Raw genomic sequence first — 112,244 nt, forward strand, 5'->3', positions numbered from 1 at the left:
GCGGTGGTCGGGTTAGGTGTTGAGGCTCGCCGTGATGGGAACCGCGGCGGGCTGTTTGTAAGTTTAGATGCCATGCCTGAACGGCACGACCGTCTGACACCACTTGCATTCCATCAACTCTCAAAATACTGTATGAATATTCAGTATCACGAGACACCCTCATGCAGCTCATTGCCAAGCTTGGCATCCTTGCCGATGCCGCCAAGTACGATGCGTCCTGTGCCAGCAGTGGCGCGCCCAAACGCAACTCGCGCGGCAGCAACGGCCTGGGCGCGACCAACGGCATGGGTATCTGCCACAGCTATACACCGGACGGGCGCTGCGTTTCGCTGCTCAAGGTGCTGTTGACCAACTTCTGCCTGTACGACTGCCAATACTGCGTCAACCGCCGCTCCAGCAACGTGCCGCGGGCGCGTTTCACCCCCGAGGAAGTGGTGCGCCTGACCCTGGACTTCTACCGGCGCAACTGCATCAGCGGCCTGTTCCTCAGCTCCGGCATCATTCGCTCGGCCGACTACACCATGGAACAGTTGATCCGCGTGGCGCGCCTGCTGCGTGAGGAGCACAACTTCCGGGGTTACATCCACCTCAAGACCATTCCCGACGCCGACCCACTGCTGATCGAGGAAGCCGGGCGCCTGGCCGACCGCCTCAGCGTCAATATCGAACTGCCCACCGATGCCAGCCTCAAGCGCCTGGCCCCGGAAAAACACGCCCATACCATTCGCCAGGCCATGGGCGTCATCCACCAGGGCCAGCAAGCCGTGGCGGGCGAGCCCAAAGCACCGCGCTTCGCCCCGGCCGGGCAAAGCACCCAGGTCATCGTCGGCGCCGATGCCACTGACGGCAGCACGCTGCTGCGCAACGCCGAGTCGCTTTACCAGGGTTACGGCCTCAAGCGCGTGTATTACTCAGCCTTCAGCCCGATACCCGACAGCCCGGGCAGCGTGCCGCTGGCAGCCCCACCGCTGCTGCGCGAGCACCGCCTGTACCAGGCAGATTTCCTGTTGCGCGGCTATGGCTACAAAGCGGGTGAGTTGCTCGGCCAGGCGGGTAACCTGGCCTTGGACATCGACCCCAAGCTTGCCTGGGCACTGGCCAACCGTGAGGTGTTCCCGCTGGATGTGAACCGTGCCGAGCCGGCGCTGCTGGCACGCATCCCCGGCATTGGCCTGCGCAGTGTGCAGCGGCTGGTGGCGCTGCGCCGTGAACGGCGGGTGCGCTATGACGACCTGATCCAGCTGCGCTGCGTGCTCGACAAGGCCCGGCCATTCATCATCACCAGCGATTACCGCCCAGGCCAGGCCGAGCTGCGCAGCGGCCTGCTGCGCGAGCGCCTGCGTGAGCCACAGGCACCCGTGCAGATGGGGTTGTGGGGGTGATCGCGCTCGATTGTGACGACTGCTTCAGCACCTGGCGCGCTCAGGCCCGCACGCTGCTCGGGCACGGTGTCGACCCGGCGCAAGTGACCTGGTCGCAAGGGCCGATCGATGACCTGCTGGCGGTGCCTGCTGCGCTGCCAGACGGGCCCGGCCCCTTTCACGCCAAGGTACCGGCGGCGCTGTTGGGCCTCCTGGAACAGGCATCGCGATACCGGGGCGAGCAACGCTGGGCGCTGCTGTACGACGTGCTCTGGCGCGTGGCCCACGGTGACCGCACGGCAATGCTCGCCGGCGACCGCCTGGGCAGTGAACTGCACCGTCGTATCAAGCAAGTCAGCCGTGAAGCACATCACTTGCATGCATTCGTGCGTTTCGTGCCCTTGCCGCCAGTACTTGCCGAGCAACTGCAACTGGACCTGGTGGCCTATCACGAGCCGGCCCATGACATTCTGCACAGTGCCAGCGCGCACTTCGCCGACCGCCTGGGGCGCCAGCGCTGGTTGATCGCCACGCCGGCGGACGGTATCCGCTTCGACGGCCAGAGTTTCGATTATCAGCGGCACTGCCCGGACGCTTGGCGCCAGTGGGCGCGCAATGCCGATGACCCGGGTGCCGAGCTGTGGCGCACCTACTACCGCCACACCTTCAACCCTGCCCGCCTCAACCCGGATGCCTTGCGCCTGCACATGCCGGGGCGTTTCTGGCGGCATTTGCCCGAAGGCATGCTGATCCCGCAACTCGAAGGGCTGGCGCGCCAAGGCAAGCAACGTGATGGCCAGGCTGCGGAAGTGGCCGAGCAGCGGGGCAAGGCGATAAACCGCGCTGAACCCTGATCGCTCTGCACGGCGCCGTCTAGACCGCCCCACAAATGTGAAAAAAAGGTAAAAATTCCTACATCCCAATCTTTCACGGGCGGACAAATCCTGACAAACTTATTGTTAATCGTTCTCATACACGCTTTCAATAACGTTTAACAATGCACAGGAACCCACCCCACATGCCGTCGCCACTCGCGCCCACGCGCAATCTCCCTGCCCGCAACCTGCTCGCCATGGCCATCTGCATGGCCATCGTCACACCGGCCCTGGCCGAAGGCGATCAGCCCACTGCGCTGGTGCTGGGCGCCACCGAGATCAGCTCCGACAGGCTGGGCAGCACCACAGAGGGTTCGCAGTCCTACACCACAGGTTCCATGTCCACCGCCACCAAGCTGCCATTGAGCCTGCGTGAAACGCCGCAAGCGGTCACCGTGATCACCCGCCAGCGCATGGACGACCAGGCGATGACCAGCATCAACGACGTGGTCAAGGCCACGCCAGGGCTGTTCCTTGACTACTCCGGCGGCCCAGGTCGGCAAAGCTACACGTCACGGGGCTTTGACATCGACAACCTGATGTACGACGGCATTCCGAGCGGTTACAAGCCGTATACCGTGGGCTCCCAGCCTAACCTGGCCATGTTCGACCGCGTCGAGATCGTGCGCGGCGCGACCGGCCTGATCACCGGCTCCGGCAACCCTTCGGCGGCCATCAACCTGGTGCGCAAGCGTCCGCTGGCCGAACAGAAGGTCACCCTGACCGGCGCCGCTGGCAGCTGGGACGACTACCGCGGCGAAGTCGATGCCTCCAGCCCGCTCAACGACAGCGGCACACTGCGCGGCCGCGTGGTGACGTCCTACCGGGGTGCCAACAGCTACATCGACGACGTCGAAGAAGACCACGGCCTGTTCTATGCGATCACCGAGGCGGACCTGTCCGAAGACACCACCCTGACCCTTGGTTTCTCTCACCAGAAAGACCAGACCAACAACTTCTGGGGCGCCATGCCAACCGCCCTGAACGGCCACCACGTGGGTTACTCGCGCTCCTACAACCCAGGCAGTGACTGGGAAAACAAGGACCAGGAGATCAACACCGTATTCGCCGAAGTGCAGCAGCGCCTGGCCAATGACTGGAAGCTGCAGGTCAACGCCAACTATTCCCAACAGGACGGCACCTTCACCGGCTCCTACCAGTCGCGGTGGGCAGGGCTCGACAAGCCACTGTCACGCACGGCCTACCAGTCCAAGCACCAGGAAAACCAGGCTGGCGTGGACGGCTTCGTCAGCGGCCCGTTCCAGGCGTTTGGCCGCACCCACGAGCTGGTGGTGGGCGCCAGCAAGCGCATCTATGACATGGACACGCGCAACTACAGCCCGTATGACACCAACTGGCCGCTCAATGGTGGCAAGCCGAATTTCGTGCACACCAACAACGTACGCGAAGTCGCTACCCAGGAAGGCGTGTACATGACCACGCGCCTGAGCCTGGCCGACCCGCTGAAGCTGATCCTGGGCGGCCGCCTGGACTGGTACGACTACGACAACAAGGAAAGCTCCAGCGCCGATTACAAGGTCACGCGTAATGTCACCCGCTATGCCGGCCTGATCTACGACCTGGACGATCATCACTCGGTGTATGTCAGCTACAGCGACATCTTCAACCCACAGGATTACAAGGACGCTTCCGGCAGCCCGCTCAAGCCGGTGGACGGCAAGAACTATGAAATCGGCCTCAAGGGCGAGTACTTCGATGGCGCCCTCAATGCCAGCGTGGCGCTGTTCCGTATCGACCAGGAAAACCGTGCCGTTTCGCAGACCGACCTGACTGGCTGCAACGACCCTACCAACTGCTACGTCGCCTCTGGCGAGGTACGCAGCCAAGGTATCGACATGGAGCTGCAGGGTGCGCTGACCCGCAACTGGCAGGTCGGTGCAGGCTACACCTATGCCCGCGTCCACACCCTCAAAGACGCCGCCAACCCGGGCAACGTCAACCAGCGCTTCGACACCGATACCCCGGAGCACCTGTTCAAGCTGACCACCACCTACCGCTTCGAAGGCCCGCTGGAGAAGCTGCGCATCGGTGGCAACATCTCCTGGCAGAGCCGCATCTACAACGACTTCACCGTTGCCGATGGCAGCGAGTACCGTCTGGTCCAGGGTTCGTACGCGGTCACCGACCTGATGGCTGGCTACCAGGTCAACAAGCACCTCGACCTGCAGCTCAACGCCAACAACGTCTTCGACCGCAAGTACTACTCGGCCGTGGCCACCTCGGTCGACTATGCCGGCGACACCTGGGGCGCACCGCGCAACATGATGCTGACCGCCAAGTACAGCTTCTGACCTGAGGCTTGCCCACCTGTACCGGACGCTTCGCAGCAACCTGCGAAGACGCCGGTACAGGCTACGCACCGATCAGCTGAACAGTTTGCTCAGATACGCCAGCCTTTTCTTGTAGGACCGCCGCGCTTCAAGCGCCGCTTCCATGCTCACCGGCAAGAACCGCGCCTGCTGGTTCGGCTGCATCTGCCCGATCAGGTCCAGGTCGGCGCTGATCACCGTGCCGATCATGGCGTACCCACCACCCGACACCGCATCGCGGTGCAGAATGATCGGCTCCAGCCCGGCGGGTACTTGTATCGAGCCGATCGGGTAGCAACTGTCGACGATATTGGACGGGTCCGAGCCAGCGCCGAATGGCTGCTCACGCGGCTGGAAACTCAGTGCGTTGCCACCCTTGTAGCGGTAGCCGATACGGTCGGCCTCGGAGCCCACCGTCCAGGCATCGGTGAAAAAGCTTTTCGCCGCAGCATCAGACAGGCGGTGGAAGTACAACCCCGGCACCACGCGCAACACCACTTCGCCACCCAGCGCCTGGCGCAGTGCCATTGGCAAACTGGCACCGGCACGGGCCGTGGCACTGGGCACACCGACCGGCAGTACATCACCTGCCTGTAGCTTGCGACCCTGAAAACCGCCCAGCGCGCCCAGTGCGTAGGTGGACCGGCTGCCCAGCACTTCGGGTACATCAATGCCGCCCGCGACCGCCAGATAGGCACGCGCCCCGGCTGTGGGGAAGGCAAAGCGCAGCACTTGGCCTGCCCTGACTGCAAACGAGGTGTCCGGGCGCTGTTCACGGCCATCGAGCAGCACCGGCATCTGTGCGCCACACACCGCCACCAGGGCATCTTGCAGAAACTCCAGCTCCGGCCCCACCAGTGCACATTCGAGGCCGGCAGTGCCCGCCGGGTTGCCGACCAGCTGGTTGGCGGCGCGCAACGCATATTGATCAAGCGCCCCTGACGGCGGGATGCCCAAATGGTAATAGCCTTCACGGCCCAAGTCCTGCACCGAGGTTGCCAGGCCAGGTTTGAGTACCTTGATCATGCCAGCACCTCCTGCAACGACTTGGGATAGCCGACCGGGTCGGCCAGGAAAGCATCCAGCGAGAACTCAACAGGGCGAATGCGTAGGTCGAAACGGCCGTCCTCGACATCCGCCACCGCCTGGTCATAGGCCTGACGGTCGATGGGTTTGAACTGCACGATGTCCCCTGGGCGGAAGAACACCATGTGCTCCTTCAGATAGTTCAGGCCCTGCTGCGGGTCGTAGATCGGCGCCGGGGTAACGCCGAACATCTGGTAGCCCCCTGCCCCGCGCACCGAGTAGATGCACCCGAAACAGCCGCCGTGGCCCAGGGTCAGCTTCGGCGTGTCGGTGCGCGGGCGCAGGTACTTGGGCACCTGCAACTGGCGCTCGCGTTCGACCATCTGGAACATGAACGGCAGGCCTGCGACAAAGCCGACCATCGACACGAACCAAGGCGCGCCACTGTGTGCGGCAATGAACGCATCGACATCGGCCAGGCCATTGATACGCGCCGCGTATTCCAGGTCGGTGCTGCCCGGGTCCTGGTGGCGGTCGCGAAAGCGCATGAGGGTTTCATGGGTCCAGGGGTCGTTGTACAGCACTGGGATCTCGATGATCCGGGTGTGCAATGCGCGCTCGGCAACCGCCTCGGCCTCTGCACCGCGCACTGCTGCAAGCAGCACGTCGGGGGCGATGCGGTCGGGGTCGAAGCGGATCTGGAACGAGGCGTTGGCCAGGCAAATGTCCAGCACGCCCTCCAGCGCCAGGCGCTCCACCGCCCGGGTAACGGCCATGCCCTTGAAGAATGCCTCCAGCGACATGCTCTCGCTGACTTCGGCAAACAGGTGCTCGTCGGCACCAAAGCTGTAGCGGATCGGGGTACTGGCAAGCGGCTCGGCCATGTCTGCTCCTTTTTTGGAATCTTTATCGTAAGGCAGGCAAAAACAATGCTGTGCAGCGCACCGGTGTCTGAGCACCGTGTGCTTTGAACCTCAACGGGGCGTGCGCACCTCGATGCCGGCGGCGTCCAGCGCTGCACGGGTGGCTTCGACCAGGTCGAGCGCGCCGGGGGTATCGCTGTGCAGGCAGATCGAGTCGAATTCGATGGCCAGATCCTGGCCTTCGACCGTGCGTACAACGCCCTCGCGGCAGGCCCGCAGCACGCGCTCGGCGACCGCCTGCGGCTGATAGCCACGCACCGTGCGGGTGAACACGATCGAGCCGCTCTGGTCGTACTCGCGGTCAGCGTAGAACTCACGCACCACCGGCTGGCCGAGTGCCTGGGCAACCCGGCAGATCACCGAGCCAGGCATGCAGTACAACAACAGTTGCGGCTCGATTACCTGCAGGTTCTGCACCAGCAACCGGGCGGCTTCTTCATCACGGGCCAGGTGCATGTACAGCGCACCATGGGGCTTGATGTGTTGCAGCTTCACGCCCTGCGCCCGGGCGATTTCACGCAGCGCACCCAACTGGTACAGCATGTCGTCGACCAGTTCCTGAGCCGGCGCGTTGATGTGCCGACGGCCGAACCCGACCAGGTCACGAAAACCCGGGTGAGCGCCTACGGCCACACCCAGCGCCTTGGCCCGCTCGACGGTGCGCCGCATGGTGCCTGGGTCGCCGGCATGAAAGCCGGTGGCGATGTTGGCCGAACTGATGAAGGCCATCAGCTCGTTGTCGACACCATCGCCGATGGTCCAGGGGCCGAAGCCCTCACCCATGTCAGAATTGAAGTCTACTGCCTGCATGCCTACGCTCCCGGTGCTTGTGACGGTGTGAAGGTCACGTTAGATTCTCTACCGCCCCCTTGGGAAGATCTATAAACAGATAGGGTGTCTTCGGAAAAACAGATACCCAGGAGCCTCCCGTGTCACTGACCTTGCGCCAGGTTCGCTACTTCGTCGCCACCGCCGAGATCGGCCAGATCTCCCAGGCCGCCCTCCACCTCAACATTTCCCAATCGGCGGTGACCACCGCGATCAAGGAGCTGGAGGCGATGCTCGGGGTCTTGCTGTTCCAGCGCTCGGCGCAAGGCATGAGCCTGACCGATGCGGGCCGGCATTTTCTCAACCGCGCCTATGTGATCCTGCGCAGTGTCGATGACGCACTCAACAGCCCGCTGCCGGACGTGCGCGCCAGTGGCCTGCTGCGCCTGGCGGCGAGCTACACGGTGATCGGCTATTTCCTGCCGCACCACTTGCAACGCCTGGAACACTGGCACCCGGGCGTAAACCTGCAGGTCCACGAGCAGGAGCGCAGCGCCATCGAGCAAGGGCTGCTGGAAGGCCGCTTCGACATGGCCGTGGTGCTCACCGCCAACCTCACCCACCCCGATATCGTCTCTGAAACCCTGTTCAACTCCGAGCGCCGGCTGTGGCTGCCCAGCCACCATCCACTGTGCGAGCGCTCGACGGTGAGCCTGGCCGACGTTGCCCGTGAGCCGTTCATCCTGCTGACCGTGGACGAAGCCGAGCAGAGCGCCATGCGTTACTGGGAACTGGCCGGGCAACGGCCCAGCGTGCGGGTGCGCACCAGTTCGGTGGAGGCGGTGCGCAGCATGGTGGCCAATGGCAGCGGTGTGGCTATCCTGTCTGACTTGGTGCACCGGCCCTGGTCGCTCGAAGGCAAGCGCATCGAGACCGTCACCATCAGCGACCCGGTCACGCCCATGAGCGTGGGCCTGGCCTGGCACCGCGAGCGGGCATTCAGCCCGGCGATGCAGGCCTTGCGCGACTACTTCCATGGTGCGTTCCTGGCGCCGCAGCAGTTGTCGGCGCGGCGTTGAGTGGCCAGGGCGTGATACCTCAGCCGAACGTTCCGGCGCCGCCGTCGTCATAACTTGGCCGGTGCCGCCACGCAGAGAGGACGCGAAATGATCCAACCCGACCCGTCATACGTCAAATGGCTCGAAGAGCGCTCCATGCTCAAGGCCTCCCAGGAGCGGGCCCGGCTGTATTCCGGCCAGTCCCGTCTGTGGATGAACCCCTACGCCGAAACGCAGCCACGCCGCGCCACCGACATCGCGTCGGTTTGGCTGACCGTCTACCCCGATGCGATCATCGCCCCTGAAGGCTGCTCGGTGCTTGGCGCGCTGGGCCACGAAGCCTTGTGGAAGCGCCTGTCGGAAATTGGCGTACAGGGCATTCACACCGGCCCCATCAAGCAGTCCGGGGGTGTCAGGGGGCGCGACTTCACCCCCAGCGTGGACGGCAACTTCGACCGCATCAGTTTCGATATCGACCCGCTCTACGGCACCGAACAGGAGCTGGTGCAGATGAGCCGCATGGCAGCGGCGCACAACGCCGTGACCATCGATGACCTGATCCCCTCGCACACGGGCAAGGGCGCCGATTTCCGTCTGGCCGAGCTGGCCTACGGCGCCTATCCAGGGCTGTACCACATGGTCGAGGTGCGCGAGGAAGACTGGCCGCTGCTGCCAGACGTGCCCCCTGGCCGCGATTCGGTCAACCTGCTGCCTGCGCAGTGCGATGAGCTCAAGGCACACCACTACATCGTCGGCCAACTGCAACGGGTGATCTTCTTCGAGCCCGGCGTGAAGGAGACCGACTGGAGCGCAACACCACCGATCACCGGTGTCGATGGCAAGACGCGGCGCTGGGTCTACCTGCATTACTTCAAGGACGGCCAACCGTCGCTCAATTGGCTGGACCCAAGCTTTGCCGCGCAGCAGATGATCATCGGCGACGCCCTGCATGCGCTGGACTGCCTGGGCGCGCGCGGCCTGCGCCTGGATGCCAACGGTTTTCTCGGGGTCGAGACCTGCGCCAGTGGCACCGCCTGGTCGGAAAGCCACCCGCTGTCGATCGTCGGTAACCAACTTATCGGCGGCATGATCCGCAAGGCCGGCGGGTTCAGCTTCCAGGAGCTGAACCTGACGCTGGACGACATCGCGCAGATGTCCAAGGGCGGCGCCGACCTGTCCTATGACTTCATCACCCGCCCGGCGTACCAGCATGCACTGCTGACCGGCGATACCGAGTTCCTGCGCCTGATGCTCAAGGAGATGCACAGCTTCGGCATCGACCCGGCGTCGTTGATCCACGCCCTGCAGAACCACGACGAGCTCACCGTCGAGCTGGTGCACTTCTGGACCCTGCACGCCCATGACATGTACCTGTACCGGGGCCAGACCCTGCCCGGCAACATCCTGCGCGAACATATCCGCGAGGAAATCTACGAACGCCTCTCGGGCGAACATGCGCCCTACAATTTGCGCTTTGTCACCAACGGCATCTCCTGCACCACCGCCAGCCTGATCACTGCAGCGCTGGGCATCCGTGACCTGGACCAGATTGGCCCGGCTGATATCGAGCTGATCCAGAAGGTGCACCTGTTGCTGGTGATGTACAACGCCATGCAGCCCGGCGTGGTCGCGCTGTCGGGCTGGGACCTGGTCGGCGCCCTGCCGTTGCCGGCCGAAGCGGTGGCGCAGAAGATGGCCGATGGCGATACCCGCTGGATACACCGTGGCGGCTACGACCTGGCCGGGCTCGATGAAGAGGCGCAAACGTCGGTGCGTGGCATGCCGCGCGCACGCGCACTGTACGGCAGCCTCGACCAGCAGCTGGAAAGCAGCGATTCGTTTGCCAGCAAGGTCAAGAAGCTGCTCGCCGTGCGCCAGGCCTATGGTATTGCCAGCAGCCGCCAGGTACTGGTGCCCGAGGTGAGCAGCCCGGGGTTGCTGGTGATGGTGCACGAACTGCCGGCCGGGCGTGGCATCCAGATCAGCGCGCTGAATTTCGGCCACGAGGTGATTGCCGAAGAGCTGCTATTGACCGGCTTCACGCCCGGGACTGTGGTGGACATGATCAATGAGACGGTCGAGGGCGACCTGACCGAGGATGGGCGGTTGATGATCAACCTGGACCCGTACGAAGCCTTGTGCCTGAGAATAGTGAACAGCAGCGGGCATCTGTGAGACCCTAGTGGACTGCGCGGGCCACGTGTGAACGTGCCCGCCCAGTCAGCTTGCCTCTACAGCGCCAAGGAGCACCTCCATGTACACCGGCATCGTCCAGGCCGTCCGCCCCCTGCTTGCGGTGACCACCTACCCGGGCCACAACCAGTTCACCATCGACCTCACCCCCGAACTGCTCGAGGACCTGAAGATCGGCGCCAGCGTCAGTGTCGAGGGCACCTGCCTGTCGGTCACCGAAATTGACGGCACCCAGGTGAAGTTCGACGCAATGACTGCCACCCTCGAGCGCACCAACCTGCGCTGCTTCAAGGCAGGCCAGGGCGTGAACATCGAGCGCTCGGCAAAAATGAACGCTGAAGTCGGCGGCCACCTGATGGCCGGCCATGTCGCTACCACCGCCGAGATCGTCGAGCTGTCGATCGAGGAAACCGGCGCTTTCATCACCTTCCGCATGCCGCCACAGTGGGCCAAATACGTGTTCCCACGCGGGTTTCTCGGCGTCAACGGCTGCAGCCTGACCGTCGCCGACGTGGACGACACCTTGGTCACCATCAACCTGATCCCGGAAACCCTGCGCCAGACCACCTTCGCCCACTACAAGGCCGGTGAACTGATCAACATCGAGGTGGACCACCAGACCATGGTCCTGGTCGATGTGGTGGAGCGCACACTCAAAGCCACCCTGGCCCGCGCCTGATCAGATGCTGCGGGTAATGCCGCCATCGACCCTGATGTTCTGCCCGGTGATGTACGCCGCGCCATCGCTGGCCAGGAAGGCCACGGTGGCGGCGATTTCCTCGCTGCTGCCATAGCGCTTGAGTGGCACGCTGTCACGGCGCTGCTCAGTGGCCGGCAGGCTGTCGATCCAGCCCGGCAGTACGTTGTTGATGCGGATGTTGTCCGCAGCATAGGTGTCGGCGAAGATTTTGCTGAACGCCGCCAGGCCCGCCCGGAACACTGCCGAGGTGGGGAACAGGTCACTCGGCTCGAAGGCCCAGGCGGTGGAAATGTTGATCACCACCCCGCCCTGCTGGCGCTGCATGATTGGCGTGACCAGCCGCGTTGGGCGGATGACATTGAGCAGGTAGGTCTCCATGCCCTGGTGCCAGTCTTCGTCGCTGATTTCAAGGATCGGCGCACGCGGGCCGTGGCCGGCACTGTTGACCAGCACATCGATACGGCCCCATTCGGCGAGTACCGCATCGACCAGGCGCTGAATGTCGCCGTTGCACTGGTTGCTGCCGGTCACGCCAATCCCGCCCAGCGTCTCGGCCAGGGCCTGGCCTTTGCCAGAGGACGACAGGATACCGACCTTGAAGCCGTCGGCGGCCAGGCGCCTGGCTGCTGCGGCGCCCATACCGCTGCCGCCGGCGATCACGATTGCTACTTTTTGGTTGGACATGAAGCCTCCGGGTCAACCCTGCGATGTGCATGAGGGAGGGGCCCAGACTAGCACCCGGCCTGCACAGCCAGAGAGCCAGCAACGCTTCGTTCGGACGATAGATTTTCTACTGTGTTAGCGCCCTCGCCTGCGCTAACAGCCAGGCCCGCACCATCGCCAGCGCCGGGGGTTGGTGGGCATTGCGCGGCCACACCAGGTAAAACGCCTGCCGCAACTCCAGCACCTGGTCGAAGGCAAGGGCCAGGCGCCCGGCGTGCAGGTCGCTGTGCACGAAAAACTCGCTGGCCAGCGCCAGGCCCTGCCCTGCAACCGCGGCATCGATGGCGAGTGAGGTCTGGTTGAACCGCATATGCTTGGCCCCGGGCGGTAACGGCCGGTGGAATACCTCGGTGATGAAGTCCGGCCAGACGTTGTGGGCATCGTGCAGCAACGGATAACGCTGCAAATGCTCCAGATCCACGGGCTTACCCAGTTGCGCGAGCAGCGCCGGGCTGGCGACGGCCACCACGCGTTGCGCGAGCAACGGCTCGGTGTGCAGGCCCGGGCCGAACGGTGGCACGCCGTAACGCACGGCGATATCCACGCCCTCTGGGCGGAACTGGGATAGCCGGTCGGTGGCCAGCACCTGCAGGTCGATGTCTGGGTGCGCCTGCGCGAACGACGACAACCTGGGGATCAGCCACTTCGCCGCGAAGGTCGGTGTAACGCTCACCGTCAGGTGCGATGCATCCGGGCGCAGCGCCTGGGTGGCGCTGCCGATCAGGGCAAAGGCGCTGCGGATATCGACACTGTAGCGCTGGCCGGCGCCTGTCAGGCTCAGGCCCCTGGGCAAGCGCTCGAACAGCTTGATCCCCAGGTTCGCTTCAAGCCCGCGTATCTGCTGCGCCACGGCAGCCTGGGTTACCCCAAGTTCGTCTGCGGCCAGGCGAAAGTTGAGGTGGCGCGCCACCACCTCGAAAACACGTAGGCCGTTTAGCGGCGGCAGCGCGCAGAACCCTTCGGCCATACACTTTATCTACTGAGTGAACAGGCCTGTAGCTTAATCGATACGCGGGTGTTGCTGTACCAGCAACTTGCGTTTGGCCTCAAGCTCGGCAATCTGCTCATCGATGTCTTCGATCTTTTGCTCGATATTGTCGTGGTGCTCCTGCAGCAGCTCTCGCGCCTCATCGATATCCGACGCCGCCGGGGCGGCGCCACGCAGTGGCTTGTTGGCGGTTTCTTTCATGGTCAGGCCGGTGATCAGGCCAATGGCGGCAATCACCATCAGATAGTACGCCGGCATGTACAGGTCGCCGGTGGTCTCTACCAGCCAGGCCGCCAGGGTCGGGGTCAGGCCGGCGATCAGCACCGAAATGTTGAAGGCACTGGCCAGGGCGCTGTAGCGAATGTGGGTGGGGAACATCGCCGGCAGGGTCGAAGCCATCACGCCGATGAAGAAGTTGAGCAACACGGCGATGATCAGCAAGCCGGCGAAGATCACCCCGAGCACACCACTCTTGATGAGCATGAAGGCCGGGATGGCCAGGGCCAACAGGCCGACACTGCCGACGATGATGAACGGGCGGCGGCCCCACTTGTCGCTGAGCAGGCCGATGACCGGCTGCACGAACAGCATGCCGACCATGATCGCGATGATGATCAGTACACCGTGGTCTTCGCTGTAGTGCAGGTTGTGCGACAGGTAGCTGGGCATGTAGGTGAGCAGCATGTAGTAAGTCACGTTGGTGGCGATCACCACGCCAATGCACGTCACCAGGCTGCGCCAGTGCTTTGTGGCAACTTCCTTGAACGACACCTTGGGCCCCGAGGCCAGGCCCTCGCGGTCGCCCTGTTCAAGTTTATCGACATGCTGCTGGAACGCCGGGGTCTCCTCCAGCGCATGGCGCAGGTAGAGGCCGATGATGCCCAACGGCAAGGCAAGGAAGAACGGCAGGCGCCAGCCCCATTCGAGAAACTTTTCCTCGCCCAGGTAGGTGGAGATCAGCACCACGACCCCGGCGCCGAGGACAAAGCCGGCGATCGAGCCAAAATCCAGCCAGCTGCCGAGGAAGCCGCGCTTGCGGTCGGGTGCGTATTCGGCGACGAAGATCGAGGCGCCGGTGTATTCACCACCCACCGAGAAGCCTTGGGCCATTTTTGCCAGCAACAGCAAGATCGGCGCCCAGATGCCGATGGTGTCATAGGACGGTATCAGGCCGATGGCGAAGGTGCTGAGCGACATGATCACGATGGTCGCGGCAAGAATTTTCTGCCGGCCGAACTTGTCGCCCAGGGCACCGAAGAACAGCCCGCCCAGCGGGCGGATCAGGAACGGAACCGAGAAGGTGGCCAAAGCCGCGATCATCTGCACGCTGGGGTCGGCGTTGGGGAAGAACACCTTGCCCAGGGCATAGGCGACGAAGCCGTAAACGCCGAAGTCGAACCACTCCATGGCGTTGCCCAGCGCAGCGGCAGTGATCGCCTTGCGCATTTTCGCGTCGTCGACGATGGTGATGTCTTTCAAACCGATCGGCTTGACAGCTTTTTTGCGTGATTTCATCCATGTGTCCCTGTTACTGAGGCTCTTTGGCATCAGATACACCGGGACACAAAATAATTCCACGCTCAGCGATTTCTCGCGTGCAGTGGCCTCAGATGCCTTCGCGGGCCAGGTCCATGGCGAAATAGGTCAGGATCAGGTCAGCACCGGCACGCTTGATCGCACCGATACTCTCACGCACCACTCGCCCCTCGTCGATGGCACCGGCCTGGCCGCCGAACTTGATCATCGCGTACTCACCACTGACCTGGTAAGCCGCCAGCGGCAGGCGCGACGCGGCGCGAATGTCGGCGATCACGTCCAGGTAGGCCCCGGCCGGTTTGACCATCAGTACATCGGCACCTTCCTGCTCGTCGAGCAGCGACTCGCGCACCGCTTCGCGGCGGTTCATCGGGTTCATCTGGTAGCTCTTGCGGTCGCCCTTGAGCGCTGTGCCGCCCGCTTCACGGAATGGGCCATAAAGCGACGAGGCGAACTTGGTGGAGTAGGCCATGATCGCGGTGTCGTGGAAGCCCGCGGCATCCAGTGCACCACGGATCGCCTGGACCTGCCCGTCCATCGCCGCCGACGGCGCGATGAAGTCGGCCCCAGCCGCTGCAGCCACCACGGCCTGCCTGCCCAGGTTGGCCAGGGTGGCGTCGTTGTCCACGCCATGGTCGTGCAGCACGCCGCAATGGCCGTGGCTGGTGTACTCACAGAAACAGGTGTCGGACATCACCACCATTTCCGGCACGCTGTCCTTGCAGATGCGGGCCATGCGCGCCACCAGGCCGTTCTCGTTCCAGGTATCGCTACCGGTGGCATCGAGGTTGTGCGAAACGCCGAAGGTCATCACCGACTTGATGCCGGCGCGGGCGTAGCGTTCGATTTCCTGGGCCAGCCGTTTTTCGGGAATACGGTTGACCCCCGGCATGCTGGTGATCGGCACGAAGTCGTCGATGCCTTCCTCGACGAAGATTGGCAGGATCAGGTCTTCGAGGCGGAATTCCGTCTCCTGGAAGAGCGTGCGCAGCGACTCGTTCTGGCGCAGGCGGCGGGGGCGGACGGAAGGGAAATGGTTGGCCATGACAGCTCCAGGGAATATGGACGGCGTACACCATATGCCTGTTGAGCTTCAGTGAAAAGGCTCAATGGCGAGATTGTGCCTTGCATCAGAGGCAATAACCGGGGCGACCAGCCCCGGCACAGCGGCTCAACGCAACAGGTCCTGGATCTGCTGGTGCAAGGTATCCAGGTCAAACGGTTTGGCCAGGATCGGCGCCTTGCGGGCGATGGGGCTGCCCGACTCGAGAATCTCCGCCGGGTAGCCACTGATGAAGATCACCTTGAGGTCCGGTCGCAGCTTCACCGCAGGCTCGGCGATCTCGACCCCGGAAATGCCGCCGGGCAAGCGAAAGTCGGTGACCATCAGGTCCAGGTGCGGCTTGCTCGCCAGGATGGCGAACGCCTGTTCACCGTCCTCGGCTACCAATACGTGGTAGCCCTCACCTGCCAGGTAGTCACGCAGGATCATCCGGATTGCCGGTTCATCCTCGACCACCAACACCACATCTTGTGCATCTTCACTCATGACAACAACGCCTTGAAATTACAGTTGGCCATCTGACCCCAGGCTCAGGCAGAGGTTGCCCGCTCCTGATCGTTTTGTTCGGTCTGCCGCGTCAGCGGCAATTGCAGGGTGAACGTGGCGCCCTTGCCTTCCTCGCTCTGCACCTGGATCTGCCCGCCATGGGCGCTGACGATCTGCTCCGAGATATACAGCCCCAACCCCAGCCCGGCACTGGCCTGCTGAGTGGCAACGCGCTCGAACTGCTGGAAAATCCGTTGCTGGTTCACGCCACTGATGCCGATGCCGTGATCCTGCACCTGCACCCAGGCCATGCCCGCCTGCTCGAATACCCGCACCTCGACCGGCTGGCGTTCGCCATAACGCAACGCATTGGACAACAGGTTGGCCAGTACTTGTTCAATCCGGAATTCATCCCACTCACCCTGCAGGCCATCGCAGCGCTGCAGATCGATGTGCGTGCCCAGCGCGGTGGCCTGGGCGGTAAAGTTTTCCACCAGGCCACGCACCAGCTGGCCCAGGTCGAACAGCTTGGGCCGTAGCGACAGCTTGCCGGTGCGGATGCGCGACACATCGAGCATGTCTTCGATCAGGCGGATCAGGCTATTGATCTGCCGTTCGTCGCGCTCGACCATGGCTTGCAGCTTGTCAGGGCTGAACGCCTCGAGGCTGCCGCGGGCCAAGTGCATCTTGCGCAGCTGGGTCTCGAGGATAAGGCCGTTGAGCGGTGTACGCACCTCGTGGGCCACGATCGACATGAAGTCGTCGCGCATGCGTACGGCATGCTCCAGCTCACTGCGCGCCACCTGCAACTGCGTGAGCAGCAGTTCCTGCTCCTGGCGACTGCGCTCAAGCGCCTGCAACTGGCTGTCGAGCCCCTTGCGCTGGCGATAAAGGTCGACGAACACCGTGACCTTGTTTTTCACCGCCAGGGTATCGAGCGGCTTGTAAAGGAAGTCTACCGCGCCGCTTTCGTAGCCCTTGAAGGCGTAGTTCATCTCGCGCCCGGCAGCGGTGACGAAGACGATCGGGATATTGCGGGTCTTTTCCGTGCCGCGCATCAGTTCGGCCAGTTCAAAGCCATTCATGCCCGGCATCTGCACGTCGAGAATGGCCAGGGCGAATTCGTGCTCCAGCAACAACGACAATGCGGCTTCCGCAGATTGGGCCTTGTGCACCTCGCGGTCTTGGCCCTGAATCAGGGCGTCGAGGGCCAGGAGGTTTTCCGGCAGATCATCGACGATCAGCAGTTTGGCGGTGATGTGGCTTAGCATGCACTGGATTCCAGGTTGGCGAGCAATTGCCCGATACCGCTCAAAGAAAGAATCAGGTCGGGCTGGTGGAGCGCCAAAGCGGCCTCCGGCATCAGCGCTACCTGGGCGTCGCGGGGGTCCTGGACAACAGTCCGGCCGCCGCTGTTCTTGATGTAGGCAAGGCCTTTGGCGCCGTCCTCGTTGGCGCCTGTGAGCAATACACCCAGCAGGCCCGCGCCATAGGCATCGGCTGCCGAGATGAACAGGAAGTCGATGGCCGGGCGCGAGAAATGCACCGGCTCCTCCTGGCTCAGCGACAGGCTCAGATCCTGCTCGACCGACAAGTGATAACCGGGCGTCGCCACGTAGATCTGGCCAGGGGCGATGACCTCTTTGTCCCGCGCCTCGTGCACCGGCCTGTGCAGGCGCCGCTGCAGCACGTCGGCGAGATGGCTGTGACGGTCATCGGGCAGGTGCAGCACACACAGCACCGGCGTCGCGAATGCCGGGGGCAAGCCGCCGAGCACCTGAAACAGCGCCTGCACGCCGCCCGCCGAAGCCCCGATCACCACCGCGCGTATGCCCTTCATGATTTGCGGTAGATCCGTTCGGGCTTGACCAGCGGCTCGAAACGGTCGCTATAAGCGGAAAAATCCACCGATTCCTTGCTGCCCAGCACCAGAAAGCCACGGTGGCACAAGGACTCATGGAACAGCCCCAGGGCGCGGTCCTGCAGCTCTTTGTTGAAGTAGATCAGCACGTTGCGGCACGACACCAGCTGGGTTTCGGAGAACACGCTGTCGGTGGCCAGGCTGTGGTCGGCGAAGGTCACGTTGTCGCGCAGGCTGCTGTCCATGATGGCGTTGCCATAGGCGCTGGTGTAGTACTCGGCAAAGTCGCGCCGCCCGCCGGCCAGGCGGTAGTTTTCTTCATACTCGCGCATGCTCTGCATCGAGTAGATGCCCTGCTTGGCCCTGTCCAGGGAGCGCGGGTTGATATCGGTGGCATACAGGATGGTGCGCTCCAGCAGGCCTTCCTCGCGCAAAAGGATGGCCATCGAATACACCTCTTCGCCGGTGCTGCAGCCCGCGATCCAGATCTTGATCGACGGCCAGGTGCGCAACAGCGGCACCACCTCGTTGCGCAGGGCAAGAAAGTGGCTCGGGTCGCGGAACATCTCGCTGACCGGGATCGTCAGGAACTGCAGCAACTGCATGAACATGCCCGGGTCGTGCAGCACCCGTTCCTGCAGGGACGACACCGTAGCGCAATCGAACTGGCGCAGGGCATGGAGTATCCGGCGCTTGATCGACGCGCCGGAGTAGTTGCGAAAATCGTAGCTGTACTTGAGGTAGATCGCCTCGATCAGCAGCCTGATCTCGATGTCGGTGTTGCGCTCGCTAATCAAATTCGCTCCAGTTGCGGCAGCCACACACGGATCAACGAGAACAGGCGGTCCAGGTCGATCGGTTTGGCCAGGTAATCATTGGCGCCGGCCTGCAGGCAGCGGTGCTGGTCATCCTTCATCGCCTTGGCGGTCACGGCGATGATCGGCAACTTGCGCCAGCGCGGCTGCTGGCGGATCAGGCGGGTAGCCTCGAAGCCATCCATTTCCGGCATCATCACATCCATCAGCACCAGGTCGATGTCATCATGCTGCTCCAGCCGCTCGATGGCCTCACGCCCGTTGCGGCCGATCTCGACGATGGCGCCCTTGTGCTCCAAGGCACTGGTGAGGGCGAAGATGTTACGCACATCGTCGTCCACCAGCAGCACCTTGCGCCCTTCGAAGACTTTGTCACGGCTGCGCGCGGTCTTGAGCATGCGCTGGCGCTCATGTGACAGCTGCGATTCGACTTTGTGCAGGAACAACGTCACTTCGTCGAGCAGACGCTCTGGCGAGCGTGCGCCCTTGATGATGATCGAACGCGAATACTTGAGCAGTTCGGCCTCTTCCTCACGGGTGAGGTTGCGCCCGGTATAGACGATCACCGGTGGGAATGACCGGATATCTTCTGCAGTCATGCGTTTGAGCAGCTCGTTGCCGAGCATGTCGGGCAGCTTGAGGTCGATGATCATACAGTCGTAGATGTTCTCGCGCAGCAACGCCAGGGCGTCCTGTGCCAGGGCGACGGCGGTGATCTCGACATCGTCGTCGCCGATCAGGCGGGCGATGCTCTCGCGCTGCAGGTCATCATCCTCCACCAACAAGATGTGCTTGAGCTTCTGCGTGAGCTTGGCTTCCAGACGCGCGAACACTTCCTTGAGCTCTTCGCGGCTGGTCGGCTTGACCGCGTAGCCCACCGCCCCCATGTGCATGGCCGCCTCGACGCGGTCTTCCACGGAGATGATGTGCACCGGGATATGGCGGGTGCCAGCCAACTCTTTGAGGCGCTGCAACACGGTGAGGCCGGAGTGGTCGGGCAAGCGCATGTCCAGCAGGATCGCATCGGGAATGTACTGGGCGGCCAGTGCGAAGCCCTCGTCGGCGGCCTGGGCCACCAGGCAGCTGTAGCCCAGTTCGTGCGCCAGGTCGAAGAGGATACGGGCGAAGTTCGGCTCGTCCTCGATCACCAGGATGCAGCGGTTGCCGAACGGGGCGTGCTCGCGGTCATCGGCGAAGGTCGGTGCAGGCAGTTTCGGCAACGCTGCCGCGGCGACCTGGGGCGCCGGTGGCAAGGTGTCGACTGCCGGGCGCAGGCTGTGGGCCTCGATTTCCTCGGCCTCGGCTTCGTAGCGTTCGGGCATCGTCAGGCTGAACACACTGCCCTGGCCAGGGCTGCTGTCGACGCTGATCTGCCCACCGAGCAAATGCGCCAGGTCGCGGGAGATCGACAGGCCCAGCCCGGTGCCGCCATAGCGGCGGTTGCTGCTGCCATCCACCTGGTGGAAGGCGCCGAAGATCGCCTGCTGCTGGTCGGGGGCGATACCGATGCCCGAGTCGCGCACGGCAAACACGATGCCCGCGCCTGCCTGGTGGCTGATGGTCAGGCTGACCTGACCGTGGTCGGTGAATTTGATGGCATTGGACAGCAGGTTCTTGAGAATCTGCTCCAGGCGCTGGCGGTCGGTGAACAGTGTCGCCGGTACAGGGGGCTCGACCTTGACCTGGAAGGCCAGGCCCTTGTGCTCGGCCAGCGGCAGGAACATGCCGCGCAGGCCTTCGACCAGGCGCTCCAGCTGAGTGGTCTCGGGGCGCACTTCAAGCTTGCCGGCCTCGACTTTGGCGATGTCGAGAATGTCGTTGATCAGGTTGAGCAGGTCATTGCCGGCCGAATAGATGGACTCGGCGAACTTGACCTGCTCTGCGCTGAGGTTGCCCTCGCCGTTCTCCGCCAGCAGCTTGGCCAGGATCAGCGAGCTGTTGAGCGGCGTGCGCAGCTCGTGGGACATGTTGGCGAGGAACTCGGACTTGTACTTGCTCGAGCGCTGCAGGTCGTCGGCGCGGGCCTGCAGTTCTTGCTGGGCCTGAAGCAGCTCGTCGTTCTTGCGATCCAGGGCATCGGTGCGCTCGGACAGTTGCTCGTTGGTCTGCTCCAGCTCGGCCTGCTGGGTCTCAAGGTGAGCCTGGGACTCCTTGAGCACGCGGGACTGCTCTTCCAGCTCCTCGTTCGCAGTCTTGAGTTCTTCCTGCTGCACCTGCAGCTCTTCGTTGAGCTGCTGAGTCTCGGCCAGCACTTCCTGGAGGCGCTGGCGGTAGCGGGCGCTTTCGATGGACATGCCGAGGTTGCCAGCCACACGCTCCATCAGCTCGTCGTCACGCTCCTGCAACGGCCGCAGGAAGCCCAGCTCGATCACGCCGTTGATCTGGCCATCGTCGATGGCCGGCATCAGCAAGGCACTGCGCGGCAAGCCGCTACCCAGGCCGGAGCTGAGACGGTAGTAGTCTTCGGGCAGGTCATCCAGGCGCAGCAGGCGGCCTTCGCGTACTGCCTGCGACAGCAGGCCATCATGGGCCGCCAGCACCTGTTCGCGGCCCTGCTCCTCAGCGTCCAGGCCATAGCTGGCCACGCGCACCAGGCGGCCGTGGCCGTCACGTACGTACAGCGCGCCGACCACGCTACCCAGGTAGCTGGCGAAGAAGCGCAGGATGTTTTCGCCAAGCATCGGCAGGGTCAGCTGCCCCAGCACCTGTTCGGCCAGCTGGGTCTGACCGTTGCGCAACCAGGCCTGCTGTTCCAGGCGCTCGGCCGAGTGCTGCTGGGCCTTGAGGTTGTCATCGTAGCTGGTAGACAGCGCCATCAGGTCGCGGCGGCCCAGGTAGGCCAGCAAGGCGCTCAGGCCAACGATCAACAGCACGAACGCCGAGATGGCGGTCAACGTGACGTTGCTGACCTTCTCGTTGCGGGCCATGCGCAGCTGCTGCTCAGTGTCGACCAGGTCATCGAATTCCTTGCGGATCTCGTCGGTGATGCGTTTGCCGCGGCCGTTGACGACCGACTGGCGATAATCTCCGCCATCGCGGCGCTGGGCGATCATCTCGCCACCGAAGTCATTCCAGGCGTCCTGCAGGGCGATCAGGCGGTCGATGCGGTCGACCTGCTGAGGGTTGTCCGCGACCATGCCGCGCAGGCTGGTGAGGCTGCCCTTGATCTTGGGTTTGGCAACCTCGTAGGGGTCCAGGAAGCGCTCGTCACCGGTGATGAGAAACCCGCGCATGCCGGTTTCCATGTCGATCGACAACTTGATCGCTTCATTGGCATTGCCGATCACCCGATCGGTATGCTCGACCCACTGCATGGCCGACAACAGGTAGTTGATGACCGCAACGAAAGCTACGGCACCGAGCAGGCCCACCCCAAGGGGCAGGCCGATGTTGCGGCTCAACAGCTTGCGGAAGCTTTGCTGGTCCATCGAGGCTGCTTGAATCATTTGAAGACGCCCGAGCGAAAAAGTCCATTGAACGGTGTGGCGGATAAAGCCTGTTCTTAGTATGCCGCCGCGCTCACCGGTTTATAGCGAGTCTAACCAGCTTTGCTGGCCGTGGCAGGGCATTTAGCCAGTATTTGAAGGTTACCTTCAGCAATCGTTCCATCCAATCGTAACGATCGGTATCCTCATGGAACTTCTGACGCTGGCCGGCGCACAGAATAAAGACATTCTTCTGGTACAGGATCACAAAATGCACCTCTTGGTAGTCGAAGATGACGACATCGTCCGTATGTTGATGGTCGATGTGCTCGACGAACTGGGCTCCGAACTGGGCTTCGAAACCCTCGAGGCGAGTTGCGCCCACGCCGCGCTGGCGATCCTTGAAAACCCAGACCAGTCGCTGGCCCTGCTGATGACCGATGTCGGCCTGCCGGACATGCGCGGTGAAGAACTGGCAGCAAGGGCCCGTGCTCTGCGGCCCACCCTGCCTGTGCTGTTTGCCAGCGGCTACGCCGAAAGCCTCGATGTTCCCGAGGGCATGCACATGATTGGCAAGCCGTTCAGCATCGATCAGTTGCGCGATAAAGTGTCCGGAATGTTGGGTCAGCGTTGACCTCGGTAGCGCCTCTTCGCGGTTTACCGTGAAGAGGCCGCCTCAAGCCCATGCCTCGCGCCGCAACAAATACGTGTCCATGATCCACCCCTTGCGCGCCCTCGCCTCTTCGCGCACCTGCAGAATCTGCGCTTTCACCGCCTGCAAAGGCCCGGCGATCAGCACTTCGTCCTGCGTACCCAGGTAAGCCCCCCAATAGATCACCAGCCCGGGGTCGTCGATGTGGGTAAAAGCGCATTGCCCGTCGAGCATCACCACCACATTGTCGATCTGCCCCTGTCGCGCCAGGCGCCGCCCCGGTAAAACCACCACCGGTTCGCCTATACGGTTGAGCGCAACCTGATGCCGCGCCGCCAGCGCCTGCACACTGCTGATGCCTGGGATAACCTGCAGGCGCAATGCCACACCACGTTCGCGAACCAACTGCAGAACGCGCAGGGTGCTGTCATACAAGCCCGGCTCGCCCCACAGCAAAAAGGCGCCGACATCCTCACTGCGCATTTCATCGGTTATCAGCCGGGCGTACAAGGCTGCGCGCTGGTGGTGCCAGTCCTGGACCGCACTCACATAATCGTGCGCTTGAGCATCCCGCTGTGGGTCCGCTACCTGTACCCAGCGGTAGTCGCCCTGCGGCCTGTAACGATCGACGATGGCTTTGCGCAGGCTGACCAGCTCGTCTTTGTCCGAACCCTTGTCGAGCACGAAGAAGACGGTAGCGCGACGCAACGCCTCGACGGCCTCGAAGGTCACCTGGCGTGGGTCGCCCGGGCCGATACCGATCAACAACAGGTCTTTCATGGCTTAGCCCTAAACATGCACCAGCAGCCATTGTCGGCCGGTAGCGAGTGTTTGGCAAAGTGCACTCAAAAGATCGAGAAGCTATAGCTGACGATGATCCGTGTTTCGTCCATGTCACGCGCCCACTTTTCGTAGTTGCTGCGGTAAGTGGAATTGCGCAGGCGCACGCTGACGTCTTTGAAAGTACCGCTCTGTACCTGGTACTTGAGCTCGGTGTCGCGCTCCCACTCTTTGCCCTGGACATTACTGCCCGGGACCTTGATGTGGTCGCCATTGATGTACCGGGTGAAAAACGTCAGCCCCGGCACACCCAGGGCCTTGAAGTCATAGTCGTAACGCAACTGCCATGAGCGCTCCTGCGCGGCGGCGAAGTCGTTGACCTGTGCATAGTTGACCAAGTACGGGTTGCTGCCATCGAGGTACGGCATAGCATTTTCGCCATACATGCGCTGCCAGCCCGCACTGACCTTGTGGCCGCCCAGGTTGTACCCGAGCATCCCGCTGAAGGCGCGGTGATCGATCTGGCCTGCCCGGGCATTCCCGATGTCATCGCTCTTGATCAGGCGCAGGTCGGCCGACAGGCTGCCCACCGTAAGCGGCTGGCTGGCGACCAGGCCAAGAAAGTGCTGGCGGTAGATGTTTTCCAGCTTGGCTACTTGGTAGTGAGCACTGACCCGCTCATTGAAGCGGTAATCCAGCCCTGCCAGGTCGAAGTGGTCGGCTTCGATATCACAGGCATAGCGCTTGTTCTTGCAATGCACGCGAATGTCCTGGCGGTCGGTTGAATCGCGGGCGGTGTACTTGTTCAGGCGGGCCAGCGTGAACTTCATGTCGCGCACTTCTTCGGAAGTGAGCATGGCGCCGTGGAACATCGTCGGCAACAGGCGGCCATCGTTGTATTTCAACAGGGGAACATCGGGCATCAGCGAACCGTATTTGAGCACGGTAGCGGACACCTTGACCTTGGCGGCCAGGCCGAGCTTCGCGTATTGGTCAGCCGCGTGCCTTGGGTGATGACCCGAAGAAGGCAACAAACCGCTGTTACTGTCCGCCGGGCTGGAATCGAGCTTGATACCCAACAGGCCCACTGCATCCACACCGACGCCTACCGGCCCTTCGGTATAACCCGACTGCACATTGAGCATGAAGCCTTGCGCCGACTCCTCCCGCTTGGACGCGCCCTGGCTGGAAGTACTGTGGCCGTCACGAAAATCCCGGTTGAAATAAACGGTGCGGGCTTCGACCTTGGCACGGGTGTCTTCAAAAAATCCGGCGGCCTGGGCGTGCGCACCGGCACACATCAGCAACAGGCCGGCAACTCGGCGCCCAGGGGCGGAAGAAAAAGGGGCAAACATGCGAGGGAACATCCAGAGAAAGGCAGAAATCAATGCACGGCGAAGGCGCGCGGCGCAGACAAGACCCGGCCGAACAATGCCCGACCATCATGGCAAATGATTGCGTGAAGACGCTGGCCCGCACCATTGGACCATGGTCTAGAAAGACTGCACTGGCAGCCTGTCGCACATCGCAATTACCGCACGAAACACTTGTAAAGTTCCCTGGTTAATTGGAAAAGTTTGCGGTTTACCCAATTGCCACAAGTGTCTACACTCGTTATCAGCGAACAGTTAAAACCCACCGCGTGGCCGGCGTTATTTCTCTTCAATGTTCGTCACGCCCTGCCACAGATGCCGTACAGGAGTGATTACAGTGTCCAGACTTGCAGAGTTTCGTGCTGCCGAAAAAGCGCTCCAGGAACAGATGGCTCAACTGGAGGCGCTGAAAAAGGATGCCGGCCTAAAACGTGAAATCGAATTCGAGCAGAAACTAGTCGGCCTGATGAAAAGCTATGACAAAAGTCTGCGCGACATCATCGCCATCCTCGATCCCAAGGCCGTCACCCGGGGCGCCGCACCCAGTGCGCCAAAGCAACAACGCCGCCCGCGTGTGGTGAAAGTGTATGAAAACCCGCACACCGGCGAGCTGATCGAAACCAAAGGTGGTAACCACCGCGGGTTGAAGGCGTGGAAAGAACAGTACGGGGCCGGCACGGTGGAAAGTTGGCTGCGCTGATGAAACGTCAACGCGTGCTTCACACTTTTTTCACAAGGGCAGGCTCAATATCGAGACAGCTAAAGGACTAGCGACCCCATCACGCGCCCGCACACGCGGGCCTCTAATTCCAGCGCCCTGCACTCGTGCAGGGCGCTTTCATTTGCGCAATCGGTTCACTGCCGTATCATGGCTCTCCTGTCTGTTCCGCTGGCCCCGCTGCCAGCCCCGTTCCTGGAGTACCCATGAGCCTGCACGATCTGCAAAACCTGCCTGGCGTCACCGCACAGCCCGACAACGCCACTGCTCAATTCGTCTTCAACCACACCATGCTGCGGGTCAAGGACATCGAGAAGTCGCTGGACTTCTACACCCGTGTCCTGGGCTTCCGCCTGATCGACAAACGCGACTTCCCGGAAGCGGCTTTCAGCCTGTATTTCCTGGCCCTGGTCGACCCAGCGCAGATTCCGGCCGACGACGCCGAGCGCCATCAGTGGATGAAGTCGATCCCCGGCGTGCTCGAACTGACCCACAACCACGGTACTGAAAACGACCCGGCGTTCGCCTATCACAACGGCAACACCGACCCACGTGGCTTCGGCCATATCTGCATTTCGGTACCGGACGTTCGCACGGCCTGCGCCCGCTTCGAAGCGCTGAACGTGCCGTTCCAGAAACGCCTGGAAGACGGCCGCATGAACCACCTGGCCTTCGTCAAGGACCCGGACGGCTACTGGGTCGAGGTGATTCAGCCCTCTGAACTCAAGGGCTGATCCAAACCTGTGAGCTTCGTCGGCTCGCGCTCGTCAGGCCGGGAACTCCCGGCCCCTCGCTGTGGTATATGAAGGTAACAGCTTCACTAGCCACAGCGAGGTAAGGACGATGCAATCTCTTCACTGTGAATACCGCGACCACACCATCACCGCCAGTGTGATGCCTCATCCCGACTCCCCTCTGCCCTACTCTGCGGGCTGCCTGATCACCGATCCGCAAGGCCACACCAGCAAGCGCCTGTCCATGCCGATGAAATTCTTCTCAGACCTTGAGAATGCTCAGCATGTGTCGCTGGCCCATGGCCGGGCCCTGGTGGACCAGCAGTTGGACAAGGGCCACAAGGCGTTCTGAATGTGGGTATGGATGGCCTCCTCACGGCTATGCCCGCGAGGAGGCCGCAAAAGCGGCGCTAGGCGCCCCGGGCGTAGGCCACTGCAGCCTCGACCTGCTCCCGTGTAGGCCGCACGCCGGTATACAGCACGAATTGCTCCAGGGCCTGCAACGCGATCACTTCCAAACCAGTGATCACCGGCTTGCCCAGGGCCTGGGCGTGCTGGATCAAGGGCGTCTGCGCCGGCATCGCCACCACATCGAAGACCCGCTGCGCGGCGGCGATGGCGTTCTCGCTGAACGCCAACTGGTGGGCCTCTTGCCCGCCTGCCATGCCGATCGGCGTCACATTCACCAGCATCGGCGGGCACCGGTCACCTAGCTCGGCGACCCAACGGTAGCCACATACATCAGCCAGCTGCCGCCCCGCCTGCTCATTGCGGGCGACGATGATGCCCTCTTTGAACCCCGCATCGCGCAGCGCACTGGCCACCGCCTTGGCCATGCCACCACTGCCGCGCAGAGCAAAGGCTGTGGACGAGTCGACACGATGCTGTTCGAGCAACTGCCGCACTGCCAGGTAGTCGGTGTTGTAGGCTTTCAGATGACCTGCCGTGTTGACCACCGTGTTCACCGACTCGATGGCTGCCGCCGACGGGTCAAGCTCATCGACCAAGGCCATGCAGGCCTCCTTGTACGGCATGGAAACACCACAGCCGCGGATGCCCAGCGCGCGGATACCTGCCACAGCGGCCGGCAAGTCATTGGTGCTCATCGCCTTGTAGTAGTAATCCAGGCCCAGTTGCCGGTACAGGTGGTTATGAAAGCGAACGCCAAAGTGGCCTGGCCGGCCCGCCAGGGAAATGCACAGCACAGTGTCTCTGCTGGGAGTTGACGTCATCAATCGCTCCTTGTTCGTAGCTGAAACGTTTGTTCAGCGTAACAGAACTGCCCGTTTATCGTCCTTACACAACCTTTACCGTTTCCCTGCGCTCAGCTGACAGTGGTACGGGCGATAGTACGGCAGCGTCGAGAACAGTTGATAAAGCTGATGAACACTATTGAGCGAGTCGATTTCAAACCTCGCTGGCCACTGCGTAAGGTAGGCACATGTTTACAGGAGGTCCCTATGGCCACTATTCAGATCATGTCCGTCGTCGGCAGCGCCGTCCCCTCGACTCTGCGTGAGCAGGGGCTGCTGGCATGCTGGTACCTGGTGCGCAACGGTGAAGCGGTCAGCGGACCGTTGGCAACCCGTGCATCCGCCCAGGCCCTTGCCGATCGACTCAAGGGCGACTGCCTGCTCGCTTGAAACGAATGTGTTGTGCGTTGCTCTCTGCCCTGTTCTGGCCCGCCTTCGGCGGGTCTTTTTTTGCCGGCGTGAAACCGACGAACGGATGGAGCATAACCGTTACAGCATGAAGGTTTTTTCATTTCGGCCAAGTGGCTCGACGAGTATTCGACAGCACTTGAGCCATACTCCACAATGCAGCGGTTTTTGGGGGAAAAAACCCTTGCACAGCCAACGACATACCAACTTTTAGTGAGCCTGAACGTGAAAACATCCCTGTCCATCCTCAGCCTGCTGCTGTTGCTCACAGGTACCGCGACCCTACCGTCGACCGCTGCTGCACAACCCCCAGCCCAGATTCAACGCGACCCCTCAAAGCTGCATCTGGCTTCCGGCAGCGCCCTGCTGATCGACCTCAATACCAACAAAGAACTGTATTCGAACCACGCCGACCGAGTGGTACCGATTGCCTCGGTGACCAAACTGATGACCGCGATGGTGGTGCTGGACGCCAAGCTGCCCATGGATGAGATGCTCACCATGACCATCGCCAACAACCCGGACATGAAAGGCGTGTACTCGCGCGTGCGTCTGGGCAGCCAGCTCAACCGCCGCGAAACCCTGCTCATCACCCTGATGTCGTCGGAAAACCGCGCCGCCACTTCCCTGGCCAACCACTACCCAGGGGGCTACCCGGCTTTCATCAAGGCCATGAACGCCAAAGCCCGCAGCCTGGGCATGGCCCACACCCGCTATGTCGAGCCAACCGGCCTGTCGACGCACAACGTCTCCAGCGCCCGCGACCTGGCCAAACTGCTGATGGCGTCACGCAAATACCCGATGCTCAGCGAGCTGTCGACCACCCGCGAAAAAACCGTGGCCTTCCGCAAGCCCAACTACACCTTGGGCTTTCGCAACACCGACCACCTGGTCAACAAGAGCAACTGGGACATCAAGCTGACCAAGACTGGCTTCACCAATGAGGCCGGGCATTGCCTGGTGCTGCTCACGCGCATGGACAACCGCCCGGTGGCCATGGTGATCCTCGATGCCTTCGGCAAGTACACCCACTTTGCCGATGCCAGCCGCATGCGCCAGTGGCTTGAGACCGGCACCGCCAAACCCGCACCGGCCGTCGCGATGCAGTACAAATCGGACCGCCAGAACAAGAGCCGGCTCGCTTCAGAGTAAGGGTTCAGCTCGGCTGGCCCGTTTGCGGCGCTGTCCGCAGGCGGGCCGGCTTGCCTGCACTCAGGCCTGAGTGTTGACGACCGTACCCGCCGTGCTACCACCGGTCTGCTGCAACGCTTCGAGCAGTTGCGCCGTGGCCGTCATGATCTGGCCCGTGATCGTGGCAATGCTCGACTGCCTGGCACTCACGGCAGCGGTTTTGGCCGTCTCCTCCATGTTCTGCGCCATCAGGTTGGCCAGTTGCTTCTGCTCTTCGGCCAACTGCTTTTGCAGCTGCTTGATCATCTCGCGCAATTGCTTGATGTGCGCAGGCTCCGAGCTCTCATCGCTTTGCTGCGCACCTTGCGCACCGCCGCCACCCTGAGCCTTGGGCGTTTCTGCCGACGCGGCGGGCGCTGCACTTTTCTGTGCGTCTTCGCTTTTTACCGCTTCAGTGCTGCCGGTGGCCTGCGCAGAGACGTTGTTGAGGGTGATTGCCGCGATACCTGTCATGTTCCGGTCCCTGCCTTGAAATAGGTCCTTGCGTTGACCTGCCTATCGGCCGCTCAGCGCAGTTCTTTAGCCCGGCAGCAGGCCGTGGACGATGCGTTCAGTAAATTCCCCGGTGCATGGCTCGTTCCAACCAATGTACTCACGCAGGCGCCGGAGCCCCGGCGGGCGCACACATTCGACCATTATGGGATCGCAGCCATGAGCCAGTCTTCAAACCCAGAAACCATCAAGGATCTGATCGGCGTGGGCTTTGGCCCTTCCAACCTGGCCTTGGCCATCGCCCTGGAGGAACTCGCCCAGACCCAGGGCCGCGCCCTCGACGCGCTGTTCATCGACAAGCAGGAGCAATACCGCTGGCATGGTGAAACGCTGGCGACCCAGAGCGAGCTGCAGATATCCTTCCTCAAGGACCTGGTCTCGCTGCGCAACCCCACCAGCCCCTACAGTTTCGTCAACTACTTGCACCAGAAGCAGCGCCTGGCCGACTTCATCAACCTGGGCACCTTCTACCCCTGCCGCCTGGAGTACAACGACTACCTGCGCTGGGCCGCCGAACATTTCGCCACTCAAGCCGTCTATGGCGAGCACGTGCTGCGCATCGAGCCAGAGGTGAAGGCTGGCCGGGTCGAGCATTTGCGCCTGGTTTCGCAAGATGCGCAGGGGCGTGAATACACCCGCCGTACCCGTTCGGTCGTGGTCGGCACCGGCGGCACGCCGAAAATCCCGGAAAAATTCGGCGCCTTCAAGGACGACCCGCGGGTCTTCCACCACTCCCAGTACCTGAGCAGCCTGAACAAGTTGCCCTGCGCCGAAGGCAAACCGATGCGCATCGCGGTAATCGGCTCTGGCCAGAGCGCCGCCGAAGCCTTCATCGACCTCAACGACAGCTATCCGTCGGTCAAGGTCGACATGATCCTGCGCGGTTCGGCGCTCAAGCCCGCAGACGACAGCCCATTCGTCAACGAGATCTTCTCGCCCGACTACACCGACCTCGTCTACAACGAGCCGGCCGAGCAGCGTGCCAAGCTGCTGGGTGAATACCACAACACCAACTACTCCGTGGTCGATCTGGACCTGATCGAGCGCATCTACGGCATCCTCTACCGCCAGAAGGTTTCGCACAAGGTGCGCCACAACGTGCTGTGCCGCCGCCAGGTGGAAGCGGTTGTCGCCACCCGCCACGGCATCGAACTCACCCTGCGCGACCTGGCCACCGACCAGCATCAGACCCACCGTTACGATGCGGTCATTCTGGCAACCGGCTACGAGCGCCGCTCGCATCGCGACCTGCTGGCGCCGCTGGCCGGTTACCTCGAGGACTTCAACGTCGATCGCAACTACCGGGTACTGTCCAGCCCGGACCTTGAAGCTTCGGTGTACCTGCAAGGTTTCTGCGAGGGCAGCCATGGCCTGAGCGACACCCTGCTGTCGGTACTGCCGTCGCGCGCCGCCGAAATCGGCCAGGCGCTGTACCAGGACCTCGCGCGCCGACATGACAGAGCGCAACCGTCGGTCGCCCTCACCAGCGCCTGATCCTTCAAGGCCCGCAAGCCGACACGGCGCCCCGCGCCCTGTCGGCTTTTGCTTTTCTGAAACATTTGCTTGCATTTAAATAGGCAGGATTTCCATTCTCATTCGTCTTTATAGATGCAGCCCTTGTGGTTGGGCTTATGCTCGACCCTCATTTTCAGAAGACCGACCCATGGCCAAATCAAGCAAAAAATCCAAGTCCAAGCTGTGGTTCCTGGTCCACAGCTGGCTCGCCCTACCGATCTGGTTCTTCGTGCTGATCGTCTGCTTCACCGGCATGCTTGCCGTGGTCAGCCAGGAAATCGTCTGGCTGGCCAACCCCGATGTGCGCGCCAGCAAGCCTGACGACAGCGCCGAACGCCTGAGCTTCCAGCAGGTGCTGGACGCCCTGCACAAGGCCGAACCGGATATGGTGGTGCGCACACTGAGGCAGCCAGACGGTTCGCACTTCGCCCTGAACGCCGGGGTGACCCTGCCCGACGGCAGCAGCCCGACGCTGTACGTCAACCCCTACACCGGGGCCATCCAGGGCAAGGTCCCTGACTTCAACTTCGAAGCGTTCACCCGTGCCCTGCACGGCTGGTGGCTGGTGCCCTTCACCAATGGTTTCAGCTGGGGCTGGTACCTGGTTTCGCTGCTGGGCCTGCCGATGCTCGCGTCGCTGGTGACTGGCCTGGTGGTGTACAAGAAATTCTGGAGAGGCTTCTTCAAGCCCGTGCGCACCGGCCATGGCTCGCGCATCTTCTGGGGCGACCTGCATCGCCTGGCCGGGGTCTGGTCGATCTGGTTCATCGCGGTCATTGCCATCACCGGCACCTGGTTCCTGATCCAGGCGATCCTGTTCGACAACCACATCACCATCTCCAGCCAACCGATCACCCCGGTGATCGCCCGGGAAGATGTCCCGCAAACCGCCGATGGCAGCCCTGCCCCGCGGATCGACCTGGACGAAGCGGCGCGCATCGCCGGCCTGGCCATCCCTGGCCTGGAAATCAACGCCATCTCGCTGCCCGCCACGGCCTACAGCCATATCATCCTCAATGGCCCGGGCTGGTACCCGCTGATGTTCCAGACTGCCAACGTCAACCCCTACACGCGCAAGGTCGACAGCCAGTTCCTGATCAGCGACCGCTCCGCCCTGGAGTTCGTCACCGAATCCATGCGCCCACTGCACACCGGCGACTTCGGCGGCCTGCCGGTCAAGCTGATCTGGTTCTTCTTCGGCCTGCTGCTGACCCTGATGGTATTCAGCGGCCTGCTGATCTGGACCAAGCGTACCGCCCAGGCAACCGCCGCCGCCCTCAAGCGCAGCGAGCGTGCGCCCCGGCCCCGCGCCACCGCCAGCGACACCCCTGTGGAGATCCGCCCATGAGCCAGGCCCAGGCCCTGCCCACTCGCCCATTCAAGCAATGGTGGCTGAAGTGGCGCTTTCACTTGAACATTCTGCTGATCCTCATCCCGCTGGGCTTCATGCCCAAGTATTTCGCCGACGCCAAGCTGTTTCGCGGTGACGCCGGGCTGGGCGTGAACCAGGTCAGCGATATCCAGGTCGGCCCTTACACGCTGGACCTGGCCGAGCTGCGCAGCGAAGCCCCCCGCGCCGACGGCCCGGCGGGCTACTTCAAGAGCTTCAACGCCGCCCTTTGCAAAGCCTGCATCGACGACGTCAAAGCCGTGTACCTGCGCGTCGGCAAACCTCGCAGCCTGCGCGCCGCCGGCAGCATCTTCTTCGGCGCGCCCTACCGCATGGTGACCAACCTGCCGATCCCTGAGCGCACCAAGCCAGACGCGCAGATCTGGATCACCGTCGAAGGCTGGGACGGCAGCATGCACCAGGCATCGGTACCGCTGAGCAAGGCTTCGCCAGCCACCGTGGCCTGGCTCGAAAAACAAGGAGGCAAGAAATGAAGCGCATGATCCGCAGGCTCGCCCTGCCCCTGCTGGTGCTGGCCGCCGGCCCGGCCCTGGCACACAACCCGATGTGCGAATGCGAAGAGGTCGATGGCGGCCAGGTCAAGTGCACCGGTGGTTTCTCGGACGGCAGCGGCGCGCCGGGCGTGACCCTGGACGTGATCGGCTACGACGAGCAAGTACTGGTCGGCGGCAAGCTCGGCGATGACTCGACGCTGACCTTCAAGCGCCCCGACGGCGAGTTCTACGTGCTGTTCGATGCCGGCCCCGGCCACGTGGTGGAAGTCGACCACGCCGACATCGCGCAACCATGAGCGGCCCAACCCTGAGCCGCACCCACGTGGTGCGCCCCGCCGGCGCCGGGCACGAAACCCTCTACGTGCTGCTGGTCAGCCTGCTGATCGTCATCGTCGCGGCCGGCGTGGTGCTGCTGCGCGGTGAACGCGAAGACGAGCAGGCCATCGCCAGCCACCAGATCGACGCCCGCCGCGACCTGACGCCCGCCGAGCAAGGCATCTACACCGACCTTCGCGTGGCCTACGACGAGATCCAGTTGCTGCGCGAAGAAACCGCCGCCCAACCCATTGTGGCGTCGTTGGCCGAGGAAGGCTTGCCACCCTTTGTGGTAGATGCCGGCAGCCAGAGCCGTGGCAGCCACCAATGGCAGTGGCTGGAGGCTGGTGCCTACCTCGGTCGCAGCCAGGCCCCAGAGGTCGCCGGCAGTTTTTTGCTGATCGTGGCGCACGAGCACAGCGGCCAGCCTGACGTCTGGCTGCACCGCGACAGCACCACCGTGGTGCCACAAGACCTTGGCCAGGCAACCCTGACGGCCGCGGGCTGGCAGCAAGTGGTCAGCCATTACGACGCCGGGGTCACCCGCGAACACCGTCACTGAACCCAAGGAATTCCCCATGTTGCGCTCCGCCCTCACCCTGCTCCTGGCCCTCGCGTTACCGGCCCTGGCCCTGGCCGACGCCGGCAAGCCGCTGCGCATTGGCATTACCCTGCACCCTTACTACAGCTATGTGAGCAATATCGTCGGCGACAAGGCCGAAGTGGTACCGCTGATTCCCGCAGGCTTCAACCCACATGCCTACGAGCCGCGTGCCGAGGACATCAAGCGGATCGGCACGCTGGACGTGGTGGTGCTCAACGGCGTCGGCCATGACGATTTCGCCGACCGCATGATCGCCGCCAGTGAAAAGCCCGACATCAAGACCATCGAAGCCAACCAGAACGTGCCGCTGCTGGCGGCCACCGGCATCGCCGCCCGCGGTGCCGGCAAAGTGGTCAACCCACACACCTTCCTCTCCATCAGCACCACCATTGCCCAGGTCAACAACATCGCCCGTGAACTGGGCAAGCTCGACCCGGACAACGCCAGGTTCTACACCCAGAACGCCCGCGCCTACGCCAAACGCCTGCGCGGTTTGCGCGCCGAAGCGCTGGCCAAGATCACCGAGGCGCCTGGCGCCAACTTCCGTGTGGCCACCATCCATGCCGCCTACGACTACCTGGTGCGCGACTTCGGCCTGGAGGTCACGGCAGTGGTCGAGCCAGCCCACGGCATCGAGCCGAGCCCGGCACAGCTGAAGAAAACCATCGACCAGCTCAAGGCGCTGGACGTCAAGGTGATCTTCTCGGAGATGGACTTCCCATCGGCTTATGTCGAGACCATCCAGCGTGAGTCCGGGGTGCGCCTGTATCCGCTGACGCACATTTCCTATGGCGAATACACCAAGGACAAGTACGAAGTGGAAATGAAGCGCAACCTCGACACCGTAGTCCGCGCCATCGAGGAGAACCGCGCATGACTGCGGCCGCTAATCTGATGGGGCGTGGCGGGCCGGGCATCGAGTTCGCAGGCATCGACCTGACGCTTGGACGCACGCGCATCCTTGAGCAGGTCGAGTTCAGCGTCGCCGCTGGCAGCGTGCATGCCATCGTCGGGCCCAACGGCGGTGGTAAAAGCTCGCTGATCAAGACACTGCTCGGGCAGATGCCCCACCAGGGCCAACTGACCCTGCACTGGCCGGGCGAGCGGCAGGTGATCGGGTACGTACCCCAGGCACTGGAGTTCGACCGCGGCCTGCCGATGACCGTGGACGACTTCATGGCCGCGATGTGTCAGCGCCGCCCGGCCTTTCTCGGCCTTTCGCGCCGCGTGCAACCGGCCATCGACACAGCGCTGGCGCAGGTCGGCATGCTCGACAAACGCAAGCGGCGCATGGGCGCCTTGTCGGGTGGCGAACGCCAGCGCGTGCTGCTGGCCCAGGGCCTGATCCCCGAGCCCCAGTTGCTGGTGCTCGACGAACCCATGTCAGCGCTCGATGAAGCCGGCATCCAGGTGTTCGAGCAGTTGCTGCAGAGCTGGCGCCAGGCTGGCACCACCGTGCTGTGGATCGAACACGACCTGCAAGCGGTGCTGCGCCTGGCCGACCGGGTCACCGGGCTGAGCCGCCAGGTGCTGTTCGACGCTCCACCTGCTCAAGCCCTCACCCCGGAACGCCTGCTGAGCCTGTTCTCCGTCCACCCGCGCAGCGAGAGCCGCACCTGATGAGCTATGAAGCATTCCGCCAACTGGTCCAGGAATGGGCCGGCGCTGGCTACCTGCCCGAGGCACTGGCCTACGGTTTCGTGATCAACGCACTGCTCGCCGGCCTGATGATCGGCCCGGTACTGGGCGGCCTGGGCACCCTGGTGGTGGTCAAGCGCTTTGCCTTCTTCTCCGAAGCCGTCGGGCATGCGGCCCTGACCGGGGTGGCCATCGGCATCCTGCTCGGCGAACCCTACACCGGGCCTTACGGCAGCCTGTTCGGCTACTGCCTGCTGTTCGGCATCCTGCTCAACTTCCTGCGCAACCGCACCGGGCTGTCGCCGGACACGCTGATCGGCGTGTTCCTTTCGGTGTCGCTGGCACTGGGGGCAAGCCTGCTGCTGATGCTGGCCGGCAAGATCAACGTGCACATCCTCGAAAACGTGCTGTTCGGCTCGGTGCTGACGGTCAGCGCGCAGGACCTGGTGGTGCTGGGCGTCGTCGCTGCCCTGGTGCTGGCGCTGGCCCTGCCACTGTACAACCGCATCATGCTGGCCAGCTTCAACCCACAGCTGGCCGCCGTACGCGGGGTGGCCGTGAAGACCCTGGACTACCTGTTCGTGGTGTTGGTGACGCTGGTAACGGTGGCGTCGGTGAAGGTGATCGGGGCGATCCTGGTCGGTGCCCTGCTGGTGATCCCCGCCGCTGCCGCGCGCCTGGTCAGCCAGTCGCTCAAAGGCTTTTTCTTCATCTCGGTACTGATCGCCACCCTGAGCACCCTGCTGGGCATCCTGTTGCCGATCGTCTTCGACCTGCCGGTACCATCGGGTGCCGCGATCATTCTGGTTGCCGGCATCTGCTTCGCCCTCGCGGCCCTGGCCCGCGCCCTCGTCCCACGCCTGCAAGGAAACCCGGCATGAACCTGAAACCGCTCACCCTGGCGCTGGCCCTCACCGGCCTGCCCTCGCTCGCCCTCGCCACCGAGGTGCTGACCACCCTGCCGGTGACCCACAGCCTGGCCGCTGCCTTGCTCGACGGCACTGCCGTGCAGCTCAAGCGCGCCGCGCCGGCCAACCTGCCAGCCAGCCGGCAGCCCTCGTACTTCAGCAGCCGTGGTGGCGCCAGCCTTGCCAAAGCCGCGCAACAGGCCGATGCGGTGATCGGCGTGCGCTCGATCTGGCGCGACGACCCGCTGTATCCAATGGCCCGGCGGAGCAATATCCGCATCGTCGAAATCGATGCTGCGCGCCCGGTGGACGGCGCCCTGCCGGGCATCGCGGTCACTGGCGACGACGCCTACAACGCCTACCCCTGGCTGAACCCGACCAACCTGGGGCGCATGGCCGACGTGCTGGCCAACGACCTGGAGCGCCTGGCGCCCGCCGACAAAGCGAAGATCCAGGGCAACCTGGCAGCGCTCAAGCGCCAGTTGCTGGAATTGACCGCCAGCAGCCAGACCAAGCTTGCCGAGCTCGACAACCTCAGCGTGGTCAGCCTGTCCGAGCGTTTGGGGTATCTGGCCAGCGGTATGAACCTGGATGTGGTGGAACAGCCACTGCCGGCCGACGGCAAGTGGGATGAAGCCATGCTCAAGGCACTGGGCGAGAACCTCAAGGGCCAGGACGTGGCACTGGTGCTCGATCATCGGCAGCCGGATGCGGCAGTGGCCGAGGTGATCAAGGCCTCGGGGGCCACCCTGCTGGTGGTCGAAAGTGACCCGCAAGACGCCGTGACCGGGCTCAAGACCAGCATCGATCAGGTGGTCGGAGCTTTGAGCAAAGGGTGATACAGCCTGCGCCATGGCCCAATCCCCGGTTTGCCGGCGATTGGGCCACGGCAGGCCGCCCTAGCGTTTCATGCACCGCTGGTAACGCTCATCCACCCTCCCCGCAAACCACGCCGTGGTCAGCTTGCGGGTGATCTTCGGGCTTTTCAGCTGGATCCCCGGCAACCTGGCGCGCGGCACCGGCTTGCCGGCGGCCGCGTCAGCCAGGGCGAACACTCCGCTGTACAGTTTGCTGTCTTCGAAGGCCAGGCTGTCGCCCAGCTCCAGCTGGCTGCGGATCTGCGGGTGACGCAGCCCCAGCTTCACACTCAGCTTGCGCGCTGCCTGCTCGGTATTGCCTGGCATGATCGCGCCGGGGGCGATCAGGTCGCCATCCAGGGCCAGGGGCACACCGGTCACCTTGCTCAGGGCTGCCTGAAACGCGGCATTGCGGCTGGCGTACCAGCCGGCGTTGAAATCGGCGAAGCGATAGAGCTGGCGCTCGTAGTGCGCGGGGTAACCCAGCAGATGCCCGATGCCGAAATACATGCCGCCACGACGGCTGAAGACTTCTTGGCGAATGGTGCCGTCGTAGGTGTAGGGGTAGTCCTTGGCGTGCTGCTCGGCAAACTCGACGCTGACCTGCATCGGCCCGCCGGTGTGCACCGGGTTCAGCCCACCCAGCAAGGTCCGGCCCAGCGGTAAACCGGTGATGAACTCGTCGTACAGCGCACTCAGTTGTTTCTCACTGCGCACGGCGAGCAGCCGCTGCTGATAAGTCTGGCCATTGCCGGAAGCCGTATTCAGTGCACCGTCCACCAGCAACCGCGGGATATGCAGGCTCGCGGCGCGTCGGTCGACCTCGGCACGCGCAATGCGCCCAAGGTTGGGGACCTGCGGGTCGGCGTTGAACGTCGATTCCTGTTCGGTCACTGCCAGCACCGCACACAGGTTGCTCTTGCTCGGCGCGATGCGCTGGGCTTCGAACGCCACCTGGATATCCTTGGCCCAACCCTCGCGGTCCTTGGCCTGGGCCGGCAACAAGCGCAGCAGCTGGGCACGCACCTTGGCGGGGTCGGCCTCGGGCTCCTCCTCGCGACGCCCGGCGCAGCCCTGCAGCAGCGCCAGGGCCATCAACCCGGCCGCCAACAGCCGGCCGTTCAGGGTTGCTCCCCGACCAGGTAGGTCTTGCTGATGTGGCGAAACTGCGGATGGCTGGCGTTGCCCATGAGTTCGAACAGCACCATTTCGCGGGTGACTACCTGCGCACCGGCCTGGCGCATCCGCGCCAGCCCTGCAGCCTTGTTGGCCAGGGTACGGCTGTCGCAGGCATCTTCGACCAGGAACACCTGCTTGCCCAGAGCCAACAGGCCGAGCACGCTCTGCAGCACGCAGACGTGGGTTTCCATGCCGCACACGATCACTTGCTCTCGCGCCAACAGGCTGGCTGGCAGGCACTGGGCGGCAACGCAGGAAAAATGGGTCTTTTCCACGACTTCAGCCGCAGGGGCGGCTGCAAGAAGTTCGGGCAGGGTATGCCCCAGGCCTTTGGGGTACTGTTCGCTGATGACGATCGGCAGCGCGAGATCGGTGCAGGCTGCCAGCAGCCAGCGGGCCCGGGCGCGGGTGCCCTCGGCATCGCTCATGGCGCCGATGAGCTTTTCCTGGATGTCGACGACCAGCAGCGTGGCCTTGTGGGGATCGATCAGCATTGTCTGCCTCTTGCCTGGGAAAACACCTAGCCTCCCCCAGGCAAGCGGCAACGTCAATCAGGCGCAGAGCCGATGCGGCGCCAATGCTGCAGTCAGCGCCGTGAGCACGCGGTCCTCCTGCTCATGGATGAAGAAGTGGCTGCCCGCAAACATCTGCAAGGTGAACGCACCCTGGGTTTCCTGGCCCCAGGCGCGCAGCTGCGCTTCACTGGCGCGGTCGTCTTGCCCACCCAGCACATGCAGCGGGCACGCCAGCAGAGGCCTCGAGCGGTAACGGTAACGGCCGCAGAGCAGAAAATCGGCACGCAGGATCGGTAACGTCAGGCTCATCAGCTCAGCGTTGGCCAGCACCTCCTCCGGCGTGCCATTGAGCGCCCGCAGTTCGTTGCGCAGCTCGTCATCGCTCTTGGGGTCGCGCCAGTTCTTGCCGTCGTAGTCTTCACGCCGGGTCGGCGCCGCTGTACCGCAGGCGAACAGAGCCACCGGTGGCGGGCAGCCCAGCGCCTGCAGCTCGTGGGCCAGCTCAAAGGCCAGCAGCGCCCCCAGGCTATGGCCGAGCAACGCATAAGGTGCGGCAGCGGCCAGGCGCTGCTCGGCCGCCAACTGCTGGGCCAAGGCCTGCATGTCGGTGTGCAACGGCTCGCCCATGCGTGCGCCGCGCCCAGGTAATTCGACCGGGCGTACCTGCAGCCAGGCGGGCAACTTGCGCCGCCAACGGATGAAGACCATGGCACTGGCCCCGGAATAAGGCAGGCACAGCAGGTTGAGCGCGGTCACTGTGCGGCAGCGTCAGCCATCTTCTGACGCAGGCTCAGCGGGCGCATATCGGTCCACACTTCATCGATGTAGGCCAGGCAGTCCTTTTTCAGCCCGCTCTTGCCCACAGCGCGCCAGCCGTTGGGGATCGCCTTGTAATCGGGCCAGATGGAATATTGCTCTTCGTGGTTGACCACTACCTGGAACTGGATATCGTCGCGGTCGAAAACGGAAGTCATTGCCTGTCTCCTTGAGTGATGGATGCCGCTACGCACCTGGCGTAGGGCGGCTCTCTGGTAGACGTAGGAAGCTTCCCGAAAATTAGCGATTGGCATGACAACATCTGGGCCTCAGGCATCCCTGAGCAAGTCATGGGTGTCCAGCAAGCGGTAAGCCACCTGCGGGTTGCGCTCCAACCCTCGCCGGATGGCCGCCGGAATCGACTGGCGGGTCTTGCGGCACAAGCCAGGCTGGTCGTCGAGTTCGATGACGATTCCGCGCATGGTCCGCACCTCGTTGTAACCGGGAGCGATGTGAACCCGGATGCCCAGGTTCTCGTACATCCTGGCCTGCAAGCGCTGCAGGTCATCGAGGTCCTTGAGGTTTTCCAGCCGCTCAATCAGGCGCTTCTCCTCCTGGCGGGTGAGCAAGAGGATGCGCTGGGCCGCAGGCGGCTGCGCGGCCAAGTGCTCGCGGCCGCAGTCACAGGCGCCAGGTGGGCAAGGTTGGCGTAAGGCAGGTGCTGTGCTCATGGGCCAAGCATAGCGCGTCGCGGCGAGCGCATGAGCAGCAAAATTGGCGGCTGACCCCACAACGGCTAAAGCTGCGCCAGCCGCTCGCGCAAGAACTCGACGAACCCCTGCACCGGCCTGGCCACCTGCCGATGCTGCGGATACACCGCCGACAATTGCAACGCCGGCGGCGTCCAGTCTTCCAGCACCCTCACCAGGCGCCCGTCCGCCAACGCCTGCCCCACGATGAAGGTCGGCAGGTAAGTCACCCCCATCGCGGCAATCGCCGCGTCCCTGAGCAACTCACCGTTATTGGCGCGCATGCGGCCGGCCACTGCGATTGCCTGAGCCCTGCCCCCTTGGGTGAACTGCCATTGCACTTGCCGTGAATGGCCATAGGGCAGGCAGTCATGCTCGGCCAGCAGCTCGGGCCGCTGCGGCGCGCCCCGCACCTGAAGATACGCAGGGCTGGCGCAATACACCCGCTCGACATCGGCAATGCGCCGCGCGATCAGGCTGGAATCCTCCAGTGCACCGATACGCAAGGCCAAATCATAACCCTCGCCGATCAGGTCCACGGGCCGATCGCTCAGGTCCACCTCCACATTCACCTGTGGGTGCAAGCGCAGGAACTCGGTCAACAGGCACCCCAGGTGCGCCATGGCGAACGACAACGGCGCGCTCAAGCGCAGGGTGCCGCGCAAGGCCTGGGCCTGGCCGCTGATGTCGTGCTCCACCTGCTGCACCTCACCCAGCAAGCGCAAGGCCGACTGGTAGTAATGCTGGCCCAGCGGGGTGGCATCCAGGCGCCGGGTGGAGCGGTTGAGCAGGCGTACGCCCAGGCGCTCTTCGAGCTGCATCAGGCGCCGGCTGACCGACTGCTTGGACATGCCCAGGCGGTCGGCGGCGGCGGTAAAACTGCCGGCCTCCATGACCTGGGCAAAAATGCGCATGTCTTCGTACGGGTTCATTGTCTCGCTCTTGGTGACAGTCAAACGCTTTATAGCGGCTTTTTCCCATCATTGCATCTGCCTACTCTACGCACAGGTCGCAGCGATGGCCGCCAAGGCCAGGCGATACGCCCACCCACAACCCGTGCCCAGAAAAGGATTCGCCCATGAACATTGTCCACAATACCCTCAGTGCCGGCCTGCTGGCCTTGTCTGCAACCAGTGCACTGGCAGCAGGTAGCCCAGGCGTCGAGCAGCACACCCAGGCTTTCCTTGAAGCCTTGGAAAAAGGCGGTGGCAAGCCGCTCGAACAACTCAGCCCTAAAGATGCCCGCGCCGTGCTGACCGGTGCCCAGGCGTCGGTGAAGGTGGACCTGTCTGGCATCGAAGTGACAGCACGTACCATCAAGGTCAACGGTGAGGCGATCAAGCTGCAGATCGTGCGCCCGGCCAACGTCAAAGGTGAGTTGCCGGTGTTCATGTTCTTCCATGGCGGCGGCTGGGTGCTGGGTGACTTCCCGACCCACCAGCGGCTGATTCGCGATCTGGTGGTGGGTTCTGGCGCAGTGGCCGTCTATGTGGATTACACCCCCTCCCCAGAGGCGCACTACCCCACTGCGATCAACCAGGCCTACGCCGCGACCCGCTGGGTGGCCGAGCATGGCAAAGCGCTGGGTGTGGACGGCAAGCGCCTGGCCGTGGCCGGCAACAGTGTCGGTGGCAACATGGCGGCGGTGGTCGCGCTCAAGGCCAAAGAGGCCGGCACGCCCCAGTTGCGCTTCCAGTTGCTGTTGTGGCCAGTGACCGATGCCAGCTTCGAGACGGCTTCCTATAAACAGTTTGCCGAAGGCCACTTCCTCACCACAGGGATGATGAAGTGGTTCTGGGACAACTACACCACCGACGCCAAGGCCCGCGAGCAGATCTACGCCTCGCCGCTACGGGCCAGCAGCGAGCAGCTCAAAGGGTTGCCGCCAGCGCTGGTGCAGACGGCGCAGTTCGATGTGCTGCGTGATGAAGGTGAGGCGTATGCACGCAAACTGGATGCGGCCGGGGTGACGGTTACTTCGGTGCGCTACAACGGCATGATTCACGACTACGGGTTGCTGAACCCGCTGAGCGAGGTGCCTGCGGTGAAGGCAGCGATGCGCCAGGCGGCTGGGGAGTTGAAGGCGCACTTGCAGTAAACCAAAGGCATGCCTTGATCGCTCTAGCACCCTCCAGATCGAGCACTGCCCAGGCAGCGCTCGATCTGAGGCGTTCGTGGCGTACAGCGCTTCATTGTTCGCCATACGCCGGGGGCCCCTGCCCGGGCCTCAATGCCCTGCCGACGCCGGCCCGGCCTTGGCAGCGAACGGTGGCTTGGCGAACCACACCAACAGGATCAGGCCGGCGAATACCCAGCCCATCAAGGTGAAGTAGTCCACCGTCGACATCATGTAGGCCTGCCCGTTGAGTATCTGCTCCAGCTGCGCATAGCTTTGCGGGCTTGCCCCGCCCAGCTGCTCCAGCGTGTGCCGCGTCGCCGGGTCGAACTGGCTGATGTTCTCGCTCAGGTAGGCATGATGCTGGTCCGCCCGGCGGATCCAGATCCAGGTGGTCAACGACGCCGCAAAGCTGCCGCCCAATGTACGCAGGAACGTCGCCAGGCCAGACCCGTCGGCGATCTGGTGCGGCGGCAGGTCCGACAGCAGGATGCTCAGGGTCGGCATGAAGAACAGCGCTACACCGATCCCCATGAACAGTTGCACCAGGGCAATGTGCTGGAAATCCACCTCATTGGTGAAGCCTGCACGCATGAAACAGCTGGCGCCGATGGCCAAGAACGCCAACCCCGCCAGCACCCGCAAGTCAAACCGCTGCGCGTACTTGCCCACGAACGGCGACATGATCACCGGCAGCAGGCCGATCGGTGCCACCGCAAGGCCTGCCCAGGTGGCGGTGTAGCCCATCTGCGTCTGCAACCATTGCGGCAGGATCAGGTTGATGCCGAAAAAGCCTGCGTAGCCTCCCACCAGCACAATGGTACCGATACGGAAATTACGGTGCGCGAACAGCCGCAAGTTGACCACAGGATGGCGGTCGGTCAGCTCCCAGATGATGAAGATCGCCAGGAACACGACCGAGATCAGGCTGCCGATGATGATGAACGACGACTCGAACCAGTCCAGGTCATTGCCCTTGTCGAGCACCACCTGCAATGCGCCCACCCCCACGATCAAGGTCAGCAGGCCGATGTAGTCCATCGGCTGGCGGCTGGTGACCACCGGCCGTGCGCGCATCTGCTGACGCACCACTGCGGCCGCGAACAGGCCGATGGGCACGTTGATGAAGAAGATCCACGGCCAGCTGTAACTGTCAGTGATCCAACCGCCCAAAATCGGCCCGGCAATCGGTGCCACCACCGTGACCATCGCCAGCAACGCCAGCGCCATCCCCCGCTTGGCCGGCGGGTAGACAGCGATCAGCAGGGTTTGGGTCATCGGGTAAAGCGGCCCGGCCACCACACCTTGCAGCACACGAAAGCCCACCAGCTCCGGCATCGACTGCGAGATACCGCACAGGAAGGACGCCAGTACGAACAGCAGCGTGGCCCAGATAAACAGTTTGACCTCACCGAAACGCCGGCTGAGCCAGCCGGTCAACGGCAACGCGATGGCATTGCTCACCGCGAACGAGGTGATCACCCAGGTGCCCTGCTCGGAACTCACCCCCAGGTTGCCGGAAATGGTCGGCAAGGCGACGTTGGCGATGGTGGTGTCGAGCACCTGCATGAACGTCGCCAGCGACAGGCCTATGGTGGTCAGCAGCAGGCTCGGCGGGGTGAACTGCGCCGCAGCGTTGTTGCTCATCGTTGCGCCGTCTTGCCAGGGGCACTGTTGTCGTGGATCAGCCGAGCGATCAGACGGTCAGCTTCGACCAACTGACGGTCGTACACCTGGGTGGTGTAGCTGGCCTGCTGCGGCGGCTGCTGGGCCAGGGCCGGGCCACTCTGGTCGTGCAGGTCGACCTCGACCACGGTGGACAGGCCGATGCGCAGCGGGTGGTCCTTGAGCTGGTCCGGGCTGAGGTGGATGCGCACCGGCACACGCTGGACGATCTTGATCCAGTTGCCGGTGGCGTTCTGTGCCGGCAGCAAGGCGAAGGCGCTGCCGGTACCGGCGCCCAGGCTGTCGACCGTGCCGCTGTACTTGACGTCGCTGCCGTACAGGTCAGCGCTGATTTCCACGGGTTGGCCGATACGCATGTCGCGCAGCTGGGTTTCCTTGAAGTTGGCGTCGATCCACACCTCGTCCAGGGGGATGACTGCCATGGTCGCGGTGCCCGGCTGCAAACGCTGGCCGAGCTGCACGGTACGTTTGGCAACGTAACCGGTGACTGGCGCCACCAGCGTGGTGCGTGCGTGGTCCAGGTATGCCTGGCGCAGATCGGCGGCGGCGGCCATGACCTCGGGGTGCGAAGACACCACCGTGTCGTCCACCAGCGCCGTACTGGTATTGAGCTGCTGACGGGCGCTGTTGACGGCGGCCTGGGCCACGGTCAGGTCGTCCCGGGCGTGGGAGATTTCTTCTGCGGCAATCGCGCCGCTGTCGGCCAGCACCTTGCGTCGGTTGTAGTTCTGCTGGGCCTTCTGCAGTTCGGCCTGGCGGGTCTGCAGCTGGGCCTTGAGGGAATCGACGTTGCTGTACAGGCCACGGACCTCTCGCACCGTGCGGGCCAGCTTGGCTTCGGCAGACTGCAGGGCCACCTCGCTGTCGGCGGGATCGAACTGCAGCAGCACCTGGCCGGCGTGCACCAGGTCGCCGTCATCGGCGCCAATGCTGGTAACGGTGCCGGTGACCAGCGGGGTGATCTCCACAACGTTGCCGTTGACGTAGGCGTCGTCGGTGCTTTCGTGCCAGCGCCCGATCAGGCTGTACCAGGCCCAGGCGCCAGCGCCGGCGAGCAGCACCACCAGCAACAGGCCAAGCAGCCAGACTTTGCGCTTGCGCGACGGTTCAGGTGCAGCGGAGGGAGTTGAGTTGTCTGCGTTATTGGCCATGACAATACCTTGGAATATGTAACAGGGATCAACGATCGCCGAAGCGGCGGATCGTCAGAGGGTCGCCGGCACCGAGCAGGACCTTGGCCAGCAGGCCTTCAAGGGTCTTGAGTTCGTCAGGCTGCAGTACGCCGACCAGTTCGTTCATCGCCGCCGCGCCGATCTCTGGCAAGCGGTCGGCCAGGCGTTGGCCTTCGGCGGTCAGGGCCAGGCGTACCTGGCGACGGTCGTCAGCGCAGCGGTTGCGCAAGATCAGGCCCTTGTGCTCGAGGCGGTCGAGCATGCGGGTCATCGAGCCGCTGTCCAGGCCCAGATAGCGGCAGACCTCGGCCGGCGTATCCACCTGGTACTGGGTGACGATGATCAACACCTTGAACTGCGCGGCGGTGACGCCTTCTGATTCGAGGTGCCAGTCGAGAATGCGGTCCTTCAGGATGGCCGCACGGCCCAACAGCATGCCGATGGCGCAGGACTGGAAGTTTTGCGGGGTGAAATGGGACATCGGCAGCAGCTCGGACAATTGTGTAAAAATATTACTGCCTAGGCAGCAAATGTCAAAGCTTTCATTAGGGGGCTATGGAAATAGCCTGGGAAACCCGCAGGTGACCGGGAAAGGTTCTCAAACGCTGAAAAACACGGGTGAACCCGATGAAAAACACACACAACTGATAGTCATTCGCCATTACCTCGGTTCTCGGGAGCCCCCTGGCAGGAGTAGAATGCGCAAAACCCGGAGCCGCAATGAACCAAGACCGCCTCAATCCCAGCCCTGACGATGCCATCACCGACGCCGCCGCGCAGTGGTGCATGCGCCTGCACGCCGACGATTGCACCCCGGCCGAGCGCGAGGCCTTCGCCCGCTGGTTGGCAGCGGACCCGCGCCACCACGACGAATACAAGGCGATGCTGGAGATCTGGTTCACCGCCGACCTTTTGCCGCGCAACGCCACGGTCGTCGACTTCAACCCGCCGCCGCGTCAGGTGGCGAGGCGGCGCCATCATTGGCGGCCAATGGCCTCGGCGGCAGCCGTCGCCCTGCTGGTTTTGCCCCTGGCGGGCTGGATCGGCTGGATGCAAGGCTGGCTACCCAACCACTACCAGCACGTAGAAGCAGGCAGCCAGGCACGGACGGTCCAGCTGAGCGACGGCAGCACGGTGGAGCTCAACCTCAATACCGAACTGACCTACTTCAACTTCAGGGACCAGCGCCAGGTCACGCTCACGCGAGGCGAAGCGTTCTTCAAGGTGCAGCATGACAGCAGCCACCCGTTCATCGTCCGAGCCGGCCAAGGCCAGACCCGGGTCACCGGCACCCAATTCAACGTGTGGAAGTATCAGGACCAGGTCAAGGTCACCCTGGTGCAGGGGTCGGTGCTGGTCAGCAGCGACGGCAGCACCGGCGGCTACCGCCTGGGCCCCGGCATGCAGGCCAGCTATCGTACCGGCGACTTCGAACCGCAGCTGGCCCAGAACGAAGACCACGGCAACAGCCTGGCCTGGCGCCGCGGCCAGCTGGTGCTCGACAACCTCAGCCTCGAACAGGCACTGCCGGTGATCAACCGCTACCTCGATGCGCCCCTGCTGCTGGCCGATGCCAGCACCGGCCGCATCCGCATCAGCGGCATCTACAACACCCGTGAAGTCGGGCGCCTGGTGGACAACCTGCCCAAGGTGCTGCCGGTGTACCTGACCCGCAGCAAGGACGGCAGCACCGTCCTCAACAGCATTTCCCCACCGCCCGACAAGGGCTGATGGCCTAGAGCGTCATCGCCGCCAACCAGCCAAACGCCAGCAGTGGCAGGTTGTAGTGCAGGAAGGTCGGTACCACGGTGTCCCAGATGTGGTGATGCTGGCCATCGACGTTGAGCCCCGAGGTTGGCCCCAGGGTCGAGTCCGATGCCGGCGAGCCTGCATCGCCCAGGGCACCGGCGGTGCCGACGATGCACACGGTGGCCAAGGGGTCGAAGCCCAGTTGCACGCACAGCGGCACGAAGATCGCCGCCAGAATCGGCACCGTCGAGAACGACGAACCGATGCCCATGGTCACCAACAACCCCACCAGCAGCATCAGCAAGGCACCAACGCCCTTGCTGTGGTCGATCCATTGCGCCGAGGTTTCCACCAGGCCTTGGACCTCGCCAGTGGCTTTGAGCACCTCGGCGAAACCCGAAGCGGCGATCATGATGAACCCGATCATGGCCATCATCTTCATGCCTTCGGTGAACAGGCTGTCGGTGTCTTTCCAGCGCACGATGCCCGACAGTGAGAAGATCAGGAAGCCGACCATGGCACCGATGATCATCGAGTCCAGCCACAGCTGAACGATGAACGCCGCGGCGATCGCCAGCCCGGCCACCAGCAGGGTCAGCGGGTTGTACTGCACGCTGACCTGCTCGACCTGCTCGATGCGCGCCAGGTCATAATCACGCTTTTTGCGGTAGCTGAAGCACACCGCCAGCAGCAAGCCGGCCAGCATGCCCGCTGCCGGAATGGCCATGGCATGGGTGACGTTGACACCGCTCACATCGATGCCGGCGCGGGCAACGTTGGCCAGCAGGATCTCGTTGAGGAAGATGTTGCCGAACCCCACCGGCAGGAACATGTAGGGCGTGATCAAGCCAAAGGTGATCACACAGGCGATCAGCCGGCGGTCGATGCGCAGGCGGGTCAGGACATACAGCAGCGGCGGCACCAGCAGCGGGATGAAGGCGATGTGAATCGGCAGGATATTCTGCGACGACACCGCCACCACCAGCATCAGGCCGATCAGCAGCCACTTGACCTTGCCGCCGGTGGCCTGCCCCTGGCGGTCGATCATCGCCAGCGCACGGTCGGCCAGGGCGTGGGCCAGGCCGGACTTGGCGATGGCCACGGCAAAGGCGCCGAGCAAGGCATAGGACAACGCCACCGTGGCGCCCCCGCCCAGGCCGCCGTTGAAGGCCTTGAGCGTTCCCTCCATGCCCAGGCCGCCGACCAGGCCGCCGGCCAAGGCGCCGATGATCAAGGCGATGACCACGTGCACCCGTGACAGGCTGAGTATCAGCATGATGCCTACCGCGGCAATCACTGCATTCATGGTTTGGCTTTCCTCGTAGCTGCAGACAAAAAGCGCGCACTCTGCAGCACTGGGGCACAGATGTCAAAAGCGCCAGAGGGCGGCGTATTACGCGGGCCGGCAAATTTAAATTGAATGTTTGAATAAAGAAAAACCACAGAGCGCCGATATAACGCAGGGGCTGAGCCCCGACCGAGATCCAAAGCCAAACCCTTACCCTCAAAAAAGGGACGCCCCATGCCTTTGCGACAACTTTCCATCCAGTGGAAGATCACCCTGCTTGCCGGCCTGTGCCTGGCCAGCATCGTCACACTGCTCGTCGGCCTTTCGCTCTACCGCATGGACCACAGCTCGGACCTGGTCAAAGCCAGCAGCGAGAAGATGCTCAGTGAAGCGGCGCGGGCGCGCATCGAGTCGCAAGGCGAAGTCCAGGCCCTGAACATTCGCCGCCAGTTCATGGATGCCTACCAGTACGGTGCCGGGTTCGCCCGCCAGGTGCTGTTCCTGCGTGAGCAGGCGGAAAAGCGTTTTCTCGATGCCTACGACCTGCGTGAAGACATGACCCGCCAGGTTCGTGCAGCCCTGCAGGCCAACCCCGAGTTGCTGGGCCTGTCGCTGGTGTTCGAACCCAATGCGCTGGACGGCAAGGACAGCCTGTTCACCGGCCAGCCCGAGCTTGGCAGCAACGAGACCGGGCGTTTCGCCCTGTACTGGTCGCAACCGCGGGCCGGCCAGCTGACCGCCATGGCCCTGCCCGAACACGACATGACCAACACCGAGATCGGCCCCAGCGGCCAGCCCGCCAACACCTGGTGGGTGTGCCCGCGCAGCAGCGGCAAGGTGTGCGTGGTGGAACCCTATTTCTACGACATCGACGGCCAGCGCGTGCTGATGACCAGCATCGTCTTCCCGCTGGCGGTCAACGGCAAGGTGATCGCCACCCTGTCCATCGACATCAACCTCAACAGCCTGCAGGCCCTGAGCCAGGAAGCCAGCCGCAGCCTGTACGAAGGCCGCACCACGGTCGGCATCCTCAGCCCCGTGGGCCTGCTGGCCGGCTACAGCGCCGACGCCAGCAAGCTGGCGCAGCGTTTCGACCAGGTCGACACCGGCAAAGGCGCCGAACTGGTACGTAAGCTGGCCGAGGGTAAATTGAGCGTCCACCACGACCAGCAACGCCTCAAGGTACTCGCGGCGTTCCAGCCGATCCCCGGCGCCCAGCCATGGGGTGTGCTGCTGGATGTGCCGGAAAACGCCCTGACCGGCCCGGCCGAAGCGCTGAAACAAGAGCTCGACGCCCTGAACACCAGCGGCACCCTGCTGGAACTGGGCCTCGGCCTGGGCGCTGCGATTGCCGGCCTGCTGCTGGTGTGGCTGATGGCCCGTGGCGTGACCCGGCCGATCCTCGGGGTGGCGGCCATGCTCAAGGACATCGCCAGTGGCGAAGGCGACCTCACCCGCCGCCTGACCTACGACAAGCACGACGAGCTCGGCGAACTGGCCGGTTGGTTCAACCGCTTCCTGGACAAACTGCAGCCGACCATCGCCGAGGTCAAACGCTCGGTGCAGGCAGCCCGCGGCACCGCCGATCAGTCCTCGGCAATTGCCACGCAAACCAGCGCCGGCATGGAGCAGCAATACCGCCAGGTCGACCAGGTGGCCACAGCCTCGCACGAAATGAGCGCCACGGCCCAGGACGTCGCCCGCAGCGCCGCCCAGGCTGCCCAGGCGGCGCGCGATGCCGACCAGGCCACCCGCGAAGGCCTGGCGGTGATCGACCGCACCACCCACAGCATCGACACACTGGCCGCCAACATGAGCCAGGCCATGAGCGAAGTCGAAGGCCTGGCGCAGAACAGTGAGAAAATCGGCTCGGTGCTGGAGGTGATCCGTTCGATCGCCGAACAGACCAACCTGCTAGCGCTCAACGCCGCCATCGAAGCCGCCCGTGCCGGCGAGGCCGGGCGTGGTTTCGCGGTGGTGGCCGATGAAGTGCGTAACCTGGCGCAGCGCACCCAGGAATCGGTGGAAGAAACCCGCCAGGTCATCGAGGCACTGCAAACCGGCACCCGCGAGGTGGTCGGCGCCATGGACAACAGCCACCGCCAGGCCCAGGGCGGCGTCGAGCAGGTCGGCCAGGCGGTTACCGCGCTGCAACGTATCGGCCAGGCCGTGACCGTGATCACCGACATGAACCTGCAGATCGCCTCGGCCGCCGAAGAACAAAGCGCGGTGGCCGAAGAGATCAACAGCAATGTCGCGACCATACGTGATGTCACCGAATCGCTGTCGGGCCAGGCCAACGAATCGGCGCGGGTCAGCCAGTCGCTCAACAGCCTGGCCAATCAGCAGCAGGCGTTGATGGATCAGTTCCGCGTCTAAGCCCTAAGACGCACATTCATCGCCGCACACACCATCGTCCGGCAGGTAAAAACTGCCGGCCTGCAAGATCCGGTCGAGCAGCATCAAGGCGCCCAGTACATTGGGTCGGGCGCCCATGGGCAACCTGCCGGTATCGGCTGACGTGGCATCCTTGTAGCCCGACTGCATCACCAGCAGGTGCATCTGCCGGGCGTTCAGGTAAAGGTGATGCTGTTCGATGGCGTAGGACTGGATCAAGGCCAGGGCGCCGGTGACCAGGGGTGTGGCGCTCGAGGTGCCGCCATAGTTGCTGGTGTAGTCGCGGTCGTGTTCGTTCTTGTCCTGCAGTGCGCCGTAACCCAGCGTCGCGACACTGTCGCCCCAGGCATTGAGCATGCTGTAGCGGTAGTTGTAGTTGGAGTACTGGTGCGCTTTGCCATCCCAGGAATGGCAAGCCCCCACCAGTATCGCGTCGGCGTCACCATGGTCGTTGAAATAGCGCCACTCACCAAGGTCGACACCATAGCCCTGTGTGGTACCGGCCTTGTCATCACTCTTGTAGGTGCCGTTGCACGCAGCATTGAGCACTACCGCACCGCGCTCGGTCAGCGCCTGGGTGACATCCCACCAGGTCTTTTCATGCAACGCAGGCAAGAACGTACCCAGCGCATTGGGGTTGGCCGTCTGCCGGTTGATAGCGACGATGTCTCCAGCTCTGGTGTAAGCCAGCAGGTTTTTCAGCGTTTGTGAGTAACTGCGCGCATCGATGGCCAGGTTGTCATACAGGTACAGCTCTGCCGCATGGCAAATACCGGTCATGCCCAGGCCGTTGTCACGCGCCGACAGCACACCGACCGATGCGGTGCCATGGTCTGCATCCCTGTTGATCGATGGCGGGATCACGTTCAACTTCGGGTTGCCCCGCAAGTCTTCATGGTTGGCATGCAGGCCACCATCGGAAAAGTGCACCCGTGCACCTCTGCCCTTCACGCCAGCCGCCCAGACTTTGCGAATGTTCAGGCCGCGGTACCTGGCATCGGGTGCATCCAGGTAACGCTGCAGGGCTTCGAAGTCCGGGGTGGGCTGGGCTTCTTCGTAGGCATCGGTGCCGGCGACATACGCCCCGCCAGTGATCAGTGTGGCAATCACAGCGGCCCCACCGAGCAACAGCAAGTTGCCGTGTTCGAGCTGAGGCGGCACGAATGCCGTGGCGTCGACGTAATCAAGGGCCTCCAGGGTCTGGATCAACGCGACGAACGTGTCGTTGAGCATGCTGTGGGGCTGCTCGATCCAGTAGTGATTGGCGAGCACTTTGAACCGCGCGTCCTCCCGTTCTAGATGGTCAAGAAACGGATGCACCTGGATCACGTGCTGCAGCCCAGGCCAGTATCTTGCCAGTACCGACCTGGCATCGGGCTGCAGGTCAGCCATGAGCCGCGCGTAGCCTCCTTCGGCGAACACCAGCACCAGCGCGGGGTAACGCTGGCCTTCGGGGCGATACGGGAATGCGCTCGCGGCCCGCACCGATCGCTTGCGCCGCGTGGAGGTGGACGATAACGGCACGCTGTCCAGAATGCCCCGGGTCAGTTCACCCGGGCTGATGTCGATGGCCAGAGGTGCTGGGCGCCATGTGGCGTCCGCTTCGGCGGGCAGGTTCAGCGCGAGGATTTCGCTGTCCATCAGCGTCACCAGCGGCCTGATCCTGTAGCTGCCCGCCAGCGCCTCGCAGCTCAACATGGCCGGGCAACCATGGTGGGCGACCTGCCCGCTACTGACCTGTGAAGCCACCGTAGCGCCATCCAGGTGGACCACATCTTCGCCTGCAATGCGCTCCAACAGGTAATGAATGGACTTGACCTTGTGCAGGTCGTTGCCGCTGCAACGCACATGGAAATGCCCATCGAAGGTGAAGTTGCGGTAGTACACGAAATCCAGATTCAAACGCATCTCGTCTTCCTTTCGTCTCGACTGGCCCGGCGATCGCGGGCGGGGGCGAAGCCTTGCAAGTGGTACCGTTGGAGCACAGACAGAAGCAGTTCCGGTGGTGCTGCCAAAGCGTGCGAAACGGTGGACTACACTTGCCCGGCACACGCAGTGACAACCGTCGAGGTACTGATGAGGAAAATCCCAACGCTGCTGGCCGCCCTGCTGCTCACCGCGGGGCTGGCCAGCACCGACAGCGCGGCATCAGCTGAACAACGCCCCCCTATCCGCTTTGGCGCCATCAACTGGGAAAGCGGCGCCCTGACCACCGCGATCCTGCGCCGGATCGTCGAGGACGGGTATGGCTACCCCACCGACACCCTCCCCGGCAGCACCGTCAGCATGGAAATCTCATTGGCGCGCAATGACCTGCAGGTCATCGCCGAGGAATGGGCCGGCCGCAGCCCGGCGTGGGTCAAGGCCGAGCAGGCCGGCCAGGTGTTCGCCTTGGGCGACACGGTGAAAAACGCTGTAGAAGGCTGGTGGGTACCGGCCTACGTGATCAAAGGCGACCCGGATCGTGGCCTGGAGGCGCTGGCGCCAGACCTGCGCACGGTCGACGACCTCAAGCGCTACCCGCAGGTGTTCAGCGACCCCGAAGCGCCAGGCAAGGGCCGCTTCCTCAACAGCCCCAGCGGCTGGACGTCCGAGATCGTCAATAGCCAGAAGCTCAAGGCCTATGGCCTCGACAGCCTGTACAACAACTTTCGCAGTGGCACGGGGGCCGCACTGGATGCGGAAGTCGATTCGGCCATCCGCCGCGACAAACCGGTACTGTTCTACTACTGGAGCCCAACACCGCTGATCGGCCGTCACGACCTGGTGCGCCTGCAGGAGCCGCCCTTCGATGCCCAAGCCTGGGCAACCCTCACCGACCCGAACAACCCGAACCCACGGGGCAGCGAGTCGCTGCCGGCGAAGCTGTCGATCGGTGTGTCCAAAGCGTTCAGGGAGAGCTACCCGGAACTGGTTGCCGTGTTCGAAAAGGTCGAGCTGCCGATCGATCGCCTGAACAAGGCACTTGCTGAAATGAGCGAAAAACGCCTGGCGCCGGAAGCGGCGGCAAAGGCGTTCATGCACAACAACCCAGACGTATGGAAGGCCTGGTTGCCCGCCGATGTGGCGGCCAAAGTCCAGGCGCAGTTGTGACCAACGCGGTACATTGTCGGCTCTTACCGGAAAAGGACGCACAGCATGCTGCGGATATTGGGCAGGGATTCTTCCATCAACGTGCGCAAGGTCCTCTGGGCCTGCATCGAGTTCGATGTTCCCTTCGAGCGCGAAGACTGGGGCGCAGGCTTTCAGCCCACGGACACGCCCGCGTTCCTGGCCCTGAACCCCAACGCCATGGTCCCGGTGATTCAGGACGGCGACTTCACGCTGTGGGAATCCAACACCATCATCCGCTACCTGGCCACGCGCTATGGCGATGCGCCGGTGTACCCCACCGAAGCCACGGCCAGGGCCAGGGTCGATCAATGGATAGACTGGCAGGCTTCGGACCTGAACCGCTCGTGGAGCTATGCCTTCATGTCGCTGGTGCGCCACTCACCGGCGCACCAGGACGCCCAGGCGCTGGCCGCCGGCTGCGCAGACTGGTCGCGCCATATGCGAATCCTCGAGCAGCAGTTGGCCACGACCGGTGCTTATGTGGCCGGTGACCGCTTTACGTTGGCCGATATCCCCATCGGGCTTTCGGTCAATCGCTGGTTCGAAACGCCCTTGGAGCACCCGCACCTGCCGGCGGTGCGTGATTACTATCAACGGCTGAGCGAGCATCCAGGCTTCCTGGCCCATGGCCGCAACGGAATGGCCTAGCGGGGCCGACGCCTGCGGGCGGGGCTGGCTGCAGCGCCTGCCCTAGAACCCAACCGTTGCCGACAGCAGCCAGGTACGCGGCGTAGACAGCGTCAGCCCTGGCTCGCTGTCATCCGACGCCCCGGCAGAGGCCCAGTAGCGCTCGTTCAGCACGTTCTCCACATTGGCGCGCAAGGTGACCTGGGTTGCGTCGACCCTGAAGGCATACCGCGCGCCGAGGTCCAAGCGCTCCCAGCCATCGATCTGCTTGCTGTTGTTCTGGTCCAGGTACTGGGAGCTGGAGTGGATGCCCCGTGCGGTGAAGGTCAGCCCGGCCAGCCCGGGCACATCCCATTCGGCGCCGAGGTTGACGTTGTACGCCGGGGTTGCCGGTGCGCGGTTGCCGTCGTAGGCGCCGCCAATAGTGTCAGTCAGCTCGCTGTCGATGTACATCACTCCGCCCAGCAGGCGAACGCCCGTCAGCGGCTCGCCGAATACGCTGAGCTCGATGCCACGGTTGTCGCGCTTGCCATTAGGGCCGAACACCCGTGAACCGGCATTGGTCTCGTAGGCGGGCTGGCGAATGCGGAAGGCGCTGGCGGTAAAGGCGACATGGCCCAGGTCGTACTTGGCGCCGACCTCCACCTGGCGGCTGGTGAACGGCGGGAAGATCTGGTCCTCGTTGACCGCAGTCGACGGTGCGATCTTGCCTTGGCTCAATCCCTCCATGTAGTTGGCGTAGAGCGAGAGCTGGTCGGTGACCTTGAGCAGCACACCGCCCGAGGGCGAGACCTTTTCCTCGTCGTAGGCGGTGTCGCCCTTGACGCCATCGCTCCAGTCATCCACCTGAACGCGCTGCCAGCGGGCCCCCAGCGTCAGCAGCAGGCGGTCGTCGAAAAAGCCGAGCGTATCGGCCAGCGCCAAGCCGGTGAAGCGGTTTTCGGTGTAGACCTTGGCATCGATCCGCGTCGGCGTGGTTGGGCTGGGTGTCGCGACCGGGTCATAGAGGTTGCTGGGCGCCGAGGCATAGCGCGCACCACCGTTTTCGAAGTCCATATAGAAGTAGGTGGCAGCCAGGTTCAGCTCATGGCTGACCGGCCCGGTATGGAACCAGTTGCGCAGGCCGGCCATGGCGGTGCGCACGGTTTCATCACGGGTGAAATCCCGTGGCTGGACGTTGAAATCACCCGCATCGTTGATGATCGAAACGTTGTGCCGCAGAAAGTCATGGTTGCTCTTGCGGGCACCGACCGCGCCGTAGGCCAACAACGCATCGCTGATATCGTACTCGGCATTGAGCGCACCAAAGGTATCGTTGGTGCGCGCCTGACTCCAGGCCTGGGCGTAGTTGTGATGCACCTGGTCGGCGTTCGGCACCTTGGCATTGGCGCCGATCAGTACCCGTTCCTGGGGCGCGTCGGTGTCACGCTCGGTGTGGCCGAGGTCAGCCGAGAGGCGCAAGCGCTCACCCCGAAAGTCCAGGCCCAGCACGGCCATCTCGCGTTCCACACGCTGGTGGTCCCATTCGGTGTCGCCGGACTGCTTCACCCCGTTGAAGCGCAGGCCGAACGAGTCGCCCTCACCAAAGCGCCGCCCGATATCCACCCCACCACCCACCTGGCTATCGGAGGCGTAGCTGCCGGTGAACTCGGTAAGCGGTGTATCCCCCGCGCGCTTGGGCACCACATTGATACCGCCGCCCACGCTGCCCCGGGGCGATATGCCATTGATCAGCTGGCTGGGCCCTTTGATGATGTCGACCCGGTCGGCCATCTCCATGTCGATCGAGTAGGTTGGCAGGATGCCGTACAGGCCGTTATAGGCGACATCGCTGTTGAACAGGCTGAAACCGCGGATGGTGAATTGCTCGAAACGCCCACCCGCCGGGTTGGTTGCCCGCACCGACGGGTCGCTGGCGACCAGGTCGCCCAACGTCCGGGCCTGTTGGTTCTTGACCAGGTCGCTGGTGTAGGTGGTCATGCTGAACGGCGTGTCCATGAAGTCGCGCGCGCCGAGCATGCCTTGCGCGCCCTGTCGGGCGACCTGGCCACCGGCGTAAGGCTGGGCTTGGCTACCCGCTGCAGGGCCGCCAATGATGTTGGTCGGGGCGATCTCCATTGCCTCGGCGCTTTGCGCTGCAGGCACCAGGGTGAAGGCCCCCTCGCCCACTTGCTGCCATTGCAGGCCGCTGCCCTGGAGCAGCTGCACGAAACCTTCGGCTACGCTGTAGCGGCCGGACAACCCGGCACTTTGCCGGCCCTTGAGCAGTGCCGGGTCGAGCGAAAGGCTGACCCCAGCCTGCTCGGCGAAGCGCGTCAGCGCCGCGCCCAGGCTGCCGGCAGGCACCTGATAGGCACGCCTGGCAACATCATCGGCAAAGGTGGGTGAACTCAACAACAGGCTCAGGGTGAAACCCAGGTGCATCCAGGGACGTGGGCGGCAAGGCTGTACTGCAGGCATTGAATGAAGCTCCCGTTATTTTTTCTACTGCTAATGACCGGCGAGTGGAAAAAAGGGGACAGCCTTACGCGCGTTTTTCTCGCGCCGTCAGCGTGACCCAATAACGGGTGCGCGCATGCACCTCCAGCGGCAGGCTGGCAGCCAGCAGTGACAGCGCGCGGTCCGTGTCGTCGAGGCGGAAGGTGCCGGTGACACGCAGCGTGTCCAGCGCCGGTGCCCAGCGCAAAACACCGGGGCGGTACCTGCGCAATTCACGCAACAAGTCGCCCAATGGCCGATCGTCCAGCCTCAGCACCCCGTCGCGCCAGCCCAGCAGCCAATCATCCAGTTCGCTTACCACGCTCACGCTGGCGGCCTGCAGGCTGGCCTGCTGCCCCGCCTGCAACGCCACGGAAGTGCCGCGCAGTGGTTGCAGCGTGGCGGTGCCATTGAGTACAGAAACCCGACAAGACTGATCGAACAGACGAACACAGGCCTCGCCTGCGTTGACCGCTACCTGGCCAAACGGTACCTGCACGGCCATGCTCACGCCTTGGGGGGCTTTGATGGCAACCTCACCGCGGACCAGGGTCAGCCGTCGCGCTGCCAGGTCAATGTTGACGGCACTGTCGGTGTTCAGCTGCAAGACCGTGCCATCGCCCAGCACCCGTCGACTGCGCGCCCCCACAGCGGTATGCACATCGGCGGTCCACGCATCCAGTGGTACCTGCCGACCAAGCAGCCAGGCGGCAGGAACCAGCGCGGCCACCCCCAACGCTTGCTTGAGCAGGGCACGACGCTCTGCGTCCGGGCGGTCGAGCGTGGCCAGCGCCAGCTCTCCGGGCAGCTGGGCAAAGCGTTGGCGCAGCAGCTGCGCCTTCTGCCAGGCCTGCTCATGCAGGGTGTTGCTGGCGCGCCACTGCGCCAGGCGCTGCAGCTCACCTTCACTGGCCTTGCCTGACTCCAGCAGTGCCAGCCAGCGCGCCGCCGTGCGTACGACTTCGCGGGCTTGAGCGGAAGGTTCGGCCATTACAGGTCCACCAGCAGGCAGTGCTCATAGGCCTGCGCCATGTAGCGTTTGACCGTGCGCTCGGATACCCCAAGGCGTTGCGCAATTTCGCTGTAGCCCAGGCCTTCCAGCTGGCTCCAGAGAAAGGCCTTGCGCACCGGCGCGTTGAGACCGTCGAGCAGTTCATCCAGCGCTTGCAGGGTTTCGAGCAAGATCCAGCGTTGTTCCGGCGATGGCAGGCACTGCTCAGGCAATCGTGCCAGTGCGTCCAGGTAGGCTTGCTCCAGGCTGCGGCGCTTGTGGAAATTGCTCAACAGGCGCCTGCCGACGGTCAACAGGTAGGCGCGCGGTTCGCGGATTTCGGCCAGTGGCTGGGCACTGGCCAGCACTTTCAGAAAAGTGTCCTGGCTCAGGTCGGCCGCATCCCAGGCGTTGCTCAGGCGCCGGCGCAGCCAGGCTTCCAGCCAGCCACGGTGCTCACGGTACAGGGCAGGCAAGCTGTGCTCCGGGGGCGTCGCGGCGTCAGTCATGGGGAAGGCCCTGCAGTGGCGTAAATAGAAGTGATTCTATTTTACGTTGCGGTGCAGATCCAAGGGGTTTGTGTTCACGGGACCGTCAGGACGCCTGTGAATGTCCTCCCACAGGAGGTCTGCGCAGTATCTGTAGGGGGTAGGCTTGCTGAGGATGTTCTGGCGTGCTGGCCAGAGCGGTGGCTTGCGAATAGTGCTGCAAGTACCGGCCCCATCGCCGGCAAGCCGGCTCCCGAAGGGATTTGCGCCGGTTTATAGAAATTGGGCAAGACGGTTGCTTGCACAGGTAAAGCACAGGCCTGATGAACTGCGCGGTCGCGGTGGGAGGCACCGGCTTTGCCGGTGATCGCCGGCAAGCCGGCACACACAGGGATCGCGCCGGCTTTTAGAAATTGGGCAAGACGGTTGCTTGCCAGGTAAAGCACAGGTCTGATGAACTGCGCGGTCGCGGTGGGAGCCGGCTTGCCGGCGATGGGCTGCGCAGCAGCCCCCCCATAGCGGTGCGGTAATAGCCCGAGCGCCCTCGACGGGACCAGTTCAAGCCTGGCTAAGATCAACAAGGCTCGCCGGTTGCTGTGGAATGACGCACAGCGAAACGGCATGATCGGTGCCCCCCCTGAAAGGAACTCGACATGCAAGCATCCCCTCCCAATGACCTCCCCCGCTACCGGCTGATCACCGGCAAGGACGATGCTGCGTTCTGTCGCAGAATATCGGACATACTTGCCTTGGGGTATGAACTGCATGGTTCGCCAAGCCTCACCTATGACCCCCAGCAACAGTGCGTCATCGCAGGCCAGGCGGTGGTATGGCCGAGCGCCAAGGGCCAGCCTCAGCACGGCTGACTACACCAGGCTGATGCCGGGCAGGGAACGTCTGCCCCGCTACGCCCTCCCACAGTAATGCAGGGCGAACGGCGCGCTGCCCATTAATGCTTGGAGAACTGGCTCAGATGAAAAAGATCCTGATGGTGCTGACATCCCACGATCAGTTGGGCGACACCGGCAAGAAAACCGGCTTCTGGCTGGAGGAGTTTGCCGCACCTTACTACGTGTTCATCGACGCCAACGCCGACGTCACCCTTGCCTCGCCCAAAGGCGGGCAGCCACCGCTGGACCCCAAAAGTGACGAGGACGATGCGCAAACCGACGCGACCCGGCGTTTTCGCAGTGATACCGAGGGGCAGATGGCACTGGCCGACACGGTACCGCTGAGCGAAATCGACCCTTATGACTTCGACGCCGTATTCTACCCCGGTGGCCATGGGCCGCTGTGGGACCTGGCCGAGGACACCGACTCCAAGACGCTGCTCGAAGCCTTCTATGCATCCAACAAGCCGATTGCCGCCGTGTGCCATGCACCGGGGGTGTTCAAGAACGTCAACGCGCCAGACGGCCACCCTGTGGTCAAGGGCAAGAAAGTGACCGGGTTCGCTAACAGCGAGGAAGATGCGGTCGGGCTGACTGATGTGGTGCCCTTTCTGGTCGAGGACATGCTCAAGCACAACGGCGGCGAGTACTCCAAAGGCCCGGACTGGGCAAGCCATGTGGTCGAGGACGGGCATCTGATCACTGGGCAGAACCCGGCATCGTCCGAAGCGGTGGCCAAGGCGCTGCTCAAGCGCCTGGCAGCCGAGTAGGCCCGCTGCACCATGATGCTGAACGCACTCATCTGCGGCGCCAGCCAGGGCATCGGCCTGGCGCTTTGCGAGCAGCTGCTGGCACGCAACGACGTGGCGCGGGTGTGGGCAGTGTCACGCCAGGCCAGGGGCAGCCAAGCCCTGGCCGCGCTCGCCGCTGCACATGGCGAGCGCCTGGTGCGTATCGATTGCGACGCCCGCAATGAGCAGGCCCTTGAAGCATTGGCCAGCGAGGTCAGCCGCATCTGCACGCACCTCGATCTGGTCATAAGCACCTTGGGCATTCTGCAGCGCGACGGGGCCAAGGCGGAAAAGGCCCTGGCCCAACTCGACCTGGCGGGCCTGCAGGCCAGCTTCGCTACCAATGCGTTCGCGCCGGTGCTGCTGCTCAAACACCTGCTGCCGCTGCTGCGCAAGCAGCCCTGCACCTTTGCCGCGCTTTCGGCCAGGGTCGGTTCCATCGGCGACAACCGCCTGGGCGGCTGGTACAGCTACCGCGCCAGCAAGGCCGCGTTGAACCAGCTGCTGCATACGGCCAGCATCGAACTCAAACGGCTCAACCCGGCCTCTACGGTGCTGGTGCTGCACCCCGGCACCACCGATACCCAGCTTTCCCAACCTTTTCAGGCGAATGTGCCCGCCGAACAATTGTTTGCACCTGCATTCGCTGCGCAGTGCATCCTGGAGCAGATTGGCCGGCTTGGGCCGGCGGACAGTGGCACCTTCTGGGCGTGGGATGGTCAGCCGATCACCTGGTGACATTGCCAAGGTCAAGCCGGTGCATGGCGCAAGTGCTCTGGCACTCGATCCAAGCAGTGCCGAAGACCCGCCCCATGCCCCTGACAGCGCACTGCTCAATCCGCGAAGTTGATCACCATGCGGCCCTTGATCTTGCCTTCCAGCATCTCTTCGAAAATAGCGTTGATGTCTTCGATCGGCCGCAACGTCACCTTCGGTACCACCTTGCCTTGCGCGGCAAACTCGAAGGCTTCAGCCAGGTCCTGGCGGGTACCGACCAATGAGCCGACCACTTCGATGCCATCGAGCACCAGGCGCGGAATGTCCAGGCTCATGGCCTCTGGCGGCAGCCCGACCGCCACCAGCCGGCCCCCGGCACGCAGCGCATCGACTGCAGAATTGAACGCGCTTTTCGACACCGCCGTCACCACGGCCGCCTGCGCGCCGCCGGTTTTCGCCTGGATGACCTTGGCTACATCCTCACTGCGCGCATTGACCACCAGGTCAGCGCCCATCTCACGGGCGAATGCCAGCTGCTCATCGTTCACGTCAATCGCGATGACCCGGGCGTTGAAGACATTCTTCGCATACTGCAGGGCCAGATTGCCCAGCCCGCCGAGGCCATAGACCGCAAGCCACTGCCCGGGGCGGATGTTGGACGATTTCACCGCCTTGTACGTGGTCACACCGGCGCAGGTGATGCTGCTGGCGGCAGCCGAGTCGAGCCCGTCAGGCACCTTCACCGCGTAGTCGGCCACCACGATGCACGCCTCGGCCATGCCGCCGTCGACGGTATAGCCCGAGTTCTTCACCTCACGGCACAGCGTTTCGTTACCGCTGTTGCAGTACTCGCAGTGCCCACACCCTTGGAAGAACCACGCCACGCTGGCGCGGTCGCCCGGCTTGAGCGACGTGACGCCCGGGCCTACCTCCACCACCACGCCAATCCCTTCGTGGCCGAGGGTCACACCCGTCTTGTCACCGAAATCGCCATTCTTGACGTGCAGGTCGGTGTGGCACACGCCACAGCACTGCATCTTCAGCAACGCTTCACCGTGGGCAAGCGGGCGCAGGTTTTTTTCCACCACGTCCACGCGTTGCCCTTTGGCCACAACTGCAGCTTTCATGAATGCCTCCTTGATTACCTGAGTGAGCTTGAGTCGAAGCGTTCAGCATAGTGGTGGTTTGGCCGCAAAACTTGCTGCAGGTCAGGGTCTGTGACGATAGGTGGCCGGGTTTGCTAGGATTCGGCCTAGCCTGCTGACAAGGCGCCCCAGCTCCATCACCAGGAAGCCCGCCATGCCCTACCCCATCGAACAGAAACTCGTCGTCGGCGTCGCTTCCAGTGCACTGTTCGACCTGACCGTCTCGGACGATATCTATCAGGCAGATGGCGTGGAAGCCTACCGCCTGCACCAGGAGGCCAACCTTGACGTGCCCTTCCCCAAAGGTGTGGCATTCCCCTTTATCCGCCGCTTCCTGAGCATCAACAAAGCGTTCCCCGAGCAGTTGCCCGTAGAAGTGGTGCTGCTCTCGCGCAACTCACCCGAAACCGGCCTGCGGGTGTTCCGCTCCATCGCCCATTACGGCCTGGACATCACCCGCGCCGCGTTCATGTCCGGCCGCTCGCCCTACGAATACATCCCCGCCTTCAACGCCTCGCTGTTTCTAAGCGCCCACGAAGGGGACGTGCAGCGCGCCATCGACGCCGACTACCCTGCCGGCCTGGTGTTGCCGAGCAAGATCTACGATGACGAGATCGACACCGAATTACGGGTGGCCTTCGACTTCGATGGGGTGATCGCCGATGACGAAGCCGAAAGCGTGTACAAGCAGCGCCAGGACCTGACTGAGTTTCAGGCCCACGAGCATGCGCACAAGACGATTCCGCATCAGCCGGGGCCGTTGGCAGACCTGTATCGCAAACTTTCGCTGATCCGCACGCTGGAAGATCAGAAGTTGGTGCAGGACCCAACGTACAAACGCATTCTGCGCATCGCCATCGTCACCGCGCGCAATGCTCCGTCGCATGAACGTGTGGTGACTACCTTGAAAAACTGGGGCGTTTCGCCGGATGAATCGTTCTTTCTTGGGGGAATGGAGAAGAGTCGAGTGCTGTCGATTCTCAAACCGCACATGTTCTTTGATGACCAGCGCAGCCATCTGATGTCGGCGGCAGGGAATTTACCGATGGTCCATGTGCCGTTTGGGGTAGCCAACAAAAGGCTAGAGTGGCCCGCGAACGAAGCTGCCAAAACGACCACGGCACGCTTGAAGATGAATTGAAAGCGCTGCTTCAACCACGTCGTTCGAACGCTCTGCTCACCACCTCGTGGATGCACCCCGGGTGGCACGGCCAGCGCACCTGGCAGGCCCAGCACATGCCACCTACAACGTGGTAGGCATGCCGCGCCGGTCCAGCTCGAACACCTTGGTACGCTGCAGGCAATCGCGCAACCACAGGGCAGCCTTGCCCGGCCGGTGCTGCTGATGCCACAGCAGGTCCACGCCGACCAGCCAGTCGGTGTGCGGATAGGCCTGCAGTTGCAGCTCGATCAACTCCCCGGCGTCCAGCTCCCGCTGCACCAGCTGCCGTGGCAGGGTCGCCCACCCCAGGCCACCGCGCACCATCTCCACCAACGCCAGGTAGCTCTCAGCCTGCCAGAGCTGCGCAGTACGCAGGTATTCGCTGCTGGGCAGCTTTAGTGCGTGGGCGAAGAAGGCCAGCCGGCGGTGGGCGTGCAGGTCGGCGAAGGTGCAGGTTTGCAGTTGCGCCAGCGGGTGGGTGGCGTGGCAGACATGCGCCATGATCAATTTGCCCAGCTGCTGGAAGGCCAACGCAGGCGGGTAGCCCGGCTGGGAAAACGCGATGCCCAGGTCTGCCTCACCTTTATGCACCATCTCGCTGACATCGCCGTGCACCGGGTGACGAATCAGCAAGTCGACGAAGGGAAAGGCCTGGTCGAACGCTTTGAACACCGGGATCAGTGACCCATACGGCACCTCGATGGCGAGCGTGAGCGCAGGCTCGGCCTGCTGGGCCAAGTTGTCGGCGCTGCCCTCCAGGGCGTAGCAACGCTCAAGGATGCCCTCGGCTCGCAGCAGCAGTTTATGCCCGGCGGCGGTCAGTGCCGGTATGCGGCTGCTACGGTCGAAAAGCGCCACGCCCAGGTCGGTTTCTAGGTTGGCGATTGCAGCGCTGACGGTGGACTGCGTACGCCCCAGGCGCCGCGCCGCTGCCGAAAACGAGCCCGCTTGTACCGCGGCAACGAACACCTGCAATTGCTCCAGCGAAAAACGCATTCTTACCCCCTGCCAACCCAACGAACCATCGATGCTAACGATGGTTACTCATTTGTTCCATCGTTTGTTTCGCCGGATCATCAGCCTCGACCACGCTTGCAGCTGCCCTGTTCAAACCCTGCGCTGCGTGTCACTCCAGGCGCCGATAACAACGAAAAGAGCCGCACCTTCAGGAGATTCACGCCATGAGCCCATGCAAGGTCCACGCTGTAGACGAAGTATTACCGCTGCGCCAACTGTTCACCTTTGGCCTGCAGCACGTACTGGTGATGTATGCCGGCGCGGTCGCGGTACCGCTCATCCTCGGCAGCGCACTGGGCCTGACCCAGGCGCAGGTGGTGACGCTGATTAACGCCAACCTGTTCACCTCGGGTATCGCCACCCTCATCCAGACCCTCGGTTTCTGGCGCTTCGGGGCGCGCCTGCCGTTGATCCAGGGCTGCTCGTTCATCGCGCTGGCACCGATGATCATGATCGGCAAGCAGTTCGGCCTGCAGGAGGTGTTTGGTGCGGTGATTGCCGCCGGCGCTATCACCATCGCCCTCGCGCCGCTGTTCAGCCGGCTGCTGCGCTTCTTCCCGCCGGTGGTGATCGGCAGCCTGATCACCATCATCGGTATTTCGCTGATGCCTGCAGCGGCCATCTGGCTGGGGGGCGGCGACCCGGGCGCGGCGGACTTCGGCGCCCCCGCCAACCTGTTGCTGGGCATCGCGACGGTGGCCATCACGCTGGTGATTCATGCGCGCTTTTCAGGCTTTATCGGCAACCTCAGCGTGCTGCTCGGCCTGTTGGGCGGCAGCCTGTTGGCCGCAGCCTTCGGCATGACGCACTTCGGCAAAGTCAGCCAGGCCGCGTGGTTCGAGCTGAGCCCGCCCATGGCTTTCGGTGCGCCACAGTTCTCCACCACGCCAATCCTCATCATGGTGCTGGCCATGCTGGTGATCATGGCCGAAACCACCGGCAACTGCCTGGCCATCGGCAAACTGGTCGGCAAGCCCACAGACGCCACCACACTGGGCGACGCTTTCCGCGCAGACGGGCTATCGACGATGCTCGGCGGGCTGTTCAACAGTTTCCCGTACAACGCCTTCACCCAGAACACCGGGTTGATCGCGCTTTCCAACGTCAAGAGCCGCTTTGTGGTGGCCGCCGCCGGCGCAATCATGGTGCTGATGGGGTTGTTTCCGAAACTGGGCGCGCTGATCGCTGCCGTGCCCACGCCGGTGCTGGGCGGCTGCGCCATCGTCATGTTCGGCATGACCACGGTGGCCGGGATCCAGGCGCTCTCCCGCGTACCGTTCGAAGGCACCCGCAACGGCATCATCGTTGCCGTTTCGATCAGCATCGGCGTATTGCCAATGTCCTTCCCCGGGCTGTTCCAGCACCTGAGCGGCCCGCTCAAGCTGGTGCTGGAGAGCGGTATTTTCCTCGGCGCGATCACGGCGATCACGCTCAATCTGCTGCTCAACAACACCAAGACCACTGACCCGGACCGCGCCGATGCCAGCGTGGCCAAGTGAGCCTTTTACCCCTGCCGATCCCAGGAGCAATCATGACCACTCTCCACACCCCTGCCGCCGCCGACCTGTCCGCCCTCGACCTGGACCTGCTACGCCAGTCGATGCGCCTTGCAGAGCAGGCCAAAGCACGCGGTCGTCACCCCTTTGCGGCCATTGTCGCCGATGCCCAAGGCCGGGTGATCGCCAGCGCTGGCAACAACTCCATGCCGCCCGAAGGCGACCCCACCCAACACGCCGAACTGGTCGCCGCAGCCCTGGCTGCCAAAGCCCTGCCAGCCGAAGCACTGGCCAACTGCACGCTCTACACCAGCGCTGAACCCTGCTGCATGTGCGCCGGTGCCGTGTACTGGACCGGTATCGGCCGGGTGGTGTATGCGCTGTCGGAACATACGCTGCTCGAACTGACCGGGGACCACCCGGAAAACCCGACGTTTTCCTTGCCATGCCGCGAGGTGTTCGCCCGCGGCCAGCGTGAGATCGTCGTGCACGGCCCGCTGTTGGAGGACGAAGCCGCTGCGGCGCACAAAGGGTTCTGGAAATGAGCATGGGCACTCACTGAGCCCAAGAAGCGCCAGGCAGGCTCACCGAGCTGCCTGGCAGCTTGAACCGGCTGCGGGCCGGCTCACTGCGGTTGGCGGTTACGCCTGGCCAGCAATGCGCGTGCCGCCACAGCAGCCACCACCAGGCCCGGTGAGGCTGCCAGCAGCAGCCCACCCACCCCCGTACCGGCGGCCAGAATCTGCCCCGCCGCCAACGGCCCGGCCATCGAACCCAAACGCCCGATGGCTACCGAAGCCCCCACCCCCGTGGCCCGAACCTGAGTCGAATACAGTGTCGGCGCCAGTGCGTACAGCACCAGTTGGCCGCCGATGGCGCAATACCCGGCAACGAAACCGGCCACCAGCATGAACGCAAAGCTCGTCGACAGGCCAAGCCCCGCCAGCGCTGCCAGCATGCCGATGTACGCGATGAACACTGCGCGCCGGGCATGGCCCTTGTCCATCATCCGCCCGGTGAGGAACGAGCCCGCCGCACCGCCGAGGTTGAACAGGATCTGTACCATGCCAGCCTGCGGGCGGCTGAAACCTTGCCCGATCAGCAACGACGGCAACCAGTTGAGCAGCATGTACAACACGGTAAGGGTAAAGAAGCACGCCACCCACAGCAGCAAGGTGCGGCTTGCATGCCCAGGCCCGAACAGCTGGGCCAGCATGCCTTGGCCGGCAATCTTTTCACCGGTTTGCGCCCGAAACGCCTGGGACTCTTTCAGCCATACCACCAGCACCACGGCGATGACGATTGGCGCGATACCGCCCACATAGAACACTACCCGCCAGTCTTCGCCCAACGGCGCCATGCCGATGATCGAAGCGATGGCGCCGCCCAGGGGTACGCCACAATACGTGATGCTCACCGCGGTGCTGCGCAATTGCTCGGGCGCCGCCTCACTGGCCAGGGCAATGAGGATGGGCAACGCCGCCCCCAGCCCCAGCCCCGTCATCAGCCGTGCGACCAGCAGTGAGGCGTAGCTGTCGGCCAAGGCAGTACCGAGCGAAAAACCACCGAAGAGCAGCACCGCCACGATCAGGATGTTCTTGCGGCCCAGCCGGTCGGCGAGCCAACCACCGATGAAGGCGCCGGGCAACAACCCCAGCAGCCCAGCGCTGAACACCCAGCCAAGCATCGCCGGGGTCAGCGCGAACGCCTTGGCCATGTGCGGTGCGGCGATGCCGGTCGCCTGAAGGTCGAGGCCTTCGAGCAGTGCCACGAGAAAACACAGGCCGATGGTAAGCACCGGCTTGCTTGAGGACGAGGATGAATCACGCATGGGTAGGCCCTTTTGTTGTTATGCGTTGGGTTGGGATCAAAGCCTGAACGTGGCACGTAACGAGATGAACGAAGAATCTTCCCCACCGGCGTCCTTGATGGCGGAACTGACGTCGTAGTACTTCAGGTCGACGTCCAGGGTCAGATTGGGTGTCGCCAACCAACGGGTGTTGGCGCGGTAGATGGTGCCCACATGGCGCCCGGTGCCCCGGGTGTTGGCCAGCATGCTCATGCCAGGCATGTACACACCGTCTTCTGCACGCTGCTTCCACACCTCGAAGACGCCCGGCTCGAAGCGCAAGGTACGCCAGGGTGAAAAGCCCAACGTCGGCCCGACCACGATGAGGTTGCTCAAGGTGGTCAGGCTGGCCTCGCCATAAACGCCATTGCGCGGGAACAGCGGGTCGAAGGTGTTGACCTTGCCATCGCCCAGTTCGCGGTCACCGCTGGCGGCGTCGATGCGCATGCCCAACCGCGGCTGCCAGGGGTGCGCGAAGGTGTAGCCGGTGTCGCTGGACAGTGCCCAGGCACGGATCGAGGCATTGCCCAGGTGGCCGGTCTGCCCGGCCAGGTTCCAGCTCCAGTCCAGGGCCTGCTGGCGGCCGAACAGCCGCGTGCCGAAGGTATAGCGTTGCTCATCGCCCGCTTCACCCGCCAGGCTGCGGTCATCGGTTTCCAGGCCGAAGGCGAACAGGTCGATGTTCCAGGCTGGCGTCAGCGGCAAGGTGCCGTACAGGCCATAGAACTTCACCGCATTGTTGCTGCCGTCGTCCCAGCTGTCCTCGCCGGTCTTGAGCGGCCGAAACGCGAAGGCATCGAGCTTGCGGCCGTCCTTGAGGTTGAGGCTGGCACGCACGCCATCGAAGCTCAGGCGGATGTTGGGTGAGTCCCGGTAGGTGACCCACGCCTGGTCGCCAAGCCCCATCTCCTGGCGGCCAATGCGGGTGGTATAGCGCCCTTGGGCAAAGTCATGATTGAAGTCGACGAAGGCCTGGCGCACTTCATTGCGGCTTTCATCGTTGGGGGAGTACAGGTCCTTGCCGAAAGCCCGGGTGTTCTCCACCTGGACGAACGTGCGCACAGCATCATCGAACAGATGCAGGTCGGCGTGCGCCTGCAAGCGCTGCATCAGGTAGGAGTCGTCGTTCAACCCGCGCAAGCCGAAAAATGGCTTGTTGAATACATCGGCCCGGTAACGGGCTTCGGCCCCCAGCTGCAGCCAGGCCGACTCGGACAAGCGATGGTAGCGCACCCCATCGAATGGGTCGCTGGCCTTGGCCGGGGCATCCAGGAAGCGATAGTCCTCGACCCAGCGAGGCGCACCGGGCCGGCCTGGCCGGCTCTGTTCAAGCGGACTGGCCGCCTGCACGCATTGGCCTATGGAAAGCAGTACAACGGGCACCCACCACCGGTTCAACGGCCTGGTCATCAGAATTTCCCTTTACTTGTTTTTATGAAATTGGATAACTCTGTTAACGATTATTTTTGTTAACCATCTTGCCGTCAATAGGGGGAGGCAAACTACCTGACATTGGCCAAATCCAGCGTTCGTTTATCGAACGCTTTTTCCCAGGGCGCCTGCGCAGTCGCCGTCATGGCCGTTAACATGAGTGTCGCGGGCTCTCTACCTTGAGGGCACGCCGCCACGACCCCCACAAAAAACAAAAAGAGCACTCTGATGAACTGCCTCAAATCCCTTGCCGCTCTCGGCCTGCTCATGCTTGGCACCAGCCAGGCCATGGCCACGCCAACCGTTAAACAACCAAACATTCTGCTGATTGTTGCCGATGACCTCGGCTTCTCTGACCTGTCGGCCCTGGGCAGCGAAATCCAGACGCCCAACCTGGACAAGTTGCTGACCGACGGCCGCCTGATGCTGGACTTCCACGCGGCGCCAAGCTGCTCCCCTACCCGCGCCATGCTGATGTCTGGCAACGACCCGCACCTGGCAGGGCTGGGCATGATGGCCGAAGCACGCAAGCGCTTGCCGGCCGGCGTTGCGGTGCGCGCCGGTTACGAAGGGGTACTGGGCAGCAACGTCGCGACCCTGGCAGAACTGCTGCACGATGCTGGCTACCGCACCTACATCTCCGGCAAATGGCACCTGGGCATGCAGCCTGCGCAGCAGCCCCAGAACCGCGGCTTCGACCAGGCCTACGTGCTGCTCGAAGGCGGCGCCGCGCATTTCAAGCAGGCCAACATGGCGCTGCAGCCCAACTACAGTTCCACCTTCCGCCACAATGGCGACCCCATCGAACTGCCTGACGACTTCTACTCCACCACCTGGTTCACCGACCGCCTCATCGCCGCCATCGACGATGGCAAGGCCAGCAACAAACCCTTCTTTGCCTTTGCCGCCTACACCGCGCCGCACTGGCCCTTGCAGGCACCGGATAAATACCTGGCGCAATACCGCGGCCGCTACGACCAGGGCTATGAGGTGATCGCCCGCGAGCGCCTGGCGCGCCAGCGCAAGGCCGGGCTGGTGCCAGCTGACTTCCCCCTCGAGCCGCAACTGGAAGGTGTACCGGGCTGGGCCACGCTGAGCGAACAGCAACAACGGCAATCGGCGCGCACCATGGAGGTGTACGCGGCCATGGTGGCGGCCCTGGATGCTGAGGTCGGGCGCCTGGTCGATCACCTGCGCCAAACCGGCGAGCTGGACAACACACTGGTACTGTTCATGTCCGACAACGGGCCGGAAAATGCCACCCGCGTCGACCCCAACTGGATCAAGGAACACTTCGATAACCGCCTGGCCAACTACGGCCGGCGTGATTCGTTCCTGATGATCGGCTCGGCCTGGGCGCAAGTCAGTGCCCTGCCCAGCCGCCGCTACAAGATGACCACCTACCAGGGCGGCATCCGCGTGCCTGCCTTCGTTTACCACCCGGCCAGCATCAAGGCCGGACGCAGCGATGAGATGGCCAGTGTCAGGGACATCATGCCGACCCTGCTGCAACTGGCCGGCGCGCCGATGCCCGGCATCAGCTACCGCGACCGCGCCATCGTGCCGCCACAGGGCACCTCGGCGCTGGACTACCTGCAAGGCAAGGACACGCGGATCCACGCCCATGACGAAGCGCTGGGCTGGGAAATCAACGGCAGCGCCTCGCTGCGCAAGGGGCCGATGAAACTGCTGTGGGACGCCACCGACAGCACCCCGGCCTGGCACCTGTACGACCTGAGCAAAGACCCCGGCGAACACCATGACATCGCTGCTGCACACCCCCGGCAGGTGAGCGACCTGCTGCGCGACTGGAAGGCCTATGCCCAGCGCAGCAACATCGCCATCGACGCTGACGGGCGCCCCGCCAGCCCCGCCATGCCCCTGGCCAGCAAACCATGATGGCCCGGGTAGCCGGCTGCGCGCTGCTCGCCGCTGGCTTGCTCGCCGTGGCCTACGGCGCCTGGCCACACGCCCCGGCGCCGGTACTGCTGTGCGATGGCTACAGCGGCTTACCCGGCAGGCAAGATGGCATGGTGCACTTGCCGGGGGGCGCCTTCACCTTCGGCTCCGACCGTTTCTACGATGAAGAAGGCCCGCCACATGCGGCAAAGGTGTCGGGCTTCTGGGTCGACAGGCACCCGGTCACCAACGCCCAGTTCGCCCGGTTCGTGGCCGTTACCGGCTACCGTACCCAGGCCGAACGGGGCATCAGCGCCGAGGCGGACCCCACCCTGCCCGACACGCTGCGCGTGCCGGGCGCTATGGTGTTCCAGCAAGGGCCGAAGGTGCTCGCTCCCGGCTGGCAGTTCGTGCCGGGGGCCAGCTGGCGACACCCGCAAGGCCCTGGCAGTGACCTGGCAGGGCTGGAAAACCACCCGGTGGTGCAAGTGACACTGGAAGATGCCCAGGCCTACGCGCGCTGGGCGGGCCGTGCACTGCCCAGCGAAGCGCAACTGGAATACGCCATGCGTGGCGGGCTGGACGATGCCGACTTCAGTTGGGGCAAGACTGAACTGCCCAAGGGCAAGCTGATGGCCAACACCTGGCAGGGCCAGTTCCCCTACAACAACACGGCCGCCGACGGTTTCAGCGGTACTTCACCGGTGGGCTGCTTCCCGGCCAACCGGTTTGGTGTGTTCGATGCAGGGGGCAATGTCTGGGAGCTGACCCGCACCGGTTACCGCCCGGGCCACGATGCGCGACGCGACGCGGCCCTCGACCCGCCCGGCCCCGCCTTGAGCGAAAGCTACGACCCGGCCGAACCCGGCGTACCGGTGGTGGTGATCAAAGGCGGATCGCACCTGTGCTCAGCGGACCGGTGCATGCGTTACCGGCCCTCGGCGCGCCAGCCCCAGCCGGTCTTTATCGCGACTTCACACGTGGGGTTCAGAACGGTTCGGCAATGAAAGGCAATGGGCAGGCGGCCGCCTCGACAGCGGCCACTTGCCGGTCGAAGTCAGGCAGCAGGTAGCTGAAAAAGAAGGTGGTGCTTTCATGCTTCTCACGCCGTAGCGGCGCCTCGGCCGGCAACGCGTCGAGGCAGCGAACGGTGCGGGCCCAGGCAAAGGCCTGCAGCGCCGTGGCGCACACCTGCAGGAAGGCCCCCGCCGCGCGATAGGGGTATTCCACGCTGTGCGCCGCACTGCGCTCAAGCGTGGCAACCAGCCCTTGCAACCGGTCGCAGATCACGCCGAGTGCCTCGGCCGCCGCGCCCGGGGCAGCAACAGCCTCCGCGCGCAGCTCGCCCAGCAGCAGCGCGAAACCTTCACCGCCATCGCCCAGCACTTTGCGCAACAACAGATCGTTGGCCTGAATTTCGTTGGTGCCTTCGTAGATCATCGCAATCCGGCTGTCGCGCAGCACCTGCTCGATGGCGAACTCGCAGGTGTAGCCGTAACCGCCAAACACCTGCAGCGCTTTGCTCGACAGGCTGAAACCGTAGTCAGTGAACGCTGCCTTGACGATGGGCGTCAGCAACGCCGCCAGCGTCGCCGCTTTGGCGCGCAGCGCAGGGTCGGCAGAGGCGTCGGCCACATCCAGCCAGTGCGCCGTCCAGTAGCCCAAGGTGCGCATGCCTTCGCTACGCACCCGCAACTCCAGCAGCGCAAGGCGCATGGCAGGGTGCAGGTGAATGGGGTCGGCAGCAGCCCCCGGCCAATGCCCGGGGGCGCGCATCTGGCGACGCTCCCATGCATAGTCACGGGCCAGTTGCCAGGCGGCTTCGGCGTGCCCCAACCCTTGCAGGCCAACATGCAGCCTGGCCGAATTCATCATCACGAACATGGCCGCCAGGCCACCGTGGGCCTGCCCGACCAGCCAGCCTCTGGCACCCTCGAAGCGCAGCGCACAGGTGGCGCTAGCGCGAATGCCCAGCTTGTGCTCCAGGCCATCGCACTGCACCCCATTGCCCACACCACCTTCCAGGCCGTTGGGTACCAGCAGCAATGACAGCCCGCGGCTGCCTGCCGGGGCGTCGGGCAAACGCGCCAGCACCAGGTGCAGGATGTCGCGGGTCAGGTCGTGGTCGCCGCCGGAAATGAACAGCTTGTTGCCGGTAACGGCGTAGCTGCCATCGCCCAGCGGTTCGGCACGGCAGCGCAGCAAGGCAAGGTCACTGCCGGCCTGTGGCTCGGTCAGGCACATGGTCGGCAGGCTTGCGCCGCTGACGATGCCGGGCAGGTAACGCGCCTGCAATTGGGCGCTGCCATGGGCCTTCAGGCACAGGTAGGCGCCATGAGCGATGCCAGTGTACATGGCCCAGCCGTGGTTGCTGGCAAAGAGCATTTCCTGAACGGCCGCATCCAGTACCAATGGCAAGCCTTGGCCGCCGAACCGAGGCTCGCAGGCCAGCGCCGGCCAGCCGCCGTCCACGTAGGCCCGATAGGCTGCGGCAAAGCCGTCCGGCGTGCGCACCCTGCCCTGCTCCAGCCGGCAGCCCTGGCGGTCGCCGGAAGCATTCAGCGGCGCCAGAACCTGTTCGCTGAAACGGGCGGCCTCCTGCAGCACCTGCAGGGCCAGTTCCAGATCGACGTCGGCGTAGGCCGGCAGGTGCTGCCAGGCCTGGTCGGCCCTGAGCCAATGCTCAAGCACGAATTGCATGTCTTGCAGGGGAGCCTTCCAGGCCATGGGAGTCCTCGGGTTCAAGCCGCGAAGTGGGGGTTTTCGATCAGCACCGCCATGCCCTGGCCGCCGCCGATGCAGGCCGCAGCGATGCCATACCGCAGGTTGCCCTGGCGCAGTTGGCGGGCCAGGGTATGCACCAGGCGCAAGCCGGTGGCGGCCAAGGGGTGGCCCAGGGCGATGGCCCCGCCATGGACGTTGAGTTTTGCCTCATCCAGTTGCAGGGCCTGGGCCACCGCCAGCACCTGGGCGGCTTGCGCTTCGTTGATTTCGAAGCGGTCGACCTGCTCAAGGCGCAGGCCACTGCGCTCGAGCAGCAGGGCAATCGCCGGGGCCGGCCCGATGCCCATGGTGCTGGGGGGCACACCCACGGCGGTGGCCATCAGCAGGCGGGCCAACGGTGGCTGGGTGCACGTGGAAAAACGCGTCACCAACGCTGCCGCCGCGCCATCGACCACCGCACAACTGTTGCCCGCGGTTTGCACGCCACCGGCGTGCACCGCACGCAAGCGGGCCAGCGCTGGGGCATCGGTAGACCGCGGGTGGCTGTCGTGGCTGACATGGGCCACCCCGCGTGGCAGTTCGATGCCGCGCGGCAGGCAGCCGTCAGCGCTGAAAGCCTCTGCCGTGATCTGGACGATTTCCTCATCGAACCAGCCCTGCTGCTGAGCCTGCAGCGCACGCTGATGGCTGCGCAGCGCCCAGGCGTCCACCGCCTCGCGGCCAAGGCCATGCGCGCGTGCCAGGTTTTCTGCGGTACCGATCATGTCCACTCCGGCAGCCGGGTCGTACAACGCCTCCCAGAGAAAGTCCTTGAACCCTACCGGCGCGCCGAGGCGAAAGCCGCCACGGTGTTCATAAGCCGCGATCGGGTTGCGCGACATCGACTCGGCGCCCACGCACAGTACCTGCTGCACGCCACTGCGCAACTGTTCCCCGGCCTGGCGCAACAGCTCCAGGCCGGTGCCGCAGATACGCTGCACTGCCAGTGCGGGTACGGCTTGCGGCACCCCGCAGTACAGCCCGATATGGCGCGGCAGCAGATACGCATCGAAACTGGCCTGGGCCATGCTGCCGGCCAGCACGCTGTCCACCGCCTGTGGGGCGATACCGGCCCGTGCCAGCACCGCCCGCCCGGCCTTGATGCCCAAGTCGATCGGTGAAACCGCGGCGAGCGCACCGCCAAGGTCGACCCAGGGCGTACGGACCATCTCCACGATGGCCACATCATCGAACGCCGTGCACAGCCCGGCACTGCTCACGGGCGCACCTGCGCGGGCAGCACGGTCGGGTCTTCGCCACGGTACAGCGCCGCTACCTTGTCAGCCCGGCGCTGCAACACCGCGCGCTGGTTGATCGAACCTTTGTCGGTGATCTCCCCGGCGTCGATCGACGGCGGCTCTACCAGCAGTGACAACCATTCGATGCGGCTGGCGTTGCCCTGGGCGTCACGGTTCAGGCGCTGCAGCCAAGCAGCGAACCAGCTGCGCACCGCGTCGCTGCCGAGCACGTCGGCATCGCTGGCTTCGGGCGATAGCCCGGCCAGTTGGCGGCATTCGGGCAAACGCGGGAACACCAGGATGCCCAGGCATTCGCGATCCGGCGCGGCCACCACGATGTCCTGCACATAGGGCGAGCCTTCGAGCACCGCACGGTTACGCAGCGGGCCGACGCTGACGAACACGCCGGACGACAATTTGAAGTCTTCGGCAATACGCCCATCGAACATCAGGCCCTGCTCGGGCTGCTGCGCATCGGCGAGCTTCAAGGCATCGCCCGAGCAGTAAAAGCCTTCATCATCGAACGCCTCGGCCGTTTGCTGCGGCGAGCGCCAATAGCCGGGCATGATGTGCGGGCCGCGAAAGCGCGCCTCCAGCTTGCCGTCCAGCGGCACCAGCTTCACTTCGCAACCTGGGGCAGGCAAGCCCACGTAGCCGGCCAGGGACAAAGGCCCGGTAGTGAAGGTGCAGGACGGCGCCGCCTCGGTCATGCCCAGGCCAGCCATCATGCGGATGCGCTCGCCACAGTGCTGCTCGGCGATGCGGTCCAGGCGGTCCCACACGCTTTGCGAAAGCCCGGCGGCAGCGAAGAAAAACAGCTTCATGCGGGCAAAGAACACCTCGCGTAACTGCGCGTCCTGCTCCAGTGCCTTGACCAGCTCTTCCCAGCCCTTGGGCACGGTCAGGTAGGCGGTGGGGGAAATTTCGCGCAAATTGCGCAAGGTTTCGCCGAAGCCTTGCGGGGTGGGCTTGCCGGCATCCAGGTAGAAGCTGCCGCCGTTGTACAGCACGATGCCCAGGTTGTGGCTGCCGCCGAAGGTGTGGTTCCACGGCAGCCAGTCCACCAGCACCGGCGGCTCTTCGGCGAACACCGGGAAGGTCTGCAACAGCATCTGCTGGTTGGCGCACAGCATGCGTTGGGTGGTGACCACCGCCTTGGGCAGTTTGGTGGAGCCAGAGGTGAAGAGAAACTTGGCGATAGTGTCGGGCCCGGTGGCGGCAAACGCGGCGTCGGCGCGCGCAAGGTCGCACGGCTGCAGCAGGCTGTCGAAGCTCAGGTGCCGACGGCCCGGGGCCTGGCCATGCACGCTCACCACCGCCACCGAGGCATCCAGGACGGCATCGAAGGCCCGCTGGAACGGTTGGGTGTCGGTGGTGAACACCAGCCCTGGGGTCAGTACCTCACACACATGGCGCAACTTGGCGAAGTCCTGGGACAACAGTGCGTAGGCCGGCGACACCGGGCAATACGGGATGCCGGCATACATGGCGCCCAAGGCGATCTGCAGGTGCTCGATATCGTTGCCGGAAAAAAGCGCCAGCGGCCGCTCGGCGCTCAGGCCAAAGCCCAGCAGGTTGGCGGCGATGGTACGGACCTGCACGAGCATTTGCGCGTAGGTGATCGCGCGCCAGGCCCCATCGGACTGCCGCGCGGCAATGAAGGTAGTGTCCGGGCGCTGTACGGCCCAGTGCAGCAGCCGGTCGAGCAGGCGCGCCGGCAGCGGCGCCAGGGGCTCGACGGCTTGCATGCGCAATATGCCGTCGGCCTCGCTGAACTGCACCTGGGGATGCCCGATGGACACCTGCCGGTAGCGCGGGCTTTGGCCAGGGTCGCGCGACCCTGTGCGGGCTTGGTTATTCACGCAGGTTGCTCCTTGTTATTGTTGTACAGCCTGCCGCCGCCCGACGGTACGGACGACGGCCAATGATGCGCGTTGCCTAGATGGGGTAATGCCTGGGTCCGTGCTGGAGAGTGACCCAGCGCAGCTGGGTGAATTGATCGATGGCGGTGCGGCTGCCGAAGCTGCCGTAGCCGCTGGCCTTGACCCCACCGAAGGGCATCTGCGCTTCGTCATGCACGGTCGGGCCGTTGATATGGCAGATACCCGACTCCACACGCTGGGCCAAGGCCAACGCACGGCTGGTGTCGCGGCTGAAGATGGCTGACGACAGGCCGAATTCCGAGTCGTTGGCCAGCGTCAACAAGGCTTCATCGCCCTGCGCGCGCAGCACCACCGCGACCGGCCCGAAGGACTCTTCGTGATACAGGCGCATGCTGGCGTCGACGTTGTCCAACAAGGTGGGTTGCAGGATGCTGCCGTCCAGGTGGCCGCCGCATACCAGGCGTGCGCCCTTGGCCACGGCATCGTCGATCAGCGCCTTGATGCGCTCGCCGGCCGCACCGCTGACCAGCGAACCGAGCACCGAGGTGCTGGCCTGCGGGTCGCCAGCGCGCAGCCCGGCGACCTTGGCCGCCAGCTTGTCGACGAACGTGTCGGCGATGCGGTCGTCGACCACCAGGCGCTCGGTGGACATGCAGATCTGGCCCTGGTTGAAGTACGCCCCGAACGCTGCGGCGGCTACGGCGGCGTCCAGGTCGGCATCGTCGAGCACCAGCAGCGGCGCCTTGCCGCCCAGTTCGAGCAAGGCAGGTTTCAGGTGCCGGGCAGCCAGTTCACCGACGATACGCCCCACCTGGGTGGACCCGGTGAAATTGACGCGGCGCACCGCTGGGTTGGCGATCAGCCGCTCGACGATGGCAGGCGCATCGGCCGGGTCATTGCTGATCACATTGACCACACCCTCGCCCAAGCCGGCATCGTGGAGCACCTGGCCGATCAACCGGTGCACCGCCGGGCTGACCTCGGAGGCCTTGAGTACCACGGTGTTGCCACAGGCAAGCGGCATGGCGATGGCCCGCGTGGCGAGGATCACCGGGGCATTCCACGGCGCGATGCCCAGCACCACACCGCACGGTGCGCGCAAGGCCATGGCGAAGCTGCCAGGCACGTCCGAAGGGATGACCTCACCGGTAATCTGGGTGGTCATGGCCGCGGCTTCGCGCAGCATGTTGGCGGCCAGCTTCACGTTGAAGCCATACCAGTTGGCCATGGCCCCGGTTTCGCCGGCGGCGGCGATGAACTCGGCAGCCCGCGCCTGCAACAGGTCGGCGCCGGCCAGCAAGCGGCTGCGCCGTTCACCGGGCGCCAGCGCGGCCCAGGCCGGGAACGCTGCGCTGGCCGCGGCCACCGCCGCATCGGCGTCGGCCAGGGTGGCGGCAGCGGCTTGCGACACCACCTCACCGGTGACCGGGTTGCAGCGCTGGAAGGTTCGTCCATCACTGGCGGGGCGCGACTGCCCACCAATCAGCAAAGGCACCTGCAACATGCTCATTCCTCTTGTTGTGGTTATAGAGAAATATCCGCAGGCTGTGGCCAGGGGCGGCACAGCCCGCGCTGGCCCTCAGCGTTTGTAAGCCTGCAGGCCCGGCTTGATGGACTTGTCGTCGAGGAACTGCTTCATGCCCTGCTCGCGACCGCCCTCGGTGTCCAGCAGCCGGGACTGGTCGAGCTTGGCGTAGAGGTAGTCTTCGTTCTGCTCCCAGGTCAGTTCGCGGCAGCGCTTGAAGCCGTTCTTGGCGGCACGCAGCACCACCGGGTTTTTCTCCAGCAGGTTCAGCGCCAGCTCGCGGGTCGTCTCGCGCAGCTGGGCCAACGGCACGCTCTCGTTGACCAGGCCCATCTCGGCGGCTTTGGCACCGCCGAAGGTCTTGCCGGTCATGATGTAGTACAGCGACTGACGATGGCCAACGGTATCGGCCATCGCCTTGCTCACCAGATTGCCAGGCGGGATACCCCAGTTGATTTCCGACAGGCCGAAGGTGGCCTCGTTGGCGCAGATCGCCAGGTCGCACGCCACCAGTGGGCTGAAACCGCCACCGAAGCACCAGCCGTTGACCATGGCGATGGTCGGCTTGGCGTACATGCGCAGCAGCTTCCACTGCCATTGCGAGGCTTCACGGCGGATTTTTTCCTGAAGGATTTCAGGGCCGGCGTCGACTTCGCGGAAGTATTCCTTGAGGTCCATGCCCGCCGTCCACGACTCACCTGCCCCGGTCAGCACCAGCACGCCGGCCTCGGCGTCCTGCTCCAAGGTTTCCAGCACGTCGACCATTTCCCGGTTCAGGGTGGGGCTCATGGCATTGCGCTTTTCCGGGCGGTTGAGGGTTACCCAGGCGATGCCCGACTCCAGTTCGACCTTCACGGTGGTCCAGCGGCCTTCGTATTTGCTCATGGTTCTGCACTCTTGTTGTTCGGGGTGGTGACCATCAAGCTAATCCGGCAAATTAGTTATGTCAATTAACTATTATGAAAATTATCTTTGCCTTCCAGCCGGTTGAGAGGCTTTTTGGCCTGAGCTCCCCTAGCCGGATCGTGCCGGCGCAGGCAAACTGGGTAACTTTCTTACTCATGACCCAGGAGCATGCAATCCGATGGCAAGGTCTGCCCGAACCGACGACACCGCTTCCCTGCCCACGCCGCCTGACGATACGGTCCTCGAAGACCTGCTCGGCTATGCGTTGCGCCGCGCCCAACTGAAGCTGTTCCAGCACCTGATCGGCCGGTTGTCGGCCTACGACCTGCGCCCGGCGCAGTTCTCTGCGCTGGCGATCATCGAGCAGAACCCAGGCTTGATGCAGGCGGACCTGGCGCGTGCCCTGGCGATCGAGCCGCCGCAAGTGGTGCCGCTGCTGAACAAACTGGAAGAGCGTGCGCTGGCCGTGCGAGTACGCTGCAAGCCAGACAAGCGTTCCTACGGGATCTTCTTGAGCAAGTCGGGTGAAGCGATGCTCAAGCAGCTCAAGCAGATCGCCAGCGACAGCGACCGGGAGGCTACTGCCAGCCTTGACGAGGATGAGCGCGCACAACTGCTGCGGCTGCTGACGAAAATCTACAAGGACTAGGTTGGTTCATCCGCAAACGGCCTAATGGATCCATTAACCGTACGATAATCGCACAACCTCCAATTTTTTGTTGGGATTTGCCATTGACCAGCTTTTCAGCTCGGGTATTAATGGATCCATTAAATAACAACAATCGGAGGTCCTTCATGTACCCGAAAAACGCCTGGTATGTCGCCTGCACCCCTGACGAAGTCGCCGAGAAGCCCTTGGGCCGGCAGATTTGTGGGGAAAAGATCGTGTTCTACCGCCCCAGCGAAAACCGCGTAGCGGCCGTCGAAGACTTTTGCCCCCACCGCGGCGCGCCGTTGTCGTTGGGTTTTGTCGAAAACGGCAACCTGGTGTGCGGCTATCACGGGCTGGTGATGGGCTGTGATGGCAAGACCGTCGACATGCCGGGCCAACGGGTGCGGGGCTTCCCCTGCAACAAGGCTTTTGCCGTGGTCGAGCGCCATGGCTTCATCTGGGTCTGGCCGGGTGACCAGGCCCAGGCTGACCCCGCCCTGATCCCGCAGCTGCCCTGGGCGGCCAGCGATGGGTGGGCCTATGGCGGCGGGTTGTTCCACATCGGCTGCGATTACCGCCTGATGATCGACAACCTGATGGACCTCACCCACGAAACCTATGTGCACGCCTCCAGCATCGGCCAGAAGGAAATCGACGAGGCGCCGCCGGTCACCACGGTGAGCGGCGACGAAGTGGTCACGGCCCGGCACATGGAAAACATCATGCCCCCGCCCTTCTGGCGCATGGCCCTGCGCGGCAATGGCCTGGCCGACGACGTGCCGGTGGACCGCTGGCAGATCTGCCGCTTCACACCGCCCAGCCATGTACTGATCGAAGTGGGTGTGGCGCATGCCGGCCACGGCGGCTACCACGCCCCGGTCGAGCACAAGGCGTCGAGCATCGTGGTCGATTTCATCACCCCCGAGAGCGACACTTCGATCTGGTACTTCTGGGGCATGGCGCGCAATTTTGCCGCCCACGATCAGGCCCTGACCGAGAGCATCCGAGAAGGCCAGGGCAAGATCTTCAGCGAAGACCTGGACATGCTCGAACGCCAGCAGCAGAACCTGCTCGCCTACCCCGAGCGCAACCTGCTCAAACTCAACATCGACGCCGGCGGCGTACAGGCACGCAAGGTGCTGGAGCGGCTGATCGCCAAAGAGCACGCGCCGCAACCGCACGTGATCGCCACCCACGCCTGAGGAGCCCGCGCCATGATCGATGCCGTAGTGGTATCCCGCAACAACGAAGCCCAAGGCATCTGCAGCTTCGAGCTGGCAGCCGCCGATGGCAGCCCATTGCCGCCCTTCAGCGCCGGCGCGCACATCGATGTGCACCTGCCGGATGGGCTGGTGCGCCAGTATTCGCTGTGCAACCACCCCGCCGAACGCCACCGCTACCTGATCGGTGTGCTCAACGACCCCGCTTCACGCGGCGGTTCACGCAGCCTTCACGAGCAGGTGCAGGCCGGCCACCGCCTGCGCATCAGCGCCCCGCGCAACCTGTTCCCGCTGGCCCAGGGCGCCCGGCGCAGCTTGCTGTTCGCCGGCGGCATTGGCATCACGCCGCTGCTGTGCATGGCTGAGCAGCTGGCCTGCAACGGCGACGATTTCGAGCTGCACTACTGCGCCCGCTCCAGCCAACGCGCGGCCTTCGTCGAGCGCCTGCGCGCCGCACCGTTCGCTGACCGCCTGTTCGTGCATTTTGACGAGCAGCCGGAGACCGCCCTGGACATCGCCCAGGTGCTGGGCACCGCGCAGGATGATGTGCACCTTTACGTGTGCGGCCCGGGCGGCTTCATGCAGCACGTGCTGGACACCGCCCAGCAGCTGGGCTGGCAGCAGGCCAACCTGCACCGCGAATACTTCGCCGCAGCACCGGTTGAAAACAGCGACGACGGCAGCTTCTCGGTGCAGCTAGGCAGCACCGGCCAGGTGTTCGAGGTGCCGGCCGACCAAAGTGTGGTGCAGGTGCTGGAACGCCACGGCATCGAGATCGCCGTTTCCTGTGAACAAGGCATTTGCGGCACCTGCCTGACCCGTGTGCTGCAGGGCACGCCAGAGCACCGCGACCTGTTCCTCACGGAACAGGAACAGGCCCTGAACGATCAGTTCACACCGTGCTGTTCGCGGGCGAAGACGCCCCTGCTGGTACTGGACCTGTAAACGGCTCAGGACGAGGGCAGGATCACTTTCATGCCCTCGTCCGCTGTGGCCCCGCCAAAGGTTTCGGCATAGCGCAGCGTGGCATTGGCATGCTCGCGCATGATCGCCTCGGCGCGGGCCCCCTGGCCGTGGATGAGCGCGTCGAACACCGCATGGTGCTGCATGTGCGCGAAGTTGAAGCGCCGGTATTCACGGGCAAGGTCGTGACGGTCCACCGCCAGCGCGGTGACCGAGGCGAACGGCAGGTGATCGTTGCGCGCCAGGGCATCGGCGATGGCCGGGTTGTGGCTGGCCTCGACGATCACCTGGTGAAAGCGCATGTTCAGGTCGTGATAGGCGTGCAAGTCCTCTTCGCTCACATACCCCTTGTCGAACAACAGGTCGCCTTCGACCAGGCAGCGCTGCAACGCCTCGCGCGCCGCTGGCAACAGGCCACGCTCAGCCGCCTGGCGGGCCGCCAGGCCTTCGAGTACACCGCGCACCTCCACGGCACCGGCGATGTCCTCGGCGCTGACCGAACGCACCTGGAAGCCCCGGCCGCCGCAACGCACCAGCAAGCCCTCCTGCTCCAGGGTTCGGAATGCCATGCGTACGGGCATGCGTGAGACGCCGAACCGTTCGGCGGTGGGCACTTCCATCAGCCGCGCGCCAGCCGCCAGTTCGCCCGAAGCGATCATCTTGCGCAACGCGATCAGCACCATTTGACCGGGCTTGCTCATCCAGGGAGGTTCCAGAGACAGAAGCGCGCATCTTACCGCAAGCGCGGGCGCACTTGGCGGCCTGTAACACCTGCCCTGTTCAGGCTACGATGCCCCTTCGTCCTCCGGAGCCCATCAGCGCCATGCCCAGAACGAGCAAAGTCACCGACCCGTCCTACGAGTTGATGGACGACCACGAGGGCGACTCACTGATCTACCGCCAGCATGGCTTCCCCAGCCCGCTGGTGCGCTGGCATTTCCACAAGGAATACGAACTGCACCTGATCGTGGCCAGCGCCGGCAAAGTGTTCATCGGCGACTACATCGGCAGCTTCGGGCCGAACACGCTGTTCCTCACAGGCCCCAACCTGCCGCACAACTGGATCAGCCAGGCCGGCCCCGACGAGGTGTTCAGCCAGCGCGACATGCTGGTCAATTTCACCGACGAGGTTCTGCACAGCGGCAGCCGGGTGTTTTCTGAACTGCACCAACTCAGCCCGTTGCTGGCCCGCGCGCACTACGGCATCGAGTTCCGTGACCCGGCGCTGATCGCCGAGAGCCGCAGGCTGTTGCAACGCATCGCGGACAGCCGGGGCATGACCCGCCTTGGATACTTTTTTATCCTCATGGAACAGCTCGCCGGCTGCGAGGACTACCAGTTATTGTCCACGGTCACCTCCTCGCACCTGGCTGACGAGCACAACGTCGAGCGCATCAACCGGGCGGTGGACTACATCTTCCAGCACTACGCCCAGGACTTGACCCAGAACGAAGTGGCCGAGCATCTGGGCATGACCCCCACCTACTTCTCACGCTTTTTCAAACAGGCGGCCGGGCGCGGTTTTGTCGAGTTCGTCAACCGCCTGCGGGTCAGCAAGGCCTGCGAATTACTGGCCAAAAGCGACCTGCCGGTGACCGAGGTGTGCTTCGAATCAGGCTTCAGCAACCTGTCCAATTTCAACCGGCGCTTTCAACAGCTCAAAGGCATGACCCCCTCCGACTACCGCAGCCTGGTGACCCAGCGGCTGACCGAGCAGAACCGTCACTGAGCGAACCACTGCAAAAAAGTATCAGCCGGCGTGCAGTCCACGCTTTGTCGCCAACGCCACACGGGGGTGTAATCAGCGCCAGCGACACAAAAATAATAATGTCTTCCGTGCCGTCAGCCGGCCCGGTAAGGGAGTTCATAGATGAACGACGCGATCAAGGCCTGCCTGGCCGCTGCCTGCCTCAGCCTGCCGCTATTGGCTCAGGGCGCCGAAACACTGACCATCGCCACGGTCAACAACAACGACATGATCCGCATGCAGCGCCTGGCCAAGGTGTTCGAAGAACAGCACCCGGACATCAGGCTCAAGTGGGTCGTGCTTGAAGAAAACGTGCTGCGCCAGCGCCTGACTACCGACATCGCCACCCAGGGCGGGCAGTTCGACGTACTGACCATCGGCATGTATGAAGCGGCGCTGTGGGGCGCCAAAGGCTGGCTGGAGCCGATGCAGGACCTGCCGGCCGATTACAACCTCGACGACGTGTTCCCGTCCGTGCGCAATGGCTTGTCGGCCAACGGTACGCTGTATGCCCTGCCCTTCTACGCCGAAGCCTCGATCACCTACTACCGCAAGGACCTGTTCCAGAACGCAGGGCTGAGCATGCCCGAGCAACCGACCTGGACCCAGCTGGGTGAGTTCGCCGCCAAACTCCACCACCCCGACCAGGGCCAGTACGGCATCTGCCTGCGCGGCAAGGCCGGCTGGGGCGAGAACATGGCGCTGATCGGCACCGTGGCCAATGCCTTTGGCGCACGTTGGTTCAACGAACAGTGGCAGCCGGAATTCACCGGCAGCGCGTGGAAGAACGCGCTGAACTTCTACGTCGATACCTTGAAGCAGTACGGCCCGCCTGGCGCGTCGAGCAACGGTTTCAACGAAAACCTGGCGCTGTTCAACAGCGGCAAGTGCGCGATGTGGGTCGATGCCAGCGTTGCCGGCTCGTTCGTCACCGACAAGACCCAGAGCAAGGTCGCCGACCAGGTCGGCTTCACCTTTGCGCCAAAGGAGGTCACCGACAAGGGCGCCTCGTGGCTGTATTCCTGGGCGCTGGCCATCCCAAGCAGCTCCAAGGCCAAGGACGCGGCGAAGGCCTTCAGCACCTGGGCCACGTCCGAAGCCTACGGCAAGCTGGTGGCCGACAAGGAAGGCGTGGCCAACGTACCACCAGGCACCCGCGCCTCGACCTACAGCGACGCCTACCTGGCCGCTGCGCCGTTCGCCAAGGTGACGCTGGAGTCGCTCAAGCGCGTCGACCCCAACCACCCCACGCTCAAGCCCGTGCCGTACGTGGGTATTCAGTTGGTGACCATCCCTGAGTTCCAGGCCATTGGTACGCAGGTCGGCAAGCTGTTCTCCGCCGCCCTGACCGGGCAGATGAAGGTCGACCAGGTGCTTGCCGCCGCACAGCAGTCCACCGAACGCGAGATGAAGCGCGCCGGTTATCCCAAGTAGCCCAGCCGTGGCCATCTGTGCGCCAACGCCTGGCGCGCGGATGGCTGCCGTCCGCCCTTGTCGCTGCACACGGAGTCGCCATGGACACTTCGGCCCTCGATACCCCGACCCTCGCCACCCCACGCCCCGGCAAACGCCGCGTCGGGCCGGGCTGGTTCCTGGTCAGCCCTTCAGTGGCGCTGCTGCTGTTGTGGATGGTCGTGCCCTTGGGCATGACCCTGTATTTTTCGCTGATCCGCTACAACCTGCTGTACCCGGGCGAAAATGCGTACGTCGGCCTGGAGAACTTCGCGTACTTCGTCACCGACCCAGGCTTCATGCCCGGCGCCCTCAACACCCTGACCCTGGTCGGCAGTGTGCTGGCGATCAGCGTGGTGTTTGGCGTGCTCATCGCGGCGCTGCTGGAGGCCGGCGAGTTCTGGGGCCGCGGCGTGGTGCGGGTGCTGCTGATTTCACCGTTCTTCATCATGCCCACCGTCAGCGCGCTGCTGTGGAAGAACCTGATATTCCACCCGGTGTCAGGCATCCTCGCCGCCGTGTGGCGGCTGTTCGGCGCACAGCCGGTGGACTGGCTGGCGCACTACCCGCTGCTGTCGATCATCCTGATCGTCTCCTGGCAGTGGCTGCCGTTCGCCATCCTGATCCTGATGACCGCCATGCAGTCGCAGGAGCAGGAACAGAAAGAAGCCGCACGCCTGGACGGCGCCGGGCCGCTGGCAATCTTCTGGCACCTGACCCTGCCGCATCTGGCCCGCCCGATTGCCGTGGTGGTGATGATCGAGACCATCTTCCTACTGTCGGTGTTCGCCGAAATCTTCACCACCACCAGCGGCGGCCCGGGCTATGAGTCGACCAACCTCGCCTACCTGATCTACAACCAGGCGCTGCTGCAGTTCGACGTCGGCATGGCCTCGGCGGGCGGGCTGATCGCCGTGTTGATCGCCAACATCGCCGCCATCGTGCTGGTACGGATGATCGGCAAGAACCTGACCGAGCGCCGCTGAGGAGCCCGCCATGCTGTCACTCAAGCAAACCCGCCGCCTGCGCGACGCATTGATTGGCCTGCTGTGCTGGGGCATCGCCCTGACGATCTTCTTCCCGATCTTCTGGATGCTGCTGACCAGCTTCAAGACTGAGCTCGATGCCTTCGCCACACCGCCGCAGTTCATCTTCGCGCCAACGCTGGAAAACTACCTGCACATCAACGACCGCAGCGACTACTTCGCCTATGCCTGGAATTCGGTGCTGATCGCTTTCTCGGCCACCGCGCTGTGCATGCTTATCGCAGTGCCGGCGGCCTACTCCATGGCCTTTTTCGAAACCCGCCACACCAAGCGCACGCTGCTGTGGATGCTGTCGACCAAGATGCTGCCGCCGGTGGGCGTGCTGATGCCCATCTACCTGCTGGCCAAGCAGTTCGGCCTGCTCGACTCGCGCCTGGCGCTGATCATCGTCTACACCCTGATCAACCTGCCGATCGTGGTGTGGATGGTGTACACCTACTTCAAGGACATCCCGGTGGACATCCTTGAAGCCGCGCGCCTGGACGGTGCCGGCACCTGGCAGGAAATCGTCCGCGTGCTGCTGCCGATCGCCCGCGGCGGGCTTGCCTCGACCGTGCTGCTGTCGTTGATCCTGTGCTGGAACGAGGCGTTCTGGTCGCTCAACCTGACCTCTTCGGCCGCCGCGCCACTGACCGCGCTGGTGGCCTCCTACTCAAGCCCCGAGGGGCTGTTCTGGGCCAAGCTTTCGGCCGTCTCGACCCTGGCCTGCGCGCCCATCCTGATTTTCGGCTGGATCAGCCAAAAGCAGCTGGTGCGTGGCCTGTCGTTCGGGGCCGTCAAATGACCCAGCTCCCCGCGACACCTGCTCGATCAACCCCATTGCCGGCCGCCGCAGAGGACATTCGCCATGGCTGACCTGAAGATCCGCAACCTGCACAAAGGCTTCGATGGCCACGCCATCATCAAGGGCATCGACCTGGAGGTGCGCGACCGTGAGTTCGTGGTCTTCGTCGGCCCGTCCGGGTGTGGCAAGTCGACCCTGCTGCGGCTGATCGCCGGGCTTGAGGAGGTCAGCGGCGGCCATATCACCCTGGACGGCGTCGACATCACTGACACCGCCCCGGCCAAACGTGACCTGGCCATGGTGTTCCAGACCTACGCGCTTTACCCGCACATGACCGTTCGCAAGAACCTGTCGTTCGCCTTGGACCTGGCCGGCGTGGACAAGCGTGACGTGCAGGCCAAAGTCGACAACGCCGCGCGCATCCTCGAACTGCAACCGTTGCTCGAACGCAAGCCGCGGCAACTTTCGGGTGGCCAGCGCCAGCGGGTGGCGATCGGCCGGGCGATCGTGCGCAACCCGAAGATTTTCCTGTTCGACGAGCCGCTGTCGAACCTCGACGCCGCCCTGCGCGTGCAGATGCGGCTGGAGCTTGCGCGCCTGCACCAGGAGCTGGCCGCGACCATGATCTACGTGACCCACGACCAGGTCGAGGCTATGACCCTGGCCGACAAGGTGGTGGTGCTCAACGGCGGGCGCATCGAGCAGGTCGGCTCACCGCTGGAGCTGTACCACCACCCGGCCAACCTGTTCGTCGCAGGTTTTCTCGGCACCCCGAAAATGGGCTTTTTGCGCGGCCACCTGAGCCACAGCCAGGGCACACAATGCGAGGTCACCCTTGAGTGCGGCGCCCGTGTCAGCCTGGCACTGAGCGCAGACGCCCTGCCCGCTGGCAGCCCCGTGACGCTGGGCATCCGCCCGGAGCACCTGAACATCGCCAGCACCGGGCACGGCACACCCGGCTCACTGCAGGTGACCGCCGACGTCAGTGAACGCCTGGGCAGCGACAGCTACTGCCATGTACGTGCCGGCTCCGGGGAAATGCTCACCGTGCGGGTGCGCGGCGACTTTGCGCCGGCCTTCGGCGAGCCCCTGGGCCTGACCTTCGACCCGGGCCACTGCCACCTGTTCGACAGCAACGGCCAAGCCCTGGACAAACGCCTGCAGCACGCGGCCTGAGGACACACGCGATGAAACTCGACCCGCACCACCTCGACCTGCCGGCGCCTACGGTCGCCCGCCCTTCCTACGCGCCCTCGCAACTGCGCCAGGGCATCGTGCACATTGGCGTAGGTGGGTTCCACCGTGCCCACCAGGCGGCCTACACCGACGCCCTGATGAACCGCGGCGAAGGGCTGGACTGGGCCATCTGCGGCGCCGGCCTGCGCAGCGAAGACCGCGCCATGCGCGACGCTCTGGCGGCGCAGGGCTACCTGTACACCCTGTTCGTGCTGGACGACCAGCCCGACACCGAAGTGCGGGTGATCGGTGCCCTCAATGACATGCTTCTGGCCGAGGACGACGCCCAGGCGCTGCTGGCCAAACTGGCCGAGCCCGGCATCCGCATCGTCTCGCTGACCATCACCGAAGGCGGCTACTGCATCGACGACAGCACCGGCGAGTTTCGCGCCGAGCTGGCGCAGGTCCAGCACGACCTGGCCAACCCGCAGGCGCCGCAAGGCGTCTTCGGCTTCCTCTGCGAAGCCTTGCGGCGGCGGCGCGAGGCCGGCGTGGGGCCGTTCACGGTAATGTCCTGCGACAACCTTCCACACAATGGCGCGGTGGCGCGCAAGGCGCTGCTGGCCTTTGCCCAGTTGCTCGACCCGGACCTGGCCCGCTGGATAGGCGAGAACGTGAGCTTCCCCAATGCCATGGTCGACCGCATCACGCCAATGACCAGCAGCGACCACCGCCAACAACTGTTCGAGCGCCACGGCGTCGAGGATGCCTGGCCGGTGGTGTGCGAGCCGTTCCTGCAGTGGGTGGTGGAAGACACATTCGTCGCCGGGCGCCCGGCCTGGGAAAAGGTCGGCGTGCAGTTCACCGACGACGTCACCCCCTATGAAGAAATGAAGATCAAGCTGCTCAACGGCAGCCACCTGGCACTGACCTACCTGGGCTTCCTGCAGGGCTATCGCCTGGTCCACGAAACCCTTGCCGACCCACTGCTGCGCCGCTACATGCGCACGTTCATGGACCTGGACGTGACCCCGCAGCTTGCCCCGGCGCCCGGCATCGACCTGGAACGCTACAAGGACAGCCTCACCGAGCGCTTTGCCAACCGCGCCATCGCCGATCAACTGGAGCGGGTGTGCTCGGACGGCTCATCGAAGTTTCCCAAGTACATCGTCCCCACCGCCAACCAGCTGATTGCCCAGGGCCAGCCGCTGGACCGCGTGGCCCTGGTGGTGGCGGCCTGGGCCTTGTACCTGGGCGGGGTAGACGAACAGGGCAGCACCTATGCCATCCCCGACCCGCGCGCGGCCCAGTGCCAGGCACGGGTGGTGCAGCGTGACGGTCTGGCTGCCCGAGTGCTGGGCGACGAGACCATATTCGGCACGGTCATCCCCGCCTCCGGTGCCTTCGTCAGCGCTTTCGAGCGCCTGTATGACAGCCTGTGTGAGGTTGGCGTGAGCGAAACGCTGCGCCACGTGCTTGGCGACTGACCCGGAGCGCGCGATGGACGGACTGTTTCTCGGCATCGATTGCGGTACCCAGGGCACCAAGGCGCTGGTGTTGGACGCCGGCAGCGGCCAGGTGCTGGGCCTTGGTAGTGCCGCGCACGCGCCTGCCCGGGGCCGAAACGGGCGCCGCGAGCAGGACCCGGCCGACTGGCTGGCCGCCCTGCACACGGCAGTCGCTGGCGCACTGCATGAGGCCGGCGTCGACGGCCAGGCCATCCGTGCGCTGGCGGTATCAGGCCAGCAGCATGGCCTGGTGATGCTGGACGCCCAAGGCCACGTGCTGCGCCCGGCCAAGCTCTGGTGCGACACCGAAACCACGGCAGAAAACCAGGCCCTGCTGAACGCCCTCGGCGGTCCGCAGGGCTCGATCGAACACCTGGGACTGGTGATTGCGCCGGGTTATACGGTGTCCAAGCTGCTGTGGAGCAAACGGCACTTCCCCGACCTGTTCGCGCGCCTGGCCCATGTGCTGCTGCCCCACGACTACCTCAATTACTGGCTGACAGGCCGCGCCTGCAGCGAGCCGGGCGATGCGTCGGGTACCGGTTACTACAACGTGCACCGCAACACCTGGGCAAACGATGTGCTGCAACTCATAGAGCCGGGCGAGCGCCTGTTGGCGGCACTGCCCGAGCTGCTCGCCCCTGGCGCCTGCGTCGGCCCGCTGCGCGAGCAGGCTGCTGCAGGCCTGGGGCTGAACCCTCACGCCTGGGTGGCCACCGGCGGCGGCGACAACATGCTCAGCGCCATCGGTACCGGCAATATCAGCCCCGGCATGATCACCCTCAGCCTGGGCACCTCGGGTACCCTGGCAGCTTACACCGAGCATGCCCAGCTCAACCCCAAGGGCGAGGTGGCGAACTTCTGCGCCTCCAGCGGTGGCTGGCTGCCCTTGATCTGCACGATGAACCTGACCAGCGCTTGTGCGCTGGTGCGTGACCTGCTGGAGCTTGACCTCACCCGCTTCACGGCCCTCGCCGCGCACGCGCCGGTTGGCGCCGACGGCCTGTTGATGCTGCCGTTTTTCGATGGCGAACGCGTGCCCGCGCTGCCCACTGCCAGCGCCAGCCTGCATGGCATGACCAGCGCCAACCTGACCCGTGCCAACCTGTGCCGGGCCGTGCTCGAAGGCACCTGCTTCAGCCTGCGCTATGGCCTGGACCTGCTGCGCGCCAATGGCCTGCAGGGCAGCGAAATCCGCCTGGTAGGTGGGGCGGCAAAAAGTGAGTTGTGGCGCCAGGTCCTGGCCAATCTGCTGGGCCTGCCAGTGGTGTGCCCGCGCCAGACCGAAGCCGCCGCACTGGGCGCGGCCATCCAGGCCGCCTGGAGCCTTGGCCGCCAACTGGGCGACGGCGACAGCCTCCAGGCCCTGTGCGAGCGCTGCGTCGAGCTGGACGAAAGCACCCGCACGCTGCCCAACCTGCCGCAACAGGCCGCCTACGGCGTGGCCTACAGACGCTACCTGGATCACCTGCCTGTGCGCTGATCGCGGTACTGTCCTTACTTTTTTCTGTTTGGGAGAACTTCATGTATCTGGTATGTGGCGAGGCGTTGTTCGATGTCTTCAGCGTGGAAAACAGCCCGCGCAGCGCAGAACTGGGCTTTACCGCAATCGCTGGCGGCTCGCCGTTCAACGTCGCCGTCGGCCTGCGCAGGCTGGGCGTTGCCGCAGGGTTGTTCGGCGGATTGTCCAGCGACCACCTCGGCGCGCGCCTGCGCCGGGTACTTGAGGAAGAAGGCGTCGATTGCCAGCACCTGGTCACCAGCGATGCCCCCACTACCCTGGCCATGGTCGGTCTGGATGCCAACGGCTCGGCGCAGTACCAGTTCCGCGGCGAAGGCTGTGCCGACCGGCAGGTGCGGCTTGAGCATCTGCCAGTGCTGGATGAGCGCGTGCACGGGCTGCACGTGGGGTCGTACACACTGGTGGTGACACCGGTGGCCGACACGCTGCTGGCACTGGTGGAGCGCGAACGCGATCAGCGGCTGATCAGCCTGGACCCGAACGTGCGCCTGAATCCACAGCCGGATGTGGCGCTGTGGCGCACACGCGTTGAAGCATTTGCCGCGCACGCACATTTGATCAAGGCCAGCGAGGAAGACCTGCAGGTGCTGTACCCAGGGCGCGACGTTGGCGAGGTAGCCCGTGGCTGGTTGAACGAGCGCTGCCGGCTGGTGTTCGTGACCCACGGGGCTGAGGGGGCCAGCGTGCATTGTGCGCACGGGTCATGGCACAGGCCCGCGGACAGCTCACTGCCGGTTCGCGATACCGTGGGGGCTGGGGACACGTTCCAGGCAGCCGTGCTGGCCTGCTTGGCTCGACTGGGTGTGGACAGCCCGAGGGGTGTGGCGATGCTGGCGCGCGCGACGGTCGATGCGATACTGACCTACGCCATTGCGGCGGCGGCGGTGACCTGTTCCAGGGTCGGGCCGGACCTGCCGTTTGAACGTGAGGTTTCCCGCATGCCTCAGGCTGTCGATACCTCGGGCTGATTACCGATCAGGCGTTGTGCTGCTTCATCGTTTGCCGATGCAGGGCAATGAACGGTGCCTCCGCCGGGTCGATGCGGTCCATTTTCGCCGCGATGCGGTGCCAGTACGGATACTGCGGCGCAATCTGCGTCACCCGCTCGATCTGCTCCAGGTCTTGGCTTGTCAGCACCAGTTCCACCGCCTGCAGGTTGTCGTGCAACTGCTCGGCCGTGCGCCCCGCGGTGATGACACTGGTGATGCCTGGCCGGTCCTTGAGCCAGGCCAGGCACACCCGTGCCGGGGAGCAGCCATGGCGCCGCCCCACCTCGATCAGCGCCTCGATGATGTCGTAGGCCCGCTCCTTGTCATGCACGTAGGGTTCCGGCCAATCATTGCCCTGGCGCGTGCCGGCGGGTGTCTGTTGCCCGCGGCGCACCTTGCCGGTCAACAAGCCCTCCCCCAGCGGCCCCCATACCAGCGTGGCAAGGCCCTGGTCGAGCGCCATCGGCAGCAGCTCGTACTCCGCTTCACGGGCTTCGGGGGTGTAGTAGATCTGCTGGGAAACCGGCTGCTGCCAGCCGTTGAGCCGGGCACTGCCGAGGGTTTTCATCATCTGCCAGGCGGTGTAGTTGGACGTGCCGAAGTAACGCACCTTGCCGCTTTGCACCAGATGCTCGAGCGCGGCCAGGGTCTCTTCTACAGGGGTGATGCCGTCCCAGTTGTGGATCTGGTAGAGGTCGATATGGTCGGTGCCCAAGCGCTTGAGGCTGGCTTCACAGGCACGGATCAGGTGATAGCGCGAGGCGCCGCTGTCGTTGGGGTTGTCGCCCATCGGGCTGCGCGCCTTGGTGGCGAGGATGATCGACTGGCGCCGTTCACCCAGCGCCTGGCCGACGATTTCTTCGGCCAGGCCGTGGGAGTAAAGGTCTGCCGTGTCGACCAGGTTGACCCCGGCGTCGAAGGCCATGTCGAACATGCGCCGGGCCAGTGCCACGTCCACGCTGCCGGTTTTCTCGAATGCGCCACGCCCACCGAACGGGACCGTGCCGACTACCAGTTCAGAGACCAGCAGGCCAGTGTTGCCGAGTGTGCGGTACTTCATGGGGAGTGCCTCCAAATGCGAACGACTTGGAAGTACCGACGGGGTGAATGGCTGAAACGTTCAATCTGATTGGTTATGCCTGAGCGCTTTGGGGCTGCTGCGCAGCCCATCGCCGGCAAGCCGGCTCCCACCCGGGCCGCGCGGTTCTTGAGCTGCGCGCTCGACCTGTGTCAGCCGGCCTGCCGGCTCTTGCATGGACAGCGCAGTTCTTGAGCTGCGCGCTGGACCTGTGGGAGCCGGGCTTGCCGGCGATGGGCCGCAAAGCGGCCCCATCTTCAAGGCTTCACTCAGCGCCAGGCGGGATACCGTCCTTGTTCTTGTCCTTGAGCCTGGCCTTTTCCTCTTCCGTGGAATGGGCCGGAACCTGGCTTTGTTTCGGGTCTTCGTTGTGCTCAGTCATGGTGCTTGCCCTCAGGGTGATGTTCGTTGGGCTTCCTCGTGACCAGGCAGTTCAAGTGGGATTTACCAACATACCCATCAACACTCGCCCGAGACCCTGCGTGACCCACGCGGCTTCGCCACCAAGTTCTACACCGCAGACGGCAACTGGGACCTAATAGGTAACAACTTCCCGACCTTCTTCATCCGAGACGGCCGCCATGTATGCGGCCATGTTTCAGCGCAAAGCATTGCTCGACGCGCTGACCGCCCAAGGTGCCGATATCGAAGCAACAGATGCATTGGGCAACAGCGTGCAAAGCCTCGAACAGGGTGCGCTCAACGGCGTATCGGCGCACCGCTGAGGGCTGTGCAGTGTGTAACGCCACTTGCCAGCACACGGCCAAAGGGCTGCGATAAGAAAATTGGATATCTCGTTAAGATAATCCCGCAGGCGCTGCCTGAACCGTGGGATTACAGTCGCCGTCACGCCGTAGTCCGGCGGGGTGATTTCTGCTGAGCCGTAGCGCTTTCGAAGCCTTACTGGAACCAGACGGAACTCATACCAATACAAGAACAAAGGTGACCACCCATGCTCAAGCCTTCTGTCGATGCCCCTGTCGATGTCAAAGACTGGATCGATAACCGCCCCATTGCTGCCTACCAGTGGCTGATCCTGTCACTGTGTTTCCTGATCGTGCTGTTCGACGGCTTCGATGTTGCCGTCATGGGTTTCATCGCCCCTTCGCTGATGCAGGACTGGGGGCTGTCGCGTACCGCCTTTGGCCCGGTGATGAGTGCCGGCATGGTGGGCCTGGCCATCGGTGCACTTACCGCGGGCCCGTATGCCGACAGGCTGGGCCGCAAGAAAGTGCTGCTGATCGCGGTCAGCGGTTTCAGCCTGCTGAGCCTGGCCTGCGCCTTCGCTCGCAACCCCTATGAGCTGGCCGTGCTACGGCTGCTGACCGGCATCGCCTTGGGCGCGGCCATGCCCAACTGCACCACACTGCTCGCCGAATACCTGCCCACACGCAACCGCTCGCTGATGATCACCATCATGTTCACCGGCTTCAACATGGGCTCGGGCCTGGGCGGCTTTCTGTCCGCCTGGCTGATCCCTCATCACGGCTGGAAATCAGTACTGCTTGCCGGGGGGCTTCTGCCACTGGCATTGCTGCCACTGTTGTTGTGGCTGCTGCCAGAGTCAGCTCGCTTCCTCGCAGCCCGCCAGGCACCGGCCAGCCAGATTGCGGCAGCCTTGGCCAAGCTCGGCGGCCGCTTCGCTGCCGGCACCCGTTTTATCGTCAATGAGCCGACCACCCAGCACAAGGCACCGGCCCGGCAGCTGTTCAGCGAGCGCTACCGGTTCGGCACCCTGGCCCTGTGGCTGACCTATTTCATGGGCCTGCTGGTGATCTACCTGACCATGGGCTGGTTGCCGACCCTGCTGCGTGACGGCGGGCTGTCCATCGAGCGCGCCGCCGCCATCACCGGCCTGTTCCAGATCGGCGGCGCAGTGGGCGCAATCGTGGTCGGCTGGATCATGGACCGACGCAACCCCAACCGGGTCATCGCCATCGCCTACGCCCTCGGCGGCCTGTGCATCGTCTCACTGGGCGCCCTGAGCCTGAAGTCGAGCCTGCTGGTGGTGGGCGTGGCGGCTGCCGGGTTCTGCATGAGCGGCGCGCAGACCGGCCTGAACGCCTTCGCCCCTGGCTACTACCCGACCGAGTTCCGCGCCACAGGTGTAAGCTGGATGCTCGGTATCGGGCGCTTCGGGGCCATTTTCGGCTCCCTCATCGGTGGTGCCGTGCTCAGCCTGGGGCTGGGCCTGCCGCTGCTGTTCACCCTCCTCGGCCTGCCGGCATTCGTCGCTGCCCTGGCGATCCTGGCCAACGGCCACGCCCGGCTGCGCACGACCCCCGCAGTAACCGCGCCGTAACCTGTAACAGAGGACTTTCGCATGGCTCGTATCATTGGTGGCCTGGCCGTCTCCCACACCCCAACCATCGGCTTCGCAGTCGACCACGACAAACAGGAAGAAGCCGCCTGGGCGCCGATCTTCGAAAGCTTCGAGCCGATCCGCACCTGGCTGCAGCAGCGCCAGCCGGACGTGCTGTTCTACATCTTCAACGACCACGTCACCTCGTTCTTCTTCGACCATTACAGTGCCTTCACCCTGGGCGTGGACGAGCAGTACGGCGTGGCCGATGAAGGCGGCAACCCACGGGACCTGCCGCCAGTAGGCGGCCACGCCGCGCTGTCGCGACACATCGGCCAGAGCCTGATGGCCGATGAGTTCGACATGAGTTTCTTCCGCGACAAGCCGCTGGACCACGGCTTCTTCTCGCCCATGTCAGCCCTGCTGCCCTGCGATGAAAGCTGGCCCGTACAGATCGTGCCGCTGCAAGTCGGCGTACTGCAACTGCCGATCCCCACGGCGCGGCGCTGCTACAAACTGGGCCAGGCATTGCGCCGCGCCATCGAGAGCTACCCCGAAGACCTCAAGGTCGCGATCGTCGCCACCGGCGGGGTGTCGCACCAGGTGCATGGCGAGCGTTGCGGTTTCAACAATCCGGAGTGGGACGCGCAGTTCCTTGACCTGCTGGTGAACGACCCGCAGCGCCTGACCGAGATGACACTGGCCGAGTACGCCACGCTCGGCGGCATGGAAGGTGCCGAGGTGATCACCTGGCTGATCATGCGCGGCGCGTTGTCTGCCAATGTTGAGCGCAAGCACCAAAGCTACTACCTGCCGTCGATGACCGGCATCGCCACCCTGCTGCTGGAAAATCGCGACCAGGCACTGCCGGCGCCGGTCAACGAACGTCACCGCCAGCACATGCAGCATCAGCTGGCAGGGGCTGAGCAGCTTGAGGGCACCTACCCCTACACCCTGGAGCGCAGTGCCAAAGGCTACCGTCTGAACAAGTTCTTGCACCGCATGATCGAGCCGCAGTGGCGCCAGCGCTTCCTCAGCGAGCCCGAAGCGCTGTACCGCGAAGCGGGCCTGAGCGAAGAAGAAAGCGACTTGCTGCGCCGCCGCGACTGGCGTGGGCTGATCCACTACGGGGTGATCTTCTTCGTGCTGGAGAAGCTGGGCGCCGTGCTGGGTGTGTCCAACCTGGATATTTACGCCGCCATGCGCGGGCAGAGCATCGATGACTTCATGAAGACCCGCAACCAGCAGGTTCGCTACTCGGTGGCTGGCAAAGCGTCCAGCTAAGCGGCGCAGCCCGCTTGATCCTGTGGCGGCGCGAGCCGCGCTGCCACACCGCTCCCTGATTCAACCTGCCCAGCGCCGAAACGACGCTGGCGGGCAGCGCTGTGCCCATCCCTGGAGAATAAAAATAATGAAATGCCGCACCCTGTACCCGCTCGTCCCCACATTCGCCCTGGCAGCCAGCCTGCCACTGCAAGCTGTGGCCGAAGGCTTCGTCGACGACGCCAAGGCAACCCTGACGCTGCGTAACTTCTACATGAACCGCGACTACACGGGCACGGCAAGCCAAGGCAAAGCCGAGGAATGGACGCAAAGTTTCATCCTCGACTTCAAGTCCGGCTTCACCCCCGGCGTGGTCGGGTTTGGCGTTGACGTGCTGGGCCTTTACAGCATCAAACTCGATGGCGGCAAGGGCACCGCCGGCACCCAATTGCTGCCTGTTCACGACGACGGGCGCCCGGCGGACGACTTTGGCCGCACGGCGCTGGCGGCCAAGATGCGGGTCTCCAAGACCGAACTCAAGGTCGGTGAGTGGTCGCCCACCCTACCCATCCTGCGCGCCGACGACGGCCGCTCGCTGCCGCAAACCTTACAGGGCGCCCAGGTCACCTCCAACGAGCTGGCCGGCCTGACCCTGTATGGCGGCCAGTTCCGCCAGAACAGCCCGCGCAACGACACCAGCATGCAGGACATGAGCCTGTTCACGCGTACAGCGTTCACCTCGGACCGCTTCAACTTCGCCGGCGGCGACTACCGCTTCAACCAGGAGCGCACCTTGGTCGGCGCCTGGTACGCCCAGCTGCAGGACATCTACCAGCAGCGCTTCTTGCAGGTGCAGCATCAACAGCCGGTCGGCAACTGGGTGCTGGGCGCCAACCTGGGCTACTTCTGGGGCAAGGACGACGGCGGCGCCAAGGCAGGCGAACTGGACAACCGCACCGCATCTGGCCTGTTCTCGGCGAAGCTGGGTGGCAACACGTTCTACGTCGGCTTGCAGAAGGTCATGGGCGATGATGAATGGTTCCGGCTCAACGGTGCCAGCGGCGGCACGCTGGCCAACGACGCCTTCGGCTCAAGCTACGAAAGCGCCCAGGAACGCTCCTGGCAGGTGCGCCACGACTTCAACTTCGTGGTGCTCGGCATACCCGGCCTGACCCTGATGAACCGCTATATCCACGGCGATAACGTGCACAACGCCAGCACCCAGGACGGCACCGAGTGGGGCCGGGAAAGCGAGCTGGCCTATGTGATCCAGTCCGGGCCGTTCAAGGCTCTGAATCTCAAGTGGCGCAACTCCAGCCAGCGCCGGGATTGGGGCAGCACCAACAGTTTCGATGAGAACAGGCTGATCGTCAGCTACCCGCTGAGCCTGCTTTAAGGCACCCTGCCGGGCTCATGCCTGCTCAGTGATGACTTGGCGGATACAGGCCATCAGCGCGACTGCCGCCGGTGACTGCAGGCAGCCACTGCGCTGCATGAGACCAATGGCGCGAGCAGTACCGGGCAGTGCCAGCGGCAGGCGTTGCAGTTCGCCGCTGGCAATCTCGTAAGCCAACTGGTGCGCGGATACTGCCGCCAGCATGTCCGAACGCACCAGCAGGCCTCGGATAACCGCCAGATCAGCGCTTTCCACCACTGGCCACGGCGCTGCCAGACCGGCGGCGGCAAAGCAGTTGTCGAGCAGCCCGCGCGCTGGCGAACCGGCGCGCGGCAACACCCAGCGCGCCTGGTGCACGCCCTCGAGCGTGAGGTGTGTGTGCAAAAGCGGGTGCCCACGGCGGGCCAGCAGCACCATTTCCTCGTTGATGAGCGGCTCGCCCACCAGGTCGCTGGCGTAGTCGTGAGGCCGCAAGGCGCCCAGCACGAAGTCCACATCCCCTACCCGCAGCTCGGTTGCCAGCAGGTCGAACGGGCTTTCGTTGGTAACCACCCGAACCTGTGGATGCTGGGCAGTGAAGCGTAATATGGCATCCGGCAGTATGCGCGAGCGGCCCAATGGTAACGCGCCGACGTGCACCACCCCGCGCAGGGTGCCTTGCATCGCGCTCAGGTCGCTGTCCAGGTGGCGCAATTCGTTCAGCGCCCGACGGATGGGGAAGAGGATATCCCGGCTGGCCACGGTGGGCTGCAGGCCTCGCGAGGTACGCACGAACAAGGGCTGCCCGCATCCGCCTTCGAGTACTTTCAAAGCAGCACTGACGGCCGGTTGGCTAAGGCCGAAGTGCCGCGCCACGGTCTGCATGTGCCGGGTCTCACAGAGTTTCACGAACACCTGCAGGCGCCGCGCCTGGAACAGGTACAGGGGCTCGCCCTGGGCGGTGCCCAGCAACCCCGGCACGCTGTCCAGCTCCGCCAGCACGCGCTGGGCACGCGGCAGCAAGCACTCACCATAGTCGGTCAGGCGCATGCCATTGGCATGGCGCTCGAACAACGGGACAGCGAACCGCGCCTCCAGCTCGGCGATGGCGCGGGTGACCACCGACTGAGCACGGAACAACACCTCCGTCGCCCGCGAAACGCTGCCCAACTCGGCTACCCGGATGAACGCGCGTACTTGCATCAGGTTGGGCAGTTCGACGTTGATCATAAGGCTCCCCCTGCGCTGGGCACGTGACTGGGGCGACTATGCCTCTACCCCGCTTGCCAGGCAATAAATAAAACGCATAGCCGTTGCAAGTGAACGCATTAGTGCCTCGCACAGGCCGATGACATCCTGCGTCAACCCCCACTGCAGGAGCCATCACACAATGAATACCCCACAAAAAGCCGCCTTGGTGGTCAGCGCACATTCCGCCGACTTCGTCTGGCGGGCCGGTGGCGCCATTGCGCTGCACGCAGAGCAAGGCTATGCCATGCACGTGGTTTGCCTGTCGTTCGGTGAGCGCGGTGAGTCTGCGAAACTGTGGCGCAAGGGTGAAATGACCGAAGCCAAGGTCAAGGACGCACGCCGTGAGGAAGCCATGGCAGCGGCCGAAATCCTGGGTGCCAGTGTGGAATTCTTCGACATCGGCGACTACCCGATGCGCGCCGACAAGGACACCCTGCTGCGCCTGGCCGATGTGTATCGCCGGGTGCAACCGGAGTTCGTGCTCAGCCATTCGTTGAAAGACCCCTACAACTACGACCACCCGCTGGCCATGCACCTGGCCCAGGAGGCCCGCATCATCGCCCAGGCCGAAGGCTACAAACCGGGCGAGAAGATCGTTGGCGCACCGCCGGTGTACGCCTTTGAGCCGCACCAGCCCGAACAGTGCGAATGGCGCCCGGATACCTTCCTGGACATCACCCCGGTGTGGGACAAAAAGTATGCGGCCATCCAGTGCATGGCCGGCCAGGAACACCTCTGGGAGTACTACACCCGCGTAGCCCTGCAGCGCGGTGTGCAGGCCAAGCGTAACGTCGGCATCACCAGCGCACGCAACATCGTCTACGCCGAAGGGCTGCAGAGTGTGTTCCCACGCGTGACGGAGAACCTGGCATGAGTGGGTTGATCGGCAAGACCGGCATCGTGGTGCGTCATATCCCGCGCGCTGAGCCGCACATGATTGATGCCCTGGGCCGGCTGGGCGTAGCCACGGTGCATGAGGCGCAAGGCCGCAAGGGGCTGCTCAATACTGCCGTGCGCCCCCTCCAGCAAGGTGTGGCGGTGGCCGGCAGCGCGGTAACCGTGCTGGTGGCCCCAGGCGACAACTGGATGTTCCATGTGGCCGTTGAGCAGTGCCGCCCAGGCGACGTACTGGTGGTGGCGCCCAGCTCGCCGTGCAGCGATGGCTACTTCGGCGACCTGCTGGCGACCTCGCTGCAGGCCCGCGGTGTGCGCGGCCTGGTGATCGACGCGGGCGTGCGCGACAGCCAGACACTGCGCGACATGGGCTTTGCCGTGTGGTCCCGCGCCATCAACGCCCAAGGCACGGTGAAGGAAGTGCTGGGCTCTGTGAACCTGCCGCTGCTGTGTGCCGGGCAACTGATCAATGCCGGAGACATCGTCGTGGCCGATGACGACGGCATCGTGGTGGTGCGCCATGGCGAAGCCCAGGCGGTGCTCGAAGCGGCCACCCAGCGCGCCGACCTGGAAGAACGCAAACGCCTGCGCCTGGCCGCCGGCGAGCTTGGCCTGGACATCTACGAGATGCGCCCGCGCCTGGCGGCCAAGGGCCTGCGTTATGTCGACCACCTCACCGACCTGGAAGGCTGAACATGGGCCAGACCCGCATACCCTGCCTGCTGATGCGCGGCGGCACCTCCAAGGGCGCCTATTTCCTGCATGACGACCTGCCCGCCCCAGGCCCGCTGCGTGACCGGGTGCTGTTGGCGGCGATGGGCTCACCCGATGCGCGGCAGATTGACGGCATCGGCGGCGCCGACTCGCTCACCAGCAAAGTCGCCATCATCCGCGCCTCGCAGCGCGAGGACGCCGACGTCGACTACCTGTTCGCTCAGGTGGTGGTGGACGAGGCGCGGGTGGACTATGGCCAGAACTGCGGCAACATTCTGGCCGGCGTAGGGCCGTTCGCCCTCGAGCGCGGCCTGGTAGCCGCCAGCGGCGCGAGCACGCCGGTACGCATCTTCATGGAAAACACCGGGCAGATCGCCATCGCCCAGGTGCCGACCACCGATGGCCAGGTGGAGTACGCCGGCGATACCCGTATCGATGGGGTGCCGGGCCGTGCGGCGGGGCTGGTGGTCACGTTTGCCGACGTGGCCGGCGCCAGCTGTGGAGCCCTGCTGCCCACCGGCAACAGCCGCGACAGGGTCGATGGCGTGGACGTCACCTGCATCGACAACGGTATGCCGGTGGTACTGCTGCGTGCCGAGGATTTTGGCGTGACCGGTTACGAGCCGTGCGAAACGCTGGAGGCCGACAGCTCACTGAAAACGCGCCTGGAAGCCATCCGCCTGCAACTGGGCCCACGCATGAACCTGGGTGATGTCAGCCAGCGCAATGTGCCGAAGATGTGCCTGTTGTCGGCACCGCGCAACGGCGGCACGGTCAATACGCGCTCGTTCATTCCGCACCGTTGTCATGCATCCATTGGGGTGTTTGGCGCGGTGAGTGTTGCTACGGCCTGCTTGATTGAAGGGTCGGTTGCACAGGGCCTTGCCAGCACGTGCGGCGGTGATCGTCAGCGTTTGGCGGTGGAGCATCCGAGTGGGGAATTTACCGTGGAAATCAGCTTGGACCATGGGGTGATCACCGGGTGCGGGTTGGTGAGGACGGCGCGGTTGTTGTTCGATGGGGTTGTGTGTGTTGCTCGGAATGTATGGGGTGGGCGGCAGTAGTGCTTGCCAAAGCCTCTTCGCCCTTGAGGTCGAGCACCGCCCGCGCGGCGCATTGAAACTCATGAAACAAGCTGCCCTGGTGGCAGAACTGAAGATTTTGGCATACACACGCCCTGTGGAAAGTGAGCAAAAAAACGGCATAATCGCGAAATCTGAAGATTTTGTGAGCTGAATTAAAAAAACACAGCGCTCACGCCCAAACTGAAGGAAAAGGTACGTGCGGGCAGCGGGAGATACTCGGGGCCCGCGAACAATCGCCGTTAGCAGTACCTGTACAGGGTCCCCAAGGCAGTGTTCGACTCTATCGAGTTGACGGCGCAACAGGTGCTTGCCGGCCAGCGCTCAGAGACTCAAGCGCAACAGGCGGCAGCGCGATAGTCGGATGCATAGCGTTGAGTCGAAGAGCGTTTATTCATGGCACGAAAAGCAGGCCACGCAGCCACCCCCGACTGGGTCATCCGCAGCGCTCACCCTGGCAGCGTAGAGCGGATAGAAGCGTGGTTCGGTAGCCATGGCTACGATCCTCACCGTCACGACACCTACTCGATCGGCCGCACCCTCGCCGGGGTGCAGAGCTTTCACTACAAAGGGGCGCTGTGCCACGGCCTACCGGGTAACACGTTGGTCCTGCACCCTGACGAAGTGCACGACGGCATGGCCGGGACTGAAGCGGGCTTTCGCTACCGCATGGCCTACATCGACCCAGCACTGATCCAGAATGCGCTCGGCGGTGAACCTTTGCCCTTCATCGCGGGTGGGCTGTCCAGCGACCCGCGCCTGTACCGCGCCAGTGAAGCCTTCGTGCAGGCACTGGAGCACCCGCTGGAAACGCTGGAGGAACAGGACGCCGTGTATGACCTGGCGATGGCGTTGCGTGCGGTGGGCGGTAAGCCACGCGGCCGCAAACGCCTGGATTACCGGGCGGCCGAGCGCGCCAGGGCGTTCATCCTGGAGCACCTTCACCTGGGCATCACCCTGGAGATGCTGGAACAGGCCAGCGGCCGCGAACAATGGAGCCTGTCCCGCGACTTTCGCGCCCTCTACGGCACCAGCCCCTACCGCTTCGTGACCCTGCGGCGCCTGGATACTGTGCGCAGGCTGATGCTCGATGGTTTCACCTTGGTCGATGCGGCCCTGGCGGCAGGCTTTCACGATCAAAGCCACATGACACGGCACTTCACACGCAGCTATGGGGTGCCACCGCTGCGCTGGCTGGAGCGCTTGCGACCTGCGCGCTGACGTGCAGGATCGTACAAGAACGCCTTGTGGCGGTTCGATAGGCTGGCCACTTCAACCCATGAGGATCCGTCATGTCCAACCCCAGCCCGCAACGCCCGGCATACCCCGTAAACCTGGCCCAGAAAGCTGCACTGATCGAACAGCAGTGGAGCCCGAGAGTGGTCGCTGAGATGAACGACTACCAGTTCAAGGTTGTGCGAATAGAAGGTGAATTCATCTGGCATTCGCACCCGGAAACCGACGAAGCGTTTCTTGTGCTCGAAGGCACCTTGCGCATCGATTTACCGCAGGGCTGCGTTCATGTGAACCCAGGCGAGTTGTATGTGGTACCACGTGGGGTGGAGCACAGGACAGCGGCGCAGGGCGAAGCGAAACTGATGATGATCGAGCCCAGAGGCGTGTTGAATACCGGCCATGAAGGTGGAGTGCGCACTGCCATGAACGACGTCTGGATATGAGGGGTAAACATCACTCATAGCGGATGGTTCGTGGTTTCAAAAGTCCATTGCTACCGCAAGTGCACTGAGCAGCAAACAGAGGCTTGCCACAGCTGTTAAATGGACCCGCATCGGCAGATACCACCCCGGCACAGCTTGCACCAGTTTGCGATCCTGCCAAAGGTGGCCGATAAAACCACAGGTCAGCACCAGACAACCCACTGGCACGGGTAGCAACGTGCCAACCCAACCGATCAGGGCCGGAATAACGCTCCACACGAGCCGCTCGCGACGCTGCTTCGCGAGCAAACCCTGTAACGTCATGGCGAAGCCCCAGTGCAGGGCGCCGACGAAGCTCAGTATCACAGCGCCATAGCTGACCAACATGAGCGAGGAGAAAGATCGATACTCAGCGAAAAAGACGATGAGCAGGGTCAAACCAACGAAGGGCAGCAAGCCACCGTAACCCAGCATCGTGTAGCGGCTTGCAGGTAAAGCAGCAGTGACTGCACTCATTTGGACGCCCCTTCGCGACGGTTCAGCATCGCCTGTCAATTGTGCCGCCCAATGAGGTTAAGGAATTCGTGCCGAGTCGAAGCGGAGTCGCGAAACTCCCCTAACATCACGGAGGAAATCATCACGGAGTTCTGCTTCTCGACCCCGCGCATCATCATGCACATATGCTTCGCTTCAATCACGACCGCAACTCCTGCGGCATCCGTGACTTGCCCAATTGCATGCGCAATCTGCCGCGTCAGGTTTTCCTGTATCTGTAAGCGACGGGCATACATGTCCACCACGCGCGCGACCTTAGAAAGCCCCAATACCCGCCCTGTTGGCAAATACGCGACATGCGCCTTGCCGATGAACGGCAACATGTGGTGTTCGCACAACGAGTAGAGCTCAATGTCACGCACGACAATCATCTCGTCGTTCTGACTTTCGAACAGAGCACCGTTGACGACCTCGTCAAGACTCTGGGCATATCCGTTGCACAAGTACTGCATCGCTTTGGCCGCACGCTGGGGCGTGTCCACCAGCCCTTCGCGCTGCGGGTTTTCACCAACGCCAACAAGGATCTGATGGTAGTGCTCGGCTAACGAATGTGACATTTGGACTCCTCACCGCTACAGCGGTGCCCGGCATCGGGATGTGGTAGCCAGGCCAAGTGTGGCCGCAAACGACAGAACAACCGGTAAAAGACCGAAAACAGGGGGCGTAGCGGGCGCCAGGACAGTGGCGCGACCCACATACCCGCATCGGCAGCACGCCAGGCCCACAAGGTAGCGTCCAAGCCCTTGACCCATTGCCCGTTGGCGAACCGTCCATGCAGGCATGACCTCAGTTGCTCAACCGTCACGCTCAATGCCTCTGCCTCGAAATCGTCATCACTGATATCAACCAGAATGAGCTTCGCCTGGGTCGATTTCCGGCGCAGAAAGGCTATCTCTCTAGCGCACAGGGGGCAGGCGCCATCGAAGTACAGCGTTAGGGGCCACTGACAATACATGTACAACCTCAAATATTTGTACAGGTTTTTGTATAAGTTAGCGGAAACCAAGAAATTCGCAATGGGCATGTGATGGCTTTCCGGCGGTGGCAGCCAAGCGCAATGCCTCGGTTGCCGGGTATGCCTGGACGCAGCTGCCGCTAGGACATGCACACCGGCATGGCCCGAGCGCGGTGATTATGCATGACTGTATACACGCTAGAAGCACTTACAGCGGCAGCTGGACATTACCTGTGGGAGTCCGGTTTACCGGCAATATCGCCAGCCCAAGCAGCTGCAACTGCAGGGAAATCGGACAACGGCAAAAGGGCAGCAGGCGGATGTGCCGTCCTCTCGTTGTCTTACCTCTTGTCAGCCCAAATAAGACGCCGTTCTTCTGGCGAGACTCCTGCGATTCAGCTCAATCTCGTCATTCACGTCGACGCCTCGATAAACCATTGAAGTCTCGTGACGGACGTACTCCCCTTCGCGCTGAGCACTCAGCCAGTTGAATGAACCGACACATAAAAGACTCTGATCGGCCATGACGATCTTGCTGTGTACTTTATTGACGATACGCACGGGAATGCCCCGGGCTTTCAACTCAGCCAAGGTAGCGTTGAATGCCGCGATCTTTTGCGGCTCGCCTTGGGGTTTTCGGGCTGATATTTCAGTATTGAGCTGCAGGTCGGTGAACACTTCGACATTGACGCCACGCTCCACCGTTGCACGCATGTGCTCAAGCGCCCCTGTAGTGAACAGGCATTCCAACTTGACCCACGGCGTAATGATCTGAACCTGGTGGCTGGCCGTTTGCAATGTCTCTTTCAGAAACTCGTCATGCTGGCGCCAATCGTGCAAATGACTTAACCCGGTACTCGCGGTGTACAAGTCTTGCCTAGGCTGATACTCGAACTGCAACTCACTGGCCGGGTCAGCCAGCAGGTACTTCGCCAGCAGCCCACGTGGTTTACTTACAGGCACCTGGCCAATCAAATCCATGTCGCCAAACACCAAGAAGCTGTCCTTAGCCCGCGACACAGCTACATTGAGCATACTTTCGCGTCGATCAATGAAACCGCCATCGGCATGCTTGGAATATACCGCCGAAAAAATCACCAACGGCCGCTCTGCGCCCTGGAACGAATGCACGGTACCGACAGTGATCTGGTCCGCCCCTTTTCCAGCGTTCAGGCCCAATGCCTGGCATGCCTCGGCGATGGCGCGGCTTTGCGCTCCGAATGGCGTTATCACCCCTACAATCTCGTGAAGCGACCTGCGTGGGTAGCGCTGCTTGAGTTCATCTGCGTGGGCATGAAGCCACGCAGCAATGGTCTGCGCCTCTAGCAAGTTTTGGCGGCTGCCATGGCTGTTTTGCTCACACAAGCCATCGATGTGGAGGTAGCCAAGTCCCGGTAAGCCATCTTGCACTGCCTGCCCCCGGCGAGGCAGCAGTTTGCCCTTGTAGCAAAGGGTGTTGCAGAAAGTGATGATCGAGTCATAGCAGCGGCGGTGCTCGTAGAGGTACATCCCCCGGGCAAGGTCTGGGTCGTAGTGATAACGGCTGGTCGACTGGGCGATGGCCATCACGCTGCCACTTGCGGCACTGCGCCCAGCTTTGCAGAATGCCTCGTAGTCTTCCTCGGCCTGGCTGTGCGAAACCAGCCCAGCACTGGTGAGGTTGCCGATATCCACCTTGGCCGGGATCGACCAGATGGGCTCGATCTGTTGGGTGTCGCCGATGACCAGCGCTTGACGAGCAAGGGCAAACGACGCCGCGGCCACCTCCGGCAGCACCTGTCCAGCTTCGTCGACGATCAGCAAGTCAATGAAATCGACCAAGTAGTCGTCTATGTAATCACCGTCGTCGTAGCGTTTACATGAGAGCTCTTTGGGCAGCCTGAAAAAGGTAGAGACCACACAAGGTGTGAGTTTCATCCAACGGCGCCAGTTCTTGATCAGCGTCTTGGCACCGGTTTTCTTGCGTTATCGAGTATTTCCTGCAGCTCCTCGCTGACTTCCAATAGCCAACGCCCTTCCCAGTAGTGAGTAGTCAGCAGGAATATTTCGAAACGCAGTGACGTATCGGCCCAGCGGTCGCATTCCCCTAGCGTGGCCTGGGCCGCAGGTCGGCCGGCCGCATCGGCCAGCGAGCTGATTGCGCCATGCCAGCCGTCCAGCCACTGTTGTTCAGCCTCGAACAGTTGATGAGCGGTTTGCAGCAGTTGGGTGAGTCGCTGATGCTCTTGGCGTGCTCGGGCCTGCCCAGCTTCCAGCCGCGTTTCAATTTCGCCCAAGGTCGCAGCATTCTGTAGCTCCGCATCGGCCCCATCGAGCTGCAATTTGGCCAGGCGAAGGCGCTTGGCGGCAACGGGGCGAATCCAGCTGAACAGGCTGTAGAACAGCGACTCATGTGCCAGGTAATGCTTGAAATCTTTGAGTTGCTTCTGGGCCGCGTTGAGTTGATGCAATTGGTCGAGTTGAGCGGTTTGCCGGGCCTGCAGAGTGGCCTGGGGGTCATCTCCCAACGCAACGCGTAGCGCCTCCCGAGCGAGGCCAAGCGCCGCCCACGCCTGTTCAATATCGGCAAGCTGCTGCTGGCGTGCCCTGATTTGCTGCTGCAATAACCCGACCGCGCGCTCGACATCGAGGTTTTGAACACCCGGGAAAGCCGCTGCCGCTTGTGTCAGATAGGCGTGCTTGGCTTTGTCCAGATAGGCGCAAGACTCCAAATCATGAAAAAAGCTCTTGGTCTGGTAGACACTGGAAAGCTCTGCTTCGGCAGATGCCTTCGGGAAGTAGGCGCCAAAGCTTTTGATGCCTGGCAACCATCGCCCCGCCAATGGCCCGGTGCCCTCGGCAAAGTCTTTGCCGAAAGCCGCGAGGACATTAGTCACCGCCTGGTTATTGGTGGAACTGACAACAATCACCGGAGGCTCGCCACCAGCCACAGCGGCATTGGCCCAAAGCGAGGCGACCACCGAAAGCACGAGTGTGGTTTTGCCCGTGCCTGGCGGCCCATTGACTGCCAGCACATCGCCCACCTGCCCGGCCATCAGATGAGCCAAGGCATCACGCTGGGCAGGTGCCAGGGCGTATTCGTCGCCAGCGTGGCCCAAACGTGCGGCGAAATGGCTGCCCGGGGGCAGACAAGACTCGTCGGGGCTTGGTTCACGCTGGGCGAAGCGCTCGAACAGCGGGGCATCAGGCTTGTGCTGACGCAAATAGTCATAGAGATTGACGATGTTCTTGCTGAAGCCGTCAGGTTTATCCTCCTTGAACAGCAGACTGTATTTTGCCGGCTTCATGCCGTCTTCGGCCGCATCCCAACCCTGACCGACCTCACGGGCCATCCGCAGACAAAACGCGTAGAACTTACGCCACTGCTCAAGATGCTGCTGGACGTCGAGTGTCTCCCCCTCACCCGGCGGCGTGAAAGCGGGCACCTCTTCGACCGACAAAAAGTCATCCAGCGCAGATTGTGCCCCGATGAAGAAGGTGTCCTTGTCCAGCGGCTCAAGAATGTCACGCGGCACGAAAGCGTGTGTGGTCGGGTAAAGACGCCCATCACGGCACACCAATACGGCACAGATCAGCGGTGTTACTGCTGCAGGCAAGCTCGTCCTAACCTTGCCGTGCTCACGCTGTGAAAGGTAAACCCAAGGGCGCAGCGTGATTTTTACGCTCGTAGTGTCTGGTGCCTCATCGGTAAACAGCTTGGCTACAAGCTCTTCTGGCAAGCCGCCCCTCTGTACATGCTCCATACCGACGGGGGTGAGCGCTTCGGCTTGCTTGGAGTTGAGCGCGCCATTGCCGTTTTCAGCATCGGCGAGGGAGGTGCGCCAGTAATTGGCCAGTTTTAAGGCGTAATCGTTCATCGTCCTGATCTGTTACTGACCGGCACTCAATGTTGCGGTCGAAAGCGGGTGGGGGTAACGCTGCGCATCGTCAATCGTGCCTGGGTCTGGATGGTCGTTAGCTAATGGAAGGCTGTCAATGGCTGACTGACATCCATTCTTTGATTTTGTAGCCCATGCGCCTATGCTCGCGCTCGATGTGGCTGCCCGGACGCAGCCGCCGTTATCAAACAAGGACTGGCATGACCAAGCTCACCAAACTTCGAATTGTGCTGACACTCGGCGCGCTCATTGGCATCGCCCCGCTCACCTACTCCTTCATCGGGGCCACGCTGTTTTTAGCGGTCATGCTATTCAAGGTGCCGGAGTTCGTGATACCCGTCTTTCTGATTTCCACGGTCGGCCTGTGGGGTTGCTGGAAGGCCTATGCGGCAGCCATGGCTCGCGAGCCGAAATTACCCCTGGACAAGCGAGTTATCGCTGCAGTCATCATTGCGCTTGTGTGGGGGCTGATCTTGGCAGGGGGATTGGGCTGGGCCAGCGATTCGAGTGGACTGGAGTGGTATTCGCTCTTTGTGGTGTTCTACCCAATACCTGGACTGACCGCAGTGATCATGCTGCTCGTCACTCGCCGAAGGGCGAGCCAGGCTTCAGCCGAGGGTGTTGCAGCAAACGTTGAATGACCCTCTTCAGTTTTCTCGGGCACGGTTGCATAAAAGGGGATGAGGATGAGCTTTGACTGGCATGCCGGGCCGATCACCCGCGCGACCCCGATAGACGACGGCTACCGGAACACGCAGAAGGTTCGGCAGTTCCTGCTGAGGGAATGCGGTGAGGCTTTCAAGTTCGACCGTACCTTCATGGCCTGGATAAAGAGCGGGGCTCCAGCCAACATGGGCGACGTCGCTGATGAATGGCTGCGCACCCACAGTCGTTAGAGCTCTATTGTTCGCGCGCCTCTATGCCAAGGCGAACAGAACAGCCAGGAACAGGTGCCAGCTCTGCTTGGCATTAGCCGGCCGGTAGCGCTAACCAGTTTCATCGAACCCAGCCCATGGTTTGTATCCCGCTGTTCGCCACACTGGTCATTTTTTGCCATGTGGATTTTGACTGCCCGCGGGATACAAGCTGTTACATCGAAAGGCTGAAGAAATCAGATTTAACCCCTTTCCTGTAGGGCATTTCCCAAAGATACTGCCGCCGCCTGTTTTTCGTTGCACATGCCCAACGTGGATTCTAGTCTCGGCCCGTCGCTGCCAATTCAGCGATCGGTTTTGACAGGCCGTCTTCGTTGTCCACATGTGCACACTTTTATGGTGGCTGTACGTGCGGGCACCTCTGGTGCGCCGAGTGCCAACGTCTCGGTCTGTCAACCCGCGTACAGCTGCCACCTCATTGTTTGACAGCAAGACCGTGGTAGCTCCACCCTTCGACGTTGGAGTTTCATCATGCTCAAGATCGTCCCCGATCCGCCTCACAATCCCCATTCCCTCGAAGACACGCTGATGATGGCTGCCGACTACGCGCTCTGCGCCGAGATCGTGGCCCAGCAGGCGATGTTGATGCAGCCGAAAGCACCCGTCTCCGTGATGATCATGACCTCGATGCACGAACTTGATGCCCTGCGCAAGTTGCTCGAGTCAGCACTGGCACAAATACAAAAGCCAGCCGATCCACAAACGCTGCATTAATCCTCATCATGATCGGCCTGGCCTGGCTCTTTCACGGGCTGGCTTCCTTGCACAGCACCGCCGCTGAGTCGTAGACGCCACTCAGGCGCACGGTGAAACCTGTGGGGGGCCGGCTCGCCGGCGATGGGCCGCAAAGCGGACCCAAGGGCTGCTGCGCAGCCCATCGCCGGCAAGCCGGCTCCCACCACGATCGCGCAGTTCTTCAGGCTTGCGCTTTGCCTGTGGAAGCACGGGTCTTGGCCAATTTCTAAAAGTTGGCGCAAATCCAGCCGGCTTGCCGGCGATAGGGCCAGCCCAGGCAGTTACAACTTCAGGGAGATCACACCATGGCCACCGAACACACCGCATTCACCGTGGGCAAAACCGTCTTCTACCAAGGCGAAAACCAGACCCACCCCCTCTTCCGCATCGAGCCCGGCATCCCCTGCCAAAGCGCCCGCGAACAAGCCTCGGAACTGATGGGCTACGCCCGCGACCTGACCCTCGACGGCCTGATGGAAGATAAACCTCAGCTGCTCTGGGCATCGCACTACCTATGCGCCTTGGCCAAGGCCCTGCTGGACGATGCCGAACTGGGCATGATGAAAACCCCGTGAACCCACTCCTTCCTGCTATTAGCCACGCTGGTCATTTTTCGCAATGGACAGCCCGGATTTGGAGTGTCAGTGGGTTACAAGCTGTTACATCGAACGGCTGAAAAAATCAGATTTAACCCCTTTCCTGTAGGGCATTTCCCAAAGATACTCCCGGCGCCTGTTTTCCGTTGCGCACGCAAAAAGTGGACTTTAGTCTCGGCACTTCGTTGATCATCATCGATTGGGTTAGCCGCCCAAAAAACGTCGGACACTACAGCCGTGCATTACCGAGCAATCGGCATTCGCGCCATTATGGCGGCTGTGCGTGGGGCACCTTAGGGTGCGCCGGGTGCCTGACGTCCCGGTCGGCTAACCCGCGTACAGCTGCCACCCACTCGTTTAGCCGCGGTTGGTGGTAGCTCCACTACGACAGGAGCCACACTATGTTGAAGATCGTCCCCGATC

General features: G+C 63.5%; 105 protein-coding genes and 3 pseudogenes (1 of these 108 cut by a window edge). 61 read left to right on the top strand and 47 right to left on the bottom strand.

The annotated features are described in order from the left end of the window. Positions 1-161: 161 nt before the first annotated feature. The 3 genes from ACIPZH_RS01325 (at position 162) to ACIPZH_RS01335 (ending at position 4,548) form a co-directional block, all read left to right on the top strand. Entirely contained in the window at positions 162-1,382 is a 1,221-nt protein-coding gene (locus ACIPZH_RS01325) for a putative DNA modification/repair radical SAM protein (protein ID WP_400634733.1), read from the top strand. After that, a complete protein-coding gene (locus ACIPZH_RS01330; RefSeq protein WP_400634735.1) occupies positions 1,373-2,215 on the top strand; it encodes a TIGR03915 family putative DNA repair protein in 843 nt (280 codons plus the stop codon). The genes ACIPZH_RS01325 and ACIPZH_RS01330 overlap by 10 nt, the downstream gene beginning before the upstream one ends. A gap of 164 nt (positions 2,216-2,379) precedes the next feature. Further along, on the top strand, positions 2,380-4,548 hold the full coding sequence (locus ACIPZH_RS01335) for a TonB-dependent siderophore receptor (protein WP_400634737.1): 2,169 nt from the start codon (positions 2,380-2,382) through the stop codon (positions 4,546-4,548). A gap of 72 nt (positions 4,549-4,620) precedes the next feature. Here ACIPZH_RS01335 and ACIPZH_RS01340 read toward each other — a convergent pair whose 3' ends face one another. The 3 genes from ACIPZH_RS01340 to ACIPZH_RS01350 form a co-directional block, all read right to left on the bottom strand. Then, the gene (locus ACIPZH_RS01340; RefSeq protein ID WP_400625220.1) at positions 4,621-5,592 is read right to left on the bottom strand and encodes a biotin-dependent carboxyltransferase family protein; all 972 of its coding nucleotides are present in this window, start codon (positions 5,590-5,592) and stop codon (positions 4,621-4,623) included. Then, positions 5,589-6,476, bottom strand: coding sequence for a carboxyltransferase domain-containing protein (locus ACIPZH_RS01345; RefSeq protein ID WP_349974343.1), 888 nt, complete (start codon positions 6,474-6,476; stop codon positions 5,589-5,591). Before ACIPZH_RS01345 ends, ACIPZH_RS01340 begins: the two co-directional genes overlap by 4 nt. Before the next feature lie 90 nt (positions 6,477-6,566). Then, positions 6,567-7,325 (bottom strand): 5-oxoprolinase subunit PxpA, encoded by a 759-nt coding sequence (locus ACIPZH_RS01350; protein ID WP_400634738.1) that lies wholly within the window; start codon positions 7,323-7,325, stop codon positions 6,567-6,569. Between the two features lie 119 nt (positions 7,326-7,444). On the opposite strand from ACIPZH_RS01350, the gene ACIPZH_RS01355 reads away from it, so the two are divergent. From ACIPZH_RS01355 to ACIPZH_RS01365, 3 genes are all read left to right on the top strand, one after another. Then, the gene (locus ACIPZH_RS01355; protein ID WP_400625224.1) at positions 7,445-8,362 is read left to right on the top strand and encodes a LysR family transcriptional regulator; all 918 of its coding nucleotides are present in this window, start codon (positions 7,445-7,447) and stop codon (positions 8,360-8,362) included. Positions 8,363-8,449: 87 nt separating this feature from the next. Further along, positions 8,450-10,516 (top strand): maltose alpha-D-glucosyltransferase, encoded by a 2,067-nt coding sequence (treS, locus tag ACIPZH_RS01360; protein WP_400634740.1) that lies wholly within the window; start codon positions 8,450-8,452, stop codon positions 10,514-10,516. 79 nt (positions 10,517-10,595) lie between these two features. Beyond that, positions 10,596-11,213, top strand: a complete 618-nt coding sequence (locus ACIPZH_RS01365) for a riboflavin synthase subunit alpha (RefSeq protein WP_241806388.1) — start codon at positions 10,596-10,598, stop codon at positions 11,211-11,213. Here ACIPZH_RS01365 and ACIPZH_RS01370 read toward each other — a convergent pair whose 3' ends face one another. The 9 genes from ACIPZH_RS01370 to ACIPZH_RS01410 all read right to left on the bottom strand — a co-directional run bounded on the left by ACIPZH_RS01370 (position 11,214) and on the right by ACIPZH_RS01410 (position 22,152). Further along, a complete protein-coding gene (locus tag ACIPZH_RS01370) occupies positions 11,214-11,918 on the bottom strand; it encodes an SDR family oxidoreductase (RefSeq protein WP_241806389.1) in 705 nt (234 codons plus the stop codon). 106 nt (positions 11,919-12,024) lie between these two features. Next, positions 12,025-12,924: a LysR substrate-binding domain-containing protein gene (locus ACIPZH_RS01375; RefSeq protein ID WP_400634742.1), complete on the bottom strand. Its 900-nt coding sequence runs from the start codon at positions 12,922-12,924 to the stop codon at positions 12,025-12,027. Between the two features lie 33 nt (positions 12,925-12,957). Further along, positions 12,958-14,460, bottom strand: coding sequence for a glycine betaine/L-proline transporter ProP (proP, locus tag ACIPZH_RS01380; protein ID WP_400634744.1), 1,503 nt, complete (start codon positions 14,458-14,460; stop codon positions 12,958-12,960). A 91-nt stretch (positions 14,461-14,551) separates the two neighbouring features. Beyond that, positions 14,552-15,526 carry a porphobilinogen synthase gene (gene hemB, locus ACIPZH_RS01385; protein WP_241806392.1) on the bottom strand — a complete coding sequence of 325 codons (975 nt, stop codon included), beginning with the start codon at positions 15,524-15,526 and terminating at the stop codon, positions 14,552-14,554. A gap of 126 nt (positions 15,527-15,652) precedes the next feature. Beyond that, on the bottom strand, positions 15,653-16,030 hold the full coding sequence (locus tag ACIPZH_RS01390) for a response regulator (RefSeq protein ID WP_241806393.1): 378 nt from the start codon (positions 16,028-16,030) through the stop codon (positions 15,653-15,655). A 44-nt stretch (positions 16,031-16,074) separates the two neighbouring features. Next, on the bottom strand, positions 16,075-17,301 hold the full coding sequence (locus tag ACIPZH_RS01395) for a hybrid sensor histidine kinase/response regulator (protein ID WP_241806394.1): 1,227 nt from the start codon (positions 17,299-17,301) through the stop codon (positions 16,075-16,077). Then, on the bottom strand, positions 17,295-17,870 hold the full coding sequence (locus ACIPZH_RS01400) for a chemotaxis protein CheB (protein WP_400634746.1): 576 nt from the start codon (positions 17,868-17,870) through the stop codon (positions 17,295-17,297). The genes ACIPZH_RS01395 and ACIPZH_RS01400 overlap by 7 nt, the downstream gene beginning before the upstream one ends. Continuing rightward, positions 17,867-18,688, bottom strand: a complete 822-nt coding sequence (locus ACIPZH_RS01405; RefSeq protein WP_241806396.1) for a protein-glutamate O-methyltransferase CheR — start codon at positions 18,686-18,688, stop codon at positions 17,867-17,869. The genes ACIPZH_RS01400 and ACIPZH_RS01405 overlap by 4 nt, the downstream gene beginning before the upstream one ends. Further along, the gene (locus ACIPZH_RS01410) at positions 18,685-22,152 is read right to left on the bottom strand and encodes a response regulator (protein WP_400634748.1); all 3,468 of its coding nucleotides are present in this window, start codon (positions 22,150-22,152) and stop codon (positions 18,685-18,687) included. The genes ACIPZH_RS01405 and ACIPZH_RS01410 overlap by 4 nt, the downstream gene beginning before the upstream one ends. A gap of 250 nt (positions 22,153-22,402) precedes the next feature. Here ACIPZH_RS01410 and ACIPZH_RS01415 point away from each other — a divergent pair, with 250 nt between their 5' ends. Then, complete coding sequence (locus ACIPZH_RS01415) at positions 22,403-22,765, top strand: response regulator (RefSeq protein ID WP_400634750.1); 363 nt, start codon at positions 22,403-22,405, stop codon at positions 22,763-22,765. A gap of 42 nt (positions 22,766-22,807) precedes the next feature. On the opposite strand, the gene cobF is transcribed toward ACIPZH_RS01415, so the two are convergent. Both cobF and ACIPZH_RS01425 read right to left on the bottom strand, forming a co-directional pair. Then, complete coding sequence (cobF, locus tag ACIPZH_RS01420) at positions 22,808-23,563, bottom strand: precorrin-6A synthase (deacetylating) (RefSeq protein ID WP_400634752.1); 756 nt, start codon at positions 23,561-23,563, stop codon at positions 22,808-22,810. 65 nt (positions 23,564-23,628) lie between these two features. Next, positions 23,629-24,918 (bottom strand): OprD family porin, encoded by a 1,290-nt coding sequence (locus ACIPZH_RS01425; RefSeq protein WP_400634754.1) that lies wholly within the window; start codon positions 24,916-24,918, stop codon positions 23,629-23,631. A 355-nt stretch (positions 24,919-25,273) separates the two neighbouring features. Between ACIPZH_RS01425 and ACIPZH_RS01430 the strand changes: the two genes are divergently transcribed. The 3 genes from ACIPZH_RS01430 to ACIPZH_RS01440 all read left to right on the top strand — a co-directional run bounded on the left by ACIPZH_RS01430 (position 25,274) and on the right by ACIPZH_RS01440 (position 26,740). Beyond that, positions 25,274-25,636 carry a histone-like nucleoid-structuring protein, MvaT/MvaU family gene (locus ACIPZH_RS01430; protein ID WP_241806400.1) on the top strand — a complete coding sequence of 121 codons (363 nt, stop codon included), beginning with the start codon at positions 25,274-25,276 and terminating at the stop codon, positions 25,634-25,636. Between the two features lie 224 nt (positions 25,637-25,860). After that, on the top strand, positions 25,861-26,388 hold the full coding sequence (gene gloA / locus ACIPZH_RS01435) for a lactoylglutathione lyase (RefSeq protein ID WP_400634756.1): 528 nt from the start codon (positions 25,861-25,863) through the stop codon (positions 26,386-26,388). A 109-nt stretch (positions 26,389-26,497) separates the two neighbouring features. Further along, on the top strand, positions 26,498-26,740 hold the full coding sequence (locus tag ACIPZH_RS01440) for a hypothetical protein (protein WP_267823002.1): 243 nt from the start codon (positions 26,498-26,500) through the stop codon (positions 26,738-26,740). Between the two features lie 58 nt (positions 26,741-26,798). On the opposite strand, the gene ACIPZH_RS01445 is transcribed toward ACIPZH_RS01440, so the two are convergent. After that, positions 26,799-27,620, bottom strand: coding sequence for a shikimate 5-dehydrogenase (locus tag ACIPZH_RS01445; RefSeq protein WP_400634758.1), 822 nt, complete (start codon positions 27,618-27,620; stop codon positions 26,799-26,801). A 228-nt stretch (positions 27,621-27,848) separates the two neighbouring features. On the opposite strand from ACIPZH_RS01445, the gene ACIPZH_RS01450 reads away from it, so the two are divergent. Both ACIPZH_RS01450 and pbpG read left to right on the top strand, forming a co-directional pair. Next, entirely contained in the window at positions 27,849-28,031 is a 183-nt protein-coding gene (locus tag ACIPZH_RS01450; protein ID WP_400634760.1) for a hypothetical protein, read from the top strand. 243 nt (positions 28,032-28,274) lie between these two features. After that, positions 28,275-29,201, top strand: coding sequence for a D-alanyl-D-alanine endopeptidase (gene pbpG / locus ACIPZH_RS01455; protein WP_400634762.1), 927 nt, complete (start codon positions 28,275-28,277; stop codon positions 29,199-29,201). A gap of 60 nt (positions 29,202-29,261) precedes the next feature. Here pbpG and ACIPZH_RS01460 read toward each other — a convergent pair whose 3' ends face one another. Beyond that, positions 29,262-29,693: a hypothetical protein gene (locus tag ACIPZH_RS01460; RefSeq protein ID WP_400634764.1), complete on the bottom strand. Its 432-nt coding sequence runs from the start codon at positions 29,691-29,693 to the stop codon at positions 29,262-29,264. Positions 29,694-29,891: 198 nt separating this feature from the next. Here ACIPZH_RS01460 and ACIPZH_RS01465 point away from each other — a divergent pair, with 198 nt between their 5' ends. The 9 genes from ACIPZH_RS01465 to ACIPZH_RS01505 all read left to right on the top strand — a co-directional run bounded on the left by ACIPZH_RS01465 (position 29,892) and on the right by ACIPZH_RS01505 (position 37,456). After that, complete coding sequence (locus tag ACIPZH_RS01465; RefSeq protein ID WP_400634766.1) at positions 29,892-31,226, top strand: lysine N(6)-hydroxylase/L-ornithine N(5)-oxygenase family protein; 1,335 nt, start codon at positions 29,892-29,894, stop codon at positions 31,224-31,226. A gap of 169 nt (positions 31,227-31,395) precedes the next feature. Beyond that, positions 31,396-32,595, top strand: coding sequence for a PepSY domain-containing protein (locus ACIPZH_RS01470; RefSeq protein WP_241806407.1), 1,200 nt, complete (start codon positions 31,396-31,398; stop codon positions 32,593-32,595). After that, positions 32,592-33,131, top strand: a complete 540-nt coding sequence (locus tag ACIPZH_RS01475) for a thiamine pyrophosphate-binding protein (protein WP_241806408.1) — start codon at positions 32,592-32,594, stop codon at positions 33,129-33,131. Before ACIPZH_RS01470 ends, ACIPZH_RS01475 begins: the two co-directional genes overlap by 4 nt. Further along, on the top strand, positions 33,128-33,448 hold the full coding sequence (locus ACIPZH_RS01480; protein WP_241806409.1) for a hypothetical protein: 321 nt from the start codon (positions 33,128-33,130) through the stop codon (positions 33,446-33,448). The genes ACIPZH_RS01475 and ACIPZH_RS01480 overlap by 4 nt, the downstream gene beginning before the upstream one ends. Before the next feature lie 11 nt (positions 33,449-33,459). Further along, positions 33,460-34,029 (top strand): DUF6162 family protein, encoded by a 570-nt coding sequence (locus ACIPZH_RS01485; protein WP_400635001.1) that lies wholly within the window; start codon positions 33,460-33,462, stop codon positions 34,027-34,029. 16 nt (positions 34,030-34,045) lie between these two features. After that, positions 34,046-34,948, top strand: a complete 903-nt coding sequence (locus tag ACIPZH_RS01490; protein WP_241806410.1) for a metal ABC transporter substrate-binding protein — start codon at positions 34,046-34,048, stop codon at positions 34,946-34,948. Further along, complete coding sequence (locus tag ACIPZH_RS01495) at positions 34,945-35,691, top strand: metal ABC transporter ATP-binding protein (protein WP_400634767.1); 747 nt, start codon at positions 34,945-34,947, stop codon at positions 35,689-35,691. The genes ACIPZH_RS01490 and ACIPZH_RS01495 overlap by 4 nt, the downstream gene beginning before the upstream one ends. Beyond that, positions 35,691-36,590 carry a metal ABC transporter permease gene (locus tag ACIPZH_RS01500; RefSeq protein WP_241806412.1) on the top strand — a complete coding sequence of 300 codons (900 nt, stop codon included), beginning with the start codon at positions 35,691-35,693 and terminating at the stop codon, positions 36,588-36,590. The genes ACIPZH_RS01495 and ACIPZH_RS01500 overlap by 1 nt, the downstream gene beginning before the upstream one ends. Next, positions 36,587-37,456, top strand: coding sequence for a metal ABC transporter substrate-binding protein (locus ACIPZH_RS01505; RefSeq protein ID WP_400634768.1), 870 nt, complete (start codon positions 36,587-36,589; stop codon positions 37,454-37,456). The genes ACIPZH_RS01500 and ACIPZH_RS01505 overlap by 4 nt, the downstream gene beginning before the upstream one ends. Positions 37,457-37,516: 60 nt before the next feature. On the opposite strand, the gene ACIPZH_RS01510 is transcribed toward ACIPZH_RS01505, so the two are convergent. The 6 genes from ACIPZH_RS01510 to ACIPZH_RS01535 all read right to left on the bottom strand — a co-directional run bounded on the left by ACIPZH_RS01510 (position 37,517) and on the right by ACIPZH_RS01535 (position 41,605). Next, positions 37,517-38,569 carry a DUF1615 domain-containing protein gene (locus tag ACIPZH_RS01510; RefSeq protein WP_400634770.1) on the bottom strand — a complete coding sequence of 351 codons (1,053 nt, stop codon included), beginning with the start codon at positions 38,567-38,569 and terminating at the stop codon, positions 37,517-37,519. Between the two features lie 26 nt (positions 38,570-38,595). Next, entirely contained in the window at positions 38,596-39,147 is a 552-nt protein-coding gene (locus tag ACIPZH_RS01515; protein WP_267822975.1) for a hydrolase, read from the bottom strand. Positions 39,148-39,204: 57 nt separating this feature from the next. Next, positions 39,205-39,924, bottom strand: a complete 720-nt coding sequence (locus ACIPZH_RS01520; RefSeq protein WP_400634772.1) for a thioesterase II family protein — start codon at positions 39,922-39,924, stop codon at positions 39,205-39,207. Continuing rightward, the gene (locus ACIPZH_RS01525) at positions 39,921-40,142 is read right to left on the bottom strand and encodes an MbtH family protein (RefSeq protein ID WP_012313972.1); all 222 of its coding nucleotides are present in this window, start codon (positions 40,140-40,142) and stop codon (positions 39,921-39,923) included. Before ACIPZH_RS01525 ends, ACIPZH_RS01520 begins: the two co-directional genes overlap by 4 nt. 111 nt (positions 40,143-40,253) lie before the next feature. Further along, positions 40,254-40,655, bottom strand: a complete 402-nt coding sequence (locus ACIPZH_RS01530; RefSeq protein ID WP_241806417.1) for a hypothetical protein — start codon at positions 40,653-40,655, stop codon at positions 40,254-40,256. 65 nt (positions 40,656-40,720) lie between these two features. Then, a complete protein-coding gene (locus ACIPZH_RS01535; RefSeq protein ID WP_400634774.1) occupies positions 40,721-41,605 on the bottom strand; it encodes a LysR family transcriptional regulator in 885 nt (294 codons plus the stop codon). Positions 41,606-41,751: 146 nt separating this feature from the next. Between ACIPZH_RS01535 and ACIPZH_RS01540 the strand changes: the two genes are divergently transcribed. Then, positions 41,752-42,771, top strand: a complete 1,020-nt coding sequence (locus ACIPZH_RS01540; RefSeq protein WP_400634776.1) for an alpha/beta hydrolase — start codon at positions 41,752-41,754, stop codon at positions 42,769-42,771. Between the two features lie 129 nt (positions 42,772-42,900). Here the strand turns inward: ACIPZH_RS01540 and ACIPZH_RS01545 are convergent, their stop codons facing one another. From ACIPZH_RS01545 to ACIPZH_RS01555, 3 genes are read right to left on the bottom strand one after another with little or no spacing between them, the layout of a single operon-like run. Continuing rightward, on the bottom strand, positions 42,901-44,436 hold the full coding sequence (locus tag ACIPZH_RS01545) for a DHA2 family efflux MFS transporter permease subunit (protein WP_400634778.1): 1,536 nt from the start codon (positions 44,434-44,436) through the stop codon (positions 42,901-42,903). Continuing rightward, positions 44,433-45,626, bottom strand: a complete 1,194-nt coding sequence (locus tag ACIPZH_RS01550) for an HlyD family efflux transporter periplasmic adaptor subunit (protein WP_267822960.1) — start codon at positions 45,624-45,626, stop codon at positions 44,433-44,435. The genes ACIPZH_RS01545 and ACIPZH_RS01550 overlap by 4 nt, the downstream gene beginning before the upstream one ends. A 28-nt stretch (positions 45,627-45,654) precedes the next feature. Beyond that, positions 45,655-46,128, bottom strand: a complete 474-nt coding sequence (locus ACIPZH_RS01555) for a MarR family transcriptional regulator (RefSeq protein WP_349974372.1) — start codon at positions 46,126-46,128, stop codon at positions 45,655-45,657. A 239-nt stretch (positions 46,129-46,367) separates the two neighbouring features. Here ACIPZH_RS01555 and ACIPZH_RS01560 point away from each other — a divergent pair, with 239 nt between their 5' ends. Beyond that, the gene (locus ACIPZH_RS01560) at positions 46,368-47,378 is read left to right on the top strand and encodes a FecR family protein (protein WP_400634780.1); all 1,011 of its coding nucleotides are present in this window, start codon (positions 46,368-46,370) and stop codon (positions 47,376-47,378) included. Positions 47,379-47,382: 4 nt separating this feature from the next. Here ACIPZH_RS01560 and ACIPZH_RS01565 read toward each other — a convergent pair whose 3' ends face one another. After that, positions 47,383-48,702 (bottom strand): Na+/H+ antiporter family protein, encoded by a 1,320-nt coding sequence (locus ACIPZH_RS01565; protein ID WP_400634782.1) that lies wholly within the window; start codon positions 48,700-48,702, stop codon positions 47,383-47,385. Positions 48,703-49,239: 537 nt separating this feature from the next. Between ACIPZH_RS01565 and ACIPZH_RS01570 the strand changes: the two are divergent. After that, positions 49,240-50,205 (top strand): annotated as a pseudogene (locus ACIPZH_RS01570) (HAMP domain-containing protein); the annotation flags it as partial. Positions 50,206-50,307: 102 nt separating this feature from the next. Then, the gene (locus ACIPZH_RS01575; protein WP_372490482.1) at positions 50,308-51,063 is read left to right on the top strand and encodes a methyl-accepting chemotaxis protein; all 756 of its coding nucleotides are present in this window, start codon (positions 50,308-50,310) and stop codon (positions 51,061-51,063) included. 3 nt (positions 51,064-51,066) lie between these two features. Here the strand turns inward: ACIPZH_RS01575 and ACIPZH_RS01580 are convergent, their stop codons facing one another. Then, the gene (locus ACIPZH_RS01580) at positions 51,067-52,989 is read right to left on the bottom strand and encodes a S8 family serine peptidase (RefSeq protein WP_400634783.1); all 1,923 of its coding nucleotides are present in this window, start codon (positions 52,987-52,989) and stop codon (positions 51,067-51,069) included. Between the two features lie 168 nt (positions 52,990-53,157). Between ACIPZH_RS01580 and ACIPZH_RS01585 the strand changes: the two genes are divergently transcribed. Continuing rightward, positions 53,158-54,174 (top strand): ABC transporter substrate-binding protein, encoded by a 1,017-nt coding sequence (locus ACIPZH_RS01585; protein ID WP_400634785.1) that lies wholly within the window; start codon positions 53,158-53,160, stop codon positions 54,172-54,174. Between the two features lie 45 nt (positions 54,175-54,219). Next, entirely contained in the window at positions 54,220-54,843 is a 624-nt protein-coding gene (locus ACIPZH_RS01590) for a glutathione S-transferase family protein (protein ID WP_241806428.1), read from the top strand. A 42-nt stretch (positions 54,844-54,885) separates the two neighbouring features. On the opposite strand, the gene ACIPZH_RS01595 is transcribed toward ACIPZH_RS01590, so the two are convergent. The 3 genes from ACIPZH_RS01595 to ACIPZH_RS01605 form a co-directional block, all read right to left on the bottom strand. Further along, positions 54,886-57,282: a TonB-dependent siderophore receptor gene (locus tag ACIPZH_RS01595; RefSeq protein WP_400634787.1), complete on the bottom strand. Its 2,397-nt coding sequence runs from the start codon at positions 57,280-57,282 to the stop codon at positions 54,886-54,888. A gap of 64 nt (positions 57,283-57,346) precedes the next feature. Continuing rightward, positions 57,347-58,291 carry a FecR domain-containing protein gene (locus tag ACIPZH_RS01600; RefSeq protein ID WP_400634789.1) on the bottom strand — a complete coding sequence of 315 codons (945 nt, stop codon included), beginning with the start codon at positions 58,289-58,291 and terminating at the stop codon, positions 57,347-57,349. After that, complete coding sequence (locus ACIPZH_RS01605; protein ID WP_400625277.1) at positions 58,291-58,800, bottom strand: sigma-70 family RNA polymerase sigma factor; 510 nt, start codon at positions 58,798-58,800, stop codon at positions 58,291-58,293. The genes ACIPZH_RS01600 and ACIPZH_RS01605 overlap by 1 nt, the downstream gene beginning before the upstream one ends. Before the next feature lie 632 nt (positions 58,801-59,432). Between ACIPZH_RS01605 and ACIPZH_RS01610 the strand changes: the two genes are divergently transcribed. The 3 genes from ACIPZH_RS01610 to ACIPZH_RS01620 all read left to right on the top strand — a co-directional run bounded on the left by ACIPZH_RS01610 (position 59,433) and on the right by ACIPZH_RS01620 (position 61,198). After that, entirely contained in the window at positions 59,433-59,645 is a 213-nt protein-coding gene (locus ACIPZH_RS01610) for a DUF1737 domain-containing protein (RefSeq protein WP_400634791.1), read from the top strand. A gap of 107 nt (positions 59,646-59,752) precedes the next feature. Beyond that, complete coding sequence (locus ACIPZH_RS01615) at positions 59,753-60,439, top strand: type 1 glutamine amidotransferase domain-containing protein (RefSeq protein ID WP_241806435.1); 687 nt, start codon at positions 59,753-59,755, stop codon at positions 60,437-60,439. A 12-nt stretch (positions 60,440-60,451) separates the two neighbouring features. Then, entirely contained in the window at positions 60,452-61,198 is a 747-nt protein-coding gene (locus ACIPZH_RS01620) for an SDR family NAD(P)-dependent oxidoreductase (protein ID WP_400634793.1), read from the top strand. Between the two features lie 95 nt (positions 61,199-61,293). On the opposite strand, the gene adhP is transcribed toward ACIPZH_RS01620, so the two are convergent. Continuing rightward, positions 61,294-62,304: an alcohol dehydrogenase AdhP gene (gene adhP / locus ACIPZH_RS01625; protein ID WP_349974389.1), complete on the bottom strand. Its 1,011-nt coding sequence runs from the start codon at positions 62,302-62,304 to the stop codon at positions 61,294-61,296. Between the two features lie 172 nt (positions 62,305-62,476). Between adhP and ACIPZH_RS01630 the strand changes: the two genes are divergently transcribed. Further along, entirely contained in the window at positions 62,477-63,463 is a 987-nt protein-coding gene (locus ACIPZH_RS01630) for a 5'-nucleotidase (RefSeq protein ID WP_400634795.1), read from the top strand. A 102-nt stretch (positions 63,464-63,565) separates the two neighbouring features. Here the strand turns inward: ACIPZH_RS01630 and ACIPZH_RS01635 are convergent, their stop codons facing one another. Further along, on the bottom strand, positions 63,566-64,480 hold the full coding sequence (locus tag ACIPZH_RS01635; RefSeq protein WP_400634797.1) for a LysR family transcriptional regulator: 915 nt from the start codon (positions 64,478-64,480) through the stop codon (positions 63,566-63,568). Positions 64,481-64,665: 185 nt separating this feature from the next. On the opposite strand from ACIPZH_RS01635, the gene ACIPZH_RS01640 reads away from it, so the two are divergent. Then, positions 64,666-66,000 (top strand): nucleobase:cation symporter-2 family protein, encoded by a 1,335-nt coding sequence (locus ACIPZH_RS01640; protein WP_400634799.1) that lies wholly within the window; start codon positions 64,666-64,668, stop codon positions 65,998-66,000. Between the two features lie 32 nt (positions 66,001-66,032). Next, positions 66,033-66,542, top strand: a complete 510-nt coding sequence (locus tag ACIPZH_RS01645; RefSeq protein ID WP_241806441.1) for a nucleoside deaminase — start codon at positions 66,033-66,035, stop codon at positions 66,540-66,542. Between the two features lie 80 nt (positions 66,543-66,622). Here the strand turns inward: ACIPZH_RS01645 and mhpT are convergent, their stop codons facing one another. Further along, a complete protein-coding gene (gene mhpT / locus ACIPZH_RS01650) occupies positions 66,623-67,828 on the bottom strand; it encodes a 3-(3-hydroxy-phenyl)propionate transporter MhpT (RefSeq protein WP_400634801.1) in 1,206 nt (401 codons plus the stop codon). Positions 67,829-67,864: 36 nt separating this feature from the next. Beyond that, positions 67,865-69,256: an alginate export family protein gene (locus ACIPZH_RS01655; RefSeq protein WP_400634803.1), complete on the bottom strand. Its 1,392-nt coding sequence runs from the start codon at positions 69,254-69,256 to the stop codon at positions 67,865-67,867. A gap of 249 nt (positions 69,257-69,505) precedes the next feature. On the opposite strand from ACIPZH_RS01655, the gene ACIPZH_RS01660 reads away from it, so the two are divergent. Further along, complete coding sequence (locus ACIPZH_RS01660) at positions 69,506-71,176, top strand: arylsulfatase (protein ID WP_400634805.1); 1,671 nt, start codon at positions 69,506-69,508, stop codon at positions 71,174-71,176. Continuing rightward, positions 71,173-72,183, top strand: a complete 1,011-nt coding sequence (locus tag ACIPZH_RS01665; protein WP_400634807.1) for a formylglycine-generating enzyme family protein — start codon at positions 71,173-71,175, stop codon at positions 72,181-72,183. Before ACIPZH_RS01660 ends, ACIPZH_RS01665 begins: the two co-directional genes overlap by 4 nt. Here ACIPZH_RS01665 and ACIPZH_RS01670 read toward each other — a convergent pair. From ACIPZH_RS01670 to ACIPZH_RS01690, 5 genes are all read right to left on the bottom strand, one after another. Beyond that, entirely contained in the window at positions 72,164-73,903 is a 1,740-nt protein-coding gene (locus ACIPZH_RS01670) for an acyl-CoA dehydrogenase family protein (protein WP_400634809.1), read from the bottom strand. The two genes, ACIPZH_RS01665 and ACIPZH_RS01670, sit on opposite strands and share 20 nt — an antisense overlap. Positions 73,904-73,917: 14 nt before the next feature. Beyond that, positions 73,918-75,159, bottom strand: coding sequence for a thiolase family protein (locus tag ACIPZH_RS01675; protein ID WP_400634811.1), 1,242 nt, complete (start codon positions 75,157-75,159; stop codon positions 73,918-73,920). Next, positions 75,156-77,039, bottom strand: coding sequence for a feruloyl-CoA synthase (locus ACIPZH_RS01680; protein ID WP_400634813.1), 1,884 nt, complete (start codon positions 77,037-77,039; stop codon positions 75,156-75,158). Before ACIPZH_RS01680 ends, ACIPZH_RS01675 begins: the two co-directional genes overlap by 4 nt. A 76-nt stretch (positions 77,040-77,115) precedes the next feature. Then, positions 77,116-78,564 (bottom strand): aldehyde dehydrogenase, encoded by a 1,449-nt coding sequence (locus tag ACIPZH_RS01685; RefSeq protein ID WP_400634815.1) that lies wholly within the window; start codon positions 78,562-78,564, stop codon positions 77,116-77,118. A 75-nt stretch (positions 78,565-78,639) separates the two neighbouring features. Then, complete coding sequence (locus tag ACIPZH_RS01690) at positions 78,640-79,470, bottom strand: p-hydroxycinnamoyl CoA hydratase/lyase (RefSeq protein WP_241806450.1); 831 nt, start codon at positions 79,468-79,470, stop codon at positions 78,640-78,642. A gap of 199 nt (positions 79,471-79,669) precedes the next feature. On the opposite strand from ACIPZH_RS01690, the gene ACIPZH_RS01695 reads away from it, so the two are divergent. The 3 genes from ACIPZH_RS01695 to ACIPZH_RS01705 all read left to right on the top strand — a co-directional run bounded on the left by ACIPZH_RS01695 (position 79,670) and on the right by ACIPZH_RS01705 (position 82,308). Beyond that, positions 79,670-80,140, top strand: a complete 471-nt coding sequence (locus tag ACIPZH_RS01695; RefSeq protein ID WP_241806451.1) for a MarR family winged helix-turn-helix transcriptional regulator — start codon at positions 79,670-79,672, stop codon at positions 80,138-80,140. A 146-nt stretch (positions 80,141-80,286) separates the two neighbouring features. Next, positions 80,287-81,345 carry a Rieske 2Fe-2S domain-containing protein gene (locus tag ACIPZH_RS01700; RefSeq protein ID WP_400634817.1) on the top strand — a complete coding sequence of 353 codons (1,059 nt, stop codon included), beginning with the start codon at positions 80,287-80,289 and terminating at the stop codon, positions 81,343-81,345. 12 nt (positions 81,346-81,357) lie between these two features. Beyond that, the gene (locus ACIPZH_RS01705) at positions 81,358-82,308 is read left to right on the top strand and encodes a PDR/VanB family oxidoreductase (protein ID WP_400634819.1); all 951 of its coding nucleotides are present in this window, start codon (positions 81,358-81,360) and stop codon (positions 82,306-82,308) included. 5 nt (positions 82,309-82,313) lie between these two features. Here ACIPZH_RS01705 and ACIPZH_RS01710 read toward each other — a convergent pair whose 3' ends face one another. Further along, positions 82,314-83,027, bottom strand: coding sequence for a GntR family transcriptional regulator (locus ACIPZH_RS01710; RefSeq protein ID WP_400625309.1), 714 nt, complete (start codon positions 83,025-83,027; stop codon positions 82,314-82,316). Between the two features lie 122 nt (positions 83,028-83,149). On the opposite strand from ACIPZH_RS01710, the gene ACIPZH_RS01715 reads away from it, so the two are divergent. The 8 genes from ACIPZH_RS01715 to ACIPZH_RS01750 all read left to right on the top strand — a co-directional run bounded on the left by ACIPZH_RS01715 (position 83,150) and on the right by ACIPZH_RS01750 (position 92,529). Continuing rightward, positions 83,150-84,055, top strand: coding sequence for an AraC family transcriptional regulator (locus ACIPZH_RS01715; protein ID WP_400634821.1), 906 nt, complete (start codon positions 83,150-83,152; stop codon positions 84,053-84,055). Between the two features lie 141 nt (positions 84,056-84,196). Further along, a complete protein-coding gene (locus ACIPZH_RS01720) occupies positions 84,197-85,507 on the top strand; it encodes an ABC transporter substrate-binding protein (RefSeq protein WP_400634823.1) in 1,311 nt (436 codons plus the stop codon). 80 nt (positions 85,508-85,587) lie between these two features. Next, complete coding sequence (locus ACIPZH_RS01725) at positions 85,588-86,511, top strand: carbohydrate ABC transporter permease (protein ID WP_400634825.1); 924 nt, start codon at positions 85,588-85,590, stop codon at positions 86,509-86,511. A 10-nt stretch (positions 86,512-86,521) separates the two neighbouring features. Then, on the top strand, positions 86,522-87,355 hold the full coding sequence (locus ACIPZH_RS01730; protein WP_267822878.1) for a carbohydrate ABC transporter permease: 834 nt from the start codon (positions 86,522-86,524) through the stop codon (positions 87,353-87,355). 63 nt (positions 87,356-87,418) lie between these two features. Continuing rightward, positions 87,419-88,531, top strand: a complete 1,113-nt coding sequence (locus ACIPZH_RS01735; RefSeq protein ID WP_400634827.1) for an ABC transporter ATP-binding protein — start codon at positions 87,419-87,421, stop codon at positions 88,529-88,531. A gap of 11 nt (positions 88,532-88,542) precedes the next feature. Next, positions 88,543-90,018 carry a mannitol dehydrogenase family protein gene (locus ACIPZH_RS01740; protein ID WP_400634829.1) on the top strand — a complete coding sequence of 492 codons (1,476 nt, stop codon included), beginning with the start codon at positions 88,543-88,545 and terminating at the stop codon, positions 90,016-90,018. Positions 90,019-90,031: 13 nt separating this feature from the next. Next, a complete protein-coding gene (gene xylB / locus ACIPZH_RS01745; RefSeq protein ID WP_400634831.1) occupies positions 90,032-91,522 on the top strand; it encodes a xylulokinase in 1,491 nt (496 codons plus the stop codon). Between the two features lie 41 nt (positions 91,523-91,563). Continuing rightward, positions 91,564-92,529, top strand: coding sequence for a carbohydrate kinase (locus tag ACIPZH_RS01750; protein ID WP_400625323.1), 966 nt, complete (start codon positions 91,564-91,566; stop codon positions 92,527-92,529). Positions 92,530-92,536: 7 nt separating this feature from the next. On the opposite strand, the gene ACIPZH_RS01755 is transcribed toward ACIPZH_RS01750, so the two are convergent. Beyond that, complete coding sequence (locus tag ACIPZH_RS01755; RefSeq protein ID WP_267822870.1) at positions 92,537-93,610, bottom strand: aldo/keto reductase; 1,074 nt, start codon at positions 93,608-93,610, stop codon at positions 92,537-92,539. A 481-nt stretch (positions 93,611-94,091) separates the two neighbouring features. On the opposite strand from ACIPZH_RS01755, the pseudogene ACIPZH_RS01760 reads away from it, so the two are divergent. The 5 genes and pseudogenes from ACIPZH_RS01760 to ACIPZH_RS01780 all read left to right on the top strand — a co-directional run. Next, positions 94,092-94,202, top strand: a pseudogene (locus tag ACIPZH_RS01760) (catalase); the annotation flags it as partial. Next, a pseudogene (locus ACIPZH_RS01765) lies at positions 94,198-94,353 on the top strand (ankyrin repeat domain-containing protein); the annotation flags it as partial. The pseudogenes ACIPZH_RS01760 and ACIPZH_RS01765, both read left to right, overlap by 5 nt. Before the next feature lie 227 nt (positions 94,354-94,580). After that, positions 94,581-95,930: an MFS transporter gene (locus ACIPZH_RS01770; protein ID WP_400634833.1), complete on the top strand. Its 1,350-nt coding sequence runs from the start codon at positions 94,581-94,583 to the stop codon at positions 95,928-95,930. Between the two features lie 21 nt (positions 95,931-95,951). Then, complete coding sequence (locus ACIPZH_RS01775) at positions 95,952-97,214, top strand: gallate dioxygenase (RefSeq protein ID WP_400634835.1); 1,263 nt, start codon at positions 95,952-95,954, stop codon at positions 97,212-97,214. A gap of 127 nt (positions 97,215-97,341) precedes the next feature. Next, positions 97,342-98,589 carry an OprD family porin gene (locus ACIPZH_RS01780; RefSeq protein WP_400625329.1) on the top strand — a complete coding sequence of 416 codons (1,248 nt, stop codon included), beginning with the start codon at positions 97,342-97,344 and terminating at the stop codon, positions 98,587-98,589. A gap of 15 nt (positions 98,590-98,604) precedes the next feature. On the opposite strand, the gene ACIPZH_RS01785 is transcribed toward ACIPZH_RS01780, so the two are convergent. Next, positions 98,605-99,798, bottom strand: coding sequence for a LysR family transcriptional regulator (locus ACIPZH_RS01785; RefSeq protein ID WP_400634837.1), 1,194 nt, complete (start codon positions 99,796-99,798; stop codon positions 98,605-98,607). Positions 99,799-99,916: 118 nt separating this feature from the next. Here ACIPZH_RS01785 and galB point away from each other — a divergent pair, with 118 nt between their 5' ends. The 5 genes from galB to ACIPZH_RS01810 all read left to right on the top strand — a co-directional run bounded on the left by galB (position 99,917) and on the right by ACIPZH_RS01810 (position 104,188). Continuing rightward, a complete protein-coding gene (gene galB, locus ACIPZH_RS01790; RefSeq protein WP_400634839.1) occupies positions 99,917-100,693 on the top strand; it encodes a 4-oxalmesaconate hydratase in 777 nt (258 codons plus the stop codon). Further along, positions 100,690-101,406 (top strand): 4-carboxy-4-hydroxy-2-oxoadipate aldolase/oxaloacetate decarboxylase, encoded by a 717-nt coding sequence (locus ACIPZH_RS01795; protein ID WP_400625335.1) that lies wholly within the window; start codon positions 100,690-100,692, stop codon positions 101,404-101,406. Before galB ends, ACIPZH_RS01795 begins: the two co-directional genes overlap by 4 nt. Before the next feature lie 2 nt (positions 101,407-101,408). Beyond that, a complete protein-coding gene (locus ACIPZH_RS01800) occupies positions 101,409-102,491 on the top strand; it encodes a 4-oxalomesaconate tautomerase (RefSeq protein ID WP_400634841.1) in 1,083 nt (360 codons plus the stop codon). 414 nt (positions 102,492-102,905) lie between these two features. Then, positions 102,906-103,730: an AraC family transcriptional regulator gene (locus ACIPZH_RS01805; RefSeq protein ID WP_400634843.1), complete on the top strand. Its 825-nt coding sequence runs from the start codon at positions 102,906-102,908 to the stop codon at positions 103,728-103,730. 71 nt (positions 103,731-103,801) lie between these two features. Then, positions 103,802-104,188: a cupin domain-containing protein gene (locus tag ACIPZH_RS01810; RefSeq protein WP_400634845.1), complete on the top strand. Its 387-nt coding sequence runs from the start codon at positions 103,802-103,804 to the stop codon at positions 104,186-104,188. A gap of 36 nt (positions 104,189-104,224) precedes the next feature. Here the strand turns inward: ACIPZH_RS01810 and ACIPZH_RS01815 are convergent, their stop codons facing one another. From ACIPZH_RS01815 to ACIPZH_RS01835, 5 genes are all read right to left on the bottom strand, one after another. After that, complete coding sequence (locus tag ACIPZH_RS01815; RefSeq protein ID WP_400634847.1) at positions 104,225-104,683, bottom strand: DUF3429 domain-containing protein; 459 nt, start codon at positions 104,681-104,683, stop codon at positions 104,225-104,227. Between the two features lie 35 nt (positions 104,684-104,718). Then, the gene (gene folE, locus ACIPZH_RS01820; protein ID WP_267822851.1) at positions 104,719-105,279 is read right to left on the bottom strand and encodes a GTP cyclohydrolase I FolE; all 561 of its coding nucleotides are present in this window, start codon (positions 105,277-105,279) and stop codon (positions 104,719-104,721) included. Continuing rightward, the gene (locus tag ACIPZH_RS01825; RefSeq protein WP_400635003.1) at positions 105,264-105,677 is read right to left on the bottom strand and encodes a thiol-disulfide oxidoreductase DCC family protein; all 414 of its coding nucleotides are present in this window, start codon (positions 105,675-105,677) and stop codon (positions 105,264-105,266) included. Before ACIPZH_RS01825 ends, folE begins: the two co-directional genes overlap by 16 nt. A 351-nt stretch (positions 105,678-106,028) precedes the next feature. Continuing rightward, entirely contained in the window at positions 106,029-107,594 is a 1,566-nt protein-coding gene (locus tag ACIPZH_RS01830) for an AAA domain-containing protein (protein WP_400634849.1), read from the bottom strand. A 20-nt stretch (positions 107,595-107,614) separates the two neighbouring features. Next, positions 107,615-109,534: an AAA domain-containing protein gene (locus tag ACIPZH_RS01835; protein WP_400634851.1), complete on the bottom strand. Its 1,920-nt coding sequence runs from the start codon at positions 109,532-109,534 to the stop codon at positions 107,615-107,617. 221 nt (positions 109,535-109,755) lie between these two features. Here ACIPZH_RS01835 and ACIPZH_RS01840 point away from each other — a divergent pair, with 221 nt between their 5' ends. The 5 genes from ACIPZH_RS01840 to ACIPZH_RS01860 form a co-directional block, all read left to right on the top strand. Further along, positions 109,756-110,196, top strand: a complete 441-nt coding sequence (locus ACIPZH_RS01840) for a hypothetical protein (protein WP_400634852.1) — start codon at positions 109,756-109,758, stop codon at positions 110,194-110,196. 45 nt (positions 110,197-110,241) lie between these two features. After that, positions 110,242-110,451: a DUF6434 domain-containing protein gene (locus ACIPZH_RS01845; RefSeq protein WP_267822840.1), complete on the top strand. Its 210-nt coding sequence runs from the start codon at positions 110,242-110,244 to the stop codon at positions 110,449-110,451. Between the two features lie 510 nt (positions 110,452-110,961). After that, complete coding sequence (locus ACIPZH_RS01850; RefSeq protein ID WP_241806468.1) at positions 110,962-111,204, top strand: hypothetical protein; 243 nt, start codon at positions 110,962-110,964, stop codon at positions 111,202-111,204. Positions 111,205-111,530: 326 nt separating this feature from the next. Then, entirely contained in the window at positions 111,531-111,800 is a 270-nt protein-coding gene (locus ACIPZH_RS01855; protein WP_400634855.1) for a DUF3077 domain-containing protein, read from the top strand. Between the two features lie 422 nt (positions 111,801-112,222). Continuing rightward, a protein-coding gene (locus ACIPZH_RS01860; protein WP_241806468.1) for a hypothetical protein crosses the window boundary here: on the top strand, positions 112,223-112,244 show its 5' portion. Its footprint extends 221 nt past the window's final position; the window shows 22 of its 243 coding nt (coding positions 1-22); its start codon is at positions 112,223-112,225; its stop codon lies off the right edge, out of view.

Source organism: Pseudomonas sp. NPDC089758, assembly GCF_044748705.1.
Classification (GTDB): domain Bacteria; phylum Pseudomonadota; class Gammaproteobacteria; order Pseudomonadales; family Pseudomonadaceae; genus Aquipseudomonas; species Aquipseudomonas putida_X.

Excerpts from the sequence above, each read along its gene's own strand:
- ACIPZH_RS01325 (WP_400634733.1), top strand. The coding sequence starts at position 162 with ATGCAGCTCATTGCCAAGCTTGGCATCCTTGCCGATGCCGCCAAGTAC.
- ACIPZH_RS01335 (WP_400634737.1), top strand. The coding sequence starts at position 2,380 with ATGCCGTCGCCACTCGCGCCCACGCGCAATCTCCCTGCCCGCAACCTG.
- ACIPZH_RS01340 (WP_400625220.1), bottom strand. The coding sequence starts at position 5,592 with ATGATCAAGGTACTCAAACCTGGCCTGGCAACCTCGGTGCAGGACTTG.
- ACIPZH_RS01345 (WP_349974343.1), bottom strand. The coding sequence starts at position 6,476 with ATGGCCGAGCCGCTTGCCAGTACCCCGATCCGCTACAGCTTTGGTGCC.
- ACIPZH_RS01350 (WP_400634738.1), bottom strand. The coding sequence starts at position 7,325 with ATGCAGGCAGTAGACTTCAATTCTGACATGGGTGAGGGCTTCGGCCCC.
- treS (WP_400634740.1), top strand. The coding sequence starts at position 8,450 with ATGATCCAACCCGACCCGTCATACGTCAAATGGCTCGAAGAGCGCTCC.
- ACIPZH_RS01365 (WP_241806388.1), top strand. The coding sequence starts at position 10,596 with ATGTACACCGGCATCGTCCAGGCCGTCCGCCCCCTGCTTGCGGTGACC.
- ACIPZH_RS01370 (WP_241806389.1), bottom strand. The coding sequence starts at position 11,918 with ATGTCCAACCAAAAAGTAGCAATCGTGATCGCCGGCGGCAGCGGTATG.
- ACIPZH_RS01375 (WP_400634742.1), bottom strand. The coding sequence starts at position 12,924 with ATGGCCGAAGGGTTCTGCGCGCTGCCGCCGCTAAACGGCCTACGTGTT.
- proP (WP_400634744.1), bottom strand. The coding sequence starts at position 14,460 with ATGAAATCACGCAAAAAAGCTGTCAAGCCGATCGGTTTGAAAGACATC.
- hemB (WP_241806392.1), bottom strand. The coding sequence starts at position 15,526 with ATGGCCAACCATTTCCCTTCCGTCCGCCCCCGCCGCCTGCGCCAGAAC.
- ACIPZH_RS01390 (WP_241806393.1), bottom strand. The coding sequence starts at position 16,030 with ATGAGTGAAGATGCACAAGATGTGGTGTTGGTGGTCGAGGATGAACCG.
- ACIPZH_RS01395 (WP_241806394.1), bottom strand. The coding sequence starts at position 17,301 with ATGCTAAGCCACATCACCGCCAAACTGCTGATCGTCGATGATCTGCCG.
- ACIPZH_RS01400 (WP_400634746.1), bottom strand. The coding sequence starts at position 17,870 with ATGAAGGGCATACGCGCGGTGGTGATCGGGGCTTCGGCGGGCGGCGTG.
- ACIPZH_RS01410 (WP_400634748.1), bottom strand. The coding sequence starts at position 22,152 with ATGATTCAAGCAGCCTCGATGGACCAGCAAAGCTTCCGCAAGCTGTTG.
- ACIPZH_RS01415 (WP_400634750.1), top strand. The coding sequence starts at position 22,403 with ATGCACCTCTTGGTAGTCGAAGATGACGACATCGTCCGTATGTTGATG.
- cobF (WP_400634752.1), bottom strand. The coding sequence starts at position 23,563 with ATGAAAGACCTGTTGTTGATCGGTATCGGCCCGGGCGACCCACGCCAG.
- ACIPZH_RS01425 (WP_400634754.1), bottom strand. The coding sequence starts at position 24,918 with ATGTTTGCCCCTTTTTCTTCCGCCCCTGGGCGCCGAGTTGCCGGCCTG.
- gloA (WP_400634756.1), top strand. The coding sequence starts at position 25,861 with ATGAGCCTGCACGATCTGCAAAACCTGCCTGGCGTCACCGCACAGCCC.
- ACIPZH_RS01440 (WP_267823002.1), top strand. The coding sequence starts at position 26,498 with ATGCAATCTCTTCACTGTGAATACCGCGACCACACCATCACCGCCAGT.
- ACIPZH_RS01445 (WP_400634758.1), bottom strand. The coding sequence starts at position 27,620 with ATGACGTCAACTCCCAGCAGAGACACTGTGCTGTGCATTTCCCTGGCG.
- ACIPZH_RS01450 (WP_400634760.1), top strand. The coding sequence starts at position 27,849 with ATGGCCACTATTCAGATCATGTCCGTCGTCGGCAGCGCCGTCCCCTCG.
- ACIPZH_RS01460 (WP_400634764.1), bottom strand. The coding sequence starts at position 29,693 with ATGACAGGTATCGCGGCAATCACCCTCAACAACGTCTCTGCGCAGGCC.
- ACIPZH_RS01465 (WP_400634766.1), top strand. The coding sequence starts at position 29,892 with ATGAGCCAGTCTTCAAACCCAGAAACCATCAAGGATCTGATCGGCGTG.
- ACIPZH_RS01470 (WP_241806407.1), top strand. The coding sequence starts at position 31,396 with ATGGCCAAATCAAGCAAAAAATCCAAGTCCAAGCTGTGGTTCCTGGTC.
- ACIPZH_RS01475 (WP_241806408.1), top strand. The coding sequence starts at position 32,592 with ATGAGCCAGGCCCAGGCCCTGCCCACTCGCCCATTCAAGCAATGGTGG.
- ACIPZH_RS01480 (WP_241806409.1), top strand. The coding sequence starts at position 33,128 with ATGAAGCGCATGATCCGCAGGCTCGCCCTGCCCCTGCTGGTGCTGGCC.
- ACIPZH_RS01490 (WP_241806410.1), top strand. The coding sequence starts at position 34,046 with ATGTTGCGCTCCGCCCTCACCCTGCTCCTGGCCCTCGCGTTACCGGCC.
- ACIPZH_RS01495 (WP_400634767.1), top strand. The coding sequence starts at position 34,945 with ATGACTGCGGCCGCTAATCTGATGGGGCGTGGCGGGCCGGGCATCGAG.
- ACIPZH_RS01500 (WP_241806412.1), top strand. The coding sequence starts at position 35,691 with ATGAGCTATGAAGCATTCCGCCAACTGGTCCAGGAATGGGCCGGCGCT.
- ACIPZH_RS01505 (WP_400634768.1), top strand. The coding sequence starts at position 36,587 with ATGAACCTGAAACCGCTCACCCTGGCGCTGGCCCTCACCGGCCTGCCC.
- ACIPZH_RS01510 (WP_400634770.1), bottom strand. The coding sequence starts at position 38,569 with ATGGCCCTGGCGCTGCTGCAGGGCTGCGCCGGGCGTCGCGAGGAGGAG.
- ACIPZH_RS01515 (WP_267822975.1), bottom strand. The coding sequence starts at position 39,147 with ATGCTGATCGATCCCCACAAGGCCACGCTGCTGGTCGTCGACATCCAG.
- ACIPZH_RS01525 (WP_012313972.1), bottom strand. The coding sequence starts at position 40,142 with ATGACTTCCGTTTTCGACCGCGACGATATCCAGTTCCAGGTAGTGGTC.
- ACIPZH_RS01530 (WP_241806417.1), bottom strand. The coding sequence starts at position 40,655 with ATGAGCACAGCACCTGCCTTACGCCAACCTTGCCCACCTGGCGCCTGT.
- ACIPZH_RS01535 (WP_400634774.1), bottom strand. The coding sequence starts at position 41,605 with ATGAACCCGTACGAAGACATGCGCATTTTTGCCCAGGTCATGGAGGCC.
- ACIPZH_RS01540 (WP_400634776.1), top strand. The coding sequence starts at position 41,752 with ATGAACATTGTCCACAATACCCTCAGTGCCGGCCTGCTGGCCTTGTCT.
- ACIPZH_RS01545 (WP_400634778.1), bottom strand. The coding sequence starts at position 44,436 with ATGAGCAACAACGCTGCGGCGCAGTTCACCCCGCCGAGCCTGCTGCTG.
- ACIPZH_RS01550 (WP_267822960.1), bottom strand. The coding sequence starts at position 45,626 with ATGGCCAATAACGCAGACAACTCAACTCCCTCCGCTGCACCTGAACCG.
- ACIPZH_RS01555 (WP_349974372.1), bottom strand. The coding sequence starts at position 46,128 with ATGTCCCATTTCACCCCGCAAAACTTCCAGTCCTGCGCCATCGGCATG.
- ACIPZH_RS01560 (WP_400634780.1), top strand. The coding sequence starts at position 46,368 with ATGAACCAAGACCGCCTCAATCCCAGCCCTGACGATGCCATCACCGAC.
- ACIPZH_RS01565 (WP_400634782.1), bottom strand. The coding sequence starts at position 48,702 with ATGAATGCAGTGATTGCCGCGGTAGGCATCATGCTGATACTCAGCCTG.
- ACIPZH_RS01575 (WP_372490482.1), top strand. The coding sequence starts at position 50,308 with ATGGAGCAGCAATACCGCCAGGTCGACCAGGTGGCCACAGCCTCGCAC.
- ACIPZH_RS01580 (WP_400634783.1), bottom strand. The coding sequence starts at position 52,989 with ATGCGTTTGAATCTGGATTTCGTGTACTACCGCAACTTCACCTTCGAT.
- ACIPZH_RS01585 (WP_400634785.1), top strand. The coding sequence starts at position 53,158 with ATGAGGAAAATCCCAACGCTGCTGGCCGCCCTGCTGCTCACCGCGGGG.
- ACIPZH_RS01590 (WP_241806428.1), top strand. The coding sequence starts at position 54,220 with ATGCTGCGGATATTGGGCAGGGATTCTTCCATCAACGTGCGCAAGGTC.
- ACIPZH_RS01595 (WP_400634787.1), bottom strand. The coding sequence starts at position 57,282 with ATGCCTGCAGTACAGCCTTGCCGCCCACGTCCCTGGATGCACCTGGGT.
- ACIPZH_RS01600 (WP_400634789.1), bottom strand. The coding sequence starts at position 58,291 with ATGGCCGAACCTTCCGCTCAAGCCCGCGAAGTCGTACGCACGGCGGCG.
- ACIPZH_RS01605 (WP_400625277.1), bottom strand. The coding sequence starts at position 58,800 with ATGACTGACGCCGCGACGCCCCCGGAGCACAGCTTGCCTGCCCTGTAC.
- ACIPZH_RS01610 (WP_400634791.1), top strand. The coding sequence starts at position 59,433 with ATGCAAGCATCCCCTCCCAATGACCTCCCCCGCTACCGGCTGATCACC.
- ACIPZH_RS01615 (WP_241806435.1), top strand. The coding sequence starts at position 59,753 with ATGAAAAAGATCCTGATGGTGCTGACATCCCACGATCAGTTGGGCGAC.
- ACIPZH_RS01620 (WP_400634793.1), top strand. The coding sequence starts at position 60,452 with ATGATGCTGAACGCACTCATCTGCGGCGCCAGCCAGGGCATCGGCCTG.
- adhP (WP_349974389.1), bottom strand. The coding sequence starts at position 62,304 with ATGAAAGCTGCAGTTGTGGCCAAAGGGCAACGCGTGGACGTGGTGGAA.
- ACIPZH_RS01630 (WP_400634795.1), top strand. The coding sequence starts at position 62,477 with ATGCCCTACCCCATCGAACAGAAACTCGTCGTCGGCGTCGCTTCCAGT.
- ACIPZH_RS01635 (WP_400634797.1), bottom strand. The coding sequence starts at position 64,480 with ATGCGTTTTTCGCTGGAGCAATTGCAGGTGTTCGTTGCCGCGGTACAA.
- ACIPZH_RS01640 (WP_400634799.1), top strand. The coding sequence starts at position 64,666 with ATGAGCCCATGCAAGGTCCACGCTGTAGACGAAGTATTACCGCTGCGC.
- ACIPZH_RS01645 (WP_241806441.1), top strand. The coding sequence starts at position 66,033 with ATGACCACTCTCCACACCCCTGCCGCCGCCGACCTGTCCGCCCTCGAC.
- mhpT (WP_400634801.1), bottom strand. The coding sequence starts at position 67,828 with ATGCGTGATTCATCCTCGTCCTCAAGCAAGCCGGTGCTTACCATCGGC.
- ACIPZH_RS01655 (WP_400634803.1), bottom strand. The coding sequence starts at position 69,256 with ATGACCAGGCCGTTGAACCGGTGGTGGGTGCCCGTTGTACTGCTTTCC.
- ACIPZH_RS01660 (WP_400634805.1), top strand. The coding sequence starts at position 69,506 with ATGAACTGCCTCAAATCCCTTGCCGCTCTCGGCCTGCTCATGCTTGGC.
- ACIPZH_RS01665 (WP_400634807.1), top strand. The coding sequence starts at position 71,173 with ATGATGGCCCGGGTAGCCGGCTGCGCGCTGCTCGCCGCTGGCTTGCTC.
- ACIPZH_RS01670 (WP_400634809.1), bottom strand. The coding sequence starts at position 73,903 with ATGGCCTGGAAGGCTCCCCTGCAAGACATGCAATTCGTGCTTGAGCAT.
- ACIPZH_RS01685 (WP_400634815.1), bottom strand. The coding sequence starts at position 78,564 with ATGTTGCAGGTGCCTTTGCTGATTGGTGGGCAGTCGCGCCCCGCCAGT.
- ACIPZH_RS01690 (WP_241806450.1), bottom strand. The coding sequence starts at position 79,470 with ATGAGCAAATACGAAGGCCGCTGGACCACCGTGAAGGTCGAACTGGAG.
- ACIPZH_RS01695 (WP_241806451.1), top strand. The coding sequence starts at position 79,670 with ATGGCAAGGTCTGCCCGAACCGACGACACCGCTTCCCTGCCCACGCCG.
- ACIPZH_RS01700 (WP_400634817.1), top strand. The coding sequence starts at position 80,287 with ATGTACCCGAAAAACGCCTGGTATGTCGCCTGCACCCCTGACGAAGTC.
- ACIPZH_RS01705 (WP_400634819.1), top strand. The coding sequence starts at position 81,358 with ATGATCGATGCCGTAGTGGTATCCCGCAACAACGAAGCCCAAGGCATC.
- ACIPZH_RS01710 (WP_400625309.1), bottom strand. The coding sequence starts at position 83,027 with ATGAGCAAGCCCGGTCAAATGGTGCTGATCGCGTTGCGCAAGATGATC.
- ACIPZH_RS01715 (WP_400634821.1), top strand. The coding sequence starts at position 83,150 with ATGCCCAGAACGAGCAAAGTCACCGACCCGTCCTACGAGTTGATGGAC.
- ACIPZH_RS01720 (WP_400634823.1), top strand. The coding sequence starts at position 84,197 with ATGAACGACGCGATCAAGGCCTGCCTGGCCGCTGCCTGCCTCAGCCTG.
- ACIPZH_RS01725 (WP_400634825.1), top strand. The coding sequence starts at position 85,588 with ATGGACACTTCGGCCCTCGATACCCCGACCCTCGCCACCCCACGCCCC.
- ACIPZH_RS01730 (WP_267822878.1), top strand. The coding sequence starts at position 86,522 with ATGCTGTCACTCAAGCAAACCCGCCGCCTGCGCGACGCATTGATTGGC.
- ACIPZH_RS01735 (WP_400634827.1), top strand. The coding sequence starts at position 87,419 with ATGGCTGACCTGAAGATCCGCAACCTGCACAAAGGCTTCGATGGCCAC.
- ACIPZH_RS01740 (WP_400634829.1), top strand. The coding sequence starts at position 88,543 with ATGAAACTCGACCCGCACCACCTCGACCTGCCGGCGCCTACGGTCGCC.
- xylB (WP_400634831.1), top strand. The coding sequence starts at position 90,032 with ATGGACGGACTGTTTCTCGGCATCGATTGCGGTACCCAGGGCACCAAG.
- ACIPZH_RS01750 (WP_400625323.1), top strand. The coding sequence starts at position 91,564 with ATGTATCTGGTATGTGGCGAGGCGTTGTTCGATGTCTTCAGCGTGGAA.
- ACIPZH_RS01755 (WP_267822870.1), bottom strand. The coding sequence starts at position 93,610 with ATGAAGTACCGCACACTCGGCAACACTGGCCTGCTGGTCTCTGAACTG.
- ACIPZH_RS01770 (WP_400634833.1), top strand. The coding sequence starts at position 94,581 with ATGCTCAAGCCTTCTGTCGATGCCCCTGTCGATGTCAAAGACTGGATC.
- ACIPZH_RS01775 (WP_400634835.1), top strand. The coding sequence starts at position 95,952 with ATGGCTCGTATCATTGGTGGCCTGGCCGTCTCCCACACCCCAACCATC.
- ACIPZH_RS01780 (WP_400625329.1), top strand. The coding sequence starts at position 97,342 with ATGAAATGCCGCACCCTGTACCCGCTCGTCCCCACATTCGCCCTGGCA.
- ACIPZH_RS01785 (WP_400634837.1), bottom strand. The coding sequence starts at position 99,798 with ATGATCAACGTCGAACTGCCCAACCTGATGCAAGTACGCGCGTTCATC.
- galB (WP_400634839.1), top strand. The coding sequence starts at position 99,917 with ATGACATCCTGCGTCAACCCCCACTGCAGGAGCCATCACACAATGAAT.
- ACIPZH_RS01795 (WP_400625335.1), top strand. The coding sequence starts at position 100,690 with ATGAGTGGGTTGATCGGCAAGACCGGCATCGTGGTGCGTCATATCCCG.
- ACIPZH_RS01800 (WP_400634841.1), top strand. The coding sequence starts at position 101,409 with ATGGGCCAGACCCGCATACCCTGCCTGCTGATGCGCGGCGGCACCTCC.
- ACIPZH_RS01805 (WP_400634843.1), top strand. The coding sequence starts at position 102,906 with ATGGCACGAAAAGCAGGCCACGCAGCCACCCCCGACTGGGTCATCCGC.
- ACIPZH_RS01810 (WP_400634845.1), top strand. The coding sequence starts at position 103,802 with ATGTCCAACCCCAGCCCGCAACGCCCGGCATACCCCGTAAACCTGGCC.
- ACIPZH_RS01815 (WP_400634847.1), bottom strand. The coding sequence starts at position 104,683 with ATGAGTGCAGTCACTGCTGCTTTACCTGCAAGCCGCTACACGATGCTG.
- folE (WP_267822851.1), bottom strand. The coding sequence starts at position 105,279 with ATGTCACATTCGTTAGCCGAGCACTACCATCAGATCCTTGTTGGCGTT.
- ACIPZH_RS01825 (WP_400635003.1), bottom strand. The coding sequence starts at position 105,677 with ATGTATTGTCAGTGGCCCCTAACGCTGTACTTCGATGGCGCCTGCCCC.
- ACIPZH_RS01830 (WP_400634849.1), bottom strand. The coding sequence starts at position 107,594 with ATGAAACTCACACCTTGTGTGGTCTCTACCTTTTTCAGGCTGCCCAAA.
- ACIPZH_RS01835 (WP_400634851.1), bottom strand. The coding sequence starts at position 109,534 with ATGAACGATTACGCCTTAAAACTGGCCAATTACTGGCGCACCTCCCTC.
- ACIPZH_RS01840 (WP_400634852.1), top strand. The coding sequence starts at position 109,756 with ATGACCAAGCTCACCAAACTTCGAATTGTGCTGACACTCGGCGCGCTC.
- ACIPZH_RS01845 (WP_267822840.1), top strand. The coding sequence starts at position 110,242 with ATGAGCTTTGACTGGCATGCCGGGCCGATCACCCGCGCGACCCCGATA.
- ACIPZH_RS01850 (WP_241806468.1), top strand. The coding sequence starts at position 110,962 with ATGCTCAAGATCGTCCCCGATCCGCCTCACAATCCCCATTCCCTCGAA.
- ACIPZH_RS01855 (WP_400634855.1), top strand. The coding sequence starts at position 111,531 with ATGGCCACCGAACACACCGCATTCACCGTGGGCAAAACCGTCTTCTAC.